Origin of the sequence: Clostridium frigoris (assembly GCF_018861865.1) — a bacterium.
Lineage (GTDB): Bacteria > Bacillota > Clostridia > Clostridiales > Clostridiaceae > Clostridium_AD > Clostridium_AD frigoris.
Window position 1 is genome coordinate 1 of record NZ_JAHLDV010000004.1, and the last position, 115,343, is coordinate 115,343.

Here is a 115,343-nt window from a genome sequence, read left to right on the forward strand (position 1 = left end):
TTACGAACACCTCATTTATAAATTCTTATGAGGTAATTCTACACTATATTTTTGTCTGTTTGGGACATAATCAAAAATGGTATACTAGGACATTATCATAAACGGATCATACTAATTTTATATTATGGCACATTCATATTGACAATGGAATAGTATATGGATATAATGATAGTATCACATAGATACAAAGTAACCTAAATGTAAATATTAACTTTTATTTTTTTTATAAAACCTTTGTACTACTTTGGTACTAAATAAGCAAGGAGTGAGAGTATATGATGAATTATTATATGAGAAAAATACTAAATGAATTGGTAAATGATGAGAGAATAAATAGTCTAACAGGAGTTGCAAAGGATAATAATAGAAAAGTTTATGTTGAAGGTAACGAATATCAGGAATATAGTTTGGATTTGATTTTTCTTGTTGATACAGATGATTTATTTAAAAAAACTATTGCATTTACAATAACAACAAATTCATTTAGTTCAAAAATTCAAGTAATAAAACATTGTAGTACTAGACAAATATTTAGTAGAAAGAAAGTTAAAGATGTTACTAATTATATAATAGATAAAATACTAGAATTTAAAAATCATAATAAGCAAAATAATAAATACTTAAATTTATTAAATGCTTAGATAAAACTAATAAATAATTAAGATGAATAAAAATATGAAATTAAGGAGAGATATAAAAATGAGTAATGAATTCAATATTAAAGAGGAAAGAAATCTTTCAATGTTAATGGATTTCTATGAATTAACAATGTCAAATGGCTACTTTGTAAATGGGGCCACTGACACAATTGTGTATTTTGATATGTTCTATAGAAAGAATCCAGATGGAGCAGGATTCTCAATAGCAGCGGGTCTTGAACAACTAGTAGTGTTTGTTAAGAATTTAAAATTCACGGGAGATGACGTAGAGTTTTTAAGAAGCAAGGGCGTTTTATCAGAGGAGTTCTTAGAGTACTTATTGGCATTTAAATTCTCCGGAGATATATATGCAATTCCAGAGGGCACAGTAGTATTTCCTAATGAGGCAATAGTCACAATTAAGGCGAAGGTAATTGAAGCACAACTTATAGAGACTATGTTACTTTTAACAATCAATCACCAAAGCTTAATAGCAACGAAAGCTAGCAGAATAGTGAGAGCTGCAAAGGGAAGACCAGTACTCGAGCTTGGAGCAAGAAGAACTCATGGTGCTGATGCAGCTATAATGGGAGCAAGAGCATCGTATATTGGAGGAGTAAGTGGAACAGCTACGACTATTGCAGAGCAAATGTATGGGGTACCTGCTACTGGAACAATGGCACACTCATGGATACAATTTTTTGGAGATGAATATAAAGCTTTTGAAATCTATGCAAAAACTTACCCAAATACATGCACATTACTTGTTGATACATACAATGTTATAACAAGTGGTATACCAAATGCTATTAAGGTTTCTAAAGACTTTTTAGAGCCAAATGGAAAAAGGTTAAAAGCAATTAGACTTGATAGTGGAGATCTTGCTTATCTTTCAAAGAAGGTAAGAATTATGTTAGATGATGAGGGGCTTGCAGATTGTAAAATAGTAGCATCTAACAGTTTAGATGAGTTCATTATAACTGAATTATTAAATCAAAATGCTAAAATAGATATATTTGGTGTTGGTGAAAGATTAGTAACTGCAAAATCTGAACCAGTGTTTGGCGGTGTTTACAAATTAGTAGCAGTGGAAGAAGAAGGAGAAGTTGTTCCAAGAATTAAATTGAGCGAAAGTGAAGAGAAAATTATTAATCCAGGATATAAAATGTGCTGGAGATTATATGATAAAAATACTCACAAGGCAATTGCAGATGTTATTACATTGGCAGGTGAAATTATAAATGAAGAAGCACCATATACAATTTTTGATCCAGTTCTCACTTGGAAGAAGAAAAAAATCACTAATTTCTATGCTAAAAAGCTTCAAGTACCAATATTTCTTAATGGAGAGTGTGTATATGGATTGCCAAGCTTAGAACAAATTAGGAGTTGCTGTAAAGAACAAGTTGACAGCATATGGGATGAAGTTAAAAGATTTTCAAATCCTCACAAGTATTTTGTTGATTTATCTCAGGAACTTTGGTTAGTTAAGCAAGAATTAATTAAAAAATATAGAAATTTAGAAGAAAAAAATGTAAAATAACAAGTGAAGTAATTTTTAAAAGTTTAATTAATCAGGAACTTAATATAGCTTTTAAAGATATTGATGATGGTACATTTGTAAAATAGAAAAAAATCTTAGGGACAAGCAATTATAAAATATTGCTTGTCCCTTTTTCCTAGTTACTCGTTATTCTTCTGGCTGTATTATAATTAGGCATATATTTTAAGTCTACAATTTTAACTGATGACCCGGTTTTAGGTGAATGTATGAATTTTCCACTTCCAACATAAATGCCAACATGATATATAGGTTTTCCAAAAAAAACTAAATCTCCTTTTTTAAGGGAAGATTTACTAACTACGTTGCCTTTTAGTGTTTGAGATGATGCAATGCGTGGCAAAGCTACTTTAAAATTATTATAAACATGCATAGTAAAACCAGAGCAATCAAAACCAGCTATTGTAGTTCCACCATATTTATATGGGATGCCAATAAATTTTTCAGCATAGTCTACGATATTAGTCCCTGTAAGCGTGGGTTTACTTGCTGTTGATTGAGTGATATTTGTTGTGTATATAAGTGCCTTAGCCTGTGCAGGCTTACTAGTGATACTTATTGAAACTGCAAGCAATAAAGCAAGAGCAAATGATATAATATTTTTAACTTTCTTCATTATGGCCTCCCCTGTAAACGTGTTCTAATAATATATTCTACATAAATAGGGAATTTCCTTTTATATAATTGAAATTTTTTTTAATAGACCAATTCAGATTATGTTGAATAATAATTTTTAAAAGTGATATAATATAATTGAAGGTATATAATGAAACATTTTGTATCAATTACATGATAAAAATTAGTGTTATATAGTTGCTAGCATAGAATTTGTATATATGGGAGTGAAATTCATGTCAGAAAAAATTATTAGAATACAAAAGATTGAACTTACGGGCTTTAAGAATATTCAAAAGGGAATTATTGAACTTACGGGTTATAGACAAAAAAAATATTATAGTGATAAATCAGATATAATTGGGATTTATGGACAAAATGGTTCAGGCAAAACAACTATAGTAGAAGCTTTTAAATTATTTAAAACAATTGCAAGTGGTGAAAAATTACCAGATGATATTAAAAATTATATACATGAATTAGAAGACATAGCTACATTAAAATTTGTTTTTTACATTGAAATAGAAGATCAAAAGTTATTAGTATATTATCAAATGTCGTTAAGGAGAAAAGAAGGGCTTGCAGAATTATATAATGAGAAGTTAAGTTATTCTCAAATAAATGAAGATAATAAAAAAAGGAAAATAGATATAATTGAATATCTTATAGATTTAAAGGATACGTATATATTGCCAAAAGCTCGTTATAGTGAGCTAATAAGAAATAATAAAGAAAATGAATTCAATCTTGAAGTGAGTAAAAGATTATCAATCAAAGAAAAAACTTCTTTTATTTTCAATGATAGTTTAGAAGAGATTTTTAAAAACAATTCTACGAGTCCTGATTACTTTAATATTATTAATGTTATTAAGCATTTTGCTAGAGTAAATTTATTTGTAATAACAAATGAGCATTCAGCTACTATAAGCCTTAATTATATGCCATTAAGTTTTAGAATGGAGGATCAAGATGGCATAACTAGTGGAGATATTGCAATTAACTTACTCGGAACATCAAATATAGACAAAAAAAGGTATAATATAGCGACAAAAATTATAAAACAGTTGAATGTGGTGTTAAGTACCATTATTCCTAACTTACAGTTAGAGATTAATAATTTAGGAAACGAGTTATCTAAAAATGGGAAAGAAGTAATAAGAATACAATTACTTTCTATTAAAAAAGATATTAAAATTCCTTTGAAATATGAATCTGAGGGTATAAAAAAGATAATTTCTATTCTAAGTACATTAATTTCAATGTTTAATAACCCATCAATTTGTTTAATAGTCGATGAACTCGATGCCGGTATATTTGAGTATTTGTTGGGGGAATTATTAAAAATAATTGAGCAAGAAGGAAAAGGTCAATTTATATTTACCTCACATAACCTACGGCCACTGGAAATGTTAGAAAAAGAATCATTGGTGTTTAGTACCGCTAATCCCCAAAATAGATTTATTAGAATAACGAATATAAAAAGTAATAATAACCTTCGAAACGTATATTTGCGTGGTGTTGATTTGGGTGGGCTAAATGAGTGTATATACGAAGAAACTAATAGTTTCGAAATTGCACACGCCTTTAGAAAAGCTGGTGATATTCTTTATGAAGAGTAAGAAAATTGTTTTATTTATAGTAGAGGGAGTAACAGACAGAAATTCATTTGCATTGATTTTATCTAAAATAATTGAGAAAAATAAAATTGTAAAGTTTAAAGTTATTCATGGTGATGTAACAACTCAAAATGGAGTTAATGCAAGTAATATTTATACGAAAATTACGCATTATATTAAAGAGTTTATAATTAGTGATATGTATAAGAAAAGTGACATTTCGAATGTAATTCATTTAGTAGATACAGATGGTGCATTTATTAATGATGAGCAAGTATTGCAAAAGGATACCGATAGTATTGAATATAATACGCAGAATATATTTGCGAAAAACATTGATAATATAAAAAACCGTAATAAACAAAAATCACAAATTCTAAGTAAGTTAGCATCGACAGCTATGGTATACGCAAACTTAAGTTATCGAATATATTTCTTTTCATCTAATTTAGAACATGTAGTTCATAATATACAAGGTGTTAAATCTGATGAAAAACGTAAGTATGCCGAAAAATTTGAAGATAAATTTATCACAAGTCCTATTAGTTTTATTGAATTTATGAATAACCCAGAGTTTGCGATCAATGGTGATTATAAAGAGACTTGGGAGTTTATAAAAAAAGATACAAATTCTCTAAAACGATATACTAATTTTAATTTATATCTTAACGACATTTCAGAAGGAAAGTCTCCCACTTCTATAAGTAGGAGTAACCTACCTTAGCAGAAATAAAAATTCAGTGGGATTTTAAATATCCTTCTGAAGTCGTTAATACAGCGACCCAGGAGATGATTTAACATAATAAAAACTGAATAGCTTAGTCGAATATCGCAAGATCTAAACCTTATAATATTTACGTATTCTTTTTATGGACTTCAAAAATAAAGTAGACTACCAAAAGGTTGTCTACTTTATTTTAAAAGTTTGTATTTTTATTTTTCATTTTGAAGTAAACTGTGATGTCTACTATACAAGAAATATATTACTATTCCAATTAATAACCAAATTACAAATCTAATCCATGTTACTAGTGGTAAGGCTGACATTAAATAAATGCAAGCAAGTGCAGAAATGATAGGTAGAACGGGTACCCATGGGCACTTAAACTTTCTTTCAATATCAGGCATAGTTTTTCTAAGCACTATAACTCCAACAGATACTAAAACGAATGCAAATAATGTACCTATATTGCATAGTTTTATTATTTCATCTAATGGTAAAAATCCAGCCATTATTCCTGCAATACTACCTGTTATTATTGTGCAAAGAGTAGGGGTTTTGTGAACTGGGTGTACCTTTGAAAAAATCTTTGGAAGTAATCCGTCTCTTGACATAACCATAAATACTCTAATTTGTCCATAAAGCATTACAAGTAGTGTTGAAATCATACCGATAACTGCTCCAGTTCCAACAAGGGCTGCTCCCCAGTTTATACCGAATCTTGCAAGGGCCCCTGGAACAGCATTGTTCTCAATTATTTCTTTATATGGAACCATACCTGTTATAACAAGTGCAACTGTAACGTAAAGTATAATTACTACTCCTAGACAAATAGCAAGTCCACGAGGTACATCCCTCTTTGGGTTTATAGTTTCTTCAGCAGCAGTTGAAACTGCATCAAAACCAATATATGCAAAGAATATAATTGAAGCACCTGCCATAACGCCACTCCATCCAAATGGAGCAAATGGTTTATAGTTAGCTACATTAATATGGAATACTCCAAGTATTACAAATAAAATAATTACACCAACTTTTACCATGACAATTTTATTGTTAAGTTTAGCACTTTCTTTTATTCCTATAAATAATATCCAAGTTACAAACATAGTGATAAGAACAGCAGGTAAGTCAATAAAACCACCGGCCGAGGGAGTCTTAATTATTGCAGTAGGCAAATTTAGTCCTGCGGAACTTAATAAACCAACAAAGGTTCCTGACCATCCAGACGCAACGGCAGCGGATGACACTAAATATTCAAGCATTAAGTCCCATCCTATAATCCAGGCTATTAATTCTCCAAAGGCAACATAAGAGTATGCATATGTACTCCCTGCAACTGGAAACATTGTAGCAAGTTCAGAATAAGTAAGAGCACAAAGTGCACTTATTATTGCAGCTACTATAAATGATAAAACAACTGCGGGCCCTGCTAAATGAGCACCGACACCTGTTGAGACAAAAATTCCTGTACCTACAACTGCACCTATTCCAAGTGCTGCAAGGTCTTTTGAGGTAAGATTCTTTTTTAAATCTGATTTTTCTGCAGAATGTAACATTTGTTCTAGAGTTTTCTTTTTCCAAATATCCATAATATTTTCCCCCCTTTAATTTTATTTAAATCAATTTATTCACATAAAATTTGTGCTCTATGTATTTGTAGTGTTCTCTCCTTATTAAAATTGTTTGTATTTAGAACTATAAAAAAATTAATGCAATATTACAACGTGAATAAAAAATATTAATATGAATCATTATATAGAAAATTTTGAGTATTAGGAAGAATTCAATATCGCTTGTTAAGCTTATTAATGTGATAAAATGTCTAATGCTATAATATAATACCATTTTCTAAGTTTTAATATGTAGTCTAAATATTGACAAGATGATGTAAATAGATTCGTGCGTTATGTGGTTAATTAATCTATTGTCAAAAAAATTTATAAGAACATATATTGTGCTAAAACACCTAGTTTCAAAGCATTCCTGGAAACTAGTCATAGTTTGTTCACAATATTGACACTTAAATGCAATAATTATTTGTTACTATTATTAATAGATACAGAGGAACTACATAATGAATCCTCAAAATAATATAAACAACCTACCAAAATATTACTAAAGATAAATAATATCAGGTGAGCATTAAATGAAATTAATTATATAGCCTTTAAGGGCGGAATGGAGACAAATTATTATGAAACAAAATGTAAAAAACACATCAAAAAAATCTGCTATTTCAATCGTTTTATTTATATCTGCTATAGTTGTAGCAATATTAGGAGTGGCACTATTAATTAATAATATATACTTGTATAAAACTAGTTTTAGTCAAGCTGTAGCTCAGGGTTATTCAGCTGCTACTGTAAGAAAGGCATTGGTGACATCACAATTGTTACCAGGAATATTACAACCGATTGCCTTATATGGTGGAGTTGCATTGCTTTTATTAGGAGTTTCTAAAATCAGTAATAAAGTTTCAAAATGCTTAACTGTGTTAACTGATACTGAGGTTTGCGATGATGCTTTAGAAGAAAATGTAATTGATCAAAATACTTCTAGCACAGAAAATGTTGAAACAACTAAGTAGGAAGAAATAGTAGATTAAATTTAGAAAACATATAACAATCATAAAGAAGGACTTATCTTAGCAGTTAACTAAGGTAAGTCCTTCTTTTGTATTATGTGTATTTTAAGGACTAATTAAGCAAATTATAAACATCAAATAATAAAAATAGCAACTATAGTAGTAACTACTAATCCTATAATTACAGGTTTAACATTTTTCTTAGCAAGTTCAAAGGGGTCCACACCACAAATGGCAGCTACGGGTATTACTGCCCAGGGAATTATTGTTCCACCACCTACCCATATCCCAGCTATTTGGCCCAGTGCTGTAAGTGTTGCTATACCACCTCCGAGTGCAGTTGAGAAGATTCTAGCAACAGAACCAACGAGTGGTATACCGGAAAATCCTGAACCATCTAGTCCAGTAATTGCACCTACAACTGTAATTGTGCTAGCTGAAACAACAGAGTTCATTGGAACTAAGTTAGATAGTGCAACACCTAAGTCATTGACAATTCCATTGGAATTTTGAGGAAGTATTTTTCCAAAGATATCATTGAGTGCTGAATCTCCTAAATAGAAGAAGGCGGCTATAGGAATAACAATGCCAAATATTTTAAATCCAAATTGCAAACCTTTTACAAGATTATCTGTAATTTTTTCAAGCGAATTTTTCTTATAGGTAAATATTGAAACTAGACTTAATACGAATACAGCTGTACCTCCAATAAGAGCTGTGGCATCACCACCTTGAAGTTTTGCAGTATACATTATATAGATGTCTACTGCGAAAAGCACTAGTATAAGGATTGCTAGAATTCTTCTAAGTATCTTTGAGGATATAAGCATCGTATCCTTTGAAGTACTTGTCGATCCTTCGACTTTAGAAATATTATTAAGCACTCCAGATTTAATATCACGTCGTAGATAGTAGAAGGCTACAACTGTTGTGACCAAGCCCATTGTAATTACAAGCGGAATACTTGCAGTTATAACATCGCCAATGGGTATTCCAGCTCCACCTGCAGTAAGTTTAGGAGCTGCTTGAATAATATAATCACTAGATAGTGCTATGCCATGTCCAAATAAATTCATTGATATGGCAACACCCATGGCCGGTAATCCAGCTTTTATAGCAATTGGTAAAAATAGTGCGCCCACAAGTGCTACTGCGGGTGATGGCCAGAAAAACCAAGACAAAATCATCATAACAATTCCGATAACCCAATAAGCAACCCAGTAATTTTTAATGATTCCCTTAAAAGGAGACACTATTTCGTCATTTATGCCAGAAGCGACAAGAGTGTTGCTCATCGCAGTTACGATGGATATTATGAAGATGGTTGGCATTAGCTCTTTTGTTGCATAAACAAAGCTATTAAATACTCCCATAGTAGATTTTGAAATAGATCCTGTACCGGCGATTCCTAATAGAAATATACCAAGTATACATATAAGAGTTATATCCTTCTTTTTCACCATAGCAAATATTATTATAATAATGAAGATAAGGTATATATAGTGGAGAGGTGTTAGTGTTACATTAATCATCCGCTACTCCAATTAGAATTATTGTACTATTAGGTTATGACGAAATGTATACTTGGTTACTATATTAAGCAATAATTCGTATTAAAATTCTATAAGTTACTTTATATTCACTATGGTACTTTTATCAACAATATTCCACCAAGTTTTTCCGGGATTTAAAGGCAAATTATTACCTTCGTCATCGGTTAGTAGCGTTTGTGAAGTGGAAGTTTTTTTAGACCAAAACATTTTAACATATTTACCATTGCTTATAACATAACCATTCCCTGTTCCTACAAGGTTAATATCTAAATGACTTCCATCTGTTTGTGTTTTAATGGTGGTTATTTGCACAACTACATTTTTAACGCTTAGGGGGAGAGTATCTTCTATATCAGTTGAAGATTTACCATCCATGCTTTTTAGATAAAGGCCATTTTTATAGGTGTAACTAGTGTCATAATATTTATTCATTTTTAAAAACACATTTGATGCTTTACTTAGTTTAGTGTTATCCCAATAGCTTTTATTAAACTTTAGTACTGAAGTAGGTGAATATGCAAATTTTTTATTTTTAATAAGTTCTCTTAATTTATCAGTAGAAGTATAAAGGTTATGAGGAGCTTTTCTTAATGAATCCCTCCAGTATGTAGAGGCATTTGTCATTTCGTTTATACTCATTAATTTTTCTCTGTTTATTTTGAGGAGAGCTTCTTCGCTTCCGCCACAATGAGCAAAAGGCAAATTATATTCCTTTGAAATATCTAAAAAATAATTCCTAGCGCTTCTAATTGGTCCAATTTTTTTCGTACTTTCCTTTTGAAATAATGCAATGAACCTAGAAATTCCACCCTCGGCCATGGTTTCATAAACTATATCTGCATCATTTAATCCAGATTGAGGTCTTGCATCTACGGAGTTTTCGACTATTGCGAGTACTGCAATATTATCGAATATTTCCTTTGTTACTTGCTCGCCAGTATAGGGTGAAAAGTATTTTTGCACAGTTTTTACAGAAGGTGTTTCTTCTTTAGTACTAATTGACTTAGTATTTTTGCCACATCCGACAGTTGTGAAAATTAATGATGCAATTATACATATTAGTAGTACAGTTTTACTTTTCAAATTAATATCTCCTCTATCATCCATAATTTATAATCGAATATATTAATAACATTCTATATTGATATTGGTTTTCCTTCTATTAAACAATTATTAATGTTACAATTATATTAAAATTTGTAATTTTATAGGTTTAATATTAATGAAGACAAAAGAAGAAAATGAATTATAAAGATAAATGTCTATTATAATATAAAAAGGTATACTATAATAGATATTAATAAAGAGTAAGTATTAAAGAATATAAATATCAATAATATGTTGAGGGGTGATTTTTATGTATGATGTAGTTATTATAGGAGCAGGAGTAGTTGGAGCAGCTATTGCAAGGGAACTTTCAAGGTATGATTTGAAAACATGCATTTTAGAAAAAGAAGATGATGTTGCTACTAAAGCATCGAAAGCAAATAGTGGTATAGTTCATGGTGGATATGCAGCCAAATACGGTACATTAAAAGGAAAATTGTGTGGAAAAGGAAATAAAATGTACAGAAAGCTTGAGGAAGAATTAAATTTTGGATACAGGAAAACAGGAGCCTTGGTGATTGGATTTAATGAGAAAGATGAGAAAAAGATTACTGAGCTTTATGAGAATGGTCTAAAACTTGGATGCGATGATTTAGAAATTATAAGAGGAGAGAAGTTAAAAGAGATAGAGCCATATTTAAATAGTGAAGCAAAGGTAGCACTTTATGCAAAAAGTGTAGGGGTTACCTCACCTTATGAATTTACAATTGCATTAGTTGAAAATGCGATAACTAATGGTGTAGAACTTAAGCTTGAGAATGAAGTATTAAGTATAGAAAAATTGGAAGAAAAATTTATTGTTCATACTAATAAGGAAGATATCGAATCAAAATATATTATAAATGCTGCAGGACTTCATAGCGATAATATATCTAATATGGTAGGAATGGATGATTTTAAAATAGTACCCAAAAGAGGTCAATATATTCTAATGGGAAAAGATCAAGGGCATCTTGTAAATACCGTTATTTTTCAAGTGCCTACTGAGAAGGGGAAAGGAATACTTGTAACTACAACATATCATGGTAATTTTATGATAGGACCTAATGCTGAAGAAGTTGATAATACAGAAGATGTATCAACTAATGAGAAGAGTTTAAAGGATGTAATTACGGCTGCTAGAATGTCCATACCTGATTTTAATATTCAAAAGGCATTAACTACTTTTTCGGGTATAAGAGCTACTAGTAGTACAGGTGATTTTATAATTGAGAAAAGTAAAGTTAAAAACTTTATCAATGTAGCGGGGATAGATTCTCCGGGGCTTACATCATCACCCGCAATAGCTGAGATGGTGGTAAATATAATTAAGAGCTTTGAGCCAAACCTATCATTAAAGAGTAATTTCAATCCAAATAGAAAGGGAATAGTAATAAAGAAAGATAAGAATTTTGACGGAAAAGTTGATGATGAAAATAAAGAAAAGAATATAATATGCAGATGTGAGCAGGTTACAGAGTCAGAAATTATTGATGCTATCCACAGAAATATACCAATTAATTCTACAGATGCTATAAAAAGACGTACAAGAGCAGGAATGGGAACTTGTCAAGGTAATTTTTGCAATCGAAGAGTTAAGGCAATAATAGCAAGAGAACTTAATATTTCAGAGGATAAAGTTACAATAAGAGGAAACAGTGTTTCTAAACCGCCAGTTAAAGCAGAAATAAATTTAATTAGGAAAGCTAAATATTAAGAGAATAAGTTTAAGCTACACGGAAAACTAAGGAGTTGAGCACGCTATATGGATAGATTAATAAAAATCAATACCAAAGAGGATATATTTGATAAATATAAAGATACACCTATCAGCAGTTTATTGGAATACCATAATTTGAAAGTGCCATATGAAACTGTAAGTAGCCCACAGATGTTAATTGGAATGTGCATGGATAATAGGAAATATCTTCGTATACCAAATAACTTTGCATTTATAATCCGTTCTGGTGGCGGAACTCTGCGTTTTAGTGAGTTTAAGGTTTCTTATACAATTGCTATAGGAGGAATTAAAACTATTGCGCTAATTGCCCACAATCACTGTGGAATGGTTAATTTGATGTCTAAAAGAGAAAAGTTTATCCAAGGGCTTGTGGATATAGTGGGATGGGAAAAACAAAGAGCAGAAGATCATTTTATGAACTTTGCTCCAATGTTTGAGATAGGTAATGAGATAGAATTTGTGCTTGAAGAGGCTAAAAGGCTCAGGGCTAAATATCCTAATATTTTGATAGCACCACTTCATTATAATGTAGATAACAACTTGCTATATTTGGTTAAAGAAGATTAATAATTAATTTAAGCTAGTTTTATTTAAGACTAGCTTAGATAAACGGTTTATAGGCAAAATTGCAATAATTACACAAGTTATTATAGTTTCAAGTCCCATATATGATCCATTATATAAAAAGGAGTATAAATAAACGGAGGTTCCCTTTGGAGCATAGCTACCGAAAAATACCACTCCAGATATAAAATGGCATGCAAATCTTGTTAGCATTGCACAGATTACACCAATAAGTATTCCTGTAATTTTAAAGGATCTAAAGTATCCAACTATTCCAACAGCCATAAAAGGAAGAGGATAATCAAATAATACTTGAACTGGGTGGACTGCAAAAGGAGTCATTATAAAATTTATTATTCCAAATAAAAAGCCTGTTAAGAAACCAACTTCAGGCCCATAAAATAAGGATATTAGTACTAGCGGAACCATACTTCCAGCAGTTACACTACCACCTTGGGGTAATTTAATAATTGTAATAAATTGTAGCGAGGTAGATAATGCAATAGATATTCCAACTAAAGTTATCATTTGAGTAGTAAATTTAATTTTTCTAACTTTTAAAACAGCATAAATTAATATGAGTACTCCGAGTAGTGCAAAAAGAGCAATAGGGCTTTTGGTAATTTCGGTGATTCTTTCATTAAAAGACATTTTTATAACCTCCATGTTGTGCTACATAAGTATTATGGTAAAACAAAAAAACTATATTCACAAAAGAAATATAGTTAATGTATTTATACATCATTACCGCTTTCCTCCGCTGGTATTAGCCAGATCAGGTATAAGGGTCAATGAATTAAATATTCATATCTCAGCCACAAGGCACCCCTAGCACATATATTATTATTATTTAATTATATAACAGCATGTCACAATTTACAAGTAATCCTAACTATTTATTATAAATGTTACTTATGTTATTAAGTAAAATGAAAGTTTGCAATTAATTAACTAGAGTGTTAATGTATAAGTATTCTAGGTGAATTCTAAAATTAGAATAGGTTTTATTTTATCTTGTTAAAAATTAAACAATAAATTATAATTACAAAGATATCGTTCTGAAGGTATGAGGGTTCGTCCCGAATGAGAAGGCGAGAGAATAGTTGTAATATTGTTAAGGAGCATTATTTTAGTGATGTGTCTTTAATTTTAAGAAACTATCCCTATGCCTTTAGAGGTATAGGGATAGTTTAATTTATTAAAGAAGGGATTTAATTAATGGAAACAAGGATTGCTTTAATTGGAATTATAGTTGAAAATACAAATGAAGCTTCAAAACTTAACTCTATACTTCATGAATATGGTGAGTATATTGTAGGTAGAATGGGTGTTCCATATAATAAGCGTCATATTTCAGTGATAAGTGTTGTTGTTGATGCACCAAATGATGTTATTAGTGCTATATCAGGTAAACTTGGAATGTTACCGGGTGTAAATACAAAAACAATTTATTCAAAAGTTTCACCACAAGTTGAGTAAAAATAAATTATTTTATATGAAAAGGAGATTATGCTATGTATGATTCTAAATCAAAAAATGCAATAGAGTTTATAGACGATGATGAAATTTTATCTACCGTTGCATACGCTAAGGAAAACAAGAGTAATCGTGAATTAATTGATAGTCTAATAGAACGTGCAAAAGAAGGCAAGGGACTAACTCATAGGGAGGCCGCTGTTCTACTTGAATGTGATTTGAAAGATGAAGAAGAAAAAATGTTTAAACTTGCAAAGGAACTTAAGCAAAAGCTTTATGGTAATCGTATTGTTATGTTTGCACCTTTGTATCTATCAAATTATTGTGTAAACGGATGTGTGTATTGTCCATATCATTCTAAAAATAAAACAATACATCGCAAAAAACTTACGCAAGAAGAAATAGTTAAAGAGGTTGTTGCGCTTCAGGATATGGGACACAAGAGATTGGCTTTAGAATCAGGAGAAGATCCTATTAATAACCCAATTGAATATATTTTGGAGTGTATCAAGACAATCTATAGCATTAAACATAAAAATGGGGATATTAGGCGTGTAAATGTAAATATTGCAGCAACAACTGTAGAGGAATATAAGATGCTAAAAGAAGCTGGCATTGGAACCTACATACTTTTCCAGGAAACTTACAACAAAAAAAGTTATGAAGAACTTCATCCAACGGGACCAAAACATAACTACTCATATCATACTGAGGCTATGGACCGTGCAATGGAAGGCGGTATTGATGATGTTGGAATTGGTGTCTTGTTTGGTCTAAATATGTATCGTTATGATTTTGTAGGACTCCTCATGCATGCAGAGCATTTAGAAGCAGCTAAGGGTGTAGGTCCACATACTATAAGTGTTCCACGAATTTGTCCTGCTGATGATATAGATCCTAATACATTCTCAAATTCAATTTCGGATGAAATGTTCGAAAAAATCGTGGCTGTTATTCGTATTGCTGTACCATATACAGGCATGATTGTTTCAACTCGTGAGTCACAAAAAACCCGTGAGCGCGTTCTAGAACTAGGGATATCTCAGGTAAGCGGAGCTTCATGCACAAGCGTTGGGGGTTATTCTGAGCCAGAATCTGAGGAAGATAATTCAAAACAATTTGAAGTAACAGATACTAGAAAATTAGATGAAATAGTAAATTGGCTTTTAGAACTTGGTTATATTCCAAGCTTTTGTACTGCTTGTTACAGAGAGGGGCGTACAGGCGATCGTTTTATGAAACTTGTAAAGTCAGGTCAGATTGGAAACTGCTGTCAGCCAAATGCATTAATGACACTTAAAGAATATTTGGAAGATTATGCATCCGAAGATACTAAGAAAAAGGGTGAGATCTTAATTCAAAATGAGATTCCAAATATAAAAAGTGAAAAAGTTCGAGAAATTGCAAAACAATATTTAAAAGAGCTTAATGATGGAAAAAGAGATTTCCGTTTCTAAAACCATAAAAGAGGTGTAGCATAATTTGCTACACCTCTTTTTACGTTTTATAAAATAATTATACAATTTTTAAAATAGACTTACGAGTGAACTTGGGATTAAGTATATATTATTCTAAATACACTAGATTATATGGAGTTTCTTGGTAAACATAATGATTTAACCAATTTGAAAAGAGCAAACTTGAGTGACCTCTCCATTTTACAATAGGTGTTTTAGTTGGATCATCTTGTGGATAATAATTCTTTGGAACGTTTATATTTAAACCATTTGCGATATCTCTATCATATTCTTTTTTAAGTGTTAGTGGATCATATTCTGAATGTCCGGTTATAAAGATCTGACGTCCTTTTTTAGCTGACACAATATAAATTCCTGATTCAGCTGATTCTGATATAATTTTAAGTGCATCTACTTTATCAATATCAGCTTTTCTTATTTCAGAATGCCTTGAATGAGGAACATAAAACTCATCATCAAATCCCGTTAAAAGCCTAACATTCTTATGCGTTGCTGTATGTTTAAACACTCCAAACAGTTTTTTATCAAGTTTATGTTTTGGTACTCCATAATGATAATAAAGCCCAGCTTGAGCACCCCAACAAATATGTAAGGTGGAGAATACATTGCGTACGCTCCATTCCATGATTTTTTTTAGCTCATCCCAGTAATCTACTTCTTCAAAAGGAACATTTTCAATAGGTGCTCCTGTTATTATCATTCCATCAAATTTAGTATCTTTTATTTCATCAAAAGTATTGTAAAATTTAATGAGATGTTCTGGTGATATATTTTTGCTGGCATGACTTTCTGGATGAAGGAGTACTATATCAATCTGAAGTGGTGAGTTACCAAGTAGTCTTAGAAGTTGCGTCTCAGTATCGATTTTTGTGGGCATTAGGTTTAAAATTATAATTTTTAAGGGTCTAATATCTTGATGAAATGCGCAGTCTTCTGTAATAGTAAAAATGTTTTCTTTATTTAGAGTCTTATATGCTGGAAGATTATCAGGTATTTTTATTGGCATCTAAATCCTCCTTAGGGTAATGCAACTTTCATAAAATATATGTAAGATGCATTAGTTATTTTGTAACTATTTAACTGATTTTTCTAGTGCTTGATTCAAATCGTATATAATGTCATCAATACCTTCAACACCAATTGAAAGTCTTATTAAATCTGGAGTAACTCCAGCTGCCTTTTGTTCTTCTTCATTAAGCTCTGCATGCGTTGTGCTTGATGGGTGAATTACAAGTGATTTTGCATCTGCAACATTTGCAAGTAATGAGAATAATTCTACGCTATTAATAAATTTCTTTCCAGCCTCAAGTCCACCTTTTATTCCAAAAGTGAATATTGATCCTGCGCCATTTGGTAGGTATTTTTTAGATAAATCTTTGTATTTACTTCCTTCTAGTTCGGGATAATTTATCCATGAAACACTTGGATGGTTATTTAAAAATGCCACTACTTTTCTAGCGTTTGAAACATGCCTTTCAACTCTTAATGACAATGATTCCAGTCCTTGAAGAAATAAGAAAGCACTTTGAGGGCTAAGGGTAGCACCAGTGTTTCTTAGAAGTTGAACTCTAGCCTTTAAAGCAAATGCTGGTGCACCGAGGTCTGCATATACGAGACCATTATAGCTTTTATCGGGCGTTGTAAAATCAGGGAATTTACCGCTTGCCCTCCAATCAAATTTACCTCCATCAACTATAACCCCACCAATGGTAGTTCCATGACCTCCGATAAATTTTGTAGCAGAGTGGATAACTACATCAGCACCGAATTCAATTGGGCGACATAGGAAAGGAGTTGCAAATGTACTGTCAATAATAAGTGGTATTTTATTTTCATGTGCAATCTTTGCTACTGCTTCTATGTCTAGTATATTTATTTTTGGATTTCCTATTGTTTCACCATAAAGTGCTTTTGTCTTGCTTGTTATTGCTTTCCTAAAGTTTTCAGGATCGTCTGGATCAACAAATATTACATTAATTCCAAGTTTTCTAAGTGTCACATTAAATAATTCATAAGTACCGCCATAAAGTGTACTTGCAGTTACTATTTCATCACCGCAGCTAGCTACATTAAGTATTGCATAGAATATTGCAGCTAGTCCTGAAGCTGTAGCAAGTCCAGCGACGCCACCTTCAAGAGCGGCTATTCTTTTCTCAAAAACATCAGTAGTTGGGTTCATTATTCTTGCATATACATTTCCTGGTTCTTTTAATTGAAATAAATTCGCAGCATGATCTGCATTTTTAAAGACAAAAGATGATGTTTGATAAATTGGAACTGCTCTTGAACCTGTAGTAGGATCAGGTACCTGACCTGCATGTACCTGTAATGTTTCAAAACTTAATTTTCTCTCACTCATATTAATTCTCCTCTTTAATATTATTTTTTTAATTTATTGAAATTTATTAAAATATATTGTGAATATATATTTGTTTTTTATACCCAAAGATTTATTAAAATATAATGATATATTATCTTAATAACAAATTAAAATTATTTTATTTAAAAAAAAAGCAACTTTCCTAAAAGGAAAGCAGCATGATAAACTTTAATAAACAATAAAATTGTATAATAAAATTTGCTATCTTCCTTATCTTTCAGATTTTGTAATCTGATGGAATTGACACCAGTGCATTTTTGAAAATGCTGGTTGTCGGGTATCATCGGGCCAGTCCCTCTACCTCTCTTGATAAGTTGTTAGTGCTTAGTATATGGTTCATAAAAGTAAATGTCAATACATTTTTTGATTTTAAATTTAATTGATTTATTTATTTGCAAACATCAATAAATTCAGCCTGAGTTAGTGATTGCATATCGGATGGACTTATTTTAAGGGCTGTAAATGCTGAACCGGCTGCGGGGTAAACATATTCATAGTTTTGTAGTGACACGTCTATGTATATCCCTATAGGACTTGCGAGTCCGAATGGACATACTCCACCTACAGGATGACCTGTTATTTGTGCAACTTCATCGTGATCTAGCATTTTGGCCTTTGTTTTGAAAAAGTCTTTGTATTTTCTATTATCAATTCGTGCATCACCTTTAGTAACAATTAAAATATCTCTGTCTTTAAGACGAAAGGATAAGGTCTTTGCAATAAGCTTTGGTTCAACTCCTAAAGTTTTAGCTGCAAGATCAACTGTGGCACCGCACTCGTCAAGTTTAAATACTGGATCTACAAGGCCATGATCGGTAAAAAAATTTTGTACACTTTTAACGCTCAAGTTATTGCCTTCTCTCAATAATTATTTTATTAAATCAAAGCACAATTATATTTAGATAAAAAATACCCTCTTCGATAGATAGAAGAGGGTTAATTTATATTTTAAATATAGCCATCTTATCTTTCAAGAATAAATTTGCTGAAATTGGCACAGTATTCTAAAAGAACCCGCTGCCGAGGTTTCATTGGGTCAGTCCCTCCACCTCTCTTGATAAGTATTTATTTATTAAGTTGTTAAAGTCATAATAAAGCTTTTATTGAATATTGTCAATAGTCCAAAAATATTTTTATGTAGTAATATGTATAGAAATAAAATAAATTGTCGAGTAGAATTAGATAGAAGATAAATGTAATATTTTAACAATACAGTATTGGCTATAGTAACAAAACAATGAAAATAGAATAATATAAAGTATAAATATTATTTTGGAGGTACTTATGTACGATTATCGTTGTAAAAATTGTGAAAATCTTGGACAATGTATGCCCATGATGAATATGCCCATGATGAATATGGCTATGATGAATATGCCTATGATGAATATGCCAATGGAGGATATGCCCATGGAGGATATGCCAATGGGAAATATGCCTATGGGGAATATGCCAATGATGAACATGCCAATGATGAACATGCCAATGATGAATATGCCAATGGGGAATATGCCCATGATGAATATGCCCATGATGAATATGCCTATGTGTGATGAAGATGATGAGGATTTAAAAAGTATGAATCCTAAGGTTTACCATAGGATGATTCCTATGGTAAATCACCATTGTGATATGATGGTTGCAAGACATGGAAAGATGTATTGTCCTAGCAAAGAGGAATTGGATCATGTTTGTAAGGAGATAGCTGACAAGTACAAAGAACATCATAAGGATGAGGATTATGATGAGGACGATTGCAGGGATGATGAGGATGATATGACGAGGAGAAGACGTCGCTTCAGCGGTGCTGGTCTTCAAGATATAGCTAGAATATTAATTATTGGAAGTTTACTTGGGGGAAGAAGATATAATTACGGATATTAAAAGTATAATTAAATATTATTAAATATTACAGGTGAATTTGTTATTATATTCTAAAAAACTGCTGAGATACTTAAGCAGTTTTTTTTATATGAATTACACATGCATATGGTTATTATGTATGATATTTATGGTAACAGTGCAGAAGGTATAGAAAGAGTATATAATGAGGTGAACCTCGGAATAATTTGTGTTATAAATAAATTTAAACAAAGGGGATAACAATGATAAAAACAAATGTTATGCGTATTTTAGATAAAATGAATGTAGAATATGATGTTATGACCTATGAGGTTAAAGATGATAAAGTAGATGGTATATCTGTGGCAAAGAAGACAGGTAGAGACGAGAAATATCTCTATAAAACAATAGTGACACATGCAAACTCTAAAGAAATTTATATTATTGTGATTCCTGTTAGACAAGAAATAGATTTTAAAAAAGTAGCTAGAGTAACTAATGAAAAGAACATAGAAATGTTAGATCTTAGGGATTTACAGAAGTGTACAGGATATATTAGAGGTGGGTGTTCCCCCATAGGTATGAAGAAAAAGTACAAAACATTTATTGACAAAGGAGCACTTGAAATAGATAAGATAATTGTAAGTGCTGGGAAAATAGGATTTCAAATAGAAATAAATCCAAATTTATTAAAAGATATCGTAGATGGTGAATTTGCTGATTTAATAAAGTAAAACTAATAAACACAAAAAAGATGGTTTCTAATGTAGAAACCATCTTTTTATATATTTTATAGGTTTTTTATATATTTTCTTTCATAGTTCCAATAGATTATAAATGCAACTACAGCAAAAAATATTGGGCCACCTACACTCCAAAGAGTCGTTGGTAAATCCCCTTCAAGTGCTGGTTGTATTATTGAAAAGAAATTTGCAAATCCAACAGTGAACATAACTACTATTGTCCATATTAAAGCACTTGTGTTAGTTTTAAATATTTCAAAAGGTTTGATAATAGCTTTGTTTTTCTTAAAGGGTGCAAAAGCAAACGCTATAAACATGTATGGAAGAGTCATAGCTACGTTGGTCATTGAAACTAATATTTCAATAAACTTTTTCATAGAATCTCCACCAACAACAGAAACAAGGAAAATTATAACACAAACTATTACAGCTTGAATCCACATTGCATTTTGAGGCATTCCATTTTTCATTTCTGCCATTTTTCCAGGCCATAATTTAGGTGGCGTACCTTCAATTAATTGTTTTAATGGTGAGAACATTAGTGTAAAGAAAGCACCAGATAAAGCTAAGAACATTGAAAGTCCAACGAATCTAGCTACACCATGTCCAATTGCTATTGAAGTAGCTTGGGTTGCACCGTATGCATTACCAAGAGAATACCCTAGGTTGTTCATTACTACATAACCAGCATTAGCTAAGTTAACGTTATCGCCAGTCATAATAGTAGACCAGTTAGTAAATATACCAACAAGGAATATTCCAAGTGAGTAGCCAATTGAAATAATAATTGCTGAAATAACGACACCTTTAGGAAAGTTTTTTTCAGCATTTTCTGTTTCATCAACTAGTCCTCCAACAACTTCTATACCACCATAAGCAAATATAGCAAATACTACGAATGCAAATGATTGAAGTATATTCCCAACATATTTAGGATTTGGTGAATCTATGAATGAACTAATTCCAGTTATTGGTTGAGCCAAATGACCATGATTTCCTACAAGAACTAGTAAAGCTCCAATAAATAAAACTATGTTTAACAAAGCAACTGCAGTACCTCCTAGAGAAGTTACTTTTTTAATTTTGTCTAGTCCCTTAGTTGATATAATTGTAACAAATATTATCCAAAATATTCCAAGAATTCCTAGAAATCTTGGACCAGTTAATCCTAGTAAACCCCAAGTTTTTGTTGTATCTGTACCAAATATCGCATTTGATATTGGAACCCAAACTGTTGACGCAACATTAACCATCCAGATTACATAAGATGCATACCACATAAAAGTACCCATAAAAGCAAATTTAGCTCCTACAGACTTTGCCATCCATGAATAAATTCCACCCTTTTCATCCTTGAAAGCCGCACCGAACTCAGCCATCATGAAAGCAAAAGGTATAAAAAATGTTATTCCTGATAAGATGTACCAAGGAATAGCTGCATATCCCATTTTATAAAATGATCTTGGAATATTATTAAATCCGTAAACCGAAGTAAAAATCATTAATACCAATGGTATCAATGTTAAATGCTTAATATTTTTTGATTTTTCTGACATGTTTTTCCCCCTAACAATGTTGTAAATAAATCTATATTACGCTGCTATATAATTATATAATAATCGACAAAAAAATCAATACTTTTATTAGTAATAGGGTAAATATAGATTATACTTTAATGTACTATGAATAGACCTAAGATGAATTAGGGATATTTGCTGATTTAAGCTTAAAATGGTATAATATAAATAATTACAGCTTAATAAAATGGGCACGCTAACTATAAAGGTTTAAAAAGTTAGAGTGTTTTTTGAATTTAATGACATTTCAGAAGGGAAGTTTCCCATCTCTATAAGTAGGAGTTGCATATTATAACAAATAGAAAACTTCAATGGGAGTATAAATCTCCTTCTGAAGTCGTTAATATTTCAGTGACCCAGGAGATGATTTAATCACAATTAAGTGTTGAAGGAGAGATTATGCGAAAAAGTGGAAGAACACCGTTAATGAGAGCTAAAAAATTAGAAAAGGCATTAGGTATATCAGAGATATACTTAAAACTTGAAGGAGCTAATCCATCAGGGCATAAATATGATCGTATATCAGAAGTTTTAGTTAAAGATGCTATTGCTAATGGATTTAAAAAAATATTAGTTGATGGTTCTGAGTGTTACATACAATCAGTAATGTTATTTGCAAAATTAAATGAAATTGAGATTAAGGTTCCTCTATTTAAACAAGAAAAATGGAAAATTTCTAGAATTGATAAATCTATTTTATTTGACATGCGAGATAAAAAGGATACTATCACACGTTCTCATTTGAGAGAGATAGCAGAAAAGAATAATATGTATTTGATGTGTGAATGGAATCTAAACAATATTATTAGTCATCTTGTATTAGAGGATATGACAAGAGAGTGCCTTGAACGTATGGATTTTAAGGCTGATACAATTACAATACAATTGGGCCTTGGATATACACTTTCAAGTGTCTACAGTGGATTAATTAAAAGTTGGGTACATGAGGAATTAAGTAAGTTACCTGAACTAATATGTGGTTCAAGCCCATCGTGGAAAGAATCATTGGATGAGTACGTTAGTAAAATGCAAATCAGTGGGATTAAAAATAAGGATAAAGATTCTGAAAAACCTAATTTATACACGGAAGATGATTATACAGGTATAGTTGCAACAGTTGAGAAAATAATTATTGATACACGTGCTGAAATGATAGGAATTGAGGAAATTGATCTAAAAAATGCAGCTAACATGCTAAGAGAACTTGAGGGTGTTATGGTCTCAAGGAAGGAATCATATGCAATGGCAGCGTTTATCAAAAATGCTAAGCAAGGGAAGATAAGTAATGGAAAACATTTAATTATTTTAAATGATGCGAGAAGTGAGATTGAAGTATGTGAAATTAAAAGCTTTGATGATAAAAACAAAGAAGAGTTAATTGAAATGACGCGTAATTGGTTATCCACTTATAATGATTCGGTAGGTGAGACAGTGGATGCTATAGAAAAGGCTATGAAGGAAGGTTTTTTGTTAATAGCGAAACGAAATGGTGAAGAACAGGGTATCTGCATTGTAGTAAATATGGGGTTCGAACGATTTATTCCAACTTACCACCTTGCATATATTGGTGTTAAGCCAGGTAATAAAGGGAGAGGCGTGGCGTCTGAACTTATAGGGCGTGCAATTGAACTAACAGATGGTAATCTGTCACTTCATGTAGATCTTGATAACAAAAGGGCTAAAAATCTCTATCGTAAAATGGGATTTAACCATGTATATGATAGGATGATATATAATCATCCAACTGATTAAGCTAAAATTAAAGTGTAGGGGGCAAATTACTGAAATATATTTCAGTAATTTGCCCCCTACTTTCTATTAGTAGTCTAATCAATTTTTTTTAGTATTTTACAAGGGTTGCCTACAGCTACAACATTAGCTGGAATATCCTTTGTAACAACGCTTCCAGAACCTATTACAGAATTATCACCAATAGTTATACCAGGATTTATTATACAGCCACCGCCAATCCATACATTGTTCCCTATAGTTACAGCTTTTGTATAATCAGCATTTTTAGGCCTTAACTTAGGATCAAGTAGATGAGTGGCAGTAAATATACTTACATTAGGAGCAATTAATACATTATCTCCTATTTTTACAAGTCCATCATCTAAAACTAAAAAATTAAAATTAGCATAGAAAGTTTCTCCAATGTGAATATTAGTTCCGTAATCGCAATTAAAAGGAGGTTCTATTTCAAAATTATCACCTATTTTTCCAAATAGTTTTTTTAAAATATTTATTCTATCAGTAACATCTTCTGGGTCAGTATTATTATATAATTTTGTAAGATGCCTTGCTTTATTTCTTAAAAGTATTAAATCTTTATCATATGCGTTATAGATTTCACCATTTAGCATCTTTTGTTTTTCACACATTTTAAACACTCCTTATCAAATACGCTTTTGAATTCAATTATATCATAGTAGGCTTAAAGAACGGATAAAAGTTTAAGATAGAAGGCAAAGTAGTTAGAAACTGACCAATACGAGGTATATTTAAAGCATATGGTATAAAGTTAGAGAAAGAGAGATGTTATACAGTAATATGGTATTTTTAGTGAAGTTAAAAATATAAACAAATAAAAATAAGGCAGATAGTTTATTTATCTGCCTTATTTTTATTTTCTAATACCATATCCGCCATATATAGTTTTAGTGTCCATTAGAGAAATTACAGCGTTAATATGGGAATCTGATATTAATTTTATTAATTCACATTTCCTTTTTCTTTTAACATGTAATATAAGCATTTTTTTTTCTTCTTTTAAGCCTTCTGCATCAACAATAGTAACACCGACATTTTCTTTTCTTAATAGCTCGGCCAATGTATACCCATCTTTAATAGACACTATTGCATTTATAGTAATTAGGCCTAATGCTAGTTTTTCTTCTAAAATACAACCTATGTAATTTCCACAAGCAAAACCTGAGGCATAAGTGATCATTTTAAGTGGTGCTTCATTTATTCCAACAAGCATTGTACCAATTACATACAACCATATTAGAACCTCAAAAAAACCAATAATAGAACCATAAAATTTTTCACCTCGAGTTATGAGGACTATTCTAATCGTAGTTAAGGAAACCTCAACTATTTTAGCAAAAAAAATAATAATAAAACCTAACATATGTAATCCCTCCAACTTAATTTATCTTGTTTGTATATTTTCTATTATAAATACAATATGCCTTATTTAGAAGGGGTTTACAAGAAATATCATTAAATCATCTCCTGGGTCGCTGAAATATTAACAACTTTGGAAGCAGATTTAGACTGCCACCAAAGCAATTTTACTATGCTAGACAACTGCCACTTATAGAAGATGGCAGACTTGAAGCTTCCAAAATGTTGTTAAAAGTTTATACATATATAATTTATAAGGTACTAAATATGCTATTAATTTTTTTGATTTTAAACATTTATTTGAAACTAAACTTAATAGTTGACAAGTCAACCAATTCTTATTATAATAAAGTTGACGTGTCAACTAAAATGAGAAAAATATATTTATCTAGGGGGTGTTGTATTTTGGACGAAGACATAATGTATCTACTTAAACTTAATAATCAAATTTTAAGAAGTACACAGGTTCATTTGGACAAGGTGCTAAAAGAATATGAATTAAGCAGTGGATCATATCCATACTTACTTAAATTGAAGGGTAACGAAGGTATTAGCCAAAATAAAATAAGTGAAGAAATAGGTTGCAATAAGGCAATGTCTGCTAGAACTATAACAAAACTTATTAATCTTGGTTATTTAGATAGAAATAAAGATGAAACTGATTCTAGAGCATATAAATTATATTTAACGGAAAAGGCTAATATTATAATTCCAAAAGTGCTTCAGAAAATACATAAGTTGGTAGAATTAATAACAATAGATTTAAATGAGGATGAGAAAAAAATTACTATGGATTCTTTGAATAAGATTCTAAGTAATATAAAAAACATGAAAATACAAGCATAAGAGGAGAATGAAAATGGGTTCAGTGGATAATAGTAATTTTAAAAATAGATGGGTAATTTTATTTATAGTTGTAATGGTAACTTTTATGTGTACTTTAGATAGTAGCATAGTAAATGTAGCATTACCTGTAATGGCTAAATCTTTAAATGTAACGACAGCTGGAATTCAATTAGTAGTAACAAGTTATTTAATTGTTATCTCAGCAGCTATCTTGGTTTTTGGAAAACTAGGGGATATGCTTGGCAAAACTAAGGTATTCAAATTCGGAATAGCTTTATTTACCATGGGTTCTCTATTTTGTGGGATAACAAGTTCCCTTACAGTTTTAATTATAGCAAGAGTAATTCAGGCGATAGGAGCAGCAGCTACTATGGCAAATAGTCAAGGAATTATAACGGGAGTGTTTCCAGCAAATGAGAGAGGAAGGGCTCTTGGAATTACGGGCACGTTTGTAGCCCTTGGCGCAATGGTTGGACCAGGGCTAGGAGGATTTATAGTAGATGCTTTTAGTTGGGAATATATATTTCTAATAAATATACCAATAGGTATAATAACTTTATTTTATGGATTTAAGATACTTCCCAAATCAAATAAAACACAAAAGATTAAACTGGATGGATATGGAGCATTGCTATTCGCATTTACTATAATACCTTTATTTGTAGCTCTGGGGAAGGGTCAAGAAATTGGATTTACACAGCCTATAATTTTGATAGGATTTTTGATATCAAGTGTTTCATTCATACTATTTATATTTGTGGAGAAGAAACGTAAAGACCCATTGTTAGATCTTAAAATATTTGAGAATAAATTATTCTCACTTTCAATATTTTGTGGATTTATATCTTTTGTAGCGTTGTTTTGTTCAGTTATTATACAACCGTTTTTTCTTCAAGATGTGCTTAGGTACTCACCTGCATTTACAGGATTAATACTTATGGTTTCTCCGTTAATATTGTCTGTTGTTGCACCTCTGAGTGGACATTTATCAGATAAAATAGGATCAGAGATTCTAACTTTCATAGGGCTTGCGATTAACAGTGTTGGTCTACTTTTAATGTCAACTTTAAATGAGCAAACGAGTCTAATGAGTATGGTGTTTTATATAGCAGTTATGACCATTGGGAATGGTTTATTTCAGTCTCCTAATAATTCTTTAGTAATGTCCACAGTGCCAAAGGATAAGTTAGGTATTGCAGGAAGTATTAATGGACTTGTAAGAAACCTAGGAATGGTATGCGGAATTGCTTTATCAACTGCACTTTTATACAATAGAATGAGTTATAAAATTGGACATCGCGTAACTAATTATATAGTGGGACGAAATGATGCATTTATATATGGCATGAGAAGTGTATATATAGTTGCAGCTATTATTTGTTTAATTGGAGCAATTTTAACTTTTTTAAGATTATATACAAGTAAAGTCGAGTTAGAAAACTCTTAATAAATATATTAGCTATATTAGTGTTTTTGGAGTAAATAAAAAGAAAGGTAAGATAATAGAGTTAATAAAACTATGAAAATATATTTTCATAGTTTTATTATTATAATATTGTTAAGGTGATTACTTAACAGCTTGAATTATATCTTTAATGCGTTCGTCTTCATCCTTTAAGCGTTTAACAATTCCAAAATGTCCCTTTAATTTTCCTATAGTATTTTCATATTTTGTGAAAGCACTTTCAATATTGCTACCATTACAAGTTAAGATTAAGTTTACTTTGTTAACTGGTACTTGTTTTAAAAATTCACATATTGCAGGGGTAGGTTTTCCTGCCCAGAGTGGTGATATAACAACATATTGATCAGCTTCTTTATATTCACCGTTAATTTTAATATTTACACTTTTATTAGTTGAAGCGTAGTAGCCTCCTTTTATAAAGCCAAAGATTCCATTCCAATTTTTATCATCAGTAATCCGAATAGGTGAGATTCCTAAGCCATCAGCTATTTTTGTTGCTATTCTTTCACTAGTACCTGTTCTTGAAAAAAATAATACTGCAGTTTTGATATTAGTCATCCCTTTTTTATTTATGGACATTAATACGTTTTATGTAAATCATAACCTAATATTAGAATGTATTCAAATAAATATTCATAGTATTTTTCTTAAATAACTTTTCATGGTATAATTTTCTTGTACGTTATAGATAATATAGTAGAATAAAGTTAATTTGGTTTATGTGTAAAGTTAGCCACGACAAGGGGCTTTATACCTTGTACACGATATATATATAAAGGAAGTGAGTATTTAGTGAGTTTGTGCATTGTGTACTTATCCGCTAAAGATAAATTATGGATAATAAATTATTAGAGAAATATGCTCTTTTACTGGTTAAGACAGGAATTAATATCCAAAAGGATCAAACACTTGTAATTAATTCTCCTATTGAGTGTGCTGCTTTTACTAGAATAGTTTCTAGAATAGCATATATAGAAGGTGCTAGGGAGGTGGTAGTAACCTGGAGAGATGAATTATCTACAAAAATTAAATTCACGTTTGCTCCAGAAGAGATATTTTGCGAATATCCAGATTGGCAAAGAGATTTTTATGTGTCAAGTGCGCGAAAGGGAGCTGCATTCTTAAGCATTTCAGCATCTGACCCGGAGCTTATGAAGGATGTTAACCCTGAGAGAATGTCAAAATCAAATAAAGCTGCTAGTACTGCAATAAAAGAATACAGAGATAGAATGATGAGTAATAAAAATGTTTGGTGTGTTGCATCTATTCCAACACAAGCTTGGGCAAATAAAGTTTTCCCAGAAGTTTCAGAGGAAGAAGCAATGGAAAAACTTTGGAATGCTATATTTAAAACAGTGAGAGTGGATACCAAGGATCCTGTTGCTTCATGGGAAACTCATAAATCAAATCTGAAAAAAAGCATGGATTATTTAAATTTGAATAATTTTAAATATCTACAATATAAAAATTCATTGGGCACGGATCTAAAAATAGAACTTCCAGAAAACCATTTATGGCTTGGAGGATCAGATTATACTCCTGGCGGTATAGAGTTCATAGCGAATATGCCTACTGAAGAGGTATTTACACTACCTAAAAAAACTGGAGTTAACGGCATAGTAGTAAGCTCTAAACCTTTAAATTATAATGGTAATTTAATTAATAAATTTACGCTTACTTTTGAAAAAGGAAGAGTAGTAGATTTCAAAGCAGAAAGTGGTTATGATATTTTAAAGAGCATTATTGAAACTGATGAAGGATCGTGTTACCTTGGTGAAGTAGCATTAGTGCCATATGACTCTCCAATATCAAACTCAAATATATTATTTTACAACACGCTTTTTGATGAAAATGCATCATGTCATTTAGCTCTAGGAAAGGCATATCCAGTATGTATAAAAAATGGTGAAAATTTAAGTGCTGAAGAACTTGAAGAGTTAGAAGTTAATGATTCGTTTGTACATGAAGACTTCATGGTTGGTACAGAGGACCTACAAATAATTGGTATCACAGCAGATGGGAAAGAGGTATCTGTGTTTGAAAATGGAAATTTTGCATTTTAATAGCTTGTTCGCAAATGGACGAAAAAAGTTCTGTTAATGGTGAAAAGTATATTGTACATGCTTTTTAGATATGTTAATATAAGTATTAAATAGTAATTTTAAATTACTATTTAATAGAATCTAATCTGATAAACAACATATCCTCTTTTATTTAGGAAATTATTGTTAATCAAATTTAGATCTTATTTTCAAATAAAAGGAGGAATATTTAAAATGGAAGACAAAAATTTAATTTGCAAAGATTGTGGTAAAGAATTCGTATTTACTGAGGGTGAACAAGCTTTCTACAAAGAAAAAGGATTCGAAAATGAACCACAAAGATGCGCTGATTGTAGAAGAGCAAGAAAACAACAAAATAATAACTCATCTTACGGAAGATAGTCAAATCATCTCCTGTGGAGCTGTATATTAACGACTTCAGAAGGAAACTTCCTTCTGAAATGTCGTTAAAATAAGTAGATATACCCTATAAAACCTTGGTTTTATAGGTTTTTTTATTTGCAAAGAAAATGTAGAATATTTACTAGGAAATATATTACAATCACATAATTTCACATAATATTGAGATAATTATTCGAAAGTTGTCGAATATAATGTATTTATAGATAGAATAACTAATATAAATTAATTGAGGAGTGGATTATATGTTAAATTATAAAAAAATGATATTATCAACAACTCTAGCAATGGCAATATTAGCACCAAGTGCTGTTTTTGCGGGTACATTAAATAATGTAACACCTAAATGTGATATGAAAGTATGTAAGGAAAATAGCGTTAAAACTAATTCTAAAATGAATTGCTGTAAAGAGTGTAGTATGGCAGCTAATTGTAAGATGGAATGTTGCAAAACCGATAAGAAATTATTAACAAATAAAGAAGAAAAACAGGAGGGGCAAAAGGAAAATTTACAAGCAAAAATACAAATGTATGATAAAGCTCTTCAAAATGCAGAAAAATACGTGCCGGGTGCAACTAAAAAAGGGTATGCTTCTGTAACTAAAACTAAAGAATTAGCAAAACAAATTATTAATATAAGAAAAGAAAAAATAAATGTTGACACATTACCTTTAAAGAATGAATTTAAAACTGAGGTGACTGCTATAGAACTTAAGGCGCAAAAGGGTAAAATAACAAAGCAAGAAGCTAAAGAGCAGCTAATAGCTAAGCAACAAGAGAAAAAACTCCAAGTTAAAAGTATAAAAGACCAATTTAAAAATGAAAACAAAACGCAAAAAGATGATATAAAAGTGAAAAAGGATGTAGTAATAAGAAGCTTTAAAAACTTTGTAATTTCTATCGACTCAAAAGATTCTAAAATCATTGAAAAAAGTTTTAATATATACATTCAAAATATAAATGAGTTAAATACGATGTTACAACAATTAATTAATCAGACACCAGCATAATATGAAAGAAAGTGGGATAAAGACTATATTTTTAATTAAATATAGTCTTTTTTTGTTTATCTATTTTTTAATAGATAATAAATTAATGGGTTATAGAATATTAAAATTATTTATAAATATGAGGAACTGTATTATAATATAAGTAAATATCCGAGCATCAATAAAATAAGATGATTTTGTATGCATTTAAAATTTAATTATATAAAGTAGGAGGATAATTATGGATTACACTATATATTTAGTTGAAGATGAAGAAAACTTAAATAGCATACTTACCTCATATCTACAAAATGAGGGGTGGAATGTTACATCATTTTTAAAAGGAAAAGATGCACAAGAAGAAATTCATAACGCACCACATTTGTGGATCTTAGATATTATGCTCCCAGATATAGATGGATACCAATTGATTAAAGAGATTAAAACTAATGATGAATTAACACCAGTTATATTTATTTCAGCAAGAGATGCAGATTTAGATAAAATAATAGGACTTGAGCTAGGATCTGATGATTATTTAGCAAAGCCATTTTTGCCTAGAGAACTCATAATAAGGACAAGAAAGCTATTAGGGAGAGTTTAAAAAAATCCAACAATTAAGTTAAAAGAAAATAATATAATGCTAGGTTCTTATTTGGTAGATGAGAATACTCGCGAAGTAAGCAAGGATGGGATGATAATAGAACTTACCTCTAAGGAATTTGATATGCTTGTTTTTTTTATGGATTACAGAAGTCAGGCGTTCTCAAGGGAACAAATTTTAGAAAGAGTTTGGGGTGAAGATTATTTTGGTAATGATAGGGTTGTAGATGATTTACTTCGGAGATTGCGAAAAAAATTGCCTGATTTGAACATTGAAACAATATATGGTTATGGTTATAGGTTATCAAGGTAATGCATACTAAAGATGGTTTTATGAAAAACAAATCTCTATTTTTTCAAATTGGTATTGCATTCGCAGCAGTAATAATTGGTCTTAGTATGTTACTAGCATTATTTTTTCCTATAATTTTAAGAGAGTTCTTTACAAATGAAGTGTATAGTACTATTGAAGGTGCACAAAATAATATTATCAAAAAAAGATTATATAAGAATTTTGATATTGAATATCCCAATATAGAAAGTAATACACAAGAGTTAGATATACGATCGGTTACTCATATTCAAATACCTAAAAAAGGTATTGAAGGTGCTACAAACTTAAAGATAACTAAAGTAGCAAAATCATTGAATGTTGAAAGGGAATTTGTTGAACAAATAATTAAACAAGGTGAAATGCAAAATAAATTAAGTAAAAGGTATGTAAAGAAGATAGGTGATAAAAAAATTTTTTATGTTATTACTAAGTATAGTAATGTGAATAAATCAGGATTTTTACTATCATACATGTGGGATACATATAGAAATAGTCTTCTTAAAACCTTGTTACAAAAATTATTAATTATTACCTTTATAGCAGTAGTTATTAGTCTAAGTCTAGCTTTAACACTTGCGAAATACATAACATCACCATTAATAAAACTTGAGAAAAATGTAAAAAAAATTGCTGAAAAGCAATGGGATGAAGCTATTGTATTCGAAAGGCAAGATGAAATTGGAAGTTTAGCTAAATCTATCGAACACATGAGAAAAGAACTTATTAAGAGAGATGAGAGTCAACAGTGGATGCTTCAGAACATATCACACGAGCTAAAGACTCCTGTTATGGTAATTAGAAGTTACTCAGAAGCCGTAGGGGATGGTATATTTCCTAAAGGAGACTTGAAAAGTAGTATGGGAATAATTAGTAGTGAGGCAGAAAGACTAGAAAAACGTATAAAAGATTTATTATATCTATCTAAGTTAGAATATTTATCAAAACATCGAGCAACCTATAAAAAGATTAATATAAAAGAAATAGTTGAGGATGTTGTAGGTAAACTTAAATTCGCACATGAAAACATAAATTGAAATATAGATATTTCTAATATAAAATTTAAGGGAATTAAAGAACAATGGGTTGTTGTGATTGAAAATATTTTAGATAACCAAATTCGATATGCAAGGAAAGAGATAAACATATCGATTAAGCAAAAGGAGAATTTGGTTATTATTTGTATTCATAATGATGGAGAAAAAATTTCTTAGGAAGATATTGAAAAAGTATTTAATAAATTTGAAAAAGGTAGAGCCGGAAAGTTTGGACTTGGAATGGCTATAGTTAAATATATAGTTGAATATAATAGTGGAGAAATTTATGCTGTAAATGAGAATGACGGGGTATCTTTTTATATAAAGTTACCAGTAGATTAGTGAAAATCAATAAAAAATAAGAGCACTATACCCTTACTGTTAATCAGTAAGGGTATAGTGCTCTTATGCTTTAATTTGTAAAACTTATTTATATACCTAATTTATAGAATGTTAAACAATCTTTTGTTTTAAAAGTATTAGTAAGCTTATAATAGTAAAACAAATAATATTAATATATAAAAGCTAATGCTTAAATAAGCATATATTTAAAATTAACATAGGAGAAATAAAATGGATATTTAATATTTAATTAGAGAAACTATAAGTATAAATTTATAATTTTAAAGTAATTATCTATGGTATAAGGATAGGGTGATAGCAATGGAAAATGGAGAGCTAAGCGAGAATATAGATTTAATTAGGAATGGGTTAGGCAAGCAAAGTCCTATGGTGGTAAAGCACTTTTATATTGGAAGTGATGAGCCTTTAGAAGCTGCGATTATCTATGTTAATGGAATTACAAACAAAGATATCATTGATAGAGACATATTAAATCCTCTTATGCTTCATATACAGGAAAATTTAAATGGAAAGGTTAATATAGGAGATTATCTTTGTAAGAGGTACATTTCTATGAGCAATACATTGATAGAAGCTGATTTAGATGTAGTGATTAATCACCTTAAAAGAGGGAAAACGACTGTGCTAATAAATGGCGCTTCAGAAGTAATAATAGCTGACACTACAGGTGGACAACAACGTGCTATTATGGAGCCTATGAATGAAACTGCATCGAGAGGACCAAGAGATGGTTTCGTAGAGAATTTAGAAGTTAATATTAGCCTTATTCGAAGAAAAGTCAAGGATAAGAATCTCACAATTGAGCTATTTAATGTAGGAAGTAGAACGCAGAGTGACGTAGCAATGGTTTATATAAACGATGTAGTAGATAAACAAGTAATGGAAGAATTAAGAAATAGATTAGAATCTGTTGATGTAGATTCTGTACTTTCAGCGGGAGCACTTGATCAATATATTGAATCCTATGCTTATACGGTTTTTCCACAAGTTGATAGCACGGAAAGGCCAGATAGAGCTATTGGAAATATGGTGGAAGGGAGAATACTTGTTGTTTTAGAAGGAACGCCAATGGTGCTTGTATATCCAGCAACGTTTATGCAATTTTTCCAGGCTGTGGAGGATTATACTCAAAGAACTGTTTTATCCTCTTTTGTAAGAATTCTTAGGATTCTAGCGGCGATTATTGTTATTACCTTACCTTCTATTTATTTAACACTAATAAAGTTTAATGTAGAACTTATACCAATAAAATTTGTAACCCCAATTGTTCAGTCAAGGGTAGGAATTGCTCTAACTCCGTTTTTAGAGATTGTAGCTATGGAACTAGTTGTGGAGTTTTTAAGAGAGGGTGGCTTAAGGCTACCTACTAAAATAGCTCAAACCTTAAGTTTAGTAGGAGGTATCATTATAGGTGATACAGCAATTCAATCTAAAATGGTTAGTCCTACTACTTTACTTATAGTGGGAATTACTGTAATTACTACCTTCTTAATCCCTAATTATGATATGTCTCTTTCTATTCGAATGTTACGGTTTCCAATGCTGGTATTAGCAAATATTATGGGTATATTTGGAATAGCAGTAGGGTGGTTTTTAATTTTAGTTCATCTATCCTCTTTAGATAGCCTTGGAGTACCATATTTTGAGTTCCGTAAAAGTGACATGAAGGATACCTTTATTAGAGCACCACTTTGGAAGATGAACAAGCGACCAGAGGTAGTTCCAAATGGTGATCCAATAAGGCAGACGGATTTTAGAAATAAGTTTAAGAAAAAAAGGTAGTGAATAAAATGGAGAGAAGCGCGAGTAAAAAACAAAAGTACTTAACGGTAAGTCAGTTTGCCCTTATTATCTTCGGTTCCATCGTTGGAGTTGGTGTTTTATCACTTCCAAATGGTGTAGTAAAAGAGGCTCATCAGGATGGATGGATCTCTACTTTAATAGGAGGAATATATCCCTTATATGTTGTAATCATAGCTAGCTATATAAGTAAAAAATTTCCTAAAGATAACATATTGATTTTAAGTAAAAAGTATTTTGGTAGAATCTTTGGAAGTTTCTTTAATTTAATTTTTGCTAGTTATTTCATTTTTATATCATCAATGGTTGCTTGTTATTATAGTAACTTAATGCGAAGTTATATAGTAGGATTTTTAACTTCTTTTAAGCTTCTAGCTATCCTATTTATATGTATTATTTATGCCGCTTCTAGAGGCTTAAAAGTTATAGGAAGAATATGTGAAATTTCTTTTTATGTTACAATCGTTCTCCTTTTATCACCTATAATAGCTTTACGCTTTCCTAATATGACAAATATTTATCCTGTATTTGGTTCAGGGATTAGTTCAATAGCAAAGGGAGCTATAAAATCAAATTATTCTTATTCAGGAGCGGAAATAATCCTACTAATCTATCCTTTTCTAAAAGAGAAAAAGAAGATGCTTAAATCTTCTCTTATAAGTGTAACTATAGCTATTGCTATTTATGTTTGGTGTGTTTTTATAACCATATATTATTTAGGCCCAGATATTGTGAACAAATGTTATTGGTCATTTTTGGTTGTAACAGAAACTATAACCGTATCAATAATCAATAATTTTAGATATGTTTTTATGACATTTTGGGGTTTAATTGCATTTAAAACTATTAGTATTAACGCTTATGCAAGTATATATATTTTAAAAGAGTTTGCACATAAAATAGAGATAAAAAAAATTTATTTTTTAATGTATGCATTATTTGTATATTTAGCTTTTAGATTTGGCAATGAAATAAGTAGGCAAAAAATTAACGATATTGTTTTGCCCTGGTATATCATATTTAATTTAGTTTATATGACGGCTATTGCTGTATTTATATTTTTTAAGGAAGGAGGGAAAGCTTGAATAAAAAAAAATATTTCATAATAATCATTGGAATTATTATTTATACGTTTATTATGATGGGGCAAGACCGGGTCCCTATTGAAGAGGTAGTAACTATTAATGGCATTGGCTATGATATAGAGAAAAAAGGTCAAAATATTATTGAATATAGTGTGCCAATTAATACAAATGTTTACAAAGGCAGTGGTAAGCAAGCAAATTTGTTATTTACAGAGCAAGGTCGAAATTTAGGAGAAGTAACTCAGAAAAGGCAAGAAAAGATGAATAAAAGGTTTATACAGGGGCAGGAAAGGGTAGTTTTGATTAGCGAGGATTATGCAAGGTATGGTTTAAAAACCTTGATAGATGATAGATTTAGAAATCCAGAAACAAACGATGATGCTTATATGGTTGTATGCAAAGGCAGAGCAGAGGATTACTTAAAATACAAGAAAAAGGGTTACAATAACTCTTCAGATTATATAGGGGGTATTATAGAAGCTTATGGCAATTACAGTTTTTTTTCAAACAATTACAAGTTAATAGATGCATATGTGAGGATTGGAGCTGAGGGTAGAAGTTTGACGCTTCCATATATAGAAATAACAAATGCAGGAATAGAAATAACTGGAATGGCTATTTTCAAAGAGGATAAAATGGTAAAGGTTTTAGATATACAAAAAAGTAAAATACTTAATTTATTAAAAAATGATGATGTACACGGGATAATAACTTTACAAAAGAGCCCTAAAGAGTATATTGATTTTGATGCAAAAACGGGTAAAAGAAAAGTGAAATGCTATAAGCAAGGAGATAAATACAGTTTTATTATTGATTTAACCTTCACAGGTACAATTACTAATAATGAAATGTATGCTGGTATGTTAAAGGATATAAAACAAAAGAAAAAGTTTGAAAAGGATATGGGAAAAGAGATGGAAAAGCAAGGTTATGATTTTATAAAAATAATGAAAAGTGATTATAAGGTGGATTGTATTTCACTTGGCAAAGAGGCGGCTGCCAAGTATGGAAGGCAGAAAATAATTGATTGGAATGAAGTAGTTTCAAATGCAGATATTAAAGTAAATGTAAAAGTTAATGCAGATTTACAGGGTAGAGGAGATTATTAGGAATGCAGATAGAAAAGAAAAATCTATTAACTCCAAATGAAGTTACTTTTATATTAATAGGGATTATGCTTGATGTAACGGCAACAAGTTTACCGAATGGGGCAATAGCTATTGCAAAACAGGATGAGTGGATTTCTGTAATAATAGGGGCTCTATATCCTTTATATATAGCTATTTTAGCTATATATGTAAGTGGGAAATTTCCTAAGGATAATATTCTAGTGCTGAGTAAAAGATACCTAGGAAAGACTTTTGGGAGCATATTAAATTTTCTGTTTTTACTAAGTTTTTTTAGCTTTTTCCCACCACTAATTACAACAATTGGGTTAATTGTAAGAACAGAAGCATCACCTATGTTAAGTCCTTTTAAAATTTATGTAGTTTTATTTTTTATAGGAATATACGCGGCTAATAAAGGGATTAAAGTGCTTGGAAGGCTATGTGGTATCACATTTTGTATGTTGATAGTAGTCATTATACCTACCATTTCTATTTTAAAACAAGGAAGCATTTTAAATATAAGTCCTATTTTTGGAGCAGGGATTGTAAATATTTTAAAAGGGAGCGTGTACTCTGCTTATGATTACTCATTAATGGAACTTATATTTTTAATTTACCCCTTTATAAACGATAGTGGCAAGATTAAGAGTTCAGCTTTAAAGGCAGTAGGATTTACTGCTATTATATATACATGGATTACTTTTATAACAATATATTATATGGGAAAAGATATTATTCCTAAAACAATATGGAGTTTTTTCACAGTAACAACGGCAGTAAAGGTTGAAGTATTAAATAATTTCAGATATATTTTCTCGTTTTTCTGGATAATTATAGCAATTAAATCTGCCGCTATTTTTAATTATGTGTGTATATTTTTCTTAGATGATTTTAAAAAAATAAAAAATAAAAAAGTGACATATGTACTGTTAGCTGTTGTGGTTATTACAATTGCAAGGATATATTACCCAGATAAGGTAGCAATGGAGGAAATTATAAAATATAGCTGTCCAATCAGCATTATATATAATTTATTATATATAACCCTCATCACCAGTTTAATATGGATAAAAAAAGGAGGGGTAAAATGAAAAAAAATATGAACATAATATTTATTGTTTTTTTATGCATTACATTAATTATGGTTCTTTTGGGAGGTGAAAAAATGAAAATGAAGAGTGTGGAGGATTTGGGTATTTCTGTGGGGGTAGGAAATGGAATAAATAAAAATGGTGAAGGGAACATAATGTATAGGGTTACTACCACTGCAAATGAATATAAAGAAGATGCAAGTGTTGAAGCTCTATTAGGTACTGGAACAGGTAGCACTATTGGTAAAACAAGAGAGAATAGACAAAAAAAAATAGGTAAAGAATTTTTTTTAGGGTTATCAAAAATTTATATAGTAGATGAGGAATTTGCTAAATATGGAATAAGAGATATGATAGATGTTATTTTTAAGAATACTGTAGTTAATGAAAATGCATTTTTAGTGGTATGCAAAGGTAGAAATGAAGAATATTTTAATTATACTTCCCCAGGTTATGATAATTCAGCAGATTATATAAGTGATATGATTAAAAATTCAGTAAGCTATAATTTTTTCAAGGAGGACTACATGTTAAAAAATGCATTTTTATCTATGGATGCAGAGGGCAAAAATGTAGTTAGTCCCTACATTGAAATAATGGAAGATGGCATTAAAATTACAGGAGTGGCTGTTTTTAAAAAGGATAAGCTAGCTGCTGTTTTGGATATGAAGGATACAAAAATAATGAATATGTTGCGAGAAAATAAAGTGAAGGGCGTATTAACCATACAAAAGGATTCGGATAAGTATGTAAATTATCAAGGGTCATCTAAAAGAAAAATTACATGTAGAAAAGTAGGGGATAAATATACTTTTATTATTGACTTAAATTTGGAAGGAGAAATTATTAATAATGAATTATATAAAGGTATGGCAACAAACGTAGGGGCAACCAAAAGGTTTGAAGATGACATGGCGAAACAAGTGGAAGAAATGTGCAATCAATTTTTGGATAGGATGAAGAATAAATATAAGGTAGACTTACTGCAGCTAGGATGGGTTGCGGCGGCAAAATATGGAAGAGACACAGGAGTAGATTGGAATGAGGTTGTCTCTAATTCTGACATTAAGGTAAATGTAAAGGTACATGTTGATAAATTAGGAAGAGGACAGTATTAAATATAGGATAAGTAAGAAAAAATAGAAGGTGACACTTATGAAAAAGAAAAAAATAATAATTATGTTTTTAGTGGTGCTTATAGCTTCAATTTATGCAGAAAAATTGCAAGTAAGCCCAATGGAGGAGTTAAATGTAATCGCAGGCATTGGTTATGATATTAACAAAGAGTTAAATGGTAATGTGCAATATAGTGTCCCTTTTTCCTTATATGATTTTAAAAGCAAGGGAAAACAGGGTGTAAGGGTCACTACTAAAAAAGCAATTGCTCCTGGAGGAAATATTGAAAGAGAAAGTAGTACTATAATGGCAAAGTCAGATACTATTGGAGATACAAGGGAAGAAAGACAATTAAAGTCTAGTAAACCTTACACAATTGGAACTGAAAAAGTGGCTATAATAGGCGAAGAACAGGCAGTCTATGGGATACTTAATATGGTGAATATATTTTTTTCAAATGCAAATACTAATGATAAAAATATTTTTTCAGTGTGTAAAGGGAAGGCCGAAGATATATTAAGGTTTAAGGTAGAGGGATATGCTAGTTCTTCAGACTATATGGAGGGTATGATTAAAAATGCTACAAACTATAATTTTTTAAGTTCGGAATATAATTTAATAAATATATATATAACATTGGATTCTGAGGGGAAAAATTTAGTACTCCCTTACTTAGAAATAAAGGATAATAATATCATCCATACAGGTATGGCATTATTTAAAGGGAGTAAAATGGTTTACGTATTACCTATGGATGAAAGTAAAATTATGAATATGCTTAGGGAGAAAAAAGGAAAAGGAATATTAAATCTGCAGGAAGGCCCAGATAAATATATAAATTATGATGCAATGGTTAAAAGGAAGGTAAAATGTAATAAGATAGAAGGAAAATATGAATTCAGCATTGAGTTAGATTTTCAGGGAGATATCATAGATAATACATTATATAAAGACATGAAAAAAGAAAATGAAAAAGAATTTGAAAAGCTCATGGAAAAGAAAATAGAGAAAATGTGTTATGATTTTTTAGATAAAATGAAAAATGTATATAAAATAGATTGCTTAAATTTAGGAATATATGCTGCTGCTAAATATGGCAGAGAAACTGGGGTAGATTGGAATTATGAGGTAAGTAATGCAGATATTAAAGTAAATGTAGTAGTGAAAATTGATAAAATGGGAATAGGGCAGTACTAAAAGTACATGGAGAGTAAAATATGGATAAAGCAAAAAAAAAATTGCTGGAAGAAAGCGAATGCATAGCAATGGTAGTGGGGTTTGTAACCAGCGTAGGCCTTTTATCATTACCTAATGGAGTAGTACAGGATGCTAAACAGGATGGATGGCTATCGGTTGTTATTGGTGGAGTATATCCTCTATTTCTGGCCTTCTTATCTATTTATTATGTAAAAAAACATCCAAAAGAGGATATATTAGTTTTAAGTAAAAAATATTTAGGGGACATTCTTGGCACTATATGCAACATTTTATTCTTGGCTCAGTTTGGTATATATTTGATAGGGGTTGCATCTGGAATGAGCAATGTTTATATGACCTATGTAACAGCTTTTTTAACCCCAATAAAGATTTTTATTCCTGCTATATTATTAGCTACTTATTTAGCTGTTAAAGGTATAAAAGTATTGGCAAGAATAAATATAATTGCTCTTTATGCTGTGGTGATGTCGGTACTAACGTTACTAACAGGCTTGCAACGTGGTAATTACCTAAATTTGTTTCCGATTTTTGGATCTGGGTATAAAAATATTTTAAAGGCAAGCATTGAATCTGCTTATGCTTATGGTGGACTAGAGGGAATATTTTTAATTTATCCTTTTATGAGAAACAAATATAAAATTAAAGCAGTAGTGTTGAAATCTAGTTTTTTAATTATGTCACTTTATATTTGGACAACTTTTATATGTATCTATTATTTAGGATATAAGGTTACTTCTAAAGCCTTATGGCCAGTTTTACTAGTAACAGTAGGAGTAAATTTACCGGTACTAAATAACTTTCGTTTTATATTTTTATTTTTATGGAGTATAACCATATTTAGGACGTTAGCAAATTATCAGTATTCAGTTACATATATTTTAAGTAATATACTGAAAATTAAAGATAAAAAGAAGGTTTATTGGTTTACAGTACCTATTGTAATTTACTTATGCTTAAAGGTTGGAAATGAAGTGCAAAGAAGAGCTTTTCTCGGCTTTATTATTCCGAAGGTTACTTTGTTTAATATTGCATACATATCTATTATTGCTATATTGATATTTATAAAAGACAAAGGTAGAAAGTCAACTAAAACCTAAAAAACTCCAGAAATATTCTAGAGTTTTTTAACGATGAAGGTATTATTTGTTATGAGATAATTTAGAGCGTTTAGTGAGTTTATCATTATTTGCATCTATTTTTTCACCATTTTCAATTCCTATATCGCCACCGCTTTGAGGAAACATTTTTCTCAGTTCAGCATTACTTTTTTCATCAGTTTTCATGTGACTTTTATTATTGTGCATAAATAGTCCTCCTTTTATGTTGTTGTATAATATTAATATAACCCTAATATCATAAAAATATATGTGCGAAAAAATTCTATAAATGGTAGAGGTATTCTTTTGTTTTTAAATAACAAAGCAAAATAATATTTTATCAAATCTATATGTATGAATTTTGGTTAGATGTATAATATTAATATTAAGTATTTTATTTATTTTTATGATTAAAAAAATAGTTTTGAAGGAAGTGACGTAATATGCCTTTTAATGTATACAGTAAAAACGGAAAATATTTAGGATTCATTCAATCTGCATATCCGCAATATACTAATGTATTTATGGTTGCGAATACAGATATTAAGCTTACAGATAAGGACTTTAATATAAATAAAATAAAATCTGAGCTAGCCAGTTATTTAGGATGTAAAAGTATTTTAGGGAAAATTAATGAGCAAAGACTAAGTAAAAGCATAGACAATATAATAATTAAAGAATTTAAAAAATTTAAAGATAATACATATGAAGAATTATTAAAACTTATATATCTTAGAATAATGCGTTCTGAAGAAAACTTTTATTATAAAAAAGTAGATATGACACAAATAAATGCATATTTTTTAGTTGATATTAATAATGTTATAATTGAAAATGATTCAATAATTATAGATGAAGAGATAGATTATATTTGTAATAAAAAAATTGGTAATCTAATTCCTATTGTTGCAAAGATAACTGATTACCCAGTTATACAAATTGATAGTCTGATGTCAGGACAAGGTTTGTTATTAGGTGCAGATCTTGCTGATTTAGTGGGAAGAACCCATATTCATAGGACAAAATTAAAAATAAAATCAGGGAATTTTGCATATGAACTTAATTTACCTGTAGAGTTATATATAAAAATAGATGATGTAATCGAAATATATGTAAATAATAGAGTTGTTAAAAGAATATTTTGTGATGGTATAATATATGAGTTTTAATACTCATAGGATTAAAAAAATTTAGATTGGAGACATGAATATGTATATTAATGAAACAAAATTAAAAGTGAGATATGCAGAGACAGATCAAATGGGAATTGTTCACCATTCAAAATATTACGTTTATTTCGAAGTAGGTAGAACGGAATTTATAACAGCAATAGGAATGACATATAAAGAAATGGAAAAAAATAATATTATGTTACCAGTTGTGGAAAGTTCATGTAAGTACATAGAAGGGGCAAAATATGAGGATATAATTATTATCCAAACATTTATGAAAGAACTAAATGGTGTCAAGGTGATATTTAATTACAATGTAGTTCGAGAAGAGGATGGAAAAATTTTGGCTAAGGGTAGTACAACACATGCTTTTGTTAACGAAAAATTTAGAGTGGTAAATATTAAAAAAGTTAATGCAGATATGTGGTGTAAACTTAAAAAACTATTTGAACAATAGATATCTATTGTTTAAATAGTTTTATTATTTATTACTTAGCAAGATTCGTAAAATAATGTTTAGGTATAAAACCTTTCTTAATCCCTTCTGTAACTAGTAAATATGTTGCAGTGGTATCAAATCTAGCATCATGAAAATTTGCAGCATCTCCGAAATACTTATTGCTTTTCAAATTTATTTGATCTTCATTTAAGTTAAGAAATTTTATGGCTTCTGCTAGTTTGGGGTTTTTATACCCTCCACGCGAAGTGAAAAGTTTGCATATATCTTTATAATATTTCATTGTACAAAATGTATGCTTAGGGGTTAGAGCATGTCCACAATTTTCAAGTTCGTGAGTTAAAAATTTTATATCAAAATTAACATTGTGGCCTACAAGAATGTCTGCATTTATAAAATCCTCAATAAAGTCTTCATAAGAATCTTCGAAAGTTTTGCCTTCACTTAATGCAAATAAAGTATCTACACTAAAACCATGTACATCCTCGGCAGATGGTTCTACATAATCTACGGTGAAAAATATATTTTTACCTATTGTTTTTGTAGGTTTATAGTCAGTATCAACGAGTATATAACTAAGTTGACATATGTTACCTGGTCTTATACCAGTAGTTTCTGTATCAAAAAAAATCATTCTCATTAAGTCATCTCCTTCGGAGCTATAATTAACGACTTCAGAAGTAGATTTACCACTTTGTAGTTCTGTGGAGTAGATAACAATTATCAATTGTTATCTACTCCACAGAAGTTTTATTTTTGTTGTAGTATGTGACCCCACTTATAGAAGCAGGAGACTTTCCTTCTGAAATGTCGTTAAATGAGCCCTCCCATATTTCTGCGTAAAATAAAGTAATAATGTTATATTAATTATAACATAGATTTTGAAGCTTTATATATTGTAGAATATTGTATATACTAATTATAAGATATTCTTTAGGTAAATGTACCTTTAGGTGAAATGGAGTTAATATATGATTGAACTATTAAAAAGTCTTGTCAATAATTTAGGATATGTGGTTCTTATTGCTTTTTTTGTTTCTAAGATAAGAAGTTTTAAGAGAATTGTGCAAAAGGATAAATTTAAAAAAAGAGATTTACTTATGCTGGCAATTATTTTTGGCGTATTTGGTATATTGGGAACATATATGGGGACAGATATAAATGGTGCTATTGCTAATACTAGAATTATTGGAGTAATGGCAGGGGGAATACTATGTGGTCCTTATGTGGGAATGCTTGCAGGAGTTATATCTGGGTTTCATAGATTAATAATAGATACTGGTGGAATTACATCAATACCATGTGCTTTAACTACTATAATTTCAGGAATTGTAGCAAGTCTAATATATGTAAAATCAAGTGAAAATAACAAGTGGTTATACGGATTAACTGGTGCTCTTCTAGTAGAAATCTTAGAAATGGGTTTAATACTTTTAATGGCACATCCATTTCAGAGCGCATTAACTATTGTAAAAAGCATATACTTTCCTATGAGCTTTACCAATGCTATAGGGATTGCGATTCTAATAATAATAATTCAAAAAATAAATAAGGAAAAAGAAGAAGATGCAGCAAGACAAGCACAAATTGCTTTAGAAATAGCTAATAAAACTTTGCCATATTTTAGAAACATGAATGGAAATTCATTGGAAGAGATATGTGGAATAATAAAAGATTCAATTCATGCGGATGCTGTAGCTATAACAAATAATGAGTACATATTAGCTCATGTTGGTGCAGGAGCTGATCATCATATAAAAGGTCAAAGAATTGTTACGGAGGCCACAAAAAAGGTTATTAAAGATGGAAATTTACTTTCTTTAACCAATGCAAAGCAGATAGATTGTCGTAACTTAACTTGCAATTTGAAATCTGCAATTATAGCTCCTTTGAAAGAAGGAGAGAAAATGATAGGTACATTAAAAATATATTATTGCACAGAGGATTCCATATCTATTAGAAATATAAATCTAGCAGTAGGATTATCTCAACTTATTTCTACTCAGTTAGAGATAAGTAAACTTGAAGAACTAAAGCATATGGCAAATAAGGCTGAAATAAAAGCTCTTCAAGCTCAGATAAGCCCACATTTTCTATTTAATGCACTAAATACTATAATTTCATTTATTAGAATTAATCCTAATCGTGCAAGGGAGCTAATTATAAATTTATCCACTTACTTAAGGTATAATTTAGAAGTAGGAGAAAATCATGTAGACATTTACCTTGAACTTGAGCAGGTAAAAGCATATATAGAGATAGAGAAAGCAAGGTTTGGGGAAAAACTGCATATAGTTTATAAGATTGAAGAGAATTTAGATGTTAAAATTCCAAGTCTTATTATTCAACCTATAGTTGAGAATGCTATAAAACATGGTATTTTAAAAGGTAAGGGTTATGGTAATGTTATAATTGAAATTAAGAAAGTTGCAAACGAGGAAATTATGATAATAATTGAAGACGATGGAGTGGGAATTTCAAATGATATTATAGAGAAGGTATACGAGGGTACAATGGAAGGTAATAAAATAGGTATTTCAAATGTTCATAATAGGCTAAAACATATCTATGGTGAAGGATTAAAAATAGAAAGACTATCTAGTGGCACTAGAATTAATTTTAAGGTAAGAAGAATAGGGGAGTGACTTATGTGAACTGTATTATAGTTGATGATGAATACCCATCAAGGGAAGAACTTAAATATTTTATAAACAATTTTAGTAATATTAAAATAATGGGTGAATTTGATGATTCGATTATTGCACTGGAATATATTGAAGCAAATAATCCGGATGTTATTTTTCTCGATATTAGTATGCCTAAACTAGATGGAATAGCATTAGGTAAAATTATTAATAATTTTCCAAAACAATCTCGTATCATTTTTATTACTGCACATAAAAAGTATGCTGTAGATGCATTTGAAATCCATGCATGTGATTACATATTAAAACCATACTCAGAAGAACGTATAATTAATACATTAAAAAATATTGAAAAAGTTCCGAATATAAAAAATGGTAATAATAAAATAACTCTTTGGAAAGATAATAAGATGATGGTAGTGAATATAATTGATATTTCTTATTGTGAAGCTCGCGAAAGGGAGACATTAATATATATAAATGGAGTGAAATATAGGGTGAATTGTAGTCTCTCAGAGGTTTATAAAAAACTTCCAAAAGAAATTTTTTTTAGGAGTCATAGATCATACATTATAAATTGTGATAAAATAACAGAGATAATTCCATGGTTTAATAATACATTTATGTTAAAGATGTTAGGTGAAAAAGAGGATATACCTGTTAGCAGAACTAATATAATTGAGTTTAAAAAAATAATGAGTATATAAAAGCACTTCATGTGCTTTTTTTGTTTTTTCATGTAAGAAACCGTATACAAAGCTTGTAAAAGTTGTATAATTTAATTAACAGATAACATATTAATTAAATTTATAAAATACTAGGAGGGGTTTAAATGGTATCATTTATTTTAGCAATTATAGCGCTTATAGCAGGTTATTTTATTTATGGTACAATTGTAGAAAAAGCATTTGGGGCAGATGAAAAGATTAAGACTCCAGCTATTAGGCTTGCAGATGGAGTAGATTTTGTTGAGATGCCTGGTTGGAAGATTTTTTTAATCCAATTTCTTAATATTGCAGGACTTGGTCCTATATTTGGGGCTATTGCAGGTGCAATGTGGGGACCCGCTGCATTTTTGTGGATTGTATTTGGATGCATTTTTGCAGGAGGAGTTCATGATTACTTTTCAGGGATGTTATCAGTAAGGCATGATGGTGCAAGTATTCCTGAGGTTGTAGGTAAGTATCTAGGTAAAGGTTTTCAGAATTTTATGAGGGTCTTTTCTGTAATAGTTTTAGTACTAGTGGGAGTAGTCTTTGTAACTGGACCAGCAGGTATTTTAAAAGGGTTAACAGGATTGAATTTTGAACTATTAATTTATATAATATTTGCGTATTATATAATGGCAACAATGATTCCGATAGATAAACTTATTGGAAAAATATATCCTATTTTTGGTTTTTGTTTATTATTTATGGCAGTTGGTCTTGCTGGCGCAATGATTTTGGGAGGATTACCTGTTCCAGAAGTAACAATATCTAATTTGGTTAATATGCATTCGAGTCCAGGCAAAAATCCAATATTTCCGATGTTATTTATAACTATTGCCTGTGGAGCTATTTCAGGGTTTCATTCAACTCAATCACCTTTAATGGCAAGATGTATATCTAGTGAAAAACAAGGTAAAAAAATATTTTATGGTGCTATGATAGTAGAAGGCATAGTTGCACTAATTTGGGCAGCTGTAGCAATGAGTTTCTTTGGAGGTGTACCTCAGTTAAATGCTACTATGGCAATATCAGGTCATACTGCAGCTTGGGTAGTAAATGAATCTTCAATTGGGTTACTTGGGAAAGTTGGTGGAGTTTTGGCTATACTTGGAGTTGTAGCTTGTCCTATAACCTCTGGTGATACAGCATTTAGAAGTGCAAGATTGACTATAGCTGATGCATTTAAATTTAATCAAAGTCCTATTAAAAATAGATTCATTATTAGTATTCCATTATTTTTAGTAGGGTTCATATTAACTAAGTTAGATTTTGCAATAATATGGAGATATTTTGGATGGTCTAATCAGACATTGGCAACTATAGTGTTATGGACAGCAGGTATGTACATGGTAAGCATAGGCAAAAAACACTGGATTGCAACTGTGCCTGCTACATTTATGACAGCTGTATGCACCTCATATATTTTAATTGCACCAGAGGGCTTTAAGTTATCTCAAAGTATTTCATACTCTGTAGGTATCATAGGAGCAATTGCAGCAATGGTAATATTCTTAATTGCAGCAAAAAAGGTTGGAGAAAAAAAGAGTATTAATATGTAGTAGTTATTTAAAAATTATTTTAAAGGAGAGTTTTTTATTATAATGGTAGTAAACAAAGTTTCAAAAGAATAGATTATTAAACATAAAAACTGATTAGAAGTTAAAACCTCTAATCAGTTTTTATGTTTTAGATTATAGTGTTTGTAACTTTAATATTACTCATTGCTTAACTTAAATATTTTTAAGAATATTATTTTCTGTGTTCAACAAGATCAATTGCTCCAAGTACTATGTGAGCAAGTCCAAATCCTACAACACCAGCTTCTATCATAGGGAGCATATTTTTCTTTTTCATGTTACTCTTTGAAAATGATGCACCAGCAACACTTACAACAGTACCTAAAATTGTTGGAATTAATCCTTCACGCATATTAAAAGACCTCCTTTTTAATAACATATTAATATCCTTTGCGAAAAAGGGATTATTAATACTATAAAATATATAGACTATATGTTATATATAGTTAATTATGAACTATTTTGGTATGAATTTTATTTTTATTTTGTGTTTTATTAGGATATTTTCGTATTTTAGAGTAATTACTAGGCAAATCAGAATTTTTAATCTTTTTATTTTCATCACTATGAACTTTATTTTCGTTTTTATTTAAACTTTCATATTCTGTAATGGATGATGTTTTACTAGTTGAATTTTTACTCTCAATTTTAATATCATTTTTGATTTTATTATATTTTTTTGTTGTATCGTTGGTGTTATCTTTCAACGTAGATTTAATTTTAGAAAATTTATTTTCACTTATATTTATATTTATATTTGATTGGTTATTTGCAATTTCTCTTTTGTAATTACCTCTATTTAAAGTTGAAGTATTTATTTTTTTATTATTAACTGTAATATTAATGTTCTTACTAGTGACTGGAGATAGATTAATCTTAACATTTAAATTATCACTATCTATAGTATTTTCAAAGCTAGAAATATCTATAGAGATGTTTTTATTACTTTTAATGTCAAGATTAATAACTATTTTATCATTTACATATTTTTCGTTTATAAAGTTTTCAGTTCTAGCTTCTTTAATCAAAAGACCAAGGCCTGTGTCAATAGATTTATTTTTTAATTTAACATTATTAAGTATTAGAGCACCATCAGAATTAAGAGGCTTAGAACTAATAATTTTATTCCATTTGTTAGCGTTAATAGAAACAGAAGGATTAATATTAAGGACTATAGTTGAAACTGATGTATAGTAGGAATGAGCGTAAGCAACACAAGTAAATACAAACATTAGTGAAGCAACGCTTATAACATATTTATAAAGGAATAGATTTTTTTTGTATAATTCTCCTGTATAAATTTCACCTATATTAGGCAATACTTTGCTGATTTTTATATATAAAAACTCTCCATTGGAGGTCATAATACCAGCTTTTTTATTAATGATATTTATCACAATACCTGTTTTAATCATTTATATCACCCTCTTTTATATCAAGATAGGATTTTAAATATACATATTCTGGATTAGTAATTATTAGTATTAAAGAAATTATATATATACGCCATTTTTCTATTAATTTTCTGTTTGAGGTAGTAAGCATTATTATTTCTTTAGTTGGCAGTCTTCTTTTGGTTCTTAAATGGCTTAATATTGATTCTTCCCTAGAGGACAAAAATGCAACATTCAATAAATTGTTTCTTGTATCTTTGTGAGAGGGAGATAAATTAATTAGTGAATTGAAATTAATTTTATATTTTAATAATTCTTTAGAAAATAAGTTTATTTCATCAACTCTAAATTGGTTCTCTATTTGAATTTCAAAATTATTAATTGAATTTTTGTCGTCTATATAATCTACATTAAATTCATTATTAGAAAACATTAGATTAGGGCATGTTGTATTTTTTCTGAAAAAATCTATTAAAGAATTTTTAATAACAATTTTACAAAAACCATAAAAATTCCCTTTTAATCTATTATACTTTTCACAAGCTATATTAAAAGAAGTAAGTGCGATACTAAGTTCTTCATCATTTTCCCAGCTTAAATGCCGTTTGCATATGTTACTTGTAGTTGAATAAATAAAACCTTTATTATCTGCAATAAAATTATTGCGATTTTCAATAAATAAATCATCTATATTAAAACTTTGTTCTTCATTTAACCCCAAGACTATATTTTTATTTTTATTTTTATTTTTATGAAAAATAAGTTTTAAGTTCATTTGTACACTCCTTATACTTTGTATACGTAAATACTATTAATTTTTAGAGGGTAAGAAAAATAATTATTATTTTTATAGAAAAATAAGTTGAGATTTAAGTAAAATGCAAAAACCCTCTAATAAATCATATCATGTAACGTATATAAAGTGAAATTAAAAATATGGGATAATATTATTATCTATATAAGAATGATATGGGGAGGAATTAACATGAAGAGAGTAGCTATTTTAGTTGCAGCGATAGCATTTACAATAAGGGTAAATACACAGGCGTTTGCAATAGATGTTGAAAATTCCAATAATACACGTAATGAAACAAACATAAATGAGGTTGTAAATAAGGAAACAGAAATCATGGCAGATAGTATTTTATATTTTATTGAAAAGGGATTAGATAATCTAAAAGTATTTTTAAACTTAAATGATGTTAAGAAAACAGAAATAATTTTACAAATTGAAGATGAAAGATTAGCCGAATATGATGATATGACAGTGAAGGAAAAATATGAATTGGCAGAAGATATGATTAAAGAATTAGGAAAGTTAAATGATAAATTAGATGGTAATAAACAGGAAACAACTGAGACTGAATCAGTTAAAAGGAAAGCAGTAGCTAATATGGGAGAAAAAAGACAGCAGTTAAATGACGTAAGACAAGAATATCAATTAGTGAAAATTAGTTTAGAGCAAGCTAAGAAATCTGGTGATAAGGTGGCCATAAAAGTGGCTGAAGAATTGCTAAAAGAAAAACAAAGCCTATCTAAAGTTGCTATAGAAGAAAATAAAAGTGTTAATTTAACAAATAAAGTAGAAGGTAAACCTCTTAAGGTGATAAATAAAGTAGAATAAAAGTTAGATTCTAGGTAAAAATAAGGTATTGTAATGAAATATTACAATACCTTATTTTAATTTTAGAGGAGGAAGTATTTATGAAAAAAACCAAATTACCAAAAGGTCAACATGAAGAGCAAGTTGAATTAGTAAAAAATATGCTTGAGAGTGGAAGTGGCATTATCGAAGTTATGACATCAACAAGCCTAAATGAAGAGGAAGTTTTAAAAATTAATAATGACTTTAGAGAGGAAAAGTAGTAAATAAGTTTTTTAAAAAAAATAATTAATGTAACGAGGACAATAAATAAATTTAAGGAGGGAAAGTTATGGCTAAAAAAGGAATGAGTAGACCTATGTCACCAGAGGTTCAAAGTAAAGGTGATAAAAATAAAAAGATGAAGAGGAATGATGCAAAAAATGTTCCAGTAGTAGGTAAATAAGACAGTATTAAGTAGCTTTTTATTTATAGTTAGCTTTTTTTAGAAATTAATTAAACACCAGGCCCATAGTTTTCTGGGCCTGGTGTTTAATTAGTATTAAGATTTGATTTTAAAATTAAAATTTATTCGTATAATCCAAATCCAGTAATAACCAAAATATCCCAATCGGTTTCTTCACTTTTAACCCAATTGTATTCAATACAAAGTTCTTTTAACCAGGCATTAAGGCCATTACTTTTTTTAGATACATTTGGAGATTGTCTTCCGAAATTTTGTTTTATAACTTCAAGTAATTCTTGTTGATCCTCTTGTCCTATTTTCTTATCAAGTTGGTCTTCTATAAAGTCACAACACATTTCATAACATTTCTTATCATCAACATACAAATCATCAGCGATTAACTGCCTTTTTTTATTCATAGTATTTTGAACAGCATTAATTTCTTCAGAATTTGTTAAGTATTTCTTAGCTATGTTCATAGCAGCAATTTCATTATCTATTTTAATTATTGCTCTTTCCAATTTTGCATTTCTCATTTTAATCTTCTCACTTTACATTTTTTATTTAGTCATTATTTATATCATCTTAAAATTGTGCAAATAAAAATTAGGTTTATTTATTAGGGATGACTCCTACTTTTGGATGAGAACATCCATGTTTTTGGATGAGAACATCCATGTTTTTGGATGACTACATTCCCGTTTCTAGGGATAACTAATGACAATATTTTAATTATATCATAAATTGACTATGTTCGGAAAGAACGTTAACCAATTTTAGATTCTAATTTTTTAATAATGTGATATATTTATCCTAAAATTTATTTTATTGATTATTTAACTTTAGTTTCAAATATAAGAAATTTAAGAATTTATGCTTTATCTTAAACAAAACAAGTTATTATATATATATTTATAAATGGAAATTTATCTTTATATGGTGTAATATTAGATTAATATAGCAAATTAATAGAAAAAATAAAGTAAGGTTTGAGGATAAGATGGGGAGTGTCTGTATGAATATTAGAAAAGAATATTTAGAAAATGTAAAAAGAATTGTGGTTAAGGTAGGAACTTCAACATTAACTCATTCTACGGGATTATTAAATTACAAACATATTGAAAGTCTTATAAGGCAACTCGCGGATGTTCATAATCAAGGAATTGAGGTAGTTCTTGTGACTTCTGGTGCAATAGGAGCTGGCATGGGAAAATTAGGGCTTACCAAAAGACCGGAAACAATACCAGAAAAGCAGGCAGCAGCAGCTGTTGGTCAAGGTATATTAATCCATATGTACGAGAAGTTTTTTTCAGAGTATGGAAAAACTACAGCACAAATTCTTTTAACAAAAGAGGACTTTGGTGATAAATCGAGACATTTAAATGCTCATAATACATTTTTGATGTTACTATCACAAGGGGTTATTCCAGTGGTAAATGAAAATGATGCTGTAATCGTTGATGAAATAATGGTTGGAGATAATGATACTCTATCAGCTATGGTTACAAACCTAATAGGCGCAGAATTACTTATAATACTTTCTGATATTGACGGGTTATATGATTCAAACCCTAGAGTGAATCCTGATGCAAAAATAATATATAACGTACAAAATATTACTGATGAAATTAAACAATCAGCAGAAGGAGCAGGAACGGAGCTTGGAACTGGTGGTATGGCAACTAAGATTAATGCAGCAGAAATTGTAGTAGCTGCAAATTCTGCTATGATTATAGCAGAAGGTTCGACACCTAATGTTATTACTGACATTTTAGAAGGAATTGAAATAGGTACATTATTCAAAGGAAATGAGAGGACTATGAATACAAAGTAAAACGAATTCATAAAGCTAATAAATAGAAGTTAGCAATGGTTGATATATAAAGACAAAAGGAGGTATGAAATGATTTATGATAACTACATTATAAATATAGGTAGAAAAGCAAAAGATGCGTCTAGGATTATGGTTACCGTTAGTACTACTATGAAAAATAATGCGCTAATTCATATGGCTGAGGCTTTAATGGATAATAAAGAAATTATAATTGAAGCAAATAATAAGGATATGAAGGCTGGAAAAATAAGTGATTTGTCTACTGCGATGCTTGATAGGTTAATGATTAATGAGCAGAGAATTGAAAAAATGGCTGAAGGACTTAGAAATGTTGCAACTTTGCCAGATCCAATAGGTGAGGGTGTAAAAAGGTGGAAAAGACCAAATGATTTAGATATTTCAATGGTGAGAGTTCCACTTGGTGTTATAGGTATGATTTATGAGTCAAGACCAAATGTAACTGTAGACGCAGCAGCTTTATGTATAAAAGCAGGAAATTCAATAATACTAAGAGGCGGAACAGAGGCTATAAATACAAATATGGCTTTAGCTAAGGTTATTATTAAAGCAGCCAATTCAGTAGGACTCCCAAAAGGGTGTATTCAACTTATTGAAATGGTGGATAGGGAATTAGTAAATAAATTAGTAAAACTTAATGATTATGTAGATGTAATTATCCCAAGAGGTGGAAAGGGGCTTAAGAAGGCTATTATAGCAAATGCAACAGTACCAGTAATTGAAACAGGATCAGGAATATGTCATATATATGTGGATACAGATGCTGATTTAAAAATGGCAGAGGAAATAATAGTTAATGCTAAAACTCAAAGGCCAGGTGTATGTAATGCAGTAGAAACAGTTCTTGTTCATAAAGATATTGCAAGAGAGTTTTTACCAAAACTTTCACAAAGACTTTATGGATTAGGCGTAGAAATAAGAATGTGTGAGACGGGACTCGAAATTATAGAAGGTGCAAAAGCTGCAGTGGAAGATGATTGGGCTACTGAATATTTAGATTTAATACTTTCAATCAAGATTGTTGATTCAATGGAGGATGCAATAGATCATATTTTTAAATATGGAACAAAACACTCTGAGGCTATAATAACTAATAATTATACGAACTCTCAGAAATTTTTAAGGGAAGTTGATGCATCTTGTGTTTATGTGAATGCTTCTACAAGATTTACAGATGGTGCAGAATTTGGATTTGGAGCAGAGATAGGAATAAGCAATCAAAAACTTCATGCTAGAGGACCAATGGGACTCGAGCAACTTACAACCACAAAATATCTTATATATGGAGAAGGTCAAGTTAGAAAATAAAAGTAATCTTAAAGTTAAGAGTGTATAGGAGTTTAAAAGTATATTTATAATTTTGATTGGAAATAGTAAAGGCACTATTGATATTATTGCACTATTAATAATATTAATAGTGCCTTTTTAAAATTATTAAAACCGAGAATTAAATTGTATTGTCATTATTAGTATTTATAAAATGGTTTCAAACATACAATATTGCGATATCTAGAGAATAATTGAGAATTTGATAGTAAAACTATAAAAACAATGATTGCAAAGCGTTACACACGACTTGTAAATGTTTTCACTAAAAAGTAAACTAAAGTTACAAAAACGTTTTCGTAAAATATCGGAAGGTGTTAGGGAAACATGGAGGTGCTTAGTATGAATTTATGGAAGATTTCATTGGATAAATACAATAGTTATGATAATAGAAAATATGAGACGCTTTTTACATTAGCAAATGGATATAGGGGCATAAGAGGGGCTTTAGAATTTTCATCAAAAGGTAATAAAGGAAATTATATAGCTGGAATATTTGACAAATCTCAAAGTCAAGTAACGGAAATAGTAAATCTCCAAGATCCTTTAGGGTTCAATATATATATTGAGGATGAGAAGGTTGATATTGATGAATGTGTTCTAGATAGCTTTAAAAGAGAATTAGATATGTATAAAGGAATTTTATATACAAGTTTTATTGCAATTACTAAAAAAGGAAAAAGTATAGAAGTTAAATGTGAGAGATTTGTTAGTAGAAATAAAATTAATAGATGGGCTGCAAAATATGAAATAACACCACTGAATTTTAATGGAAAGGTATTTCTTGAAAACTATATAGATGGTTCAGTAACCAATAGTGCTTGGGATGTAATGAATAAGACTAAACATTTCAAAGTAAAAAACAACTATGATAGTAACCCAGGTATAGCACTAACTGTAGAGACAAATGACAATAATATAAAAGCTTTAGAGTTAACAACCTTAATGGGTGAAAATGAAATAGGCAATATATTTAAGAATAGGAGATATAGTGAGTTTGGAGAATTAGTTAGTGAAGTTTATGAAACATTTATGACAGAAGGTAAAAGCTCTACTATAGTGAAATATGGTATAAGCATTAGCGATAGGGATTTAAAAAGTGATTTATATGCATCAGGAACTAGACAATTAAAGGATTTTATGAAAGATGGATATGATGTAGAAATTAAAAAACATATAATAATTTGGGAAAAAATATGGAATGAAATAGACATAAATATTGATGGAGATGAAAAAGCTCAAATAGGTATAAGATTCAATTTGTTTCAACTAGCATCTTCTGCATATGAAGGGGATACTACGATAAGCATAGCAGCAAAGGGACTTCATGGTGAAGGTTATAAAGGTCATGTTTTCTGGGATACTGAAGTGTTTATGCTGCCTTTCTTTATATATACAAGGCCAGATGTTGCGAAGGCACTGCTAATGTATAGATATAATACCTTGAAAGGGGCAAGAAAAAATGCTGAAACGACGGGGTATAAAGGAGCAAGATTCGCATGGGAAGCCGCAGATGAAGGACTTGAGGTTACACCAAAGTGGGGAGTTGATTATGATGGCAATGCAGTTAGAATTTGGACCGGAGATGAGGAATATCATATAAATTCTGACATTGCATTTGGTATTGTTGAGTATTATAGAGCAACTAACGACAAGGAATTTATTGTGAATCAAGGCGTTGAAATATTACTCGATACAGCTAAATTTTGGCAAAGTAGAGTTGAATACAATAAAGTCGAAGATAGATATGAAATAAGTTCGGTAATAGGACCAGATGAGTTTCATGAGCATGTCGACAATAATGTATTTACAAATTACTTAGCTAAATGGAATATAGAAAAAGCATTATTTTTCAAAAATTGGTTAAAGATTGAAGACAATGTTAAGTACAAGGTGCTTTGTTCAAAACTAGGACTTAATGAAGAGGATTTTAATGTATGGGAGATGATTTATAAAAAAATGTATATTCCAAAGAGTGAAGACGGAATGATAATTGAGCAATTTGAGGGATATTTCGATTTAGCAGATATAGAAATTTCAAAGTATGATGAGAATGAAATGCCCATATGGCCAGATTTTAAAGGAAACAAGTTAGGAGAAACACAACTTCTAAAACAAGCAGATGTTGCTCAATTAATGATTATGCTTCCTGAAGAGTTTTCAGAAGATGTTAAAAAATTCAACTATGAATATTATGAGCAAAGAACAATGCACAAGTCTTCTTTAAGCCCTTCTATGTATTCAATATTGGGCCTTGCAGTCGGAGATAGGCAAAATGCTTATAAATATTTTATGAAGGCTATATATACAGATTTAGAAGACAATCAAGGAAATACAGATTTTGGTCTACATGCAGCGGCTGCAGGAGGCTCATGGCAAAGTGCTATTTTTGGATTTGTAGGACTAAGAGTTAATAAAGAAGGCATATTAAATATAAATCCATGGCTACCAGAGCAGTGGGAAGGGTTATCATTTAATATTAATTGGAAAAATTCAAGAGTATCTATTTCAATATCAAAAGATAAAATAGAAGTAAATTCAACTGGTGATTTATCATTAAATATATATGATAAGAAATATTTAATTTCTAATAAAAAACATTTAGTGGTTGAAAGATAATGAAAAAGATGGAGAATAGTACTTATAGAATAAATTTCGTGAGATGAAAGGAAAATAAAATGGAGAAAAAGAGCATTACTATAAAAGATGTTGCAAAACAAGCAGGGGTATCTATAAGTACAGTATCCAGAGCATTTAATAACTATGCTGACATAAGCGAATTAACTAGAAAAAACATATTAGAAGTTGCAGAAAATTTAGGATATAGGCCAAACATAGTTGCTAGAAGTCTGAGCGGAGCAAAGAATTATAGATTAGGACTATTGGTGGAAGATTACAATGAAGGAGATTATATAATATATGAAATGTTCATGGCATTTAAGTCAGTGGTTTCAGATTACGGGTATGAAACCGTAATACTCTCTACAACGTCTGATATGCAAAAGGGAAAGAAGCTTGAAAAACTATTTCAAGAAAAACATTTAGATGGGGCTTTAATATTGGGGCTTAAAATGACAGATGACTATTTCAGGCAATTAGAAAGTATGTCCTATCCTTGTGTTTTACACGACATATTAATAAAAAATCCAAAAGTAGGGTGCGTTGGTGTTGATAATATAAAAGGGTCAATACTTGCTGTAGAGCATCTTTTGGAGCAAGGTCATACAAAAATTGGTTTTATAAATGGTCATAAAGATGCTTTAGTTAGTTATGAGAGATTAGATGGGTATTATTTGGCACTTAGTAGAAAAGGTATAAATATTGAAGAGGATCTTATAGTTAGTGGGGGGTTCTCCTATGAAGGAGGAAAAACTGCTGTGGTGGAGCTTATTAAAAAGCATAAAGATATAACAGCAATATATTGTGCTAGTGATTTAATGGCTCTTGGAGCAATAGAGGGGCTAAAGAATATGGGGTATGATGTACCTAAGGATATATCTATAATAGGATTCGATGACATTAATTTATGCAATTTTGTCACTCCAAAACTCACAAGTATAAGACAGGATAGACAGAAGATAGGTAAAGCTGCAGCTAATTTAATTTTAAGTATAATATCACAGCAGTATTTAGGCCGAATTATTATTGAACCTGAGTTAATTGAAAGAGAATCTTCTATTAAAATATAAATTAATAACTAATAATCAATAATTAGGGGGCAATATAAATGAAAAGAAACCGTATAATTGCACTAGTATGTTCAGTAGCGTTAACAGCTACAATTTTTGTTGGTTGTGGTAATAAGACGGAAACTGGTGTTACAGGTGGACCGGTTACTTTAACAGTTCAAATATGGGGCTCATCACCTTCAGAAACAAAGCTTGTTGATGAACAAATAGCTGCATTTAATGTAGCAAATAAGAGTAAAAAAGTTACACTTAAAAAAGAAGTTGTAACTGGTGACTACAATCAAACTATGCAGACTAAAATAGCAGCTAAAACGGAACCAGATTTGTTTTATTTAGATGTTTCATTAGCAGCAAATTATATAGATAAAGGTGTAATTGCACCATTAGATGAGTATCTAGATAAATCAGATTTAAAGGATTTTTACCCGAATGTTTTAAAGGGATTTCAAAAGGATGGTAAAACTTATGGATTACCAAAGGATTTTAACTCATTAGGACTTTTCTATAATAAGAAAATGTTTGCTGATGCTGGAGTTAAGGTTCCTAAGACTTGGGCAGAACTAGAAGAGGTTTCTAAAAAGTTAACAAAGGGCAATGTGAAAGCACTATCATTATCAGATGAATCAGCAAGATTTGCTCCTTTCATATATCAGGCAGGAGGCAAGATTGTTGATAAAGAAAAAATGATGTTTAATTCACCAGAGGCTATAAAAGGATTTGAATTTTACTATTCAATGATAAAGAAAGGATATGCAGCATCACCAAAAGATTTAGGCGTAGAAGGAAATAGTGATGCTTTAGCTACTGGGAAGGTTGCAATGGTAATAGAAGGTGGATGGATGATACCTTTTATGAAAGAGAAGGCACCATCAGTTGAATATGGGATTGCGGAACTTCCAAAAGGAGAAAAACAAAGTAATTTATTATTTACAGTAGCATATTCAATGAGTAAAAACACAAAACATCCTAAAGAGGCAGCGGAGGCAATTAAATTCTTAACAGGTAAAAAATCACAAGAAATGGTAGCTAATTCAGGACTTGCAATTCCAAGTAGAAAGTCAATGGGAAATCTTTATACAGATAAGTTCCCAGAAAGAAAAGCATTGGTAGATGGAACTACATATGCAAATGTATTTTCTTATGGATTAAAACATTCTAAAATTGATCTTGAACTTGGAAAAGCAGGTGAAAGATACAGACTTGGGAAAAACTCAGATGGTAAATCTGCATTAGAGGAAGCGATGAATTCAGTACAATAACACTATTGTAGGAAGCGTGATTTCATGCTTCCTATTTTAAAAGGAGGGAAATTATGTCTATAATAGAAACGCCAAATGAAAATAAGCCAATAAAAGTAAAAAAAACTCCAAAAGTATTTTTTACAAATAAAAAAAGAGAAAGTATAGATGGGTGGTTATTTGTAGCTCCGTTTGTGATTCTTACATTGGTATTTTTAATAGGGCCTATAATTGTAGCTTTTATATTAAGTTTTAAGCAATATTCTCTATTAGATCAAACAACAATTTTAGGAGCAAAAAGTGTAGGGATTGATAATTATATAAAGGTATTTAAGGACCCTGTATTTTTACAAGCTTTAAAAAATACTTGTCTATATTCCATAGGCGTAGTGCCACTACAGTTAATTATATCATTATTATTAGCTTTGGTAGTAGATTCTAAGATTAAGGCGAAAGCGTTCTTTAGAGTAGCTTATTATATACCAACTCTAACATCTATTGTTGCTGTGTCAACTATATTTCTATTTTTATTCAAAAAGGATGGAATTTTCAACAAGTTTCTTTCTATATTTGGGATAGCTGGTAGAACTTGGTTTAATGATCCTAACTTTGCATTGATGGCCATTATATTAATGGCTGTATGGTCATCTGTTGGAGTAACCATGATAATATTTTTAGCTGGGCTTCAAGAAATTCCACAAACCGTATATGAGGCAGCAGAAATAGATGGAGCTAATAAGTTCCAAAGGTTTTTTAAAATAACACTGCCTTTGATTAAACCAACGGTTTTCTTTAATCTAGTAATGACCATTATAGGAACACTTCAAATGTTTGACCAAGCATATGTGATTTCTGGTGGGAACGGCGGACCCTTAAACAGTACTATGACTGTAGTTTTATACTTATACAATAAAGGGTTTAAAGAATTCGAAATGGGTTATGCATCAGCGATAGCCTTTGTGCTTTTCTTAATAATATTCACATTAACATTAATACAAAAAAGATTATTTAAAGAGGAACCACAATAGGGAGGTAGAACTATGAAAAAAAGAAAAACAATATCGCCAGTTAGAATATTGTTTTATATTATACTAATATCATATGCTGTAATAACGCTTGGACCATTTATATGGAGTTTTATTACTTCACTTAAACCTACTTCAGAGACGGACAATTTTACAGTGAATTTTAGTCAGTTATCATTTAAAAACTATGGATATATATTTACTAACTTTCCTTTTTTAAGGTGGCTATTAAATAGTATTATAATTGCATCAGTAGTTTCAATTGGGAATTTAGTATTTAATTCTATGGCTGGATATGCTCTGGCAAGAATCAATTTTCCCGGAAGAAAGTATTTATTTTTAGCAATTTTGGGAATGATGATGATACCGGGACAGGTAGTTATGGTGCCAACATACATGTTATTAAGTAAACTTGGATGGATGAATACCTACATGGGAATGACGATTCCATTTTTAACAAACATGTTTCTTATATTTTTAATGAGACAATTTTTTCTGGGTATACCTAAGGAACTTGAAGAAGCAGCAGCTATAGATGGGCTCGGAAGATTTGGAACTTTTTTTAGAATTGTATTGCCAATGGCAACAACTGCACTAACTACACAATTTATATTAGTGTTTACAGGTAACTGGAATAGTTTCATGTGGCCAAGTTTAATAGCAACATCATCAGATATGTACACATTACCAGTTGGCTTAAACTCTTTTAAAGGGCAATATTTTCAGTTTCCTGATCAAGTTCTCGCTGGAGCAATGTTACTATCATTACCTATGATAGCAGTATTTTTAATATTTCAAAAGAAATTTATCAAAGGTATTGCGAGTACAGGTGGAAAAGAATAAAAGTACAAAATCATTGTAAATATAATATTTGACGGAGGTATTAGAATGAGTAAAATAAAGGCATGTTTATTTGATTTAGATGGGGTAGTAGTTGATACAGCCAAATATCATTACTTAGCATGGGAGAGACTTGCGAGTAGTTTAGGATTTAATTTTACGAAAAAGGATAATGAAAGGCTAAAGGGTGTTAGTAGAATGAAGTCTTTAGAAATATTATTATCAATAGGGAATATCAAAGCTTGCGATAGTGAAAAATTAAAGATGGCCCAGCAAAAGAATAATTGGTATGTGGAATATATATCAAAATTAGATAGTAAGGAAATATTACCAGGCGTAAAAAATTTCCTAATAGAATTAAGGCAAAATGGCATAAAAATTGCACTAGGGTCAGCATCAAAAAACTCTATGCTTATACTAAACAATCTAAACTTAACTTCATATTTTGATGCCATAGTAGATGGGAATAAGGTTTCTAAAGCAAAACCAGATCCTGAGGTGTTTTTGCTCGGAGCAAGTGAATTAAAAGTCCAGCCATTAGAATGTGTTGTATTTGAAGATGCTCAAGCTGGAATAGATGCAGCAAAAGCTGCAAACATGAAGGTTATTGGAATAGGACAAAAGGATGTACTTTTAAATGCTGATAAGGTTTTTGAGGGTTTAAGGGATGCTCATATTGATTTAATAGAATTTTAATATAGTTAATAAAGAAAAACTTGTGAATTACTACAAAACAATAAATATAAGGCCAAATAAGCAGGGAGAACCTGCTTATTTTTTAGGTTTTAGAATGATTTTTTTTGCATACATTTATACATTCTGAGCAACCCTTAATTATATTTGGCATGCAACGATATGGATGAAAAGTATTATAATAATTATTTTTAATCTTTATTACTGAATAATATTGTTCCCCAAAAAGTAATAATTAAATAAGGAGTAATACAAAATAAGGAATATTGATGATATAATAAGTCTTATGTTTTGTAAATAATAAGATTGATACTTATATAAATATAAATGAATCATAAATTAATTCATATAAAAAGGAGCTGGATTCATGTCTATAGAAAGACTAAAAGGAATAATGAAAACTAAAGGTTATGTGTATGTAATCTTAGGTGTATTATGTGAAATCTATTATGTGGGGACAATAATATTTGGTGGGATAGTAACTTTTGCATGGTTTTACCTAGGTATTGGAATATTATTAATAACACTAGGATTAAAAGCGAGAAAAAATAAGAAAGAGTACATGCTATTAAGACCAGGCAAGATTAAAAACATGGTAAAAATATGTTTTTCACTTGGTTTAGTTTCTGTTGTAATTATAGAAGGTTTAATAATTCAATCAGCTATAGTAAAAGATAAGGGGAAAAGTGACTATCTGATGATTTTAGGGGCAGGTATTAGAGGAGAAGTTCCTTCAACTGCTCTGTTTCAAAGACTTTATGCTAGTTTAGAATATATTAAAATTAATCCTAATATTAAAATAGTAGTTTCAGGTGGGAGAGGTTCTGGTGAGAGCATTACTGAAGCGGAAGCCATGAAAAGATTTTTAATAAAACATGGAGTTTCAAAAGATAATATTATAAAAGAAGAAAGGTCCACCAACACTTTTGAAAATATGAAGTTCACAACTCATATTTTAAAAAAAACAAATAAAGGAGAAAAAATAGAAGTAACTATTGTAACAAATAATTTTCATATGTTCAGAGCTAAATTTTTAGCACAAAGACAGGGATTAAAGGTATATGGTTATCCGGCACCACTTCATCCAATGTTAGTACCTACTTGCTTTGCCCGCGAATATTTAGCAGTAATAAATTCGTTTATATTTGATAGATAATATTATTTTAGAATAGATAGATGTGCTTTTATAAAATTTGATAAAAAAGACAGTATACGCATATATGTATATTTATACATTGTAATAAACATAATAATTAATTTAAGAAGTGATTATTTATAGTGTTTGCTTCTTTAAATGGCTTATAACAAGGGTTTAAAACTTTAATAAATTATTACAGTTACCTATTGACATATGCATTAAAATACAATATAATGTATATATACAGTAAGTGATTTATTCTATTAATTCAGGAGGTAATATATATGTCAAACATGCAATTATTTCAATCAAAAACAGAATTAGTAGGTTTTATATCAGAATATCTCATCAAACACGACGATACTATAGCAATAATAAAAAAAGATTTAAGAAAAGACGTAATTAAGTCATTGCTAATAAGTGAAGATTTTAATACATTTAAAGACCTTTCTGGATTAGAAGAAAATGTACTATTTCTAATTAAGACTGGTGATAAAAAGGGGAAAAACTTAAGCATTAAGATTTGTGATGCACATAATCAACAAACCAAAGCTTTCAAAATGATAGACATAGATAATATATTACTTGTAGATGGTTTGATTACTGACGATGAAGCTGGAAGTATTACTTATTATAAAGAAATTACTAAAATGAGATTACAATAAAAAGCTTAGCAAGGCTTAAAATAGATAGAAGAAAATAGTAAAAATCTCATGATAATATTGAGGTTGTTACTATTTTATTTTTTGGAGAATATGATTTATGAATGATTATAGATTGTAATTCATATGATTAGAATAACAACTAATAATTTCACATATAAAAGATAAAAGTGAACTATAGTTGAAATAATATACGTAAATGCAGTAATATATAATTAAGTAGGATATAATAGACTTATATTAATATTGATAAAGTTAATCAGACTAGCATATTGGCTAGTTATTTTTTAATATTCAAAAAATAAATTTAAATGTAAACAGTGGGGTTGTTAGATATGTCAGAAAAAAGGATTTTTAATGAGGGAATTGAAACTAAAGATAAGATTGATATTAAAGAAAAAATTAAAACTAAAATTAGAAAACCTAGTAACTACATGGTAATTATTCATAATGATGATTATACAAGTATGGAGTTTGTTGTGCAGGTTTTAGTTGGAGTTTTTAAAAAACAGGTTGTAGAAGCCACAAGAATTATGTTTGATGTACATAAGAAAGGCAGCGGCATTGCTGGAATATATAGTCATGATGTAGGTTTAACAAAAATTGATCAAACTATGGAAATGTGTGAAGAAAGTGGATTTCCACTGAAATTAACATTAGAAGAGGAGTAATTATGCAATTAGATGATATAGTAAATGAGATTATTACAGCAGCTTTTAATGAAGCCCAAATGTCAAAACATGAATACTTTACCCCTGAACATATTCTTTATGCTTCTTTATTTTTTGAAGAGGGCATAGAAATAATAGAAAATAGTGGTGGTAATGTTAAAAGGCTTAAAAGCCAAATTACAAAATTTTTAAAAGAAAATATAGAGGTTGTAGAGGATATAGAGCCAATACAAACCATTGGAATACAGACAATTTTATCTAGCGCGGCAGATCATGTTATGTTATCTGGCAAAGATTTAGTTAAGATAGGTGATGTGATTGTTGCTATGTATGATGATGAGGAAAGTTTTGCTTCTTATTTTTTAAGACAACAGCAAATGAAAAGGAGAGATCTTCTTAATTATATAGCACATGGTATATCTGTAGTGGATACTCTTGATTTTTCATCTAGTATAGATAATGAAAGTGAAGATCAAGTGAGTTTCACAGAAGACGAAGAAGAGAGTGAATACACTTATGACGAAGATATGGAAAATCCGAATCTAAAAGGAAATTTTTTAAGTAATTTTACGGAAGAATTAACGGAGAAAGCAAAAAAAGGAGAAATGGACCCACTTATAGGGAGACAAGATATTCTTTTAAGAACACTTCAGGTATTGTGTAGAAGGCTTAAAAACAATCCAGTTCATGTAGGGGAACCTGGAGTAGGTAAAACGGCAATAACTCAGGGACTTGCACAAATGATTGTTGAAAATAAAGTACCGAAGTTATTGCAAGGAAGCAAGATATATTATTTGGATATGGGAGCTCTAATTGCGGGTACAAAGTATAGAGGCGATTTTGAGGAACGTATTAAAAAAGTACTAAATGAAATCAGTAAAGAAGAAAAACCGATAGTATATATTGATGAAATTCACACTATAGTTGGTGCAGGTGCAGTTTCTGGAGGGTCCATGGATGCTTCAAATATTTTAAAACCATTTCTTGCGGATGGTAAGGTAAGGTTTATTGGATCAACTACTTATGATGAATACAAAAAGCATTTTGAAAAGGATAGTGCATTAGCTAGAAGATTTCAAAAAATAGAAGTACCAGAACCATCAATTGAAGATACTTTTAATATTCTTATGGGACTTAAAGATAAATATGAAGCTTACCATAATGTTACATACAAAGATGAGGCTTTAAAAACAGCAGTAGAATTATCTAGTAAATATATTAAGGAGAGATTTCTACCAGATAAAGCTATAGATATTATGGATGAGGCAGGTGCTTATGCAAGGCTTCATGCTGGTGATAATGATGAAAACATTGTTATAACAGTAGGTGCAGTGGAGAAAATAGTAGCTACCATTGCAAAAATTCCAGAGCAAAGTGTATCAAATAATGAGGCTGATACATTAAAAAATTTGGATTTTAATTTAAAAAAACAGGTCTTTGGACAAAGCGATGCTATAGACACTTTAGTAAAAGCTATAAAGAGATCTCGCGCAGGTTTTAATGAAGAAGATAAACCGATAGCATCTCTTCTTTTTGTAGGTCCTACAGGAGTTGGAAAGACAGAAATAAGTAAACAATTAGCTAAGAGTTTGGATATACCACTTATTAGATTTGATATGAGTGAATACCAAGAGAAGCATACTGTAGCAAGGCTTATTGGTTCACCACCTGGATATGTAGGTTATGAAGAGGGTGGTATGTTAATTGAGGCTATTAAAAAGAAGCCGTATTGTGTTCTACTTTTAGATGAGATTGAAAAAGCTCATCCTGATATATTTAACGTGCTCTTGCAGGTTATGGATTATGCAACACTTACGGATAATACTGGTAAAAAAGCAGATTTCAGAAATGTAATTTTAATAATGACTTCAAATGCAGGAGCTAGAGAATCTAGTAAACATATAGTTGGATTTGGAGAAAGAGTGGGAGCTGGCGGAGCAATTATTAAAGAGGTTCAGCGAGTATTTTCTCCGGAGTTTAGAAATAGGTTGGATAATGTAATTGAATTTAATAAAATAGATAAAGTTATGTCTCTTCAAATTGCAAAGAAAGCAATGAAGTTGTTTGAAGAAAAACTTTTAACTAAAAATATAAAACTAAAGGTAACGGATGCCTTATATGCTTGGTTAAGCAAAAAGGGCTTTTCAGAAGATTATGGTGCAAGAGAAATTAATAGAGTTGTTCAACAAGAAATTAAGACTTATTTTGTTGATGAGGTGCTCTTTGGAGAACTTAGTACAGGGGGCAGTGCGATAGTTGATATTGTGGATGATAAACTCACAATAACAAAAGACAATTCAAATAAAATAAGTAAAAAAGATAAATAAAAAAGATAAATAAAAAGATGTTGCAAATAAAACGGCAACATCTTTTTATTTGATTTTTTCTGCTTTTGAAAATTGATTGCTTAATATAATAATATCTACGGTTCTATTTTTAGCTTTTCCAATTGCAGTTGAATTAGTAGCTACTGGCCTATTCTCACCATAGGCTACTGCTGATATTCTTTTAGGTGAAATGCCTGCTCTTGAAATAAGAAGCTCAGTAACATTAGTTGCGCGAATCGCAGAAAGTTGCCAATTAGATCTAAATTCATTATTACTCATGGGGGTACTATCTGTGTGCCCTTCTATTCTTACGTAATTATTAACATGATTTAGTATTTTACCTATGCTAATTAGCTTTTTAGCTGAGGCTGCTTTGACGTCTGCGGCACCAACATCAAAGAGCAATGAAGTTTTAAGACTTACTTCGAGCCCTCTCTCATCAATTTTAGTAGATACGCTACCTGCTAAGCCGTTCTTCTTCAAATAACTATCAACATTCTTTTTTATATTCTCCATATTATTTTCTTCTAGCGTCTTATTATTTGCAGATGTCGTAGTAGTTTCTGGTGTTATTGGATCAACTACGGTAACGGTTGAATTTGAAACACTTGTAGATGAATCATTACCAATAATAGATGCACCACCACCGCTAAAAGCTACATTAAGTGATTGGGCCAGCTGTTTATATTTTGTAGTGTCTGCAGTGCTTGATGCATACATAACAACAAAAAATATCATAAGCAAAGTTATTAGATCTGAATAAGTTAAAAGCCACCGTTCACCATTCCCTTCTTTTTCTTCTCGCTTTTTCATTATGCTGCTCCTCCGTTATCTATTTCAGTAAATTTCTTTATTTGTTTTTTATCAAGGAAGCCTTTTAATTTTTCTGCTAATATATTAGGGTTTGCACCTTCTTGCATAAGAAGAACAGCTTCTATTATTAATTCTTTTTCTTTTATTTCTGCATTATTTAAATCCTTTAATTTACAAGCCATAGGAAGCCATAATAAGTTTGCAGAACCAACACCATATAAAGTAGCTATGAATGCAGAGGCAATTTTCTCGCCTAGAACTGCTGGGTCAGAAAGATTACTTAATACCATAACTAGACCCATTACTGTACCTATAATACCCATGGTTGGTGCATATCCACCTGCGGCTTCAAACATGGCAGCACCGTCTTTATGTCTATCATAGGTCGATTCAAGTTCGAATTCTAATATGGTCTTTACCATCTGTGGGTCAACGCCATCTACTACTAGTTGCAAACCTTTTTTTATAAATGGGTCTAATTCATCAGTTATTTCGCCTTCAATACTAAGCAAACCCTCTTTCCTAGTTTTAAAAGATAATTGTTTAAAATAAGTTACTATTTCTACTAAGTCTTTATCTTTGGCTGTAAATATTAGTTTCATCATAGCTGGAATATTTTTTAATTTTTTAGTCGAAAATCCAAGACCTACAGCACCAATGGTACCACCGAATACTATTATAGCAGCACTTGCACTTGCAAGCATAGCGGGGCTTCCACCTTCCATAATGAAGGCGCCTACCATGGAGCCAAAACTTATTAGTACAAATAAAATTGAAAAAATATTCATAAAATCCTCCTATCCTTAAAGTTTACATAAAAATATTTTACATAATAAGATGTAAACACAGTTTAACATTCTAAAAATAAATAATGTCATATAATATTCTTCGAACAAAGTTATCTTTTATTTAGTCTTTTAACCAAATTCATTTAATTTATAGTAATTGTTATCCAATTAATGGATGCATATAGATGAAAATAATAACAAAAAAACTTCAGAAGGGGTATAAATCTCCTTCTGAAGTTAATAACATTGTAGATTTTAAGGGTAGCATACTTAAAAATATTCGCTTAGTTTTATTTTTAATAATACTATTTTTGAGGGATAACTTCTGTCCAATAGCCATCTGGGTCCATAATGAAATATATTCCCATAGGCTTATTTTCATAACATATGCAGTCCATTTTTTTATGATGCGCGTAGGCTTCATCAAAATTATCTGCAACTACAGCAAGATGAAACTCATTTTCACCTAAATCATATGGCTTTGTTCTATCTTTCATACAAGTAAGCTCTAACTTATGCTCCGTTGTTTCATCACCTAGAAATACAAGTGTAAAACTATCATCTGACGGATGATGGCGCCTAGTTTCTACAAAGCCTAAAGCTTTTTTATAAAATTCTACACTTTTTTCTAAGTCTAAAACATTTATATTATTATGGTCAAAAGAAAATTTCATTAATATAACCACCTTTTTAAGAAAATTTAATATATTTTATATACCATATCTTCATTATATCCTTACTTCAAATTTTATTCATAAAATTTTTAAAATAATAAAATAGTGTTGAAATATTTTTATTTACTTGAACCATGCATTTGTATATAATTTTAGTATAATATTATAACTTAGGCGTAAGTATATAAAAGATAACTAGGTTTCTATATTTAATTTATGTGTAATTGTAATTTAATTAAAATATTTATAATGTAGGGAGCGATGATTTATGAAAAAAGCAAAAATATACTATATATACCATAGTGGGTTTGTTGTTAAGACTGAGAACCATTTTCTGATATTTGATTATTATAAAGAACCTATAGAAAATAAACGTAGAGTCCTTCTATCACCTGAAAACATTAAAGAAATGAAAAATGTTTACGTGTTTTCATCACATAGTCATGCGGATCATTATAATCCTAAAATTTTAGAATGGGAAAAATATAACGATAATATACAATATATACTTAGTAACGATATAAAAACTGATAAAGATAAGTCAAATTATAATTTTATGGGGGAAGGCGACGAAAAAGTATTTCAAGATATTTATGTAAAAGCTTATGGTTCAACGGATATTGGAATATCTTTTTTAATAAAGGTAGATGGATTAACTATTTTTCATGCTGGAGATCTAAACTGGTGGCATTGGAAAGATGATAGTTTAGACGAACAAGCATTAGCGGAGTCATTATTTAAGGCTCATATAGAGAAGATAAAAGAAGAAAAACCTATAGACATAGCTTTTTTTCCAGTAGATCCAAGACTTGAGGAATTTTATTATATAGGGGGAGAATATTTTGCGAAAAATATTCAGCCAAAGGTAATTATACCAATGCATTTCGGAGATGCTGTGGATATTACTAAGCAATTCAAAAATAGAATGAATAAGATAAATATAAAAGCTGCTGAAATAAATTATTCAAGTGAAGAAATAATATATTAAAAAAATTTATATATTTGGGTAAAGTAGAAGTTAGAAAGTAGGATAAAGTGGATGAGAAGAGAAAGTAAAAATGAAAATATTTTAAATTATGTATATATTATGATTGGAGCCACCATACTTGCAGCAGGTATAAATATGTTTTTTGCAAATTTAAAATTAGTAACTGGTGGGGTATCAGGTCTTGCCATTGTTATAGAATATGTATTTATTAAGAATTATGGAGTGGACATTCCTTTATGGCTTACTAATATTGTAGTAAATATACCGTTACTTGCTATTGCTATAAAACTTAAGGGAAGGGCATTTGTTGGTAAGTCTATGTTTGCTGCAGCTTATCTATCTTTTGCATTGTTTTATACAAGCTTTATTCCAGTCCCAAAGGTTGACCTGTTGATAGCTAGTATATTTGGTGGTGTATTTGTTGGCATAGGCTTAGGATTTGTATTAAGAGCATCTGCAAGTACTGGTGGAACAGATCTTGCTGCAAATATCATAAAGGTTTATTTGAAAAATGTTCCAATTGCCAAAATCATATTAGCAATTGATTCGACTATAATATTATTAGGTGCTTTTGTATTTGGAATTGAAAAGGCTATGTACGCATTAATATCCACGTATATAGTTTCTAAAGTAATAGATAGTATGCTAGAAGGAATAAATTTTTCGAAAGCAGTATTTATTATTTCAGATTATTCAAATGAAATAGCAGAAATATTAATGAAAGATTTAAATAGAGGTGTTACAGGAATACATGCTACAGGTATGTATTCCAAGGGAGAAAAGCAGGTACTGTTTGTAGTAGTTGGTAAAGACGAAATAGTGCCTCTTCAAAAAATGGTTAAGGAAATAGATACTAAAGCATTTATTACTGTTGCAGATGTGAGAGAAGTTCTAGGAGAAGGATTTACAGAGTAAGAGGTAATAAGTTATCATTATATTAATATTTTTTAAAATGTTTTAAAGTTGAAAATTAGGTAACATTTCCAAAGTATATTTCGAAGTCTTCATGCACAGACTAGATTTAGAAAGGAAGTGTATATAAATGAATGATAGATTAAATAATAAACCAGTTACATTTGATCACCCAGAAAAGCTTACACAAGGGGTCTCTTTAGTAGAAGGAGATGTCACAGCAAAAAGTTTCATAAGTGAAGTTGATGGACATGTAACAACTAATATTGTTGTTGAAAACAAAGCAACTGGAGAAATAGCTAAGAGAGATGCAGTTATTGGTGAAATAGTTGAAGATGAGGATGAAGAAGTAGATGCAGGTGAAATTGAAAGAGCCGATATATAATTATTAATGTATATTTATAATATTAAAGCTTAGTAAGCAATGATATGCTCCCCTTCTATTAAACAAAGTATTATAATTGTTTATAGAAGGGGAGCATTTTTGTGTCTAAAAGAAGTAAATATAAAGTAGAGCAAAAGTATGAAATGTTCATAATATCCTCTTTTACTGCATTATTTAAATGGAAAACGTAGTGGACAACTTCTGTTTGCTAAAGTGATATTGAAATACTAGAAACTTAATAATTCTTAATACTTTTCTTTAATAATTCTTAACTTATTTGTTATAAGATAAATAATAGAAGTTTATTTATAAGGGGAGATTAAATATGTTTAAGTTTATAAAGGAATTTATTAAAAATCCAAAATTTATTGGAGCAGTGGCACCAAGTAGTGAATATTTAGCTGAAAAAATGATAGAAGATATTAATTTTAAGGAATGTAATTGTATTATAGAATATGGACCAGGAACAGGTGTTTTTACAGAAAAATTAATTGCAAGAAAAAAAGAGAACACATTATTACTTGTTATCGAGAATAACAAAGAATTTTATGAGAATTTATTTAGTATGTACGGTTACAAGGAAAATGTTAAAATTATAAATGATGGGGCAGAGAATATAAAAAAATATTTAAAAGAGTATAATATTAAACAGGTTGACTATGTTGTATCCGGGCTTCCTTTTACGGTATTGCCGGTAAGTATTTCAAATGCTATATTAAAAAACACAAAGGATATATTAAGCAATGAAGGAGAATTTATAACTTTTCAGTATTCCTTATTAAAAAAGAATTTCTTAGAAAAATATTTTAATAATGTAAAAGTGACGAAGGCAATGATAAATTTACCACCTGCATATGTATTGAAATGCAGAGTGAGGGAGGAACTATGAAAGAAAAAGTTTTAGTTGTAGATGATGATAAAAGCATAAGAAATTTAATTGAAGTTTATCTAAAAAATGATGGTTATGAGGTCTTTAATGCCTGCAATGGACAAGAAGCGTTAGAGTCACTCGAGAGTAATGAACCTGATTTAATAATATTAGATATAATGATGCCAATTTTAGATGGTGTAGCCACTTGCATAAAAATCAGAGAAAAGTATACAATGCCAATAATATTTCTATCAGCTAAAGGAGAAGAAATTGATAAAATACAAGGGCTAACTGTTGGTGCAGATGACTACATTACAAAGCCTTTTGGCTCAATGGAAGTTCTTGCTAGGGTGAAGGCGCAACTTAGAAGATATAAAAAATTTACTTATATGCCGACCTCTAAAAATATAATTGAGATAGAGGATTTAATTATAAATATAGACACTCATGAAGTTACGGTTAGGGGTGTTAATATAAAATTAACACCAAAGGAATTCGATATACTGGAATGTTTGGCTAGAAATAAAGGAAGTGTATTTACTATAGAAAAATTATATGAAACAGTATGGAAAGAGAGTTTTGCAGTCTCTGATACTTCTATAGCGGTACATATAACAAATTTAAGGCAAAAGATTGAAATTGATTCTAAAAATCCTCAATACATTAAGACCGTATGGGGAGTTGGATATAAAATATGAAGAATAAAATATATAATAAAATAGCGGCAAAATTAATTTTGCTAGTTGCTTTCGCTTTATTAATAAGTACTATAGTTTTCCTTGTTATAGCGAGGAGTCTGTATTCTTTTGTGATTAATACAAATACAACAGGAGATGCTCTAGTTAGAACTTTTAATAATTATTCAGTTCTTTTATTAATTATTCCCATTAGTATTTTTGTGGCTATTTTCTTGTTTGGAATAAATAAAAGAATTAGATATCTCAAATATATTATTAGCAAGGTAGGCAGCATCACAAATGAAAGTTTCATTGAAAAATTGGATTTTAAGGGCAATGATGAAATTACTGACTTAGCAAATAGTATCAATATTATGTCTAATCGGCTGAAGGAGAATTATGAAAAGGAAAAGAAGATTGAAAAGGCTAAGAATGAATTGATTGTAGCTGTTTCCCATGATTTAAGAACTCCATTAACTTCAATAATAGGATATTTAGAGTTACTTAAAGATGATAAGTTCTCCTATGAAGATGTGCAGAAAGATTACTTAAATGTAGCTTATGACAAGAGTATAAGCTTAAAAAAAATAATCAATGAATTGTTTGAATTTACTAAACTTACTAATGATATTACCACTTTAGAAAAAATCCCTTTCAATATAGCTACATTGGTAAATCAAATTATTGGAGAACAAATACCTTTTTTTAATGAAAAAAATATAAAAGTAGAAATAGAAAGTACTGCGGAGGAGCTTTATTGTGAAATAGATATTCAAAAGATGGTTAGGGTGATTGAAAATATAGTTAAAAATGCTGAGAAATATAGTTTCCCTAATACTATTTTTAAAGTTAGTATGATGGAAATTGAGAATAATATAAAAATAAGTTTTGAAAATAAAGGGGAAAGCATAAGCAAAGAAGAGTTAGAAAAGATATTTGAGAAAATGTATAGATTGGATAAATCTAGGACCGGTGAAACCGAGGGTTCGGGCCTGGGACTTGCAATTTCAAAGAAAATTATAGAGATGCATAGTGGAAAGCTGTGGGCTGAGTGTAAGGATAACACTATAAAATTTAATATTTTACTTCAAAAGGTATAGTTGATATTTTACTATGCTTTTTAATTTGTTTTATTAATTTTCTTAATAAATCTTAAGAGTTTCATGCATAAAATCTTAAAGATTATCCTTTAGAATAAAAGCATAGAACTTAAAGGAGTGTTAAATCATGAAAAAAAGAAATAAATTAATTTTGATAGCGATTTTCTGGTTGGCAATTGTAGCCGTTTTATATAGCCAAGGGATGATTACAACAGATATTAATAAAATAAATGAAATTATAGGAAAAAATCCTTATAAAATGAGAGTTTTATTTGTGCTTTTATCAACAATAAGAGTATTATTTTTTATTCCTCAAACTATTTTTATTATTATTGGAAGTATGTTATTTGGACCATATGAGGGCTTTGTTTTATCTGTTTTATCCTTAGCTATATCTCAAAGCATCATGTATGCTGTTGGAAAATATTTTCAAAATTAATTATTAGGAGAAAAATTTCTAGAGAAAAATAGGGTTACAATAGGCATTCTTAAGAAATATGGATATAAAATGCTAGCACTAGGCATCGCATGCCCTGTAACCCCTTCAGATCTATTAACCCTATCATCCGCTTGCATCAAATTAAATTATAAAAAATGCATAGCTATTATAGTAATGGCTGATGCTCCTATGATATTTTTGTATGGATTTTTAGGAACTGGAATTCAAGGTACTTTCTTATTTAAGACTTTAGCAATTGTTGTTATTATCTTTGTATCGTATTATACATTTGTTATTTGGAATAAAATTAATATTAATTCAGAGGGGGAAGAAAAACACTCTTCACTAGCATGAAATAAAAGGGATAACATGAACTATACATCAAAACTTGTTAGTTTATGTGGAGGTATTAGGATTCTTTATAGGATATATATATAAAGTAAGTTGTAATAAGAATTTGACATTTATTATTAAAGACATTATAATTTAATTGTATATATAAAGTAATTAATGCATATAATAGTGTTTATAAGTTAAATGTAAAGACTTCGACGAGAAGAGTAGATATAAAAGGTAGTTTTAGCGATTTGGTGATGGTGAGAGGCCAATACGAGATTTATATTGAAGAACATCTCCGAGTTTCTAACCGAAATCATTAGGAAAGTAGGCTTAGACGGGTCCAATCCGTTAATTGTTGGGTAGTATCAAATTATATTATGAAACAGAAATATATAATTTCGTACTAATTAGAGTGGTCATATTTTATGACAAATTGGGTGGCACGGCGAAATTATAGTTTTTCGTCCCTTTATTATGGGATGAAGGGCTTTTTTTATTATGTACAAAAGTATAAAATTATAAGGAGGGCAATTTTATGGAAAAATTGTTAGTGAAACAAATTTACAGAGGCAGTGAAAAATATGCAAATCAACTAGTATCTATCTCAGGATGGATAAGAACTTTAAGAGCTTCTAAAGCATTTGGATTTATAGAAATAAATGATGGAAGTTTTTTCAAGAATATTCAAGTGGTTTTTGAAGAAAAGTTAGATAATTTTGCAGAAATATCTAAATTACCTATAAGCTCATCACTTACTATTGAAGGAACATTAGTTGTAACACCAGAAGCTAAACAACCATTTGAGCTTAAAGCTACTAAAATAATAGTCGAGGGAATGTCAGATACCGATTATCCACTTCAAAAGAAAAGACATTCTTTTGAGTATTTAAGAACTATTGCACATTTAAGACCAAGAAGTAATGCATTTTCTGCAGTATTTAGAGTACGTTCATTAACTGCTTTTGCAATCCATGAATTTTTTCAAAAGAGAAATTTTGTATATACTCATACACCAATAATAACTGGTAGTGATTGCGAAGGTGCAGGTGAGATGTTCAGAATTTCTACTCTTGATTTTACTGATATTCCAATGGATAAAAACAAAAAAGTTGACTATTCAAAAGATTTTTTTGGCAAAGAAACCAGCTTAACTGTAAGTGGACAGTTAGCAGCAGAAGCTTTTGCTCTAGCTTTTAGAAATGTTTATACTTTTGGACCAACATTTAGAGCAGAAAATTCAAATACAGGAAGACATGCAGCTGAGTTTTGGATGATAGAGCCTGAAATAGCTTTTGCAGATTTAAATGATGATATGAAACTTGCAGAAGATATGATGAAATACATAATAAAATATGTTATGGAAAATGCACCGGAGGAAATGGAATTTTTCAACAGCTTTGTAGATAAAGGTTTAATTGAAAGATTAAATGGTGTTGTAAACTCAGAATTTGGTCAGGTTACATATACTAAAGCTGTAGATATTTTAATGAAATCAGGGAAAGAGTTTCAGTATCCAGTAACGTGGGGCTGCGATCTTCAAACTGAACATGAAAGATATTTAACAGAAGAGGTATACAAAAAACCACTATTTGTAACTGATTATCCAAAAGAAATAAAATCTTTTTATATGAGAGTAAATGAGGATGGTAAGACAGTAGCCGCAATGGACTTACTTGTACCAGGAATAGGCGAAATTATAGGTGGAAGCCAAAGAGAAGAAAGACAGGATATTCTAGAAGCTAGAATGGAAGAATGTGGTCTTAACAAAGAGGATTACTGGTGGTATTTAGAACTAAGAAAATACGGCGGAACTAAGCATGCTGGATTTGGATTAGGATTTGAAAGAGCTATTATGTATATTACGGGTATGAGTAACATAAGAGACGTTATTCCATTCCCAAGAACAACTGGGTCTGCTGAATTTTAATTTAATAAATTTATAAATGACATAATAAAGCATATGTAATATAGATAAAAGTTTGATCTCTTAGCCCTTAAGCTGAGAGATTTTCTTTTTAATTGTGTTATTAGTAGTTATTGCACTAATTATAAATGTATTTAATATTCATGTATTAAATTTGAATGAGGGGATAATAAGTATGAAAACAATTATGAAAGAATATATATTGATAACTGTGGGAATAGCACTCGTAGCATTAGGGCTTTATTTTTTCCTAATACCAAATGATTTAGCAGTAGGGGGTGTTAGTGGCCTTGCTATTGTTATAAATCAGTATATGCCCGGTCTTACTATTGGGGTTTTAATGTTTGTATTAAATATAATTCTATTTGTTGTAGGATTTATGTTCATAGGATCAAGTTTTGGAGTAAGGACAATGTATGCTAGTTTCGGATTATCTGGCATGATATGGGTATTAGAGAAACTTTGCCCCATGAGTGGTAGTATAACAAATGACATATTTCTAGAATTAATATTTGGTATATTAATAGGAGCCATAGGTATGGGTATGGTGTTTAATCAAAATGCATCCACAGGAGGAACTGATATAATAGCTAAGATGCTTAATAAGTATTTTCACTTAGAGATAGGTAAATCACTACTTATAGCAGATCTTTTCGTAACAATGCTAGCAGGGGTGGCATTTGGTCCTAGAATAGGTATGTATGCTTTAATGGGAGTTATCATCAATGGATATACAGTTGATGCAGTTATTGCTGGAATTAATAATTGTAAAAAAGTAGAAGTGGTTAGTTCAAAGGGAGAAGAGATAAAAAGGTTTATAATTGAAGATTTGGATAGAGGAGCAACGCTTTATACAGCTAAGGGAGCTTATACTAATGATGAAAAAGAAATTATAACCACTGTTTTAGGTAATAAGCAATTTGTGAAATTAAAAAATCACATAAAAGAAATTGATAAAACGGCTTTTATAATCACATATAATGTACATGAAACGGTTGGAGAAGGTTTTAAAGACATAGATGAATAAAAAGAAAAAAAATACAAGCTATTGACTATAGTCAATAGCTTGTATATTAAATATGTTAACTAAGCTTCAACTGGTGCGCCTGTAGGACAAACACCTGCACAAGCTCCACAATCGATGCAAGTATCAGCATCAATAACAAATTGTGAATCTCCTTGGCTTATAGCGTTAACTGGGCATTCAGGTTCACAAGCTCCACAGCTTACACATGCGTCAGTAATTTTATATGACATAATAACAACCTCCTTTTTTTACTAATTTACTACATACTATCATAATTGAGCTAATAAATAAAGTGTTTTTTTGAAATAGAAAACTTTGCTAAGAAATTAACCAATTTTACACGTTCTAATGGTTTTTTATATAACACATATATTTACTTTTCTATAATAATAAACGAATAACAATATTAAGTCGGTTCCAATTATAGGTGGTTTATATAAAAATAAAAACTAGAGTTTTAATCTATGAAAAAATAGTTTAGAAATTACTAAAAAGTACAGTATTAAATGAACTGAATTAAATAATAGTTACAGCTAAAAACTAAATTTAACACAGTTCATTTAATACCTATGGTAGTTAGTAACTTTTAGCTGTATCTATATTAATGATGAGCTCATCCATGTAGCTGTGAGTTATTAACTATTAATAATATTATGTGTAAGATTTCACATAACTATTCAATATAAAATAAAAAAGTATTACTTATTATTTAGTAGCCATTTTAAGGATAAAGCTGCTTTAGTTTTATGCGAAAATTAAGGGAAAGGTACTGACAACATAATTACAGCGGTAAAAGAAAAATAATAATTAAAAGTAGGATAAGTTGGTGATTCCATGAATTTATTCTCCCTTTTTTATATTATATAATGATTTCATGGGTGTACAAGAAGCTAAAGCAATTGGAGCAGCAATACTAAAAGACAAGTTTTAAAAAACAGGTTTTAATATAAATGTTGTTTACTGCGTAATAAATGAAATCCAAGTTGATGTGGATAATTAAAAATATTAAATTAAGTGAATATTAAATATTGTCATCATTAGCTACTGACTATTCAATTTATGTTTGAATTGTATGTAATTGTTTACTGGAATATAATAAAGTTAAAGTAATCAAGGAATTATTACTTCACAAACTTTTATTAATACGATTTAAATTACAGGGCAAACTTAAATTTTAGGTATAAGCAACTTGATACAATCTTTTAATAATTTTGGAGGAATATTATGAAGGATTACAAGATTAATTTACGATTAAAGAATATTTTGCAATATATATGTATTGAAAACGATTATATTACTATTGCAAAAATAGCAAAAAATTTAGGAGTTAGTGGGAGGACAGTAAATAGAGAAATCCCAGAGGTAGAGAAATTTCTTAAACAAAATAAAGTAAGTCTTGATAAAAAAACTGGAGTAGGTATTAAAGTAATAGGTACTCTTAAAGAAAAACAAACTATTATTAATCTGTTAAATGAAGAAAAAGATGACAAAATCTATTCGCCTAAGGAAAGAAAAAACATAATTATTAGTGAGTTGCTACAAAACCAAGAGCCTGTTAAGCTGTATAATTTTACTAAAACTTTAAAAGTTACAGAGGCAACTATTAGCAATGATTTAGAAAAGACAGATTCATGGTTTAAAAAGCACAAATTAAATCTAATTAGAAAACAAGGACTTGGAGTATATTTAGTAGGAGAAGAAGACCATATAAGAAAAGCTATGGTTAGCTTAATTTATGAAAATACAAATGAAAGTCAGCTTTTAAACCTAATAAGGCAAAATTTAGATAATTCAGTAGTTGTAGCAAAAGATATTGAAGTTTCTTCTAGAAATAGGCTACTTAATTTAATAAATAATGAAACAATAAAGAAAATAGAAGGTTTAATTGAGAACATTGAGAAAGAAAGAGATTATAAGTTAGTAGATAGCGCATTTGTTGGATTAATTGTTCATATTGCACTTGCTATTGAAAGGGTAAAAAAAGGAGATAAAATAACCATAGATCACGAGTTTTTAAAAGAACTTAAGACAAGCGCTGAGTATTTAATTGCATCTGATTTGTCTATTAATATATCGAAATGCTTTGAAGTAGAAATACCAGAAGATGAAATAGGTTATATAACAATGCATATTAAAGGATCTAAAAATTATAAGGAAAAATATAAAACAGGAAATAAGATAATAGGAAGTTTTGAACTTATAAAGTTATCCAAGGAAATTATAAAAACAGCAGAGATTGAAACAGGAAGATTCCTTGGGAATAATGAGGATTTGTTAAATGGATTAGTAAATCATCTTGGAACAGCAATTACAAGGCTAAAGATGAAACTTGATATTAGAAATCCACTTCTAGAAGAAATTAAGACTAATTATACTGATTTAATGAGGACTAGTACTAAATGTGCAAAAGTAGTTGAAAAACATATAGGAATAAAAATGCCTGAAGCTGAAATTGCATTTATCGCCATGCATTTAGGCGCTGCAATTGAAAATAGTGAAACGTTAATTAAACCTATTTACAGGGTTGCAATTGCTTGTGCTACGGGTATGGGAACTTCAAGACTTCTTGCTATAAGAATAGAAAATGAGTATGACAATATTCAAATTGTAGATATTATATCTACAATTCACATTGAGGAAAGTTTTCTAAAAGAGAATGAAATAGATTTCATTATATCTACAGTTAATATAGAGAAATGTTTTAAACCAGTAGTAAGAGTAAATCCATTGCTTTTTAAGGAAGATAAAGATAAAATTGCAAATCAAATAAAAAATTTTCAAAACACAAATATTAAACATTCGTATAAGAAAAATAAAAAAATTAAATTCAAAGACAAATTAATTTCATTAAATATATATAGTGAAGCAATAATACAGATATTAGATAATTTTTTTCTTAAAGAAATTCCAGAAATGAGTAGCGTTGACGCTTTAATAATTGAGGCTAGTAAAGCAATACAGCAAGATCCAGATACGACAGAAAAAATAAGAATGGCTCTAGAGAGTAGAGAAAAAAAAGGAAATACAGTTGTAACAGGACATGAGATGATATTGCTTCATAGTAGGACGGATATCGTACAAAAATTATACTTTGGGGCGGTAAAGTTATCTAGGGGATTAGAATGTTTAAATGGCGAAGGTAAAATAGAAAACATTAAGCTTGGAATTATAATGCTTGCACCAGAAGACTGCAGTGCACTACAAATAGAAGTTATAGGGTATGTAAGTAAAATGCTAATTGAAAGAGTTGATTTTCTCAAATATCTAAAGGCTGGAGACAGAGATTACGCATTCGATGAATTAAATGATATTCTAAAAGAATTTTATAAGCAAAAAGTAAATAATTAATGGAGGTATGAGTTATGGACAATACATCACATACAAAAAATAAAGGAAAGGTTAAAGAAAGAGTACAAGGTTTTGGTAGATTTCTAAGCGGAATGATACTTCCGAATATTGGTGCATTTATAGCATGGGGATTAATTACAGCATTATTCATACCGGATGGGTGGCTACCAAATTCTAATTTTGCTAAATTAGTTAGTCCAATGATAACCTACCTTTTACCACTATTAATAGGTTACACTGGCGGTAAAATGGTAGGTGGGACACGCGGTGGAGTAGTTGGGGCAATCTCAACTATGGGAATTATAGTAGGATCAGATATTCCAATGTTCATGGGAGCAATGATAATGGGACCTCTTGGTGGTTATGTTATAAAGAAATTTGATAATATGATTGAAGGAAAAGTTCCAGCTGGTTTTGAAATGTTAATTAATAATTTTTCAGCAGGGATACTTGGAGCAATGCTAGCATTAATTGCATTCTCCGGAATTGGTCCAGTAGTTTTAAGTTTAAACGGTCTCCTAAAAGATGGAGTAGAAGCAATAGTAAAAGCAGGGTTATTACCTTTAGCATCCATATTTATAGAACCAGCAAAAATATTGTTTTTAAACAATGCAATAGGTAATGGAATCTTGGTTCCAATAGGTGCACAAGAAGCTAAAGCAATCGGAAAATCAGTATTTTTCTTATTAGAATCAAATCCAGGACCTGGACTTGGAGTACTACTCGCTTATTGGGTGTTTGCAAAAGGTGCCGTTAAAGAATCAGCACCTAGTGCAATAATAATCCATTTTATAGGTGGAATACATGAAATTTATTTTCCTTACGTTTTGATGAATCCTTTGCTTGTAATAGCAGTAATTTGTGGTGGTGCAAGTGGAATATTCACATTCCAGATTTTTGGCGCTGGATTAATTGCAGCAGCCTCTCCAGGAAGCATAATTGCAGTACTTGCAATGACACCTAAAGGTGGATATTTTGCGGTAGTAGCAGGAGTGTTAGTAGCTGCTGCGGTATCATTTGTAGTATCAGCTGTAATAATAAAAAGTACTAATAAAAAAACAGATGGCAATGAATTAGAAGAAGCAAAATTAAAATCTAGTGAACTAAAATTAAAGAAAAAAGATGAAATAAGTGAGACAAGTGGAGTAACAGCCAAAACTTTTAATAAAGTAATATTTGCTTGTGATGCAGGTATGGGTTCAAGTGCAATGGGAGCAACTACATTAAGAACTAAATTTAAAAAGGCAGGATATAATATTGAAGTAGTAAATTGTGCAATTGAAGCCATCCCAAAGGATGCTCAGATTGTTATAACTCATGAAACACTAACTGCAAGAGCAAAGAATGTAGCTCCAAATGCTGAGCATATATCGGTTAAAGATTTCCTTAATAACCCGGCTTTTGAGATTCTTTCAGCAAGATTAAAACCAATTGATAATACTAATAATAAAGTTAATATTGAACCTAAAAATGTTGTAAAGAATGAAAGTAAAATTCTTGAAAAGAAAAATATAAAATTGGGACTTGAAAGTACAGATAAGTATACAGCAATTAAAATGGCAGGTAGATTATTGTATGAGGGTGGATATGTAGAAGAAGAATATATCGATGCTATGGTTCAAAGAGAAGATGATCTCTCCACATATATCGGTAAAGGTATAGCAATTCCTCATGGAGTTGGTGAATCTAAGAAAAATATTAAAAAAACAGGAATGGTAGTACTTCAATTTCCAAATGGAGTTAAGTTTGATGAAGAAATAGCATACCTCGTAATTGGTATTGCTGGAGTTGGAGATGAACATTTACAAATACTTTCTAATATTGCAATTGCAATTGAAGGAGAAGATGAAAGTATTACTGATAAGCTAAAAAATACGCAAGATGTCCAGTACATCTATGATTTATTTACAATAAAATTAGAAGATTAAATTATTAAAATATGTTAAATATAAGAGGTGAAGATATGATTACAACTATAACAATAAATCCAGCAGTTGATAAGACTATTGAAATAAATAATTTCACTTTAGGAAATGTTAATAGGGTTGCATCTGTTAGGTTGGATGCTGGGGGAAAAGGAATTAATGTATCAAAAGTAATAAAAAATTTGGGCGGTGAAAGTCGTGCAATGGGAATTCTCTCTGGTACCTCAGGAAAATTTATAAAGGATTACTTAGAAAAAATAAATATTTTAAATGACTTTGTTTTTACAAAAGGCGAAACTAGAACAAATATAAAAGTTGTTGACATGCTTAATCATACTAATACTGATATAAATGAGTCAGGTCCAGAGGCAAGTTTAAGGGATTTGGATGATGTATGTGATAAAGTCTTTAATAATATAAATAGTGATGATATTATCATTTTATCTGGAAGTGTGCCTAGTAACGTAGACAAGAGAATTTATGGTAATTGGATTACTAAGGCAAAAGAAAAAGGAGTAAAAACAATATTAGATGCTGACGGTGAAATGCTTAAGGCAGGTATTTTATCAGGACCTTACCTTGTAAAACCAAATATTGATGAGCTTTGCGCTATGTTTAACAAAAAAATAGAAGGTGTTGGCGAAACCGCTAAAATAGCGAAAGGTTTGCTAGAATATGGAATCGTCATAGTAGCAGTATCACTCGGAAGCGAAGGAGCAGTTTTTATAACTAAGGAATGCACGATATATGCACACGGTCTTAAGGTAGATGTAAAAAGTACAGTAGGAGCAGGAGACGCAATGGTTGCAGCACTCGCATATTCACTCGAGAAGGGTCTTAGCTTTGAAGATACAGTGAAGTTATCTGTTGCAACAGGAGCTGCGAATGTAATGACAGAAGGCACAAAGGCAAGTGATATTAAAACAATTATTGAACTCGAAAAACAAGTAGTATTTGAATACTTATAATAAATAAAAAAGGTGGTAATATATATGAAAACAAGAGCAGTAAGATTATACGGAAAAAAAGATTTGAGAATGGAAGAATTTGAACTTCCTGAAATAAAAGAAGACGAAATACTAGTAAAAGTAGTATCAGACAGTATATGTATGTCTACTTATAAAGCAGCAATACTCGGAAGTGATCATAAGAGAGTGCCTAGTGATGTAGCAGTTAATCCAGTAATTGTAGGACATGAAATGGCAGGAGATATAGTACAGGTAGGTTCAAAATGGAAAAATGACTTTAAGCCAGGAAATAAATTTTCTATGCAACCGGCATTAAACTATAAAGGAAGTATGGATTCACCTGGATATTCTTATAAATATTGTGGTGGAGACGCGACTTATATAATAGTTCCACAAGAAGTAATGGAACTTGGTTGCTTATTAAACTATGAAGGTAAAGCATATTATGAGGCATCACTTGCTGAACCAATGTCTTGCATTATTGGAGGTTTTCATGCAAGTTTTCATACTGTGATGGGTAGTTATGAGCATAAAATGGGAATTGTTGAAGGCGGAAAGCTTGCGATGCTAGCAGCTGCTGGTCCTATGGGTCTAGGTGCAATTGATTATGCTATGCACTGTGATAGAAAGCCATCTTTAATTGTAGTAACAGATATAGAACAAGGTAGATTAGATAGAGCAAGTGCAATATTTACGAGTGATGATGCAAAAAAAGTTGGAATAGAATTAATATTTGTTAATACAAAAGATATAGAAGATGTTCCGGCTTATTTAAGAGACTTAACAGGTGGAACAGGTTTCGATGATGTATTTGTATATTCTCCAGTTAAACCAGTTGTAGAGCAAGGAGATGAGATATTAGGTAGAGATGGTTGCTTAAACTTCTTTGCAGGCCCTACAGACACTAAATTCTCAGCTACTTTTAATTTCTATAACGTTCATTATCAATCAACTCATACTATTGGAACTACTGGCGGAAATACAAATGATATGATTGAGTCATTAAGAATGACAGAAAAGAATATTATAAATCCAGCAGTTATGGTTACTCATATTGGAGGACTTGATAGTGCAGCTGATGCAACACTTAAATTAACAGAAGTGCCAGCAGGTAAAAAATTAATATATACAAATATATTTATGGATATTACAGCAATAGATGAATTTGAAGAAAAAGGTAAAAAAGATCCACGTTTTAAAAAATTAGCAGAAATTACTAAAAATAATAAGGGTCTTTGGTGTGAAGCGGCAGAAGCATACTTACTTAAAAATTGGGAAGTAAAATAAAACAATAAAAAATTTAAACATAAAGAAAGATACAGGATTAATTCCTGTATCTTTCTTTATGTTTTATTATATTAAACAAATACCATCTATTAGAATTATAATAGATGGTATTTGTAATAAAAATTATTATTTTATTTAATTATTTACCGAGTAGTTTTAGTGCCTTACTAACAACATTTTCTGTTGTAAATCCAAATTCTTTATATAAAACTTCAGCTTTACCTGAAGCTCCAAATCTATCAATTGAGATAACATCGCCGTCCAGTCCTACATATTTGTACCAACCGAATGAAGCAGCGGCTTCAATAGCAAGTCTTGTTCTAACAGACGATGGCAATATCGATTCTTTATATTCTTTTGTTTGGGCATCAAATAAATCTAGGCAAGGCATACTTACAACTCTTGCTTTAATACCTTTTTCATTTAATAACTTAGCACCTTCGTAAATAAATTCTACTTCAGATCCAGAAGCCATTAAAATTATATCAGGATTTTGACCAGGTGTTTCATAGGTTTTTAAAACATATGCACCCTTTAAAGCTTCAATTGATGTTTCATCATATAAAGGTAGGTTCTGCCTTGTTAGTATTAGAGCAGTAGGTGTTGTATTTGAAGTCATTGCTGCATACCAACCAACAGCTGTTTCTTTAGAATCAGCTGGTCTAAACACATTAAAGTTTGGTAGAGCCCTTAAAGCTGCAAGTTGCTCTATTGGTTCATGTGTTGGACCGTCCTCACCAACAGCGATACTATCATGAGTTAAAACGTAAGTTACTGGGAGACCCATAAGAGCAGACAATCTCATTGCGCCCTTCATATAATCACTAAATACAAAGAAAGTAGAAACAAAAGGTTTAAGACCTCCATGAACATATATACCATTTGCAATGGCTGCCATTGCATGTTCACGTACTCCAAAGTGAAGGTTAGAACCATTTCTATTGTCTCTTGAGAAATCACCCATATCCTTCATATATGTTTTATTAGAAGGAGCAAGATCTGCAGATCCACCTATAAAGTTTGGTATATATTTTGCTAATGTATTTATTATAGAACCAGAAGAATTTCTTGTTGCTGCTTTACCTTCAAATTTCCATAATTCTTCAACTTTTAGTAAATCAACGCAGAGATCACCACTCTGCCATGCTTCATATTCTTTAGCAAGTTTAGGATTTTCTTTGCTATACTCAGCATAAAGTGTGTTCCAAGTTTCTTCCTTTTTGTTAAGTTCTGATTTTACAATTTCCATATGCTTAGTTACTTCATCTGGAACGGTAAATGGAGCAAGATTCCATCCCATACATTTTTTCATTTCAATTATATTATCTTCACCAAGGGGTTCACCATGTGCTGATGCTAAACCTTGTTTTTTAGCACAGCCAAATCCGATAATAGTCTTAATTTTAATAAAGGTAGGTTTATTTAACTCAAGTTTTGCAGTTTCAATGGCTTTGCCTATTGAATCCATATCATTGCCATCTTCTACGTTTATTACCTGCCATCCATAAGCCTCAAACCTTTTGCCTACATCTTCTGTGAATGCAATGTCTGTAGAGCCTTCTATAGATATACTATTTGAATCATACATTAAAATAAGTTTAGATAAACCTAGAGTACCTGCGAGAGAAGCTGCTTCTCCAGAAATACCTTCCATATTATCTCCATCACCACAAATAGCATATGTATAATGATCTACAATAGAATGTTTTTTCGTATTGAATTTTGCTGCAAGATGACTCTCAGCTATTGCCATACCTACTGCATTAGCAATTCCCTGTCCGAGTGGACCTGTGGTAACTTCAACTCCATTTGTATGACCATATTCTGGGTGACCAGGTGTTAAACTTCCAAATTGCCTAAAATTCTTTAAATCTTCAATAGTTAGACCATAGCCAAAAATATTAAGAAGTGAATATTCAAGCATTGATCCATGACCTGCAGATAGTACAAATCTATCTCTATCCTGCCATTTTGAATTGCTAGGATTATGTTTCATATGGTTTGCCCATAATGTATATGCCATTGGTGCAACTCCAAGTGGAAGACCTGGATGTCCTGAATTTGCTTTTTGTATTGCCTCAGCTGATAATACTCTTATAGTATCTACTGTTAGTTGGTCAATTTTATTCAATGTAAATGCCTCCTTATGGTTTTTAATTTTTATAATTATCTTATCCTATACATTTTATCACAAACAAAAATATATAAGAAGCAAACTTGACTAAATTAGCAGTATTATAAATATATAAGGGGCAGTTCATTACTAAATAGTAATGAACTGCCCCTTATACTGTAAAAAAACTTATAACTGAACTTTATCAGTATCTTGTTTTATTTTATTTTCAATTTCTAATAATATATTTTTTTGATAGTACATTACTAAATAACAAACAATACATGGTATGAATATCAATATAAAGGTTGTGACTTTAAAAAATATAAAACCTATAATTAAAAAACTTGAAAGGCATAAAAGTGTAATATTGAATTTCCGAATGGTAAAGTACATAGCTGTTTTAAGAACATCTTTCCACCCTAAATAAAATCTCGAAATTATTGGGAAGATATACAGATTTATCGAAAAAACAAAAACTATTATGACAAAAGTAGAAACAGTTAACACTTTCGGATAAGCACTTGTAATAAAATATTTAATATCAATTGATAGTATACATATAATCATTATTTCTAAGGCACCAAAAAATAAAGATTGAGTAAAGTTGGTTTTATAAGCTTTAAAATAATCTTTTGTAATGCTTACATCTTTTTCTCGTATAATTTTGCCCATTACACTAAATAGAGCTGTTGCTGCAGGTGCTATAGGAATACAACATAAAACCAGAATAGAAGTAAATCCTTGTGGAATTTTATTCGTTCCATTAGAAAAAAGTATAATTAACATAAGAACTAGTGGAATATTAAGAAGCAGAAAGTATAAATTACCGAGGAGGAACCAAAATATATAATTAGTTATTGTGTATAAAGGTCCCTCACCAAATTCTTTTCTTGATTTAGCCATTTTTACCTCCAACTGCATTTATAAAATGCGTTTATGTAAAATATTATAATAATAAAAATGCATATTTACTTGTTTAGCAACCATTGTAAAACTAAAATTGAATTATAATTTTGTTTAGTTGAGCCAACAATTCCAATCACCTTATTTTTTGTATCAAACCCCATTTTTTTTAATAGTATATTATTTTTGATATCTATAGCGTAAACAACATACTTTTTATCAGTTCCGATAGCATGAAGCTTTTCACCTTTTAACGAAGTTAAATTGAGTCCACTTATGTTATCTAATCGTAAAAACATATCCTCTTTAGCGAAGGTTTCAAACATGGTTTTATTTAAAATTACAACATCAAGTTCTCCAACAGATATCTGTGCAATAAACTTTTGCATATACTGACTTGTTATTTGAGGGTCTGTATTTTTTGAACCATCCAGTGGCATAGTGCTTACTCTAGCCTGTTTTCTAGCACTTCCATCTTTAACAACAACTTTTGTAAGTTGAGACTCTAAATTGTTTGTTTTATTAGTATCTACAACGTTTCCAAGTATAGTTAGAGTAAATACATAATTTGGTTTTGTTATGTGGCCATGTATAATAGAAATTATTATACATAAAGCAGCTAAGGTACCAATAATATGAAATTTATAATACTCCCAGATATATTCAGCTTTTTTTTGCTTGCTCATACCTTTTAAATCAACCATAATCTCCATCCCTTTTACTTGAATTTCGGTATCAACATAAAATATTTTATATTATTTTTTTACTGCTCTTGGATTATATTTAAAACAAAGGTTAATAAATTTTTCGTCGGGCATAAACAACAATTGCATTTTATCTTTTCCTTCTGTAACCATTGCCACATATATTGGCCCTTTTGTGTTTGTAGGATAGCATTTTACTATAGAAGTAGGTTTGCCAGAAAAATCTTTTACGACATCACTATCGCTAAGAGCCAAAAGTCCTACCTCTTTTATATTAAAAGTAGTGACTTTTTTTCTTTTTTTCATTTCTAATATTTTTTCTATATCCACTTCACCATTTGTAAATTGATACTCATATTCTACATACAATTTTGATTTGTAAAAATAACATGCTACAGCCAAGGCTATTAATAATATAGCAAAAATCATATTTACACTAGCCAAAAACAGTCCAATCAATCCAAGTACGTAGGTTGATTTACTTACTATATTGTAAGAAGTTGTTTTAGATGTTGTTACTAGTTGTTCATAAAAATTATCCATTTTTTTTATCCCCTTTAATTATCATATGATTTATTTATTGTGTTAATAAAAGTAGTTTAAATTGTAATTTATTTAATAATTCACCTATAATTATAACATAATCCATATATTATAAAAGGTTATTTTAGTTAAATTATATGGTTTACAATTTAAAAATAAAGATTAATATTATCTTAAGGAGATTTCATAAATTTATAGTTGCAAAATGTAAATAATAATATGATAATAAGAATATATGAGCTAGAAACATTATAATGGGATTGGTATATTAAGCGTTGAAAAATATAAAAATAGGTTAAATTAGGGGCGATATTATGAGCTTAAAAGGGAAAGTTGCAATAGTGACAGGATCATCTAGAGGAATAGGAAAAGGAATTGCTATAGAACTTGCAAAGAATGGATGCTGTCTTGTGATAAATTATAAAACTAATGATGAAGAGGCTGAGAAAACTTATAAGGAAATTAGAAAACTTGGAGCTTATGCCTTAATAATTAAAGGTGATGTAAGCAATTATGAATTTGCAAAACAGATGGTAAAAACTACTGTTGAAAAATTAGGGAAAATAGACATTTTAATAAATAATGCAGGAATATCAAAGGTCGGGTTATTTATGGATCAGGAACCTAGTGAATGGAATAATATTTTAGATGTAAATTTAAAAGGAACTATTAATTGTTCCCATAATGTCGTAAAAGAGATGATAAAACAAAAGAAAGGTAGCATAATAAATATATCTTCAATGTGGGGGGGAGTTGGTGCTTCTTGTGAGGTAATTTATTCTGCATCTAAAGGAGCGGTTAACGCTTTTACAAAGTCATTAGCTAAGGAACTTGCACCTTCGAGTATTAGAGTAAACGCCATTGCACCAGGGGTTATAGATACAGAAATGAATAAATGGTTAACTAAAGATGAACGTACAAATTTAATGAATGAAATACCTATGAGGAAATTTGGAGAGAGTTCTGATGTTGGTATGCTTGTAACTTTTTTAGCCAGTGAAAAATCAAAATATATTACAGGGCAAGTAATAACTATCGATGGAGGATTCTTATAATTGATCTAAAATAAATTTAACAAATTCAATATATTATTTAATGAATTATTCATTTTTTCTTAATGAATAATTAATATTTGAATCTATTTGTATGTTATAATTATATTATTATTTAGTAAGTAAATCATATGAAATGAAAGAAGGCTAATATTATTATGGAATATACAAAGGGTAAAAATGTAATATCAAAGTTGTTTAAATCAGCTTTAACAATAGGTGCTGTTATTGTATTAGTAATAGCAATACCTTATATAGCTATCTTTGTTATTAGAGCCTTATTTGCAATTGCAGTTTTCTCAGTTTTAGTATGGTATAGTTTAAAATTAGTAAAAGGTGTTAAGAAGTTTATGAAAAAATCAAGCATAAAAAATGAAACTACTACAAAATCTAATATCTTTAGTAATGATATGGATATGAAAAATAACACTGATATTAATTACGAAGATAGTGTTATTATTGATGTAGATTATAAAAATGTGATATAAGGCACATATAATGATAAAAAATAAGTTTATATACTATAGTTAAAGGACCAATCTATAATATTAGATTGGTTTTTTATCTTTTAATGATATAAGGAAATCTAATAAAATGCATATGAATAGGAGCAATTAATTCTATGACGCATATAAGGGGGTTGCTATGCAGATAGAAATTATAAAATTTATACAAACCATAATATCTCCATTTTTTGATGCATTTTTTCAATTAGTTACAATGACTGGTGAGGAGTCTTTTTATATTATTGCAGCTGCTATAATATTTTGGTGTGTAGATAAAAAATTTGGGTATAAATTAGGGTTTGTATTACTTACAAGCACAATAACAAACATTATTTTAAAAGATATGATTAATGCAGCTAGGCCAATAGGAGTATCTGGAATAAGGTCACTTAGAGTAGAAACAGCTACAGGACAATCTTTTCCAAGTGGGCATACACAAGGGGCTACCACATTTTGGATTTCTTGTATTATTAAAGTTAGAAGAAAGTGGATTTATATAGTTGGAATTTTAGCAATCGCTTTAGTGAGCATTTCAAGGCTTTATCTTGGACTTCATTATCCGATAGATGTAATTGGTGGAATAGTAATTGGAATCATATGCGTTATTATTTCTAACTATATTTTTGAATATGCAGAGAAAACTCAAAAATCATGGGTGTTAATGATAATTATTGTACCTACACTCATTGGAATGATATTTTTTAGAGAAAAAACATATTATACAATAGCAGGAACAGTACTAGGATTTTTTATTGGGTATATGTTAGAGTCCCAATATGTGCAGTACGAAGTTCGGAGTAGTATATTAAAGCAAATAATGAAATTGGTGTTTGGGTTAGTAATTCTTGTGACTTTAAAAGGTATGTTAAAAGTAATACTTCCATTTAATATATTTTCTGATTTTTTTAGATATATTGTTATTGGATTGTGGATTACAGTGGGAGCACCATGTATTTTTAAAAAATTTATTAGGCAGATTTAATCTAAATAGCATATTTTTTTGAGAATAGTAAAACCTATGAATAACAATACAGAAAAGGGAGATGTTTTTATGCCTAAAGATAGCCAACCCGATAATAAGTTTTCTAGATTAGTAAAGAGTAATTATAATACCCCTATAACTCGTGAAACTGCGAAAAATCAAAATGCTACAAATAAAAAACAATCTACTGATAAAAAGTAGAACTATTAGAGCATATAAACATTTGTTTATGTGCTCTTTTTAAAATTTCATATAAAATTATAGAGTAAAATGTAATTTATTTAATTTATTTGTAAATAAAAATTTTATAATTTCCTAATAAATAAAAGATTATTTATTGCATTATCTTAATACTATGTTAGAATTTATATATATGACTATGTTAGAATTAAGTTTATACTGTGAAGTCTAAAGCTGCAGCATGTCTGTAGCTTTTTATATTTTAAAATGTAAAGGTTAGGCTAGTAATAGTTTCTGAAAAGTCTTAGATACTATTGTATTATTTAAGAAGGAGTGAATGAATTGAGTTTTAAAGTTTATAATACCTTGACTAGAAGTAAAGATGAATTTATACCTTATGTAGAAGGAAAGGTTGGAATGTATACTTGTGGACCTACAGTTTACAACTATGCACATATAGGTAATTTGAGAACGTATATTTTTGAAGATGTACTTAAAAAATCGTTGGAGTATTCAAAGTTTAAAGTTAAGCATGTAATGAATATTACAGACGTTGGGCACCTTCAGTCAGATGGAGATGAAGGTCAAGATAAAATGGCCCTAGGAGCAAAACGTGAGCATAAAACTGTATGGGAAATTGCTAGATTTTATGAAGATGCTTTTTTTGAGGATTGTAAAAAACTCAATATAAAAAGGCCTACTATTGTATGTAGGGCTACAGAACATATACAAGACATGATAGAGTTTATAAAAAAACTTGAAGAAAAAGGGTATACTTACGTTTCTAATGGAAATGTATATTTTGAAATTGATAAATTTCCTGATTATGCAAAGCTTGCTCATCTTAGTTTAGATGAACTTGAAGCGGGTAGTAGAATAGAGGTAGATCCTAATAAAAAAAATCCGCTTGATTTCGTATTGTGGTTTACAAATTCTAAGTTTTCAAATCAAATTATGCAATGGGAATCACCATGGGGCAAAGGATTTCCAGGTTGGCATTTAGAATGTTCTACTATGTCTGTTAAGTATATTGGTGAATATTTAGATATTCACTGTGGAGGAATAGATCATATTGCTATACACCACACTAATGAAGTTGCTCAATCAGAAGGAGTACTTGGACATAAATGGGTAAAGTACTGGATGCATGGAGAGTTCTTAGTGCTCGATAGTGGTAAGATGTCGAAGTCTAGTGGTAACTTTTTAACAATATCAAGTCTTGAAAAAGAAGGATATAGTGCTCTTGATTATAGATATTTCTGCCTTCAATCTAAATATAGGAAACAGTTAGTGTTCAGTTTCGATAGTTTAAATGACGCTAGGAATAGTTATAAAAAACTTAAAGAAAGAATTTCTCCCGTTTTAAGTGGTATTAACAAAAATGATATAGTTAGAGAAGAGAAAATTGTATCATATAAAGAAAAGTTCTTATCATTTATTAGCGATGATCTAAATATAGCAAATGCTTTTACTGTACTTTTTGATGTTTTAAAAGATACTGATCTTAATAATAAGGAAAAATCTATTCTTATAGAGGATTTTGATAAGATATTTTCATTAGATCTTATGAAAATTGAAAAAGAAACTACAGATATAGATGAAAACCTTATAAATAATCTTATTGTTGAAAGAGATGCTGCAAGAGCAAGTAAAAACTGGGCAAGAGCAGATGAGATAAGAGATGAATTTATATCTATGAATATTGAACTTCTTGATTCTAAAGAAGGAACAACTTGGAAAGCTAAATAAAAATAAATCTAGTGAGATTTTATGTTTGTAAGCAATGGAAAGGTTAAACAATTATTAATTGTTTAACCTTTCCATTTACTTTAGATTTTTATAATGCACTATAAGATAATTTAGTTTATAATATTATGTATAGTTAAAAGCAGATAAAAATATTATTATATAGAGGTGATGGATATGGAGAGAACAAATTTAAAAGCATCAATAGTAATTGCAATTATTGGTATAATTTTAATATCAGTTATATATTTTAGACCTGTAAGCATTAATAGAGAGTATAGTGGATATATGTATAATGAGAATATAGAATTAGGCAAAACAGTAGAAATTAATCTTGATGGAGTATTAAGAAAAAATTTATCACTTAATTATGAATTTACAGGAAGTATAAAAGTGGATGGCATAAAAAAACAAGTTATACTAAAGAGAATATGGGCAAAAAATAATGTTTTTAAAACTTTAGAATATAGTGCTTTTATAGAAACAAAAAATATTAAAACTGGTCAATATGAGATAGATGGAACAGTTAATACCTCAAAGAACTTCAATGAAATACTTATAAAACTAGATGAGGTAGACAGTAAATACAATAGTAAATTCAATATCTGTGGACCAAGTAGTACTAGAGAAGAGGCAAAAGGCATTATAACTAAAATGGAAAAAAATAATTAATGATAATAATATATTAATAGTGAATGGAGGAATTGCAATGTCAAAAGGAATTATTTTAAAACTACAGCCATATTTAAGTGAAAAAATATGGGGCTTAGAGAAATGGGTGCTTTCTTGTCATGAAGATGGAAAATCAACAATAAAAGAGGGTATTTATAAAGGAAAAGAATTATCTGAAATCTTAGGTTGTGGCAATGATTTTCCTATATTAAATAAAATTATAAAGGCGGAAGATACTTTATCTGTACAAGTACATCCAAATGATGCTTATGCTAAAAGGGTTGAAAATGCTAATGGAAAGACGGAATGCTGGTATGTATTGGAAGCAAAAGAGGGTGCAACTTTAGTATCAGGAATAAAGAAGGGCCTAAATAAAGAAAAGTTAAGACAAATTATAAAAGAAGGTAAATTAGAAGAGCATTTGGAACGTATTAATATTAAAAGAGGGGATTTCATCTATATACCAGCAGGGACGGTTCATGCTATAGAGTCTGGAGTAAAGCTTATAGAAGTTCAGCAAAACAGTAACATTACTTATAGGCTTCATGACTGGGGACGCGGTAGGGAAGTTCATATTGAAAAATCCTTAGACGTTATAGATTATGAAGGTAAAAATAAGGGTGGTAGAATAGCGAACTTTGTAAAACTCGAGACACCTTATTTTAAAGTTGAGAAAATTATTGTTCAAAGTAACTATATAGATACTGTTAATGAAAGTTTCCATAGCTATACTGTAATAAGTGGTGAGGGAATAATAAAAGCTAACGAAAAGCAAATGAATTTAAAAGAGGAAGAAACAATTTACATATCAAAAGGGATCGAATATAAACTTGAAGGGAATATGGAATTACTTAAATCAAGTGTGTAAAAAATTTATAGCGAAAAATATAACCTATGCGCCATAAAAGGAGGGTTTATATAATGAAGTCAATAAAATTACTTAAGAAAAGTATGATATTATTTACAGTGGTTTTTGTGGTTTTCGCTAGTGGATGTGGAAGTATTGCACAGGAGAATAGTAATACATCCACTGAAGAGGTTAAAACACAAACAAAGATTGTTACGGAAAAAGGAGTTAATGATAAAAATCCAATGGTTACGATTGTAATGGAAGATGGTTCAACTATAAAAATAGAATTATATCCAGAAATTGCACCTAATACCGTTAGAAATTTTGTTTCTTTAGTTAATAGTGGTTTTTATAATGGATTAATATTTCATAGAGTAATATCAGGGTTTATGGTACAAGGGGGCGATCCAAAAGGAACAGGTACTGGTGGGCCAGGTTATGTAATAAATGGAGAGTTTAGTGGAAATAATTTTAACAATACTTTAAAACACGTGCGTGGAGTGATTTCTATGGCAAGAGGAGGTACTGATCCAAATTCGGCTGGGTCACAATTTTTTATAGTGGTTGAAAATTCTGCTAATTCTACTGCTCTAGATGGTCAATATGCTGCATTTGGTAAAGTTACGCAGGGGATGGAAATAGTAGATAAAATAGTTTCTGTAGAGACAGATAGTAATGATAAACCTAAAAAGGATCAAAAAATTAAAAAAGTTACTGTAGATACTTTTGGAGTTAAATATGGTGAAGTACAAAAGGTAAAATAAAAATAATTAAAGCAAGTATTCCTATAAAACACATTTATGGAAATACTTGCTTTTGTTTTTTTTGAAAGGTTTTGAGTATTTTATCTTTAACATAGAACCTATAACTATGAATACTTGTATAAAATTATATTTATAATTTATGTTACCTAAAAACTTGATTTTGATTACCAAATACAGTTACAAACTTAATGGAGTATATATCACACATTATTAAATTATCAGTATTACTTTCTTTAAGGACAATAAAACTAATTCCAACTTCTTGTAAAAGTCCTTGTCTATCTTGAAATATATTAGTTCCAAGTAAAAAATCTACTCTTACATATTTACCAATTTGAGATTGCAACCAGCCTTGATTATAGAGTGGATTATTTACTATAGGTGATGTTGGGCCAAGATCGAAAGCTTGTGTACTAGATGGTGATGGATTAGTAGGAGAAGATTCTGGCATAGGCCCTTGCCTTGAAGCATCGTTCATGCCGAATTTTGGCATAGGAGTCATTGGCGCCGGCGAAGAGGGTGAATCAGTATTCCACATTTGGGATTGATTAAAATTATTTGGTGGTGATATAAACATAAAATAGCCTCCTTAAAAATTATATTATTGTTTGAATATTGTAAGTTCAATTTTATTTAAGTAGTGAAATAGCGTGCTGTTGGATTATAAAAGCAATGCTTAGCAACGGAAACTTGAAATGTACCACTACCATTGAATGGGAATTCATATGGACAACCAGGCAGAAATGGATTAAAATACCATAAAGACTCACCTGTTGTATATAATCTATGTCCAGATAAAGCCCAGTCAGCAATATCATAATGTATTTGCTCTGGTGGACTAGACCAAATTGTTTGAGGATTAGCCATGCCACCAAGTACAGAAGATACACAATCAAATTGTCCTGTTTGAAAAATAACTTTTCTTAAATCGCCTTGACCTATTCTAAGATATTCACCATCGGCTACATTAACTCTGTTCATAATTACAGAGGCAACAGCTTTCATTCCATTTTCTCCCTCCCCACCAGCTTCACATTTTATTATTCTAGCCAATAATTCTCTAGCACTGTAAGCCATCTTTAGTCATCTCCTCAATTCGTTTTACAGTATTATTATATTCATAATGTTAATAATGGTACTTAAAAAATGAAAAAAACATTGTTGTAAATTTAGTAATATTATCAATAATATTATCTATAATATATGGTAAATTTATTGGAAGTTTGGTACAATTGCATTGTATTTGTAATCTTATTTTAAAGACAATATTATTTGTGATAAAATCACAATAGCAAATATACAAGAGGTGGGTTATGTTAAACAGTGGTGATATATTAGATAATAAATATGAGGTAATTAGAACACTAGGAAAAGGTGGAATGGGTGTTGTTTATTTATGTAAAAATACAAGCCTTGGCAATCTTTGGGCTATAAAAGAAGTAATACAAGGTAAAAAAAATATAGATATTTTAACGGAAGCTAATATTTTGAAAAATTTAAATCATCCAGGTATTCGGAAAATAATTGATATATTTTATGCAAATAACAATTTATATATGGTTCAGGACTATGTAGATGGACAAACCTTAAAGGAATATGTTAATGCAAATGGTAGAATACAAACAGAAAAAATATGTAAGATAGTATCTGATTTATGTGATATTATAGGTTATTTACATAATCAAAATCCTATCATCATATATAGAGATATAAAACCGTCTAATATAATGATAATGACAAGTGGAAAAGTTGTGTTAATAGATTTTGGTATTTCTAAAGTTTATAAGACAGATATGTCACAGGATATAGATATGATATGCGCGGGATCTAGTGGGTATGCAGCTCCAGAGCAATATGGTTCAGGAAAATGTTGTATGCAAACAGATATATATGGAATTGGAATGTTAATATACTTTATGATGAAAGGGAGGACTCCGTATACAGGCATAGAGCCTCTTTTGGACGAAAACTATGGAACGGAAATTAATGACGAGTTAAAAAAAATAACACAAAGGTGTGTTAAAATTGATATTAATGAGAGATATGCTCTAGTTGAAGACTTGAAAGAAGCTATTTTACAAATATCACCAGAGGATGAATATGAAAAATTAGAGAACCTAAATGATCTTAATATCAGTAAAAATGTCATTACTAAAAAAGTTAATATTAAAATTATAAATAAATCTATGTATGAGAGTTCTATTAGAGTATTTTTTTGCTTTACATTTGTAATTATAGCAAGTATTTATATTTTGTATGGGAATAAAAAAGAAAGTACAATTGTGAATACGGTAGATAGAAATGGAATAATTAGTCCTATAGTAGGGTCATCAAATATAGAAGAAAATGCTATAAAGAAATTTATAAAGAAACCGACGACGAAAATTATTGTAGTTCCGATAAAAGGAGTGTCTAGATCAATAACCGAGCGTGGCAGCAAGGCGTTAAAAAAGAATATACCATTTTAGTAAAGTCGTATTAAGTAAAATTAATTGACAATTATGGGATTATCTTGTATAATCTCTAATAATGGTTTCGATTGCATAATCTGTTATTGAGATTTGTCATAATATAATGCTATAATAATATTATTGAAAAATAATACGAAAAATTATGATGATTTTAAAACAATTAATGTGGGGGAATAATTATGAGAAAAAGAATATTACAATTACTTATATCAATTGGGTTAACTATGTCGGTAAGTATGTCAACAATAGCGGCACCATTATCACAGCAAAAGGATTCATATGGTATAGCACAGAAGAATTCTGACAAATTAGAGATATCTATTGAGACTCTAGATTTCAATATTGAAAATATATACTCTGGAATTGACAAAGCAAAATATGATATCATTAATACACAAAAGAAAATAGATCAAACTACGAAAGATATATTAGTTGCACAAAACAATATAAAAGGTGAAGAAACCCTATTTAATGATCGAATGAGAGTCATGTATATGAATGGTGCAGAAAGCTACGTAGAAATATTACTTGATTCAAATGGAGTAGGAGACTTTATCTCAAGAGTAGAGAATATAAAAAATATTGTAGAGTATGATAACAAAATTATTAAGGAATTAAACGATAAAAAAGAAGCTATTGAGGCGACAAAAAAAGTTCTAAGTAATAATAAGATAAAAGTTCTAGCTTTAAAGGTTGACAATGAAAATAAATTGGACAAGCTTAGTGCAGAGAAAAAAGTACAAACCAAGTTAATTGTTGAATCTAAAAAGCAGCAGGAATTACATAAGAATGGATTAGCGCAAACTTCTAAATATGAGGTTGCAATGAATACGCAAAGTGTTAAACAGATTACTCCATCAAGAGGTAATTTGGTAAGAGATATCGTGAAGACCGAACCTAGTAATAAAGAAAGTACATCAACTAGTTCAAATGCGATAATAGCATATGCTAAAACATTCTTAGGAACTCCATATGCATGGGGAGCTAATGGTCCCAATACATTTGATTGTTCAGGTTTTACTAAATATGTGTATGCTCATTTTGGAATTGGTATGGGTAGGACTACATATGATCAGATAACTCAAGGTAAATATGTTTCTAGAGAAAATTTACAAGCAGGAGATTTAGTCTTTTTTGGAACAGGAAGTCCTCATCATGTTGGTATTTATGTGGGAAATGGTTCATATATACATGCACCTCAAACAGGTGATGTAGTAAAAATATCACAGATGACAAGAAACGATTATATGTCAGCAAGAAGATTTAAATAAGAAACCGTACAATAATAACAAAATGAATAGATAAATTTATTTTTTTCTGTAATTAGCAAGAAGAAGGTCAACCATCGCACTATAGCTTTTTATGCCAGATCTCTGACTTGCAGATTTAAGATAAGTGTCATTGATTTCTTTACTAATTTTTTCAATACGACCGGAATAACTTTCCCAAAAGTTTTCATTATATATCATATCATTAAGCACACCTTTACTACAAAATGAAAACAGTTCCTTATATTTTTGAGGATCATATTGTCTTAATGAGTTAAGTGAATATGTTAATGCTGCAAGTGTACCAGAATATTTAAAATTTATATCAGGATTATTTATGCAGGCTATATAAGCAATAAAGTTTGCTTCATCTTCCTTTGCAAATCCTATTTGATGAGCCATCTCATGAGAAGTCGTAAAAGGCAGATATGAATCAGGTTCTGACATATTAATATTTGCTTCACTTGTAAAGGGGAAATAAAAACCTGTAATTCCTGTATAACACATTGGATGTGAGAGTAATATGCCTTTAGGTATTCCATAAGTCCCTTTTAATATTACGTATTGTAATGAGGCTTTATCATACCCTAGGTGAGCATTTTCTAAAATAACTTTTTTGTTATAGGGCAGTTTCATTACACCATTTTTATTTTGACTTATTTTCTCCCTTAAGTCATTTGAACTAGTTATAAGGTCTTCACATAGATGCGCAAGTTCATTTGTTGTTGAATTATGAACATTTAATTTGAGTGTTTTGGCTAGTGGAAGCCTTTGATAGTTAAAACCCCATAAAAGTTGAAATGAAAAATATATTAGTCCTGATGCAGCAAGTGTATTTAATAACAAATTTTTTATAATCTTTCTTCTTTTAGTTTTATGTTTTAATACATTAAAAATTGTTTTAGAAATATACCATAATACAAACGTTGAAAAAGATACAATTATATATTCCGCAAGAGAAAATGGTAGATATCTTGTAATTGAACTTAAAATAGTAGTGATTATTTCGTACAAAAATAAAGAATAGTATTTTTCTGTAATATTAGGAAATATTCTTGATAGCTGAGTAAGTAGAATACCTAAGGGTAAAAGAGAAATCAAAAAGAACTGTTTTTTAGTTAACGACTTCTTCACAAAAATACCTCCTCCTTAATATATTTATAATGCCCTTTTTTAAATAAATATATTAAATATAATTTATTATAAATAAAGCTCCATGTAAAAATTTTACTTGAAGCTTTTTATATAACTATTTTTCCTTCAATAAATCTCTGATTTCACATAACAATATTTCCTCGTTGGAGGGACCCTTTACAATTATTTTTTCAGCTTTATTTTTTTGAACTGATTGTATAACTTTTATAAAAATAAAAAGTGAAAATGCAATTATTAAAAAGTTTATTACGGATTGAATAAATAATCCATAATTAATTGATACAGATACTCCACCAGATATGGATGAGGGTATATTATATTTTAAACTAGAAACATTAATTCCACCTATTATTATACCAAGTATAGGAGTTATAAGGTCATTAACTAAAGAAGCAACTATTTTAGAAAATGCACCGCCAATAACAACGGCTAATGCTAAATCTAAAACATTTCCTTTAAGAGCGAATTCTTTAAATCCTTTAAACATATATGTAACACGCCCTTCCAAAGTATGTTTAAGCAAGATATATTATTATATTTAATATATTAACTATACTATTTAGTTATATCGTATTTCCAAGAAGATATCCCGCGACTTAAATGGTATATATTTTTGAAATCATTGTCTATTAATGTATCTACGGCTATTGGGCTTCTTCTACCAGATTCGCAATAAACAAGTACTTTCTTTTCTTTATATTTATCAAGTTCATCCATCATTGACATAAGAACTTGAACTGGAACAAGCTTTGCTCCTTTAATATGACCATTATCATATTCCTCTTTACTTCTTACATCTAAAATAACAAATTCTTTGTCGTCTTTTATAAGATTATACGCCTCTTTTGCATTTACATTTTTAACATTTGAATCAAACATAATTTATGCCTCCTCTTGAAGAAAATCTATAACCTTATTATATCATCTCATAGATAGTAAAAGATAATAAATATAAGAATCAGTAAATAAAAAGGTTAGCCGTTTTATGAACTAGTGTAAAAATTTATTTAGTTATACTTGTAGTAGATGAACTTCTGCTTTTAATCTCTGCTAAAATAAAAACACCTAAAGGTATTATAACTTCAAAAACAAGAGAATAATATGGGTATACATTAAAAGCCCAAAATGACATTTCCATGGTACTTTTGTATAGAATAAAAGAGAAGCTTAACATCAAAAGAGCTACAGGGGTTGCAGTAAATTTGTAATCATTAAATCCGAAAACCTTTGAAATTCCATTACAAACTGCAAAAGTACATATGCTTACTTTAACAAAAACACAGATTAAAAATGCAATAACCACTAAAATTTCAAGTCTTTGAAGCATGGGTCCCAGGTGAATAAGACTTACTATCATGGTAGTAGGAAAATATATCCTAGATATGGCCTCACTCCCTAATACTATAATATTTCTTAAGGTTGCTAAAAATATAATTCCGCCACCTATGAGTAAGCCTACTATAAATGTTTTATTGTAATTTTTAATTTTAGATACATTTGAAAAAACCATTGTAAAAACTACTGTTTCACCAAAGGGAAAACTAAAACTTGATAAAGTACCGTTTAGAAGTGGTGCTAGACCATTATTTAGGATTGGCTTTAATTTATTAATATCCATGTCGGATATTAAAAATACAGTTAAAAATATAGATATTATCATTACAATCCAAATAAAAAACTCAGACCATCTTCCTAAAACTTCAATACCAGCTTTTAGACACCATATAAGTAGCATAGTTAAAAAAAGCATAGGTACTACCACTGGAGTGTTAGCAAATATTAAAATATTAGTAAATTCTGATATGTTTCTAAGTACTAAGGCTCCAACATGAAAGGCGAACCATATCATTAATAGGCTTATAATTTTACCAGCGAATTTCCCCATGACAATTTGAAGAATATCAAATAAATCTTTTCCTGGATATAAAGATAAAATCCTAGAAAACATAAGTAATAGTATAATAGAACATGAAATAGCAATAATTACTGCAATCCAGGCATCTTGTTTTGCAGCACCTCCAGATCCTATTAAAAAGGTACTTCCTATTATAAAAAGCGTTACAAGTATAATACCTTGCCTCTCAGATATAATTTCATTTTTCATTTAAACCTCCTACAGTATTTGCTGAGATTATAAATAGTAAAAATATTAGTCGCTTTTACCAAATATTGAAACTACAATGTCTTTAATTGTATTGGATGGACTTGGTATCTGAACGCCTAAAGATAGTAGAATACTAATTGTCATTGAAAATATAATCAAAGAAAAATAAAAGATTGTTTTGCCATTATTTTTTTCTTTTAATAGTGAAGTACCCTCAAAAAACATTACTATGATATATAAGATTATTATAAGTAAAAACATTTATATATTCTCCTTCAATTATTTGCCTATATAAATAGGCTTTATTGTTTTATTACTTCCCTTTATTTCTACGTGTACATTAACTACAGTCTTTATGTCCTTGAAAATATCTTTTCCGTTTTTATTGTAATCTTTAATGATTTTTGGCTTTTCTTCATTAAATTTTTCTCCGAAGCCTAGAACATCGCTGTCATAATTATTTTGTAATTTACTAATTAAATTTTTTATCTGAGACCCAATATTTTTTTCTGCTTCATGCTGAAGTGTTTCTAAGTTTTCTTCTTTCATGAAATCGTTAGTCCCTTGGATTTCATGAATACTTAGAGTGGGGTAAACATCTATTATCATTGATACTGATCCATTGTTATAAATTGGGGTTAGTTTAGTTCTATTATCATTTAGTTCTAAGGTTACGTTGGTGTTTGAGCCTGAAACATTTACTAAAGTAATTAATGCTTGTTTTATTTTATTTTTAATCATAAGCATATATAGGGTTTCGTTTCCATCTATGTACCCAACAAGCTTATCTGATTTAAAAATAGCACAACCTTCTACAAGGGGGAGAATATTACCATCACTAAGTTTATTTTTAACTGTAGTTACTGCTTCGGACTTCCCGGGGGATGATAATCCATCTACAAATGACCATACCATTGAATTAGTAAATTTAGAAAGAATACTCCAAGAATTCATGGTATCATCAAGATGAAAGGAAGTTACTTCATTAATCTTAACCTTAGTCTTTAAAATTTCAGAAGCCGTATTACCTTTTGCTATTAATAGCCACATATCTGGTCTAACAAAGTTGGATCTATTAGTCCAATCAATTGCAGGAATTATACCCCCTCTTGCTATGGAATCACTTATTATTATAACTTTAGAATCACTCCAAAAAAGTCTTAATCCAGTCTTTTCTATCGTATCTCTAACTGCACTAAATACACTGTCACCTTCAGTCGTGAAAATCTGAGAACTAATGATTGAGGATACCCCTTGAGCTTGCGTGGTTATAACTTCTGTAGTCAGTATATATTTATTTGTTACCATATTTTTATCTAATGCCATACCAGCTACTATTGCTAATGTATCTATCTCTCTATAGTTCCAGCATCCACATAATATAATAGGGCATATAAGTATTATAAAAATTATATATGATATTTTTTTTTTCATTTAAATGCCCTCTTTCATCGTTTTTTCATACGTTTTTTATTTTTCGTAAACATCTTTGGTCTTAAATACATATTCCACCAGGGAGCCCTAATTATCGTGTCTTTTACATCTTGAGTTGAAAATGAAGGAACATTAGTCATATAAGGTATACCAAAGGAACGTATTGACATCATATGAAAAACTAATCCCATTACTCCAAAGATGTAGCCATATAAACCTAGGAAGGAAGATAACAATAAGAAAATTATACGGATCTCAACTATTCCCAAAACTTGAGGTAACATAAGACTCGCAATTCCAGTTATAGCAGTAATTATTACTACAGGGGCACTTACTAGTCTTGCGTTAACAGCAGCATCACCAAGAACTAGGGTGCCTACTATAGTAATTGCTCCACCAATATATTTAGGCATTCTAAGACCTGCTTCTTTAAGTATTTCGAAAGTTATCATCATAATCATAGTCTCTACAATTGAAGGAAAAGGAGCTCCTTTTCTTGCAGAATATATGCTTATAAGAAGTGGAGTTGGAATAAGTTCTTGATGGAAGGTTACAAGTGCAACATATATGGCTGAAACACTAGTACCAATAAAAAAACATAACCATCGCAGGAATCTGACAAATGATGAAAATAAAAAATTATCATAATAGTCTTCGTTGCTTTGAAAAACTTCAACGAAAATACTTGGAAGAGTTAAAACAACAGGACTACCATCGCAGATAACTGCAAATTTCCCCTCGAGAAGTTTACCTGCTACCACATCAGGCCTTTCTGTATTAATGATAGTCCTAAAGGGAGAATAGGGAGCATCTTTAATAATTTCTTCTATATAACCAGAATCTAAAATTCCATCAATATCAACATTATTAAGCCGTGTCATTAGTTCTTGATGTATGGGTTCTTGTGCTATTCCTTCGATATAACATACACATATTTGAGTTTTAGTTTGTTTACCAATTCTCATAAATTCAAATTTCAAGTTAGGATTAATAATACGCCGCCTAATAAGTGTAAGGTTTAAATTAAGAGATTCTGTAAAGCCTTCACGTGGCCCCCTAACTATAGTTTCTGATTGGGGTTCTGAAATTGCTCTTGTTTGCCATCCAATAGTATTTATAGAAAGTACTTTACTTAAACCATCTATGAAAAGTACAGTTTTTCCATAAATTATTCCATTAACAATATCATCAATAGAAGTAGTTTCTTTATTGTCTGCGGTTAAAAGTACCTTTTTTATTAAAATATCAATGATGTTATTATTGTTAATACCAGATATATCACTTAAAAAAAGTGGTTTTATAATATCCTCATTAATTGCTTGTAAATTTGCCATACCATCAATGTATATAAGCATGCACTTGATGCTAGTAGGTTTTTCAATCAGTAACTCTCTATATACGACTGTTGTATCATTAGTAAAAATATTTTTTATTATATTAACATTTTTATCTAATGATTGTGTTAGTTTTACATCTGAAAAGTCATTTGTATTCATAAATTAAACATCCTTTATATTATATTAATTTACATCATAAATATATTTTATCCAAGTTATAACGATTTTACTCATATAGTATAATAGTTAAAATTTATTCATTAAAATAGATTTAGTTAATATACTTAATAATGAAAATTAATTTTAGGAGGTAGCTTATGTGTGTTGAATAAGCATACAACCAATGAAGTGCTTAATACTTCGCTACCTGTGGTTGCGGAAATAACAATATATACGTTAATGTCTATATTTGATTTAATGATGATAGGCAAATATGGTGGTAATATAGCAGTAAGTGCTGTGGGGTTAAGTAATAATTTAACAAATGCATTTATAGAAATATTTATTTTAGAAGGATTTTGTATAAGTATTGTTTCATTGGTTTCTAGAATGGTAGGTGCTGGGCAATATAAAACAGCTGAGAAATTTGCGTCATTAGGATTTATATTAGGAATTGTTTTTTGTTTAATTATTACAATAGTGGTTTTTTCATTTGGCAAAGAGTTTCTTTATTTACTTGGTGCTAGGAATGATATACTTAAAATAGGATATTCGTATATAAAGATAAATTCTGTAGCTTTATTTTTTTTCATGAGTATGAGACTTTTAAATTCTATTTTAATAGGATATGGAAATACTTTTATACCGTTTATATGTTCTTTAATTGTAATATTCGTAAAAATCATTTTGAATTATTTGCTGGTTTTTGGTATTGGGTTTAATACAAGGGGAATAGATGGGTCAGCGATAGCATCTACAGTTGCTTATTTATGTGGATTCGTTTTCTGCTTTTATTATACTGTATTTAAATCGCAAGTTAAGTTTAAACCATTCTATATTTTTTCTATCTGTTTTAATGATATAAAAAAAATACTAGTACTAGCTATTCCATGTTCCATGGAAGAAGCAGCATTTAGTATTAGCAAGCTTATGTGTGTTGCTATTATAATTAAATCTGGGAGCATTTCATTTGCATCTGATTCAATAGCTAATATGATAGAAGGAATTTCGGTTATGCCAAGTATTGGTTTTGGCATTGCGGTTATTACTTTAGTAGGTATGAATGTAGGAAAAAGAGATTATAAACAAGCAAAAAAAGTTGCGTTTAACTGTGCATTTTACGCCGCTGCTATGATGAGTATATTTGCAATAATATTCTTATTTATGCCAAATTTTCTGGTGAATTTATTTGTAAATAATAATGAGAAGAGAGTTGCTTATTTAGCAGGGAAATGTCTTGCAATTGGAGCCGCAGAGCAACCATTTATAGGATTATCATTAGTATTTGCTGGTGCACTCAAGGGGATAGGAGATGTTAAAAGTCCATTTTTTATTAGTTGTTTTACAAGCTGGATTATAAGACTACCATTAACATATTATTTTATTAATATGTTAAACTATCCAGTTACAGCGATTTGGTGGATAACTGCATTTCAATGGGGAGTAGACGCTCTACTTATGTTTAGCTTATTTATTTATAAATTCAATAAAGTATCAAATAGTTCAAAATCTTATTTTTTTAATAAATAAAGGAGCTTGTTTTTTAACAAGCTCCTTTTAAAATATATTTATCTTAACTATTCTTTGTAATTTGAAAGTGTTGTATTAGCAGCTTGCAATGCAGATTGCACCTGATTTAAAGTGTTTTGAATTTGTTGTTTGTTTTCTGCTTTTTCTACTGTATTCACCGCATCAGTTAAACAAGTAGCTGAAGTTTGAAGTTGTTGGCAAACGTCTTGAACGTGTTGTTTTGCATTTTTTTGCATTTAAATTCCTCCTTAAGTTCTTATTAGTACAATTATAGTATGAGGTTTTAGATGAAAAAAAATACTTATATAATGAAAATATATTTAATTTTTTTTATTTAATGGTTTTTTTTTAGTAAATCCATCAATGCAAGATACGAGTTCAGCTATTTCAGGCTTGCTAAGTTGAGCATCTGCGCCAACTGCCTCTCCTTTATGTTTTAAATCACTTGTAATTAATGAGGAGAATAAAATAACTGGTAATTTTCTAAGAATAGCATGTTCCTTAATTTTACGTGTTAAAGTATGTCCATCCATTTGTGGCATTTCAATGTCAGTTATAAGAACCTGCACATCTTGTATAAATTCAATTCCCTTTTGTGAGACTAAATTCAATAAATAATCTAAAGCTTGTTTTCCATCATTAAATATTTTTAAGTTAATAAAGCCGGCTTTAATAAGAGTATCATTTAATAATTTTCTAATTAAAGGAGAATCATCGGCGAGGACTAGTTTAACATTGGATCTATCTCTATAATCTATGGAAGCGACCCTGTCCTCACTAATTCCAGTAGAAGGGCTGATATCAGTAACTATTTTTTCGAAATCTAGCATTAATATTATTTTGTTGCTTAGAACAATATTCCCGATGACTAGTGAATTGGTAGATATATCATCTGGCTTTGTTATTTGTTCCCATTTAATACGATGAACACCTACGATACTATCAATACTAAAGGCTACTTCAATTTTGTTAAATTCACAAAGAATGATCGGTGATTCAATTTCATTTTTATGCTGTTTCTCTAAAACGTATTTTAAGTCAATTAAGGTTATTATTTTATCTCTATATAGTGTAAGGCCTGCTATGGCAGGATGTGATTCAGGGAGTTTAGTTAAATTGTTTGCATGAATTACTTCTTTAACTTTTATAATATTAATTGCATAAAATTTATTATTTATAATAAATTCAAGTATTTCAACCTCGCCAGTTCCAGATTCTAAGAGTATATTATTAGTATTCATATTTTCCCTCACTTTCAAATAGGTATATAGATAGTATTTTGTAAAAACATATGTACTTAATATCTCGAACAGAACTCATATAACTTTACATTAAAATGAAAAGTCGAATTTAAAAATAATAAAATAGAATATAAAAGTGAAATTGTTAAGCTAAATATGGTAAACTGTATAGTACGTAGAAAAATGTTAACAACATTATTAGAGGGTGAAGTAAATTTGATATTAAATGGCGGATGGATAGAAACTACAGAAGGTATGCATACATTTATATTATGGGGCGAAAGTGGTGAAACTAAGTGTACAAGAAGAGGTAGAAAACCTAAAAATGCGCTTCCACTATATGAAAAAATGTCTTCAGTTATTGAACTTAGAAGTATTATTAAAGAGCAAGCAATAGATATAAAACATGGAAAATATAAATACGATTTTGAATCTAAAAATCTTATTAAGAGAGAAATTAGGGGGATTACTTTTAATAATTTAGATGCATTTAATATGATTTTAAATATAGATAGAAACAACCTTTACGAAATTGAGGTATCAAGGGAATTAAGATTTTGGATTATAGTAGCTAAATTTACAGCTGAGCTAATAATAAAACATAAATATTTACCATCATTAACTATTGATAGGATAAATAAAAAAGTGAATTCTCAGTGGAGATGGCATACAAGTGATCCAGAGTATATTGATAAAAAAAAGATTTTATGTAGAAACATGCCTGTGACTTGTAAATCATATTTCAATCTAGAAAATCAAGAATTCGTATACACAAATAGTACTAAAGTGGTAAGCAATTTTATGGATTCTATGATTGATAGTATGGTTAGAAGTAGTTGCATCGGTATAAACAATGAGACTAATAATTTAGAGAATAATTTGAGTAACTTAAGCAGTGATTGGATGCGTTCTCTTTTCTCAGAATTACCGGAGATGCCTATTTCCAATAGTGATCAGATTAAAATGCTGAAAGAGTATAAGAAATGGATAGAACCTATAAAGCTTAAAAATAATAACTTTAAATTTCGAACATGTTTTAAGGTTAATCCACCAAAACGAGAAGAGGATTGGACAATAGAGTATTTGCTTCAAGATAAGGATGATCTTAGTCTTATGCTACCAGCAAAAATGATCTTTGAGGAGTCTGTTGATACAATAACATATTTGAATAAAAAATTTAATAATCCCCAAGAAAGGTTACTTGAGGATTTAGCGGTAGCATCAAAGATATTTATTCCTATTGAAAGAAGTCTTTACGATGCAGTGCCGATAGAATGTAAGTTATCCGAGGAGGAAGCTTATTCATTTTTAAGGGAATCAGCCTATTATTTGAAGGAGAAAGGGTTTGGTATTATAACACCGGCTTGGTGGAAAAAATCTTCAAGGCTTTCTGTTAAATTAAAGGATAAAAAACACACTACTAATACTAATTTAGCGGTAAAGAGTACATTCAATATGGATACTATTCTTGAATATGATTGGAAATTGGCATTAAATGGAAATGAAATAAGTGAGAAAGAATTTGATAAAATTTCAAATCTTAAGGTGCCATTTATCCAGTTAAGGGGACAATGGGTACAGGTTGATATACATCAAATTAAGTCACTTGCTAAGATGAAAATGAACAAGGGGCTTAATGGAAAGATTCCTATGGGTGAATTATTAAGACTTAACTTAAGTGATGAAGAAATAATTCCTGGAGTTAGCGTTGATAATATGAATAATCAAGAGGCTGTTGGGCATTTTTTTGAAAAATTATTTAATTTAAATAATATAAAACAAGTTGCTATTCCAAAAGGATTCATAGGTACTCTTCGTGAGTACCAAAAAAGAGGCTTTTCATGGTTAACATTTCTTAGAAACCATGGTATAGGAGCCTGCCTTGCTGACGATATGGGTCTTGGAAAAACAGTACAAAGCATATGCCTTATGCTTTATGAGCGGGAAAAGGGGCTAACTGATAAACCGACCTTAATAATATGTCCCACATCTGTTGTGGGAAATTGGGAAAGGGAAATCGAAAAGTTTGCACCAGGTCTTAAATCTGCAATTCATCACGGAAATAGCAGGTGGAGTTATGAAACTTTTAGCAAAGAAATACATAAAAACGAGGTGGTTATTACAACCTATGCGCTAATAGTAAGAGACCGAGATTTATTTCAAAAGGAAGAATGGGCAGGAATCATATTAGATGAAGCACAAAACATTAAAAATAGTGCATCAAAACAAACTCAGTATATAAAAACACTTAAAGCAGAATATAAAGTTGCATTAACTGGAACACCAGTTGAAAATAGACTCTCAGATTTGTGGTCTATTATGGACTTTTTAAATAAAGGGTATCTATACAATTGGTCAACATTTAGAAGTGAGTTCGCGGTACCAATAGAGAGGGATGGAGATCCTAAAAAAAGTAATAAATTGAAGAAGATAATTTCACCATTTGTATTACGAAGACTTAAAACTGATCTAAATATTATTCAAGATTTACCAGAAAAAATTGAAACGAAGGAATATGCATCTTTAACAAAGGAGCAAGCTACTTTATATCAAGCTGTAGTGAAGGATTGTCTAAATAAAATAGATGATTCTGAGGGAATCCAAAGGAGAGGTCTTATTATTTCTTCATTAACAAAATTCAAGCAAATTTGTAATCATCCAGTACAGTTTTTAAAGGACAATGGCGAGATTGAGGGTCGGTCTGGAAAACTTGAAAGATTACTCGAAATGCTAGAAATTGTTATTGCAGAAGGGGATAGATCCCTGGTATTTACTCAATTTGCAGAAATGGGACATATTTTGGAGTCTGAGATTGAGAAAAAATTAGGAGTGAAAACATTATTTTTACATGGAGGAACGAGCAGAAAGAAAAGAGAAGAATTAATCAATATATTTCAAAGTGACACGAGTGAGCCTATAGTATTTATATTATCACTAAAAGCTGGGGGACTTGGTTTAAATCTAACAAAAGCTAATCATGTATTTCATTTTGATAGATGGTGGAATCCAGCTGTGGAAAACCAGGCAACGGATAGGGCTTTTAGAATAGGGCAGCTTAAAAATGTACATGTGCATAAATTCATATGCATGGGAACTCTTGAGGAGAAAATAGATCAAATGTTAGAGCGGAAACAGGCACTTGCTGAAAGTGTAGTGTCAACAAATGAAAATTGGATATCAGAGATGAGCAATAAGGAGCTCCGCGAGTTATTTGTATTAGAACATAACAATAAAGCATAAAATTCACAGATAATAATTAAAGAGAGTTTTTAATAGTTATTATTTGCATATATAGGCAAGGAGATGTAACTTCGTGACTGGAAGAATAAGAAATGAATTTGGTAGTAATTGGTGGTCTAAAAAATGGAACAATGCAATTTCAAGTTTTACGCAAAGTTCGACGATTAACAGTGGACGGGAATGCGCAAGAGAGGGCAATGTACTGAGCTTAAACTTTTGCATGGGAGAAATAAATGCACGAGTTCAAGGAAGTGACGAAGAGCCTTATAAAGTGAATATAAAAATAGACGTTTTTAAAGAAGAACAGTGGAAAAAAATTATGAATATCATGGTGCAAAAAGCAATATTTTGTGCCAAACTCTTAAATGGAGAAATGCCAGAAAATATAGAAGAGGCGTTTAAAGAAGCAGGTGTAACTCTTTTCCCTAAAAAACAAATACATTTAGTAAGCGAGTGTTCATGCCTTAATGTTGAAAATCCATGTAAGCATATAGCAGCAGTTCATTATATGCTTGGAATTGAATTTGATAAGGATCCTTTTGTAATTTTAAAACTTAGAGGTATGGATAAAGAAAGTTTTCTTAAAGCACTCAGGACTTTAAGAAGTGGAAATGAAGGGGAACAGGTCAAGAGAAAAGCAAAAATACATCGTAGGTCAAGAAAAACTATTGAAGATTTAAAACGAGAATTTGAAAATTTCGATATAATTGATGAAGATATTTTAAATATGACATTCTCTTATATGACACCAGAAGTTAAACATGAAGTCATAAGCACACTTGGGATTCCAGAATTTTGCAGCAACGGAGATGAGTTTAAATGTAAAATGACGGTGGCGTATACTAGCACTGAAGAGGAAACAAGGAAGTACTTAATGGGAAAGTAGCATTAGCATACGGTGTTAGGTAAAGCGGCGAGGAGATAAATTATATGGGGAAATTAATAAATTTAACTAAAGGTAATAGAGTGTTATATGTAGCAGCAATACTTTCTATAGCAGCAGCTACATTTATAGCAATGCTAGAGCCTTTGATTATAAAAATAACAATAGATTCAGTAATAGGAAATAAACCAATGGATGTAATAAAACCTTTGCAAAAGCTCATTATGGAAGTAGGCGGCAAAGAGGTACTTATAACAAATTTATGGATTTGTGCGTTAAGTCTTGTAACATTAACATGTATTAGAGGTGTTTTCTTGTTTTTGAGTGGAAATTTTTCTTCCCGCGCTGCTGAAAATATATCAAGAACTATGAGAGTGAAGCTTTATAATCATATTCAGAATTTACCATATGAGTATCATGTGAAAGCCGAATCTGGAGACCTCATTCAAAGATGTACCTCGGATGTGGAAACCGTTAGAAAATTTTTTGCAACTCAAATGGTGGAAATAGGAAGAGCATTTTTTATAGTAGTTTTTGCAATAATAATGATGTTGTCACTTAATAAAAAAATGACGATTATTGCCATGGTGATAGTACCGATTATTTTTATTTTTTCATATGTGTTTTTTTATAAAATAAAAAGTACTTTTGAAAAAGCAGATGAACAAGAGGGTGTTCTAACAACTATTCTTCAAGAAAATTTAAGCGGAGTTAGGGTTGTAAAAGCATTTGGAAGACAAAATTTTGAAATTGAAAAATATGAAAAAGAGAACAAGAAATATAGAGAGTTAAATTTCAAATTAGTAAAACTAGAATCAGTTTATTGGTCATCATCTGATATACTTTGTATGACCCAAATTGGTCTAGTTTTGGTTTTGGGTATTTATTTTGCAGTTAATGGAGTAATAAGCCTAGGTACTTTGGTGGTATTTAACACCTATGAAGGAATGTTATTATGGCCAGTAAGGCAGCTGGGTAGAGTTCTAACTGACATGGGTAAAATGTCAGTTTCCCTTAAGAGAATATCAAAGATTCTTGATGTTCCAGTGGAAAGGGAATATGGGAAGGCACTTAAGAGTGAAATTAAAGGAGAAATAAGTTTTGAAAATGTAAACTTTGAATACGAGAAGGGCCACGCGATTCTAAAAGATTTAACTTTTAAAGTTGCGAGAGGTGAAACAGTTGCCATTGTTGGTCCAACGGGCTCAGGCAAGTCATCACTCGTACATCTCTTATTAAGGCTTTATGATTATAATAGCGGGTCTATAAAAATTGATGGAGTAGAACTTAAAGATATTGAAAGAAAACATATGAGGCGTAATGTAGGTATAGTACTTCAGGAACCATTTCTTTATTCAAGAAGTATAAAGGAAAATATTAAGATGTCTAAAATCCATTCAGAGGATATAGAAATCTATAGTGCAGCTAGTATAGCGGCTGTGCATAATGTTATAACTTCCTTTGAAAAGGGATATGATACTGTTGTTGGAGAAAAAGGTGTTACGCTTTCCGGAGGGCAAAGACAAAGAGTGGCAATAGCAAGAACCCTTGTAAAAGATATGCCAATACTAATATTTGATGATTCATTAAGTGCAGTGGATTCTGAAACTGATAGAATCATAAGAGAAAAACTTAAAAAACGGAGTGAAAACAGT

110 protein-coding genes, 1 pseudogene, 3 riboswitches and 1 other annotated feature (1 of these 115 running past the window's edge) are annotated in these 115,343 nt (G+C 30.1%); of the genes and pseudogenes, 74 read left to right on the forward strand and 37 right to left on the reverse strand.

The window, feature by feature from the left end; genetic code table 11:
• Positions 1 to 275 precede the first annotated feature (275 nt).
• The gene (locus tag KPL37_RS02765) at positions 276 to 641 is read left to right on the forward strand and encodes a hypothetical protein (protein ID WP_216145907.1); all 366 of its coding nucleotides are present in this window, start codon (positions 276 to 278) and stop codon (positions 639 to 641) included.
• A 58-nt stretch (positions 642 to 699) separates the two neighbouring features.
• Positions 700 to 2,181, forward strand: a complete 1,482-nt coding sequence (locus KPL37_RS02770; protein WP_216145908.1) for a nicotinate phosphoribosyltransferase — start codon at positions 700 to 702, stop codon at positions 2,179 to 2,181.
• A 136-nt stretch (positions 2,182 to 2,317) separates the two neighbouring features.
• Here KPL37_RS02770 and KPL37_RS02775 read toward each other — a convergent pair whose 3' ends face one another.
• Complete coding sequence (locus KPL37_RS02775) at positions 2,318 to 2,815, reverse strand: C40 family peptidase (protein WP_216145909.1); 498 nt, start codon at positions 2,813 to 2,815, stop codon at positions 2,318 to 2,320.
• A gap of 235 nt (positions 2,816 to 3,050) precedes the next feature.
• Here KPL37_RS02775 and KPL37_RS02780 point away from each other — a divergent pair, with 235 nt between their 5' ends.
• Positions 3,051 to 4,433: an AAA family ATPase gene (locus KPL37_RS02780; protein WP_216145910.1), complete on the forward strand. Its 1,383-nt coding sequence runs from the start codon at positions 3,051 to 3,053 to the stop codon at positions 4,431 to 4,433.
• Positions 4,423 to 5,154: a hypothetical protein gene (locus KPL37_RS02785; RefSeq protein WP_216145911.1), complete on the forward strand. Its 732-nt coding sequence runs from the start codon at positions 4,423 to 4,425 to the stop codon at positions 5,152 to 5,154. The genes KPL37_RS02780 and KPL37_RS02785 overlap by 11 nt, the downstream gene beginning before the upstream one ends.
• A gap of 209 nt (positions 5,155 to 5,363) precedes the next feature.
• Here KPL37_RS02785 and KPL37_RS02790 read toward each other — a convergent pair whose 3' ends face one another.
• Positions 5,364 to 6,743, reverse strand: a complete 1,380-nt coding sequence (locus tag KPL37_RS02790) for an amino acid permease (protein ID WP_216145912.1) — start codon at positions 6,741 to 6,743, stop codon at positions 5,364 to 5,366.
• 605 nt (positions 6,744 to 7,348) lie between these two features.
• Between KPL37_RS02790 and KPL37_RS02795 the strand changes: the two genes are divergently transcribed.
• Positions 7,349 to 7,741, forward strand: a complete 393-nt coding sequence (locus KPL37_RS02795) for a hypothetical protein (protein WP_216145913.1) — start codon at positions 7,349 to 7,351, stop codon at positions 7,739 to 7,741.
• 131 nt (positions 7,742 to 7,872) lie between these two features.
• Here KPL37_RS02795 and KPL37_RS02800 read toward each other — a convergent pair whose 3' ends face one another.
• Together KPL37_RS02800 and KPL37_RS02805 are read right to left on the reverse strand one after the other, a co-directional pair.
• On the reverse strand, positions 7,873 to 9,270 hold the full coding sequence (locus KPL37_RS02800) for a hypothetical protein (protein WP_216145914.1): 1,398 nt from the start codon (positions 9,268 to 9,270) through the stop codon (positions 7,873 to 7,875).
• Positions 9,271 to 9,366: 96 nt separating this feature from the next.
• Entirely contained in the window at positions 9,367 to 10,374 is a 1,008-nt protein-coding gene (locus KPL37_RS02805) for a DUF3048 domain-containing protein (protein ID WP_216145915.1), read from the reverse strand.
• A gap of 274 nt (positions 10,375 to 10,648) precedes the next feature.
• Here KPL37_RS02805 and KPL37_RS02810 point away from each other — a divergent pair, with 274 nt between their 5' ends.
• Positions 10,649 to 12,094, forward strand: coding sequence for an NAD(P)/FAD-dependent oxidoreductase (locus KPL37_RS02810; protein ID WP_216145916.1), 1,446 nt, complete (start codon positions 10,649 to 10,651; stop codon positions 12,092 to 12,094).
• A 48-nt stretch (positions 12,095 to 12,142) separates the two neighbouring features.
• Complete coding sequence (locus KPL37_RS02815; RefSeq protein WP_216145917.1) at positions 12,143 to 12,685, forward strand: carbonic anhydrase; 543 nt, start codon at positions 12,143 to 12,145, stop codon at positions 12,683 to 12,685.
• A 3-nt stretch (positions 12,686 to 12,688) separates the two neighbouring features.
• Here KPL37_RS02815 and thiT read toward each other — a convergent pair whose 3' ends face one another.
• Entirely contained in the window at positions 12,689 to 13,333 is a 645-nt protein-coding gene (thiT, locus tag KPL37_RS02820) for an energy-coupled thiamine transporter ThiT (protein WP_216145918.1), read from the reverse strand.
• An 84-nt stretch (positions 13,334 to 13,417) separates the two neighbouring features.
• A riboswitch (TPP riboswitch) is annotated at positions 13,418 to 13,522 on the reverse strand.
• A 378-nt stretch (positions 13,523 to 13,900) separates the two neighbouring features.
• Between thiT and KPL37_RS02825 the strand changes: the two genes are divergently transcribed.
• Together KPL37_RS02825 and hydG are read left to right on the forward strand one after the other, a co-directional pair.
• On the forward strand, positions 13,901 to 14,161 hold the full coding sequence (locus tag KPL37_RS02825; RefSeq protein ID WP_216145919.1) for a TM1266 family iron-only hydrogenase system putative regulator: 261 nt from the start codon (positions 13,901 to 13,903) through the stop codon (positions 14,159 to 14,161).
• Positions 14,162 to 14,196: 35 nt separating this feature from the next.
• Positions 14,197 to 15,615 (forward strand): [FeFe] hydrogenase H-cluster radical SAM maturase HydG, encoded by a 1,419-nt coding sequence (hydG, locus tag KPL37_RS02830; protein WP_216145920.1) that lies wholly within the window; start codon positions 14,197 to 14,199, stop codon positions 15,613 to 15,615.
• A gap of 109 nt (positions 15,616 to 15,724) precedes the next feature.
• On the opposite strand, the gene metA is transcribed toward hydG, so the two are convergent.
• From metA to KPL37_RS02845, 3 genes are all read right to left on the reverse strand, one after another.
• Positions 15,725 to 16,642 carry a homoserine O-acetyltransferase MetA gene (gene metA, locus KPL37_RS02835; RefSeq protein WP_216145921.1) on the reverse strand — a complete coding sequence of 306 codons (918 nt, stop codon included), beginning with the start codon at positions 16,640 to 16,642 and terminating at the stop codon, positions 15,725 to 15,727.
• Between the two features lie 66 nt (positions 16,643 to 16,708).
• A complete protein-coding gene (locus KPL37_RS02840; RefSeq protein ID WP_216145922.1) occupies positions 16,709 to 17,995 on the reverse strand; it encodes an O-acetylhomoserine aminocarboxypropyltransferase/cysteine synthase family protein in 1,287 nt (428 codons plus the stop codon).
• 228 nt (positions 17,996 to 18,223) lie between these two features.
• A riboswitch (SAM riboswitch) is annotated at positions 18,224 to 18,332 on the reverse strand.
• A 72-nt stretch (positions 18,333 to 18,404) separates the two neighbouring features.
• The gene (locus tag KPL37_RS02845) at positions 18,405 to 18,863 is read right to left on the reverse strand and encodes a YbaK/EbsC family protein (RefSeq protein ID WP_216145923.1); all 459 of its coding nucleotides are present in this window, start codon (positions 18,861 to 18,863) and stop codon (positions 18,405 to 18,407) included.
• Positions 18,864 to 18,976: 113 nt separating this feature from the next.
• Positions 18,977 to 19,080: riboswitch (SAM riboswitch) on the reverse strand.
• A gap of 220 nt (positions 19,081 to 19,300) precedes the next feature.
• On the opposite strand from KPL37_RS02845, the gene KPL37_RS02850 reads away from it, so the two are divergent.
• Both KPL37_RS02850 and ybaK read left to right on the forward strand, forming a co-directional pair.
• The gene (locus KPL37_RS02850) at positions 19,301 to 19,900 is read left to right on the forward strand and encodes a hypothetical protein (protein ID WP_216145924.1); all 600 of its coding nucleotides are present in this window, start codon (positions 19,301 to 19,303) and stop codon (positions 19,898 to 19,900) included.
• A 221-nt stretch (positions 19,901 to 20,121) separates the two neighbouring features.
• The gene (gene ybaK, locus KPL37_RS02855) at positions 20,122 to 20,592 is read left to right on the forward strand and encodes a Cys-tRNA(Pro) deacylase (RefSeq protein ID WP_216145925.1); all 471 of its coding nucleotides are present in this window, start codon (positions 20,122 to 20,124) and stop codon (positions 20,590 to 20,592) included.
• Between the two features lie 56 nt (positions 20,593 to 20,648).
• Here the strand turns inward: ybaK and yjeM are convergent, their stop codons facing one another.
• On the reverse strand, positions 20,649 to 22,157 hold the full coding sequence (gene yjeM / locus KPL37_RS02860) for a glutamate/gamma-aminobutyrate family transporter YjeM (RefSeq protein WP_216145926.1): 1,509 nt from the start codon (positions 22,155 to 22,157) through the stop codon (positions 20,649 to 20,651).
• A gap of 420 nt (positions 22,158 to 22,577) precedes the next feature.
• On the opposite strand from yjeM, the gene KPL37_RS02865 reads away from it, so the two are divergent.
• A complete protein-coding gene (locus KPL37_RS02865) occupies positions 22,578 to 23,930 on the forward strand; it encodes a pyridoxal-phosphate dependent enzyme (RefSeq protein WP_216145927.1) in 1,353 nt (450 codons plus the stop codon).
• A gap of 74 nt (positions 23,931 to 24,004) precedes the next feature.
• On the opposite strand, the gene KPL37_RS02870 is transcribed toward KPL37_RS02865, so the two are convergent.
• Positions 24,005 to 24,559, reverse strand: a complete 555-nt coding sequence (locus KPL37_RS02870) for a sugar O-acetyltransferase (RefSeq protein ID WP_216145928.1) — start codon at positions 24,557 to 24,559, stop codon at positions 24,005 to 24,007.
• Positions 24,560 to 24,801: 242 nt separating this feature from the next.
• Positions 24,802 to 25,311 carry a DUF2179 domain-containing protein gene (locus tag KPL37_RS02875; protein WP_216145929.1) on the reverse strand — a complete coding sequence of 170 codons (510 nt, stop codon included), beginning with the start codon at positions 25,309 to 25,311 and terminating at the stop codon, positions 24,802 to 24,804.
• 401 nt (positions 25,312 to 25,712) lie between these two features.
• Here KPL37_RS02875 and KPL37_RS02880 point away from each other — a divergent pair, with 401 nt between their 5' ends.
• Together KPL37_RS02880 and KPL37_RS02885 are read left to right on the forward strand one after the other, a co-directional pair.
• Positions 25,713 to 26,153, forward strand: a complete 441-nt coding sequence (locus tag KPL37_RS02880) for a MarR family winged helix-turn-helix transcriptional regulator (protein ID WP_246578104.1) — start codon at positions 25,713 to 25,715, stop codon at positions 26,151 to 26,153.
• Between the two features lie 13 nt (positions 26,154 to 26,166).
• Positions 26,167 to 27,600, forward strand: a complete 1,434-nt coding sequence (locus KPL37_RS02885; RefSeq protein WP_216145931.1) for an MFS transporter — start codon at positions 26,167 to 26,169, stop codon at positions 27,598 to 27,600.
• Between the two features lie 120 nt (positions 27,601 to 27,720).
• Here the strand turns inward: KPL37_RS02885 and KPL37_RS02890 are convergent, their stop codons facing one another.
• Positions 27,721 to 28,176 (reverse strand): hypothetical protein, encoded by a 456-nt coding sequence (locus tag KPL37_RS02890; RefSeq protein WP_216145932.1) that lies wholly within the window; start codon positions 28,174 to 28,176, stop codon positions 27,721 to 27,723.
• A gap of 275 nt (positions 28,177 to 28,451) precedes the next feature.
• Here KPL37_RS02890 and KPL37_RS02895 point away from each other — a divergent pair, with 275 nt between their 5' ends.
• The 13 genes and pseudogenes from KPL37_RS02895 to KPL37_RS02950 all read left to right on the forward strand — a co-directional run bounded on the left by KPL37_RS02895 (position 28,452) and on the right by KPL37_RS02950 (position 41,919).
• On the forward strand, positions 28,452 to 29,681 hold the full coding sequence (locus KPL37_RS02895) for an aminopeptidase (protein WP_216145933.1): 1,230 nt from the start codon (positions 28,452 to 28,454) through the stop codon (positions 29,679 to 29,681).
• Positions 29,682 to 29,894: 213 nt separating this feature from the next.
• Positions 29,895 to 30,062 carry a zinc-ribbon domain-containing protein gene (locus KPL37_RS02900; RefSeq protein ID WP_216145934.1) on the forward strand — a complete coding sequence of 56 codons (168 nt, stop codon included), beginning with the start codon at positions 29,895 to 29,897 and terminating at the stop codon, positions 30,060 to 30,062.
• A 263-nt stretch (positions 30,063 to 30,325) separates the two neighbouring features.
• Positions 30,326 to 31,090 carry a hypothetical protein gene (locus KPL37_RS02905; protein ID WP_216145935.1) on the forward strand — a complete coding sequence of 255 codons (765 nt, stop codon included), beginning with the start codon at positions 30,326 to 30,328 and terminating at the stop codon, positions 31,088 to 31,090.
• Between the two features lie 220 nt (positions 31,091 to 31,310).
• Positions 31,311 to 31,985 (forward strand): annotated as a pseudogene (locus tag KPL37_RS02910) (response regulator transcription factor).
• The gene (locus tag KPL37_RS02915) at positions 31,985 to 33,040 is read left to right on the forward strand and encodes a histidine kinase dimerization/phospho-acceptor domain-containing protein (RefSeq protein WP_216145936.1); all 1,056 of its coding nucleotides are present in this window, start codon (positions 31,985 to 31,987) and stop codon (positions 33,038 to 33,040) included. Before KPL37_RS02910 ends, KPL37_RS02915 begins: the two are co-directional and overlap by 1 nt.
• A 183-nt stretch (positions 33,041 to 33,223) precedes the next feature.
• Positions 33,224 to 33,382 carry a histidine kinase gene (locus KPL37_RS20235; protein WP_343216211.1) on the forward strand — a complete coding sequence of 53 codons (159 nt, stop codon included), beginning with the start codon at positions 33,224 to 33,226 and terminating at the stop codon, positions 33,380 to 33,382.
• 321 nt (positions 33,383 to 33,703) lie between these two features.
• The gene (locus tag KPL37_RS02920; protein WP_216145937.1) at positions 33,704 to 35,185 is read left to right on the forward strand and encodes a spore germination protein; all 1,482 of its coding nucleotides are present in this window, start codon (positions 33,704 to 33,706) and stop codon (positions 35,183 to 35,185) included.
• Between the two features lie 8 nt (positions 35,186 to 35,193).
• On the forward strand, positions 35,194 to 36,288 hold the full coding sequence (locus tag KPL37_RS02925; protein ID WP_216145938.1) for a GerAB/ArcD/ProY family transporter: 1,095 nt from the start codon (positions 35,194 to 35,196) through the stop codon (positions 36,286 to 36,288).
• A complete protein-coding gene (locus KPL37_RS02930; RefSeq protein ID WP_216145939.1) occupies positions 36,285 to 37,397 on the forward strand; it encodes a Ger(x)C family spore germination protein in 1,113 nt (370 codons plus the stop codon). The genes KPL37_RS02925 and KPL37_RS02930 overlap by 4 nt, the downstream gene beginning before the upstream one ends.
• Before the next feature lie 2 nt (positions 37,398 to 37,399).
• A complete protein-coding gene (locus KPL37_RS02935) occupies positions 37,400 to 38,488 on the forward strand; it encodes a GerAB/ArcD/ProY family transporter (protein ID WP_216145940.1) in 1,089 nt (362 codons plus the stop codon).
• Between the two features lie 8 nt (positions 38,489 to 38,496).
• Positions 38,497 to 39,606, forward strand: coding sequence for a Ger(x)C family spore germination protein (locus KPL37_RS02940; RefSeq protein ID WP_281418616.1), 1,110 nt, complete (start codon positions 38,497 to 38,499; stop codon positions 39,604 to 39,606).
• Between the two features lie 37 nt (positions 39,607 to 39,643).
• A complete protein-coding gene (locus KPL37_RS02945) occupies positions 39,644 to 40,801 on the forward strand; it encodes a Ger(x)C family spore germination protein (RefSeq protein WP_216145942.1) in 1,158 nt (385 codons plus the stop codon).
• A 20-nt stretch (positions 40,802 to 40,821) separates the two neighbouring features.
• The gene (locus KPL37_RS02950; protein WP_216145943.1) at positions 40,822 to 41,919 is read left to right on the forward strand and encodes a GerAB/ArcD/ProY family transporter; all 1,098 of its coding nucleotides are present in this window, start codon (positions 40,822 to 40,824) and stop codon (positions 41,917 to 41,919) included.
• Positions 41,920 to 41,961: 42 nt separating this feature from the next.
• Here KPL37_RS02950 and KPL37_RS02955 read toward each other — a convergent pair whose 3' ends face one another.
• Complete coding sequence (locus KPL37_RS02955; protein ID WP_216145944.1) at positions 41,962 to 42,126, reverse strand: hypothetical protein; 165 nt, start codon at positions 42,124 to 42,126, stop codon at positions 41,962 to 41,964.
• Positions 42,127 to 42,362: 236 nt separating this feature from the next.
• Here KPL37_RS02955 and KPL37_RS02960 point away from each other — a divergent pair, with 236 nt between their 5' ends.
• Together KPL37_RS02960 and KPL37_RS02965 are read left to right on the forward strand one after the other, a co-directional pair.
• Positions 42,363 to 43,088 (forward strand): hypothetical protein, encoded by a 726-nt coding sequence (locus KPL37_RS02960; protein ID WP_216145945.1) that lies wholly within the window; start codon positions 42,363 to 42,365, stop codon positions 43,086 to 43,088.
• 40 nt (positions 43,089 to 43,128) lie between these two features.
• Positions 43,129 to 43,548: an acyl-CoA thioesterase gene (locus KPL37_RS02965; RefSeq protein WP_216145946.1), complete on the forward strand. Its 420-nt coding sequence runs from the start codon at positions 43,129 to 43,131 to the stop codon at positions 43,546 to 43,548.
• A 31-nt stretch (positions 43,549 to 43,579) separates the two neighbouring features.
• On the opposite strand, the gene KPL37_RS02970 is transcribed toward KPL37_RS02965, so the two are convergent.
• Complete coding sequence (locus tag KPL37_RS02970; protein WP_216146046.1) at positions 43,580 to 44,188, reverse strand: 3'-5' exonuclease; 609 nt, start codon at positions 44,186 to 44,188, stop codon at positions 43,580 to 43,582.
• A gap of 331 nt (positions 44,189 to 44,519) precedes the next feature.
• Between KPL37_RS02970 and KPL37_RS02975 the strand changes: the two genes are divergently transcribed.
• The 3 genes from KPL37_RS02975 (at position 44,520) to KPL37_RS02985 (ending at position 48,462) form a co-directional block, all read left to right on the forward strand.
• The gene (locus KPL37_RS02975; protein WP_216145947.1) at positions 44,520 to 46,193 is read left to right on the forward strand and encodes a sensor histidine kinase; all 1,674 of its coding nucleotides are present in this window, start codon (positions 44,520 to 44,522) and stop codon (positions 46,191 to 46,193) included.
• Between the two features lie 5 nt (positions 46,194 to 46,198).
• Positions 46,199 to 46,900, forward strand: a complete 702-nt coding sequence (locus KPL37_RS02980) for a LytR/AlgR family response regulator transcription factor (protein ID WP_216145948.1) — start codon at positions 46,199 to 46,201, stop codon at positions 46,898 to 46,900.
• A 125-nt stretch (positions 46,901 to 47,025) separates the two neighbouring features.
• The gene (locus KPL37_RS02985; RefSeq protein WP_216145949.1) at positions 47,026 to 48,462 is read left to right on the forward strand and encodes a carbon starvation CstA family protein; all 1,437 of its coding nucleotides are present in this window, start codon (positions 47,026 to 47,028) and stop codon (positions 48,460 to 48,462) included.
• A gap of 190 nt (positions 48,463 to 48,652) precedes the next feature.
• Here KPL37_RS02985 and KPL37_RS02990 read toward each other — a convergent pair whose 3' ends face one another.
• The 3 genes from KPL37_RS02990 to KPL37_RS03000 all read right to left on the reverse strand — a co-directional run bounded on the left by KPL37_RS02990 (position 48,653) and on the right by KPL37_RS03000 (position 50,649).
• A complete protein-coding gene (locus KPL37_RS02990) occupies positions 48,653 to 48,832 on the reverse strand; it encodes an asparagine synthase (RefSeq protein ID WP_216145950.1) in 180 nt (59 codons plus the stop codon).
• Between the two features lie 94 nt (positions 48,833 to 48,926).
• Positions 48,927 to 49,895 carry an anti-sigma-I factor RsgI family protein gene (locus KPL37_RS02995; protein WP_216145951.1) on the reverse strand — a complete coding sequence of 323 codons (969 nt, stop codon included), beginning with the start codon at positions 49,893 to 49,895 and terminating at the stop codon, positions 48,927 to 48,929.
• Positions 49,888 to 50,649 carry an RNA polymerase subunit sigma gene (locus KPL37_RS03000; protein WP_216145952.1) on the reverse strand — a complete coding sequence of 254 codons (762 nt, stop codon included), beginning with the start codon at positions 50,647 to 50,649 and terminating at the stop codon, positions 49,888 to 49,890. The genes KPL37_RS02995 and KPL37_RS03000 overlap by 8 nt, the downstream gene beginning before the upstream one ends.
• Before the next feature lie 210 nt (positions 50,650 to 50,859).
• On the opposite strand from KPL37_RS03000, the gene KPL37_RS03005 reads away from it, so the two are divergent.
• Positions 50,860 to 51,498 (forward strand): DUF5667 domain-containing protein, encoded by a 639-nt coding sequence (locus tag KPL37_RS03005; protein WP_216145953.1) that lies wholly within the window; start codon positions 50,860 to 50,862, stop codon positions 51,496 to 51,498.
• An 80-nt stretch (positions 51,499 to 51,578) separates the two neighbouring features.
• Positions 51,579 to 51,740, forward strand: a complete 162-nt coding sequence (locus KPL37_RS03010) for a hypothetical protein (RefSeq protein WP_216145954.1) — start codon at positions 51,579 to 51,581, stop codon at positions 51,738 to 51,740.
• A gap of 304 nt (positions 51,741 to 52,044) precedes the next feature.
• Here the strand turns inward: KPL37_RS03010 and KPL37_RS03015 are convergent, their stop codons facing one another.
• A complete protein-coding gene (locus KPL37_RS03015) occupies positions 52,045 to 52,458 on the reverse strand; it encodes a hypothetical protein (protein ID WP_216145955.1) in 414 nt (137 codons plus the stop codon).
• Positions 52,459 to 52,937: 479 nt separating this feature from the next.
• Here KPL37_RS03015 and proB point away from each other — a divergent pair, with 479 nt between their 5' ends.
• The 12 genes from proB (at position 52,938) to clpA (ending at position 67,383) form a co-directional block, all read left to right on the forward strand.
• On the forward strand, positions 52,938 to 53,756 hold the full coding sequence (proB, locus tag KPL37_RS03020; protein ID WP_216145956.1) for a glutamate 5-kinase: 819 nt from the start codon (positions 52,938 to 52,940) through the stop codon (positions 53,754 to 53,756).
• A gap of 69 nt (positions 53,757 to 53,825) precedes the next feature.
• On the forward strand, positions 53,826 to 55,082 hold the full coding sequence (locus KPL37_RS03025) for a glutamate-5-semialdehyde dehydrogenase (RefSeq protein ID WP_216145957.1): 1,257 nt from the start codon (positions 53,826 to 53,828) through the stop codon (positions 55,080 to 55,082).
• Between the two features lie 360 nt (positions 55,083 to 55,442).
• Positions 55,443 to 57,719, forward strand: coding sequence for a glycoside hydrolase family 65 protein (locus KPL37_RS03030; protein WP_216145958.1), 2,277 nt, complete (start codon positions 55,443 to 55,445; stop codon positions 57,717 to 57,719).
• 59 nt (positions 57,720 to 57,778) lie between these two features.
• Complete coding sequence (locus KPL37_RS03035) at positions 57,779 to 58,789, forward strand: LacI family DNA-binding transcriptional regulator (RefSeq protein WP_216145959.1); 1,011 nt, start codon at positions 57,779 to 57,781, stop codon at positions 58,787 to 58,789.
• A 38-nt stretch (positions 58,790 to 58,827) separates the two neighbouring features.
• Positions 58,828 to 60,048 carry an ABC transporter substrate-binding protein gene (locus tag KPL37_RS03040; RefSeq protein WP_216145960.1) on the forward strand — a complete coding sequence of 407 codons (1,221 nt, stop codon included), beginning with the start codon at positions 58,828 to 58,830 and terminating at the stop codon, positions 60,046 to 60,048.
• Between the two features lie 53 nt (positions 60,049 to 60,101).
• Positions 60,102 to 61,055, forward strand: a complete 954-nt coding sequence (locus KPL37_RS03045; protein WP_216145961.1) for a carbohydrate ABC transporter permease — start codon at positions 60,102 to 60,104, stop codon at positions 61,053 to 61,055.
• Positions 61,056 to 61,067: 12 nt separating this feature from the next.
• A complete protein-coding gene (locus tag KPL37_RS03050; RefSeq protein ID WP_216145962.1) occupies positions 61,068 to 61,895 on the forward strand; it encodes a carbohydrate ABC transporter permease in 828 nt (275 codons plus the stop codon).
• Between the two features lie 45 nt (positions 61,896 to 61,940).
• Entirely contained in the window at positions 61,941 to 62,588 is a 648-nt protein-coding gene (pgmB, locus tag KPL37_RS03055; RefSeq protein WP_216145963.1) for a beta-phosphoglucomutase, read from the forward strand.
• A gap of 364 nt (positions 62,589 to 62,952) precedes the next feature.
• Positions 62,953 to 63,741 carry a YdcF family protein gene (locus KPL37_RS03060; RefSeq protein WP_216145964.1) on the forward strand — a complete coding sequence of 263 codons (789 nt, stop codon included), beginning with the start codon at positions 62,953 to 62,955 and terminating at the stop codon, positions 63,739 to 63,741.
• A 266-nt stretch (positions 63,742 to 64,007) separates the two neighbouring features.
• Positions 64,008 to 64,388: a hypothetical protein gene (locus KPL37_RS03065; protein WP_216145965.1), complete on the forward strand. Its 381-nt coding sequence runs from the start codon at positions 64,008 to 64,010 to the stop codon at positions 64,386 to 64,388.
• Between the two features lie 332 nt (positions 64,389 to 64,720).
• Complete coding sequence (locus tag KPL37_RS03070) at positions 64,721 to 65,056, forward strand: ATP-dependent Clp protease adaptor ClpS (protein ID WP_216145966.1); 336 nt, start codon at positions 64,721 to 64,723, stop codon at positions 65,054 to 65,056.
• Between the two features lie 2 nt (positions 65,057 to 65,058).
• Positions 65,059 to 67,383, forward strand: a complete 2,325-nt coding sequence (clpA, locus tag KPL37_RS03075) for an ATP-dependent Clp protease ATP-binding subunit ClpA (RefSeq protein WP_216145967.1) — start codon at positions 65,059 to 65,061, stop codon at positions 67,381 to 67,383.
• Positions 67,384 to 67,428: 45 nt separating this feature from the next.
• Here the strand turns inward: clpA and KPL37_RS03080 are convergent, their stop codons facing one another.
• The 3 genes from KPL37_RS03080 to KPL37_RS03090 all read right to left on the reverse strand — a co-directional run bounded on the left by KPL37_RS03080 (position 67,429) and on the right by KPL37_RS03090 (position 69,658).
• A complete protein-coding gene (locus KPL37_RS03080) occupies positions 67,429 to 68,196 on the reverse strand; it encodes a flagellar motor protein MotB (protein WP_246578106.1) in 768 nt (255 codons plus the stop codon).
• Positions 68,196 to 68,984, reverse strand: a complete 789-nt coding sequence (locus KPL37_RS03085) for a flagellar motor protein (RefSeq protein WP_216145968.1) — start codon at positions 68,982 to 68,984, stop codon at positions 68,196 to 68,198. Before KPL37_RS03085 ends, KPL37_RS03080 begins: the two co-directional genes overlap by 1 nt.
• A 305-nt stretch (positions 68,985 to 69,289) precedes the next feature.
• Positions 69,290 to 69,658: a VOC family protein gene (locus tag KPL37_RS03090; protein ID WP_216145969.1), complete on the reverse strand. Its 369-nt coding sequence runs from the start codon at positions 69,656 to 69,658 to the stop codon at positions 69,290 to 69,292.
• A 268-nt stretch (positions 69,659 to 69,926) separates the two neighbouring features.
• On the opposite strand from KPL37_RS03090, the gene KPL37_RS03095 reads away from it, so the two are divergent.
• The 10 genes from KPL37_RS03095 to KPL37_RS03135 all read left to right on the forward strand — a co-directional run bounded on the left by KPL37_RS03095 (position 69,927) and on the right by KPL37_RS03135 (position 78,320).
• Positions 69,927 to 70,646: an MBL fold metallo-hydrolase gene (locus KPL37_RS03095; protein ID WP_216145970.1), complete on the forward strand. Its 720-nt coding sequence runs from the start codon at positions 69,927 to 69,929 to the stop codon at positions 70,644 to 70,646.
• Positions 70,647 to 70,697: 51 nt separating this feature from the next.
• A complete protein-coding gene (locus KPL37_RS03100) occupies positions 70,698 to 71,561 on the forward strand; it encodes a YitT family protein (protein WP_216145971.1) in 864 nt (287 codons plus the stop codon).
• 127 nt (positions 71,562 to 71,688) lie between these two features.
• Positions 71,689 to 71,943 (forward strand): hypothetical protein, encoded by a 255-nt coding sequence (locus tag KPL37_RS03105; RefSeq protein WP_216145972.1) that lies wholly within the window; start codon positions 71,689 to 71,691, stop codon positions 71,941 to 71,943.
• A gap of 325 nt (positions 71,944 to 72,268) precedes the next feature.
• Positions 72,269 to 72,832, forward strand: coding sequence for a class I SAM-dependent methyltransferase (locus tag KPL37_RS03110; RefSeq protein WP_216145973.1), 564 nt, complete (start codon positions 72,269 to 72,271; stop codon positions 72,830 to 72,832).
• A complete protein-coding gene (locus KPL37_RS03115) occupies positions 72,829 to 73,512 on the forward strand; it encodes a response regulator transcription factor (protein WP_216145974.1) in 684 nt (227 codons plus the stop codon). The genes KPL37_RS03110 and KPL37_RS03115 overlap by 4 nt, the downstream gene beginning before the upstream one ends.
• The gene (locus tag KPL37_RS03120; RefSeq protein ID WP_216145975.1) at positions 73,509 to 74,591 is read left to right on the forward strand and encodes a sensor histidine kinase; all 1,083 of its coding nucleotides are present in this window, start codon (positions 73,509 to 73,511) and stop codon (positions 74,589 to 74,591) included. Before KPL37_RS03115 ends, KPL37_RS03120 begins: the two co-directional genes overlap by 4 nt.
• A 127-nt stretch (positions 74,592 to 74,718) precedes the next feature.
• Positions 74,719 to 75,030, forward strand: a complete 312-nt coding sequence (locus KPL37_RS19640; RefSeq protein ID WP_246578107.1) for a TVP38/TMEM64 family protein — start codon at positions 74,719 to 74,721, stop codon at positions 75,028 to 75,030.
• A gap of 69 nt (positions 75,031 to 75,099) precedes the next feature.
• On the forward strand, positions 75,100 to 75,384 hold the full coding sequence (locus KPL37_RS19645) for a hypothetical protein (RefSeq protein WP_246578108.1): 285 nt from the start codon (positions 75,100 to 75,102) through the stop codon (positions 75,382 to 75,384).
• Positions 75,385 to 75,569: 185 nt separating this feature from the next.
• Positions 75,570 to 75,841 (forward strand) — a binding site (T-box leader).
• A 63-nt stretch (positions 75,842 to 75,904) separates the two neighbouring features.
• The gene (gene asnS, locus KPL37_RS03130; protein WP_216145976.1) at positions 75,905 to 77,296 is read left to right on the forward strand and encodes an asparagine--tRNA ligase; all 1,392 of its coding nucleotides are present in this window, start codon (positions 75,905 to 75,907) and stop codon (positions 77,294 to 77,296) included.
• A gap of 172 nt (positions 77,297 to 77,468) precedes the next feature.
• A complete protein-coding gene (locus KPL37_RS03135; RefSeq protein WP_216145977.1) occupies positions 77,469 to 78,320 on the forward strand; it encodes a YitT family protein in 852 nt (283 codons plus the stop codon).
• A gap of 59 nt (positions 78,321 to 78,379) precedes the next feature.
• On the opposite strand, the gene KPL37_RS03140 is transcribed toward KPL37_RS03135, so the two are convergent.
• On the reverse strand, positions 78,380 to 78,550 hold the full coding sequence (locus tag KPL37_RS03140) for a DUF362 domain-containing protein (RefSeq protein ID WP_071611800.1): 171 nt from the start codon (positions 78,548 to 78,550) through the stop codon (positions 78,380 to 78,382).
• A gap of 994 nt (positions 78,551 to 79,544) precedes the next feature.
• On the opposite strand from KPL37_RS03140, the gene KPL37_RS03145 reads away from it, so the two are divergent.
• From KPL37_RS03145 to KPL37_RS03160, 4 genes are read left to right on the forward strand one after another with little or no spacing between them, the layout of a single operon-like run.
• Complete coding sequence (locus KPL37_RS03145) at positions 79,545 to 81,668, forward strand: BglG family transcription antiterminator (protein ID WP_216145978.1); 2,124 nt, start codon at positions 79,545 to 79,547, stop codon at positions 81,666 to 81,668.
• A gap of 14 nt (positions 81,669 to 81,682) precedes the next feature.
• On the forward strand, positions 81,683 to 83,596 hold the full coding sequence (locus KPL37_RS03150) for a PTS mannitol transporter subunit IICBA (RefSeq protein WP_216145979.1): 1,914 nt from the start codon (positions 81,683 to 81,685) through the stop codon (positions 83,594 to 83,596).
• A 35-nt stretch (positions 83,597 to 83,631) separates the two neighbouring features.
• Positions 83,632 to 84,561 carry a 1-phosphofructokinase gene (pfkB, locus tag KPL37_RS03155; protein WP_216145980.1) on the forward strand — a complete coding sequence of 310 codons (930 nt, stop codon included), beginning with the start codon at positions 83,632 to 83,634 and terminating at the stop codon, positions 84,559 to 84,561.
• Positions 84,562 to 84,585: 24 nt separating this feature from the next.
• Positions 84,586 to 85,848, forward strand: coding sequence for a zinc-binding dehydrogenase (locus KPL37_RS03160; protein WP_216145981.1), 1,263 nt, complete (start codon positions 84,586 to 84,588; stop codon positions 85,846 to 85,848).
• A 139-nt stretch (positions 85,849 to 85,987) separates the two neighbouring features.
• On the opposite strand, the gene tkt is transcribed toward KPL37_RS03160, so the two are convergent.
• From tkt to KPL37_RS03180, 4 genes are all read right to left on the reverse strand, one after another.
• On the reverse strand, positions 85,988 to 87,979 hold the full coding sequence (gene tkt, locus KPL37_RS03165) for a transketolase (RefSeq protein WP_216145982.1): 1,992 nt from the start codon (positions 87,977 to 87,979) through the stop codon (positions 85,988 to 85,990).
• Positions 87,980 to 88,150: 171 nt separating this feature from the next.
• A complete protein-coding gene (locus tag KPL37_RS03170) occupies positions 88,151 to 88,867 on the reverse strand; it encodes a YesL family protein (RefSeq protein WP_216145983.1) in 717 nt (238 codons plus the stop codon).
• 65 nt (positions 88,868 to 88,932) lie between these two features.
• Positions 88,933 to 89,571: a hypothetical protein gene (locus KPL37_RS03175; RefSeq protein ID WP_216145984.1), complete on the reverse strand. Its 639-nt coding sequence runs from the start codon at positions 89,569 to 89,571 to the stop codon at positions 88,933 to 88,935.
• Positions 89,572 to 89,622: 51 nt separating this feature from the next.
• On the reverse strand, positions 89,623 to 90,114 hold the full coding sequence (locus KPL37_RS03180; RefSeq protein WP_216145985.1) for a DUF6106 family protein: 492 nt from the start codon (positions 90,112 to 90,114) through the stop codon (positions 89,623 to 89,625).
• Between the two features lie 314 nt (positions 90,115 to 90,428).
• On the opposite strand from KPL37_RS03180, the gene ymfI reads away from it, so the two are divergent.
• The 8 genes from ymfI to KPL37_RS03220 all read left to right on the forward strand — a co-directional run bounded on the left by ymfI (position 90,429) and on the right by KPL37_RS03220 (position 96,866).
• On the forward strand, positions 90,429 to 91,169 hold the full coding sequence (gene ymfI / locus KPL37_RS03185; protein WP_216145986.1) for an elongation factor P 5-aminopentanone reductase: 741 nt from the start codon (positions 90,429 to 90,431) through the stop codon (positions 91,167 to 91,169).
• 155 nt (positions 91,170 to 91,324) lie between these two features.
• A complete protein-coding gene (locus KPL37_RS03190; RefSeq protein ID WP_216145987.1) occupies positions 91,325 to 91,654 on the forward strand; it encodes a hypothetical protein in 330 nt (109 codons plus the stop codon).
• A 157-nt stretch (positions 91,655 to 91,811) separates the two neighbouring features.
• Positions 91,812 to 92,654, forward strand: a complete 843-nt coding sequence (locus tag KPL37_RS03195) for a phosphatase PAP2 family protein (protein WP_216145988.1) — start codon at positions 91,812 to 91,814, stop codon at positions 92,652 to 92,654.
• Between the two features lie 36 nt (positions 92,655 to 92,690).
• Positions 92,691 to 92,855: a hypothetical protein gene (locus KPL37_RS03200; RefSeq protein WP_216146050.1), complete on the forward strand. Its 165-nt coding sequence runs from the start codon at positions 92,691 to 92,693 to the stop codon at positions 92,853 to 92,855.
• A 321-nt stretch (positions 92,856 to 93,176) separates the two neighbouring features.
• Positions 93,177 to 94,583, forward strand: a complete 1,407-nt coding sequence (cysS, locus tag KPL37_RS03205; protein WP_216145989.1) for a cysteine--tRNA ligase — start codon at positions 93,177 to 93,179, stop codon at positions 94,581 to 94,583.
• A gap of 174 nt (positions 94,584 to 94,757) precedes the next feature.
• A complete protein-coding gene (locus KPL37_RS03210; protein ID WP_216145990.1) occupies positions 94,758 to 95,252 on the forward strand; it encodes a hypothetical protein in 495 nt (164 codons plus the stop codon).
• Positions 95,253 to 95,289: 37 nt separating this feature from the next.
• Positions 95,290 to 96,120: a type I phosphomannose isomerase catalytic subunit gene (locus KPL37_RS03215; RefSeq protein ID WP_216145991.1), complete on the forward strand. Its 831-nt coding sequence runs from the start codon at positions 95,290 to 95,292 to the stop codon at positions 96,118 to 96,120.
• A 53-nt stretch (positions 96,121 to 96,173) separates the two neighbouring features.
• On the forward strand, positions 96,174 to 96,866 hold the full coding sequence (locus tag KPL37_RS03220) for a peptidylprolyl isomerase (protein ID WP_216145992.1): 693 nt from the start codon (positions 96,174 to 96,176) through the stop codon (positions 96,864 to 96,866).
• Between the two features lie 142 nt (positions 96,867 to 97,008).
• On the opposite strand, the gene KPL37_RS03225 is transcribed toward KPL37_RS03220, so the two are convergent.
• Both KPL37_RS03225 and KPL37_RS03230 read right to left on the reverse strand, forming a co-directional pair.
• On the reverse strand, positions 97,009 to 97,443 hold the full coding sequence (locus KPL37_RS03225; RefSeq protein ID WP_216145993.1) for a hypothetical protein: 435 nt from the start codon (positions 97,441 to 97,443) through the stop codon (positions 97,009 to 97,011).
• Between the two features lie 56 nt (positions 97,444 to 97,499).
• Positions 97,500 to 97,943 carry a cell wall hydrolase gene (locus tag KPL37_RS03230; protein ID WP_216145994.1) on the reverse strand — a complete coding sequence of 148 codons (444 nt, stop codon included), beginning with the start codon at positions 97,941 to 97,943 and terminating at the stop codon, positions 97,500 to 97,502.
• A gap of 236 nt (positions 97,944 to 98,179) precedes the next feature.
• On the opposite strand from KPL37_RS03230, the gene KPL37_RS03235 reads away from it, so the two are divergent.
• Positions 98,180 to 99,334: a serine/threonine-protein kinase gene (locus KPL37_RS03235; protein WP_216145995.1), complete on the forward strand. Its 1,155-nt coding sequence runs from the start codon at positions 98,180 to 98,182 to the stop codon at positions 99,332 to 99,334.
• 182 nt (positions 99,335 to 99,516) lie between these two features.
• Complete coding sequence (locus tag KPL37_RS03240) at positions 99,517 to 100,608, forward strand: C40 family peptidase (RefSeq protein WP_216145996.1); 1,092 nt, start codon at positions 99,517 to 99,519, stop codon at positions 100,606 to 100,608.
• Positions 100,609 to 100,644: 36 nt separating this feature from the next.
• Here KPL37_RS03240 and KPL37_RS03245 read toward each other — a convergent pair whose 3' ends face one another.
• The 7 genes from KPL37_RS03245 to KPL37_RS03275 all read right to left on the reverse strand — a co-directional run bounded on the left by KPL37_RS03245 (position 100,645) and on the right by KPL37_RS03275 (position 106,794).
• Positions 100,645 to 101,739, reverse strand: coding sequence for a DUF3810 domain-containing protein (locus tag KPL37_RS03245; protein ID WP_216145997.1), 1,095 nt, complete (start codon positions 101,737 to 101,739; stop codon positions 100,645 to 100,647).
• 115 nt (positions 101,740 to 101,854) lie between these two features.
• The gene (gene mscL / locus KPL37_RS03250; protein WP_216145998.1) at positions 101,855 to 102,247 is read right to left on the reverse strand and encodes a large-conductance mechanosensitive channel protein MscL; all 393 of its coding nucleotides are present in this window, start codon (positions 102,245 to 102,247) and stop codon (positions 101,855 to 101,857) included.
• Between the two features lie 68 nt (positions 102,248 to 102,315).
• Entirely contained in the window at positions 102,316 to 102,639 is a 324-nt protein-coding gene (locus KPL37_RS03255; RefSeq protein ID WP_216145999.1) for a rhodanese-like domain-containing protein, read from the reverse strand.
• Between the two features lie 124 nt (positions 102,640 to 102,763).
• Positions 102,764 to 103,864 carry a GerAB/ArcD/ProY family transporter gene (locus KPL37_RS03260; RefSeq protein WP_216146000.1) on the reverse strand — a complete coding sequence of 367 codons (1,101 nt, stop codon included), beginning with the start codon at positions 103,862 to 103,864 and terminating at the stop codon, positions 102,764 to 102,766.
• Positions 103,865 to 103,909: 45 nt separating this feature from the next.
• Positions 103,910 to 104,125 (reverse strand): hypothetical protein, encoded by a 216-nt coding sequence (locus KPL37_RS03265; RefSeq protein WP_216146001.1) that lies wholly within the window; start codon positions 104,123 to 104,125, stop codon positions 103,910 to 103,912.
• An 18-nt stretch (positions 104,126 to 104,143) separates the two neighbouring features.
• Positions 104,144 to 105,298, reverse strand: coding sequence for a Ger(x)C family spore germination protein (locus KPL37_RS03270; protein WP_216146002.1), 1,155 nt, complete (start codon positions 105,296 to 105,298; stop codon positions 104,144 to 104,146).
• A 14-nt stretch (positions 105,299 to 105,312) separates the two neighbouring features.
• The gene (locus tag KPL37_RS03275) at positions 105,313 to 106,794 is read right to left on the reverse strand and encodes a spore germination protein (protein ID WP_216146003.1); all 1,482 of its coding nucleotides are present in this window, start codon (positions 106,792 to 106,794) and stop codon (positions 105,313 to 105,315) included.
• Positions 106,795 to 106,956: 162 nt separating this feature from the next.
• Here KPL37_RS03275 and KPL37_RS03280 point away from each other — a divergent pair, with 162 nt between their 5' ends.
• Positions 106,957 to 108,324: an MATE family efflux transporter gene (locus tag KPL37_RS03280; protein WP_216146004.1), complete on the forward strand. Its 1,368-nt coding sequence runs from the start codon at positions 106,957 to 106,959 to the stop codon at positions 108,322 to 108,324.
• A 47-nt stretch (positions 108,325 to 108,371) separates the two neighbouring features.
• Here KPL37_RS03280 and KPL37_RS03285 read toward each other — a convergent pair whose 3' ends face one another.
• Both KPL37_RS03285 and KPL37_RS03290 read right to left on the reverse strand, forming a co-directional pair.
• Entirely contained in the window at positions 108,372 to 108,560 is a 189-nt protein-coding gene (locus KPL37_RS03285) for a hypothetical protein (protein ID WP_216146005.1), read from the reverse strand.
• A gap of 84 nt (positions 108,561 to 108,644) precedes the next feature.
• Positions 108,645 to 109,565, reverse strand: coding sequence for a chemotaxis protein (locus KPL37_RS03290; RefSeq protein ID WP_216146006.1), 921 nt, complete (start codon positions 109,563 to 109,565; stop codon positions 108,645 to 108,647).
• A 156-nt stretch (positions 109,566 to 109,721) separates the two neighbouring features.
• Here KPL37_RS03290 and KPL37_RS03295 point away from each other — a divergent pair, with 156 nt between their 5' ends.
• From KPL37_RS03295 to KPL37_RS03305, 3 genes are all read left to right on the forward strand, one after another.
• Positions 109,722 to 112,805 carry a DEAD/DEAH box helicase gene (locus tag KPL37_RS03295; protein ID WP_216146007.1) on the forward strand — a complete coding sequence of 1,028 codons (3,084 nt, stop codon included), beginning with the start codon at positions 109,722 to 109,724 and terminating at the stop codon, positions 112,803 to 112,805.
• Positions 112,806 to 112,878: 73 nt separating this feature from the next.
• Entirely contained in the window at positions 112,879 to 113,691 is an 813-nt protein-coding gene (locus KPL37_RS03300; protein WP_216146008.1) for an SWIM zinc finger family protein, read from the forward strand.
• Positions 113,692 to 113,735: 44 nt separating this feature from the next.
• Positions 113,736 to 115,343 carry the 5' portion of an ABC transporter ATP-binding protein gene (locus tag KPL37_RS03305; RefSeq protein WP_216146009.1) on the forward strand. It continues 195 nt past the right edge of the window, so 1,608 of the gene's 1,803 nt are visible here — the first part of the coding sequence; it begins with the start codon at positions 113,736 to 113,738; its stop codon lies off the right edge, out of view.

What these genes read in the sequence shown, in the direction of transcription:
- KPL37_RS02765 (WP_216145907.1), top strand. Translation starts at nt 276, where the DNA reads ATGATGAATTATTATATGAGAAAAATACTAAATGAATTGGTAAATGAT.
- KPL37_RS02770 (WP_216145908.1), top strand. Translation starts at nt 700, where the DNA reads ATGAGTAATGAATTCAATATTAAAGAGGAAAGAAATCTTTCAATGTTA.
- KPL37_RS02775 (WP_216145909.1), bottom strand. Translation starts at nt 2,815, where the DNA reads ATGAAGAAAGTTAAAAATATTATATCATTTGCTCTTGCTTTATTGCTT.
- KPL37_RS02780 (WP_216145910.1), top strand. Translation starts at nt 3,051, where the DNA reads ATGTCAGAAAAAATTATTAGAATACAAAAGATTGAACTTACGGGCTTT.
- KPL37_RS02785 (WP_216145911.1), top strand. Translation starts at nt 4,423, where the DNA reads ATGAAGAGTAAGAAAATTGTTTTATTTATAGTAGAGGGAGTAACAGAC.
- KPL37_RS02790 (WP_216145912.1), bottom strand. Translation starts at nt 6,743, where the DNA reads ATGGATATTTGGAAAAAGAAAACTCTAGAACAAATGTTACATTCTGCA.
- KPL37_RS02795 (WP_216145913.1), top strand. Translation starts at nt 7,349, where the DNA reads ATGAAACAAAATGTAAAAAACACATCAAAAAAATCTGCTATTTCAATC.
- KPL37_RS02800 (WP_216145914.1), bottom strand. Translation starts at nt 9,270, where the DNA reads ATGATTAATGTAACACTAACACCTCTCCACTATATATACCTTATCTTC.
- KPL37_RS02810 (WP_216145916.1), top strand. Translation starts at nt 10,649, where the DNA reads ATGTATGATGTAGTTATTATAGGAGCAGGAGTAGTTGGAGCAGCTATT.
- KPL37_RS02815 (WP_216145917.1), top strand. Translation starts at nt 12,143, where the DNA reads ATGGATAGATTAATAAAAATCAATACCAAAGAGGATATATTTGATAAA.
- thiT (WP_216145918.1), bottom strand. Translation starts at nt 13,333, where the DNA reads ATGTCTTTTAATGAAAGAATCACCGAAATTACCAAAAGCCCTATTGCT.
- KPL37_RS02825 (WP_216145919.1), top strand. Translation starts at nt 13,901, where the DNA reads ATGGAAACAAGGATTGCTTTAATTGGAATTATAGTTGAAAATACAAAT.
- hydG (WP_216145920.1), top strand. Translation starts at nt 14,197, where the DNA reads ATGTATGATTCTAAATCAAAAAATGCAATAGAGTTTATAGACGATGAT.
- metA (WP_216145921.1), bottom strand. Translation starts at nt 16,642, where the DNA reads ATGCCAATAAAAATACCTGATAATCTTCCAGCATATAAGACTCTAAAT.
- KPL37_RS02840 (WP_216145922.1), bottom strand. Translation starts at nt 17,995, where the DNA reads ATGAGTGAGAGAAAATTAAGTTTTGAAACATTACAGGTACATGCAGGT.
- KPL37_RS02850 (WP_216145924.1), top strand. Translation starts at nt 19,301, where the DNA reads ATGTACGATTATCGTTGTAAAAATTGTGAAAATCTTGGACAATGTATG.
- ybaK (WP_216145925.1), top strand. Translation starts at nt 20,122, where the DNA reads ATGATAAAAACAAATGTTATGCGTATTTTAGATAAAATGAATGTAGAA.
- yjeM (WP_216145926.1), bottom strand. Translation starts at nt 22,157, where the DNA reads ATGTCAGAAAAATCAAAAAATATTAAGCATTTAACATTGATACCATTG.
- KPL37_RS02865 (WP_216145927.1), top strand. Translation starts at nt 22,578, where the DNA reads ATGCGAAAAAGTGGAAGAACACCGTTAATGAGAGCTAAAAAATTAGAA.
- KPL37_RS02870 (WP_216145928.1), bottom strand. Translation starts at nt 24,559, where the DNA reads ATGTGTGAAAAACAAAAGATGCTAAATGGTGAAATCTATAACGCATAT.
- KPL37_RS02875 (WP_216145929.1), bottom strand. Translation starts at nt 25,311, where the DNA reads ATGTTAGGTTTTATTATTATTTTTTTTGCTAAAATAGTTGAGGTTTCC.
- KPL37_RS02885 (WP_216145931.1), top strand. Translation starts at nt 26,167, where the DNA reads ATGGGTTCAGTGGATAATAGTAATTTTAAAAATAGATGGGTAATTTTA.
- KPL37_RS02890 (WP_216145932.1), bottom strand. Translation starts at nt 28,176, where the DNA reads ATGACTAATATCAAAACTGCAGTATTATTTTTTTCAAGAACAGGTACT.
- KPL37_RS02895 (WP_216145933.1), top strand. Translation starts at nt 28,452, where the DNA reads ATGGATAATAAATTATTAGAGAAATATGCTCTTTTACTGGTTAAGACA.
- KPL37_RS02900 (WP_216145934.1), top strand. Translation starts at nt 29,895, where the DNA reads ATGGAAGACAAAAATTTAATTTGCAAAGATTGTGGTAAAGAATTCGTA.
- KPL37_RS02905 (WP_216145935.1), top strand. Translation starts at nt 30,326, where the DNA reads ATGTTAAATTATAAAAAAATGATATTATCAACAACTCTAGCAATGGCA.
- KPL37_RS02915 (WP_216145936.1), top strand. Translation starts at nt 31,985, where the DNA reads ATGCATACTAAAGATGGTTTTATGAAAAACAAATCTCTATTTTTTCAA.
- KPL37_RS02920 (WP_216145937.1), top strand. Translation starts at nt 33,704, where the DNA reads ATGGAAAATGGAGAGCTAAGCGAGAATATAGATTTAATTAGGAATGGG.
- KPL37_RS02925 (WP_216145938.1), top strand. Translation starts at nt 35,194, where the DNA reads ATGGAGAGAAGCGCGAGTAAAAAACAAAAGTACTTAACGGTAAGTCAG.
- KPL37_RS02935 (WP_216145940.1), top strand. Translation starts at nt 37,400, where the DNA reads ATGCAGATAGAAAAGAAAAATCTATTAACTCCAAATGAAGTTACTTTT.
- KPL37_RS02940 (WP_281418616.1), top strand. Translation starts at nt 38,497, where the DNA reads ATGAACATAATATTTATTGTTTTTTTATGCATTACATTAATTATGGTT.
- KPL37_RS02945 (WP_216145942.1), top strand. Translation starts at nt 39,644, where the DNA reads ATGAAAAAGAAAAAAATAATAATTATGTTTTTAGTGGTGCTTATAGCT.
- KPL37_RS02950 (WP_216145943.1), top strand. Translation starts at nt 40,822, where the DNA reads ATGGATAAAGCAAAAAAAAAATTGCTGGAAGAAAGCGAATGCATAGCA.
- KPL37_RS02955 (WP_216145944.1), bottom strand. Translation starts at nt 42,126, where the DNA reads ATGCACAATAATAAAAGTCACATGAAAACTGATGAAAAAAGTAATGCT.
- KPL37_RS02960 (WP_216145945.1), top strand. Translation starts at nt 42,363, where the DNA reads ATGCCTTTTAATGTATACAGTAAAAACGGAAAATATTTAGGATTCATT.
- KPL37_RS02965 (WP_216145946.1), top strand. Translation starts at nt 43,129, where the DNA reads ATGTATATTAATGAAACAAAATTAAAAGTGAGATATGCAGAGACAGAT.
- KPL37_RS02970 (WP_216146046.1), bottom strand. Translation starts at nt 44,188, where the DNA reads ATGAGAATGATTTTTTTTGATACAGAAACTACTGGTATAAGACCAGGT.
- KPL37_RS02975 (WP_216145947.1), top strand. Translation starts at nt 44,520, where the DNA reads ATGATTGAACTATTAAAAAGTCTTGTCAATAATTTAGGATATGTGGTT.
- KPL37_RS02985 (WP_216145949.1), top strand. Translation starts at nt 47,026, where the DNA reads ATGGTATCATTTATTTTAGCAATTATAGCGCTTATAGCAGGTTATTTT.
- KPL37_RS02990 (WP_216145950.1), bottom strand. Translation starts at nt 48,832, where the DNA reads ATGCGTGAAGGATTAATTCCAACAATTTTAGGTACTGTTGTAAGTGTT.
- KPL37_RS02995 (WP_216145951.1), bottom strand. Translation starts at nt 49,895, where the DNA reads ATGATTAAAACAGGTATTGTGATAAATATCATTAATAAAAAAGCTGGT.
- KPL37_RS03000 (WP_216145952.1), bottom strand. Translation starts at nt 50,649, where the DNA reads ATGAACTTAAAACTTATTTTTCATAAAAATAAAAATAAAAATAAAAAT.
- KPL37_RS03005 (WP_216145953.1), top strand. Translation starts at nt 50,860, where the DNA reads ATGAAGAGAGTAGCTATTTTAGTTGCAGCGATAGCATTTACAATAAGG.
- KPL37_RS03010 (WP_216145954.1), top strand. Translation starts at nt 51,579, where the DNA reads ATGAAAAAAACCAAATTACCAAAAGGTCAACATGAAGAGCAAGTTGAA.
- KPL37_RS03015 (WP_216145955.1), bottom strand. Translation starts at nt 52,458, where the DNA reads ATGAGAAATGCAAAATTGGAAAGAGCAATAATTAAAATAGATAATGAA.
- proB (WP_216145956.1), top strand. Translation starts at nt 52,938, where the DNA reads ATGAATATTAGAAAAGAATATTTAGAAAATGTAAAAAGAATTGTGGTT.
- KPL37_RS03025 (WP_216145957.1), top strand. Translation starts at nt 53,826, where the DNA reads ATGATTTATGATAACTACATTATAAATATAGGTAGAAAAGCAAAAGAT.
- KPL37_RS03030 (WP_216145958.1), top strand. Translation starts at nt 55,443, where the DNA reads ATGAATTTATGGAAGATTTCATTGGATAAATACAATAGTTATGATAAT.
- KPL37_RS03035 (WP_216145959.1), top strand. Translation starts at nt 57,779, where the DNA reads ATGGAGAAAAAGAGCATTACTATAAAAGATGTTGCAAAACAAGCAGGG.
- KPL37_RS03040 (WP_216145960.1), top strand. Translation starts at nt 58,828, where the DNA reads ATGAAAAGAAACCGTATAATTGCACTAGTATGTTCAGTAGCGTTAACA.
- KPL37_RS03045 (WP_216145961.1), top strand. Translation starts at nt 60,102, where the DNA reads ATGTCTATAATAGAAACGCCAAATGAAAATAAGCCAATAAAAGTAAAA.
- KPL37_RS03050 (WP_216145962.1), top strand. Translation starts at nt 61,068, where the DNA reads ATGAAAAAAAGAAAAACAATATCGCCAGTTAGAATATTGTTTTATATT.
- pgmB (WP_216145963.1), top strand. Translation starts at nt 61,941, where the DNA reads ATGAGTAAAATAAAGGCATGTTTATTTGATTTAGATGGGGTAGTAGTT.
- KPL37_RS03060 (WP_216145964.1), top strand. Translation starts at nt 62,953, where the DNA reads ATGTCTATAGAAAGACTAAAAGGAATAATGAAAACTAAAGGTTATGTG.
- KPL37_RS03065 (WP_216145965.1), top strand. Translation starts at nt 64,008, where the DNA reads ATGTCAAACATGCAATTATTTCAATCAAAAACAGAATTAGTAGGTTTT.
- KPL37_RS03070 (WP_216145966.1), top strand. Translation starts at nt 64,721, where the DNA reads ATGTCAGAAAAAAGGATTTTTAATGAGGGAATTGAAACTAAAGATAAG.
- clpA (WP_216145967.1), top strand. Translation starts at nt 65,059, where the DNA reads ATGCAATTAGATGATATAGTAAATGAGATTATTACAGCAGCTTTTAAT.
- KPL37_RS03080 (WP_246578106.1), bottom strand. Translation starts at nt 68,196, where the DNA reads ATGAAAAAGCGAGAAGAAAAAGAAGGGAATGGTGAACGGTGGCTTTTA.
- KPL37_RS03085 (WP_216145968.1), bottom strand. Translation starts at nt 68,984, where the DNA reads ATGAATATTTTTTCAATTTTATTTGTACTAATAAGTTTTGGCTCCATG.
- KPL37_RS03090 (WP_216145969.1), bottom strand. Translation starts at nt 69,658, where the DNA reads ATGAAATTTTCTTTTGACCATAATAATATAAATGTTTTAGACTTAGAA.
- KPL37_RS03095 (WP_216145970.1), top strand. Translation starts at nt 69,927, where the DNA reads ATGAAAAAAGCAAAAATATACTATATATACCATAGTGGGTTTGTTGTT.
- KPL37_RS03100 (WP_216145971.1), top strand. Translation starts at nt 70,698, where the DNA reads ATGAGAAGAGAAAGTAAAAATGAAAATATTTTAAATTATGTATATATT.
- KPL37_RS03105 (WP_216145972.1), top strand. Translation starts at nt 71,689, where the DNA reads ATGAATGATAGATTAAATAATAAACCAGTTACATTTGATCACCCAGAA.
- KPL37_RS03110 (WP_216145973.1), top strand. Translation starts at nt 72,269, where the DNA reads ATGTTTAAGTTTATAAAGGAATTTATTAAAAATCCAAAATTTATTGGA.
- KPL37_RS03115 (WP_216145974.1), top strand. Translation starts at nt 72,829, where the DNA reads ATGAAAGAAAAAGTTTTAGTTGTAGATGATGATAAAAGCATAAGAAAT.
- KPL37_RS03120 (WP_216145975.1), top strand. Translation starts at nt 73,509, where the DNA reads ATGAAGAATAAAATATATAATAAAATAGCGGCAAAATTAATTTTGCTA.
- KPL37_RS19640 (WP_246578107.1), top strand. Translation starts at nt 74,719, where the DNA reads ATGAAAAAAAGAAATAAATTAATTTTGATAGCGATTTTCTGGTTGGCA.
- KPL37_RS19645 (WP_246578108.1), top strand. Translation starts at nt 75,100, where the DNA reads ATGCTAGCACTAGGCATCGCATGCCCTGTAACCCCTTCAGATCTATTA.
- asnS (WP_216145976.1), top strand. Translation starts at nt 75,905, where the DNA reads ATGGAAAAATTGTTAGTGAAACAAATTTACAGAGGCAGTGAAAAATAT.
- KPL37_RS03135 (WP_216145977.1), top strand. Translation starts at nt 77,469, where the DNA reads ATGAAAACAATTATGAAAGAATATATATTGATAACTGTGGGAATAGCA.
- KPL37_RS03140 (WP_071611800.1), bottom strand. Translation starts at nt 78,550, where the DNA reads ATGTCATATAAAATTACTGACGCATGTGTAAGCTGTGGAGCTTGTGAA.
- KPL37_RS03145 (WP_216145978.1), top strand. Translation starts at nt 79,545, where the DNA reads ATGAAGGATTACAAGATTAATTTACGATTAAAGAATATTTTGCAATAT.
- KPL37_RS03150 (WP_216145979.1), top strand. Translation starts at nt 81,683, where the DNA reads ATGGACAATACATCACATACAAAAAATAAAGGAAAGGTTAAAGAAAGA.
- pfkB (WP_216145980.1), top strand. Translation starts at nt 83,632, where the DNA reads ATGATTACAACTATAACAATAAATCCAGCAGTTGATAAGACTATTGAA.
- KPL37_RS03160 (WP_216145981.1), top strand. Translation starts at nt 84,586, where the DNA reads ATGAAAACAAGAGCAGTAAGATTATACGGAAAAAAAGATTTGAGAATG.
- KPL37_RS03170 (WP_216145983.1), bottom strand. Translation starts at nt 88,867, where the DNA reads ATGGCTAAATCAAGAAAAGAATTTGGTGAGGGACCTTTATACACAATA.
- KPL37_RS03175 (WP_216145984.1), bottom strand. Translation starts at nt 89,571, where the DNA reads ATGGTTGATTTAAAAGGTATGAGCAAGCAAAAAAAAGCTGAATATATC.
- KPL37_RS03180 (WP_216145985.1), bottom strand. Translation starts at nt 90,114, where the DNA reads ATGGATAATTTTTATGAACAACTAGTAACAACATCTAAAACAACTTCT.
- ymfI (WP_216145986.1), top strand. Translation starts at nt 90,429, where the DNA reads ATGAGCTTAAAAGGGAAAGTTGCAATAGTGACAGGATCATCTAGAGGA.
- KPL37_RS03190 (WP_216145987.1), top strand. Translation starts at nt 91,325, where the DNA reads ATGGAATATACAAAGGGTAAAAATGTAATATCAAAGTTGTTTAAATCA.
- KPL37_RS03195 (WP_216145988.1), top strand. Translation starts at nt 91,812, where the DNA reads ATGCAGATAGAAATTATAAAATTTATACAAACCATAATATCTCCATTT.
- KPL37_RS03200 (WP_216146050.1), top strand. Translation starts at nt 92,691, where the DNA reads ATGAATAACAATACAGAAAAGGGAGATGTTTTTATGCCTAAAGATAGC.
- KPL37_RS03210 (WP_216145990.1), top strand. Translation starts at nt 94,758, where the DNA reads ATGGAGAGAACAAATTTAAAAGCATCAATAGTAATTGCAATTATTGGT.
- KPL37_RS03215 (WP_216145991.1), top strand. Translation starts at nt 95,290, where the DNA reads ATGTCAAAAGGAATTATTTTAAAACTACAGCCATATTTAAGTGAAAAA.
- KPL37_RS03220 (WP_216145992.1), top strand. Translation starts at nt 96,174, where the DNA reads ATGAAGTCAATAAAATTACTTAAGAAAAGTATGATATTATTTACAGTG.
- KPL37_RS03225 (WP_216145993.1), bottom strand. Translation starts at nt 97,443, where the DNA reads ATGTTTATATCACCACCAAATAATTTTAATCAATCCCAAATGTGGAAT.
- KPL37_RS03230 (WP_216145994.1), bottom strand. Translation starts at nt 97,943, where the DNA reads ATGGCTTACAGTGCTAGAGAATTATTGGCTAGAATAATAAAATGTGAA.
- KPL37_RS03235 (WP_216145995.1), top strand. Translation starts at nt 98,180, where the DNA reads ATGTTAAACAGTGGTGATATATTAGATAATAAATATGAGGTAATTAGA.
- KPL37_RS03240 (WP_216145996.1), top strand. Translation starts at nt 99,517, where the DNA reads ATGAGAAAAAGAATATTACAATTACTTATATCAATTGGGTTAACTATG.
- mscL (WP_216145998.1), bottom strand. Translation starts at nt 102,247, where the DNA reads ATGTTTAAAGGATTTAAAGAATTCGCTCTTAAAGGAAATGTTTTAGAT.
- KPL37_RS03255 (WP_216145999.1), bottom strand. Translation starts at nt 102,639, where the DNA reads ATGTTTGATTCAAATGTTAAAAATGTAAATGCAAAAGAGGCGTATAAT.
- KPL37_RS03260 (WP_216146000.1), bottom strand. Translation starts at nt 103,864, where the DNA reads ATGAAAAATGAAATTATATCTGAGAGGCAAGGTATTATACTTGTAACG.
- KPL37_RS03265 (WP_216146001.1), bottom strand. Translation starts at nt 104,125, where the DNA reads ATGTTTTTACTTATAATAATCTTATATATCATAGTAATGTTTTTTGAG.
- KPL37_RS03270 (WP_216146002.1), bottom strand. Translation starts at nt 105,298, where the DNA reads ATGAAAAAAAAAATATCATATATAATTTTTATAATACTTATATGCCCT.
- KPL37_RS03275 (WP_216146003.1), bottom strand. Translation starts at nt 106,794, where the DNA reads ATGAATACAAATGACTTTTCAGATGTAAAACTAACACAATCATTAGAT.
- KPL37_RS03285 (WP_216146005.1), bottom strand. Translation starts at nt 108,560, where the DNA reads ATGCAAAAAAATGCAAAACAACACGTTCAAGACGTTTGCCAACAACTT.
- KPL37_RS03290 (WP_216146006.1), bottom strand. Translation starts at nt 109,565, where the DNA reads ATGAATACTAATAATATACTCTTAGAATCTGGAACTGGCGAGGTTGAA.
- KPL37_RS03295 (WP_216146007.1), top strand. Translation starts at nt 109,722, where the DNA reads ATGGTAAACTGTATAGTACGTAGAAAAATGTTAACAACATTATTAGAG.